Genomic DNA, 109401 nt, shown 5'->3' with positions numbered 1-109401 from the left:
GACGGCGTCGCGCTGGTCGGCGCGCGGGAAATGGAACAGCGACATCGCGGCGGCGGTGTCGATCCGCCCGCCATTCTCGAAACGGTGGCGGGTCAGGAGGTTCTCGACATTGAAGGTGCCGACGCGCAGCTTCATCGCTTCGGCCCGCCGCTCAGAGCGCTTCGGACGTGAAGAGCTGCGACGGCGTCACGAATTCGTCCTGCGCGGCGACCGTCAGGATCTCGCGCGACCCGGCCTCCTTGGTCCGCTTCAGCAGGCCGTAGATCGAGGACGCGGCCTTGGCGAGCGCCGTCGCGGCCGAGCCCTCGCGCAGGAAATGCACGAAGAACAGCGCGGCGATCGCATCGCCCGCTCCGTTGACGCTGATGTCGATCTTCGGCGTGCGCACCCGGAAGGCGCCTTGCGCGTCGGCGGCCATCATGTCGATGGCGGAGTCCGGCGTCTCCTCGGTGACGAGGGAGGTCACCAGCACGACCTTCGGCCCGGCATCGCGCAGGGTCTCGACGGCGCGATGCGCATCGGCCAGCGTCTTCACCTCGATATCGGTCAGGAGTTCGAGCTCGAACTGGTTCGGCGTCACGATATCGGCCGCCGGCACCGCCTGCTCGCGCATGAATTCGGGAATGCCCGGCCGGACGAAGACGCCGCGCCCGACATCGCCGATCACCGGGTCGCAGCAATAGAGCGCCTTGGGATTGGCGGCACGCACGCGCTCGACGGCCGAGAGGATGGCATGGCCGATATCGGCCGAACCCATATAGCCCGACAGGACGCCGTCACAGGACGGCAGCACGCCGCGCTCGGCGATACCCTCCATCACCTCGTCGATCATGCCGCCGTCGAAGACCCGCCCCTTCCAGGCGCCGTAACCGGTGTGATTCGAGAACTGCACCGTATGGATCGGCCAGACATCGACGCCGAGGCGCTGCATCGGGAAGACGGCCGAGGCATTGCCCACATGGCCAAAGGCGACATGGGACTGGATCGAGAGGATGTTCATGGCGGGCAGGCACGGCCTTCAGCGAAACGCAGAGGGCCGAACCTAACCGCTGCCGCGCCGCGCGCAAATCGAAAGCCGTGAAGGGACCGATCATTCCCGTGGCCGTCATTCTCGGGCGAAGCGCAGCGCAGGCCCGAGAATCTCTTGCAAGAGATGGTCGGCTCAAGGCCGACCATGACGCCCTGTACTACGACCCCGCCGCCGCCTTCTTGGCGAAGGTATCGATGAAGGTCTTCGACAGGTCGACATTCGACGTCGCCAGCTCGGGATCGAGCAGCTTCAGCGAATCGTACATGCTCTTCATCGCGTCGGGCGTCGAGATGCCGGTGCGCGAATAGCTTTCCTGCGAATTCTTCACCGCGCGCAGATAGAGTGGCTTGTCGCCGAGGAGGTATTCCGGCGGCACCAGGTCGGCGACATCCTCGGGCTTGGCCGTCTCCAGCCATTTCAGCGACTTCATCAGGGCGTTGACCAGCTTCTGCGTGGTCACCGGGTTCTTCTCGGCGAAGTCGTTCTTGAGATAGAGCACGGCAGCCGGGTTCGCGCCGCCGAACAGCGCCTTGGTGCCGGCTTCGGTGCGCGTGTCGATCAGCGCCACGACATCGCCATCGGCCTCGAGCTTCGAGGTCACCGGGTCGAGATGCGAGATCAGGTCGACCTGCTTCTGCTTGATCGCCGCGACCGCGCTGGCGCCGGCGCCGACGCCGATGATCGGCGCGTCGGTCGCCTTCAGCCCGGCCTTGACCATCGCGTATTGCGCGGTCAGCGCCGTCGAGGAGCCGGGCGCGGTCACGCCGATCTTCAGCCCCTTGAAATCGGCCGCCGTCTTGACCTTGTCGGCAAGGTCCTTCCGCACCGCGATGGTGATCGCCGGGAAGCGGCCGAGCTCGATCACGGCGCGGATGTCCTGGCCCTTGGCCTGCATGCGGATGGTGTGCTCATAGGCGCCGGTGACGACATCGACCGAACCACCGACCAGCGCCTGCAGCGACTTGGCGCCGCCGCCGAAATCGTTGATCTCGACCTCGAGACCCTGGTCCTTGAAGAAGCCCTTCTTCTCGGCGATCGTCAGCGGCAGATAATAGAGCAGCTGCTTGCCGCCGACGCCGAGCGTCAGCTTCGGCTTTTCGGCATTCTGGGCCAGCGCGCCATGGGGCGAAAAGCCGAGCGCGGTCGACAGGGCGAGCGCAGCCAATGCGCCGCGACGGGACAGAAACATGGGGTATAATCCTCCGGTTGAATGATGTCGGCGCTTCTGACGGGCGCGTTCGGGACGACAATAGGCGAGATCGTCGACCCGGAGCAAGAATCCGATCTGCCGGCAAGAATCCGATGCGCCGGACAGAATAAAGCGACCTCTTTGCGCGTCAGCGCATGGCTACCTGCCGAAACAGCCAGACGGGGACGTGCCATGAACGAGGTCCGCATTGCGATTTTCGTGTTTCTTTGCCTGACCGGAGCCTCGTTGGGAGCGCTCTTCTTCTACGAGAGGTTGCCGGCCCGGCAGCGGCAGGACGACACCCACAGCGTGATGCGGCTGATCGCCAACATCTTCGTGGTGATGACGTCTCTGGTGCTGGGCCTGATGATCAGCTCGGCCAAGGGCAAGTTCGACGCGGTCAATCGGGACGTGCACAGCTACGCGACCGGGCTGATCCTGCTCGACAGGATGCTTGTCCTCTACGGGCCGGACGCCGGCCAGGCACGCCAGCGGCTCGTCGCCTATGCCGAGCGCGCCGCGAACGGCCATTGGACGGCGGAGGGCGGCCTGTCCGACAGGACGTCCGAACGGTTGCTTCAGGAGCTCGGGGCCGGCCTGCGAGCCCTCGAACCGCGCGCCGACCCCCAGCTCTCGATCTGGAACGACATCCGAGAACAGTATCGCAAGGTGCTGGAACTGCGCTGGGGGCTGGTGGAGCAGGCCGAGGGCTCGATCCCGAGGCCGCTCGTGCTGATGCTCGTGGCCTGGCTGATGCTGATCTTTGCGACCTTCGGCTTCCGGGCCCCGAGAAACGCCGTGATCGTGACGAGCTTCGTCGCGGCCTCGGCCCTCATCGGCGGAGCGATCTACCTGATCGTGGATATGGACGCCCCGTTCGAGGGGCCGATCCAGGTCTCGCCCGCGCCGCTGCAAAGGGCCCTGACGGAAATGCGCCAGTAAAGGTGGGCGCAGCCGCCTTTCACGTGCCCCGACGAGCCTCACGTCGTGGTCGTCGAGCTCTGCCCCGGCCGCCAGACCAAGAGCCGCTTCTCGACCAGCGTCACCAGCGAGTCGATCGCGATCACGAAGATCGCCAGGATCAGCATGCCGGAGAAGACGCCGGTGACGTCGAAGACGCTCTCGGCCTCGTGGATCTTGTAGCCGAGCCCGGCCGAGGAGCCGAGATATTCGCCCACCACCGCGCCGACCAGCGCGAAGCCGACCGAGGTGTGCAGGGAGGAGAACATCCAGGTCAGGGCCGAGGGCCAGTAGACATGGCGGAAAAGCTGGCGCTCGTTCATGCCGAGCATGCGAGCGTTCGCCAGCACCGTCGGCGAGACCTCGCGCACGCCCTGATAGACGTTGAAGAAGACGATGAAGAAGACGAGCGTGAAGCCGAGCGCCACCTTCGACCAGATGCCGAGCCCGAACCAGAGCGCGAAGATCGGCGCCAGCACGACGCGCGGCAGGGCGTTCGCCGCCTTGATATAGGGGTCGAACACCGCCGCCAGCAATTCGCGCCGGGCGAAGGTGAAGCCGAAGAAGATGCCGGCGGCCGAGCCGATGACGAAGGCGAGCACGGTCTCGGTCAGCGTGATGCCGAGATGGTAGTAGATTTCGCCACCGGTCAGCTGCTTGAACGTGCGCGCCAGCACCTCGCCCGGCGTCGAGAAGAAGAACTGGATCGTCTTGACCTCGCCGAACAGCGGATAGGAGGTCACCACATGCCAGATCAGCAGGAAGACCAGCGCGACGAGGATCTGCAGCGCAAGCAGTACGAACCGGTTCACGCCTGCTCTCCTTCGACCAGTTCCTTGCCCTCGCCCATCGCATAGGCCTTCTGCACCTCGACCCGGAGCGACGACCAGATATCGCGATGGATCTCGTGAAAGGCCTTTTCCAGCCGGATCTCGGCAATGTCGCGCGGCCGCGGCAGGCTGACCTTATAGTCGGCGACGATCCCCGCGGCCGGGCCGGCGGACATCACGACCACGCGGTCGGACAGCGCGATCGCCTCTTCCAGATCGTGGGTGACGAAGATCAGCGCCTTGCGGTCCTTCGACCAGAGATCGAGCAGGAGATTGCCCATGATCTGACGCGTCTGCGCGTCGAGCGGCCCGAAAGGCTCGTCCATCAGCAGGATCTCGGGGTTGCGGATCAGCATCTGCGCCAGGCTGACGCGCTTGCGCTGGCCGCCTGACAGCATGTGCGGATAGCGGTCGACGAAGGCGCGCAGGCCGACGCGGGCGAGCCATTCGCGGGCGCGGCTGTCGGCGTCAGTGGCGGGAACGCCCATCGGCTCCAGCGCCACCTTGACGTTGTCGAGCGCCGTCTTCCACGGCATCAGCGCATCCTGCTGGAACAGGTAGCCGGCGCGCCCGTTCAGCCCCGAAAGCGGCTTTCCGAAGATCTCGACCTTGCCGGCCGACGGGACCAGCAGCCCCGCGGCGGCGTTCAGCAAGGTCGACTTGCCGCAGCCGGTCGGCCCCACCACGGAGACGAATTCGCCCGCCGAGACGGAAAGGTCGATCCCCGTCACCGCCTTGTAGCGCTTGCCGCCGTCGAGCTGGAAAGTGATGTCGAGCCCATGGAGGCCGACAGCCGGCTGTTCTGCTGCCGCGCCCGCATCGCCGGGCGGGCTGACCTTGGACTCCATGGATATCTCATCCCCTGCCGTCGCCGCCGTCCCGGCGCGCGGCTTATTTCCGTTCGCCGCGAACACTAGGCGATCGGATCGCGAAGGCAACCCGCCCTGCGACACCGGGTCCGGCCAACAAGGAGGCAGAGGTAGCAAAAAAGCGACGCTTCTGCTCTATCGCTCCCGATATCGTTCGCCGCTCTCAGGAGAATCGCCGGCCCATGCCCTCGCTTGAGCAATGGATGCACGAGCTCGTCGCGTTCATGCGCGACAACCAGTACTGGGCGGCGCCGATCGTCTTTCTCATCGCCTTCGCCGAATGCGTCGCGATCCTCTCCTGGCTTGTCCCGGCGACCGTCTTCTTCACGGCCTTCGGCGCGATTGCCGGCGCCTCCGGCCTCAATCTCGTGCCGCTCTCGCTCGCAGCTGCGCTCGGCGCAGCGTCCGGGTTCTGGGTTTCCTACTGGGCCGGCCTGATTCTCGGCCCGCGCGTCGGCGACCATTGGCCACTGCGCGACAATCCTGCGCTACTCCAGCGCGGCCATGATTTCTTCGAGAAATGGGGCGTGCTCGGCGTCGCCATCGGCCATTTCTTCGGGCCGATCCGGGCGGTGATCGCGCTCGTCGCCGGCATCGTGAAAATGCCGTTCTGGCCCTTCCAGCTGGCGAACTTCGCCGCCTCCTTCGCCTGGGGCTTCGGCCTGATCTACGGTGCCGGGCGCTTCTCCGAATACATGATGCAGTTCACCGGCAAATAGCGGCAGTACCCCGGCGAAAACAAAACGCCACCTGAACGAGTGCCTCAGATCGCGTTCAGGCGCGCCGGCCGAAAGTCCGGCCATCGCGTCGAGACCGGATCCTCCGGTTCACCACCGGCGCGGCGGCGCGGACGGCCCGGCATCCGCGCTCCAGCTCCACCGGGCAGGACTTACAGGAGTCGAGATCATGACCATGTCTCGTTTCGCCATCGGCCTCGCCGCGCTCGCTCTCGCCGCCGGCCCGGCCTTCGCGCAGACCGCAACCCAGCCTGCGACCCCGGCCAAGCCGGCCGCTCCCGTCACGACGCCCGCCGCACCGGCTGCCCAGCCCGCCAAGCCTGCAGCGCCCGCCACCCAGGCCCAGACCAAGAAGATCAACATCAACACCGCCAGCGCCAGCGAGCTCGAGCAGCTCAAGGGCATCGGCGAGGCGCGCTCCAAGAAGATCGTCGAGGAGCGCGCCAAGGCGAAGTTCAAGAACTTCGACGATCTGGTGAAGCGCAGCGTGCTGCCCTCCAACGTCGAGGCCGACATCAAGGACCACGTCACCTTCTGATCCCGATCAAAATGGACGAGCCGGCCGTCTTGCACGGCCGGCTCTTTTTTGCGGCAGGCTAGCTCCCGCTTCCCTGCGCCTGCGAAGCGTCCGCCTCGCGCAGCGCCTGGGCACAGTCGTCGCAGCAGACCTCGACGGTGTTGCCGCCGACCGTGACCTTGATCGGATTGTCGTCGAGCTCGCAATCGCAGGCGGCGCAGGTTCCGCTCATGGCCTTTTCTCCTTCTCTGGGCCGCTCATTCGGCCGCCCTGAGAAAGACCACCCGACCGCTTCCGGCGCTGTCGGATTCTTTAGCGATCCGCTCCGGCCGAGCCGGCGCTCCCGCGCTCAGACCGCGCAGGACCTCGTCGACGCTTTCCCCACCCGCCAGGCCGCGCCGTTCCTCGGCGCGCAGCGAGATGATCGCGGTCGGATCGCCGAAAAAGGGGGCGGCCGTCGCATCGCGCAGATCGCTGTCGCGCAAACCGAGATCGCGCAGCTCGCGCTCGGTCATGTCGCAGAGGGTGCGATAGTCGCGGCGCGACTGCAGCCAGAGGCTGACCCCGCCAAGAATCCGCCCGAGCACGTCGAGCGCCCCGAGCACGGGTTTGGCCGATCCGATGATGAAGCTGATCATGACCTGTCTCCGTCGTTGTGATGACGGAAGAGGACACCCTCTGACTGTCAGCCGCTGTCAGAATCTTTCGCGATCAGTGACAGCTTCTGTCAGCGGAGATTGAGCGAGCGCTGGAACTCCGCCGGCGTGCGGCCATAAGCCTGCCGGAAGGCCGCACTGAAATGGCTGTGGCTGGAGAAACCGAGCTCGAGCCCGAGCTGGGTCAGGTCGTCATACTCGCCGAGCAGGTCGAGCGCCCGCGCCAGCCGCAGGCGCAGCTGATAGCGATAGAGCGGCACGGCCTCGACCTGGGCGAAGACCTGGGTGAGGTAGACCGGCGAGACCCCGACCTCGCGCGCGATCTCGGCCAGCGTCCAGCGCCGGGCGAGATCGGAAGCCAACACGAGCTTGGCCCTGTCAACCAGCTTGCGCCGCCCGATGGAGGCCCCGGCAGCATGCGAGGTGCGTTCGCCCAGCGCCCGCCGCACCAGGGTCAGCGCCAGCGTCTCCGCTTCGAGCGGCTCGGCGACGCCGCGATGCAGGCTGTGCCGCAGCAGGGCAATAAGGGCCTGCGCGCGCGGATCGATGCGCCGGCGTTGCGTCAGGAACGCCGGCGTGCCCTTGAGCAGCAACTCCACCGGCGCAAGCTCATGCAAGGTGTCTTCGCTGAGGCGCAGGTCGAGACAGGCATCCCCACCCGGAACGGGGTGGCTGACCTGGTAGCCCTCATGAGGATTGAAGAAGAGGACCTGGTTGCTCTCCGCGACGGCGTCGTCGCGTCCGACATGGCGGACGAAGACGCCGCGATACGGGAAGACCAGATGGGTCGCGTGCGCCCATTCCTCGCCGCTCCGATGCCGGCATTCACCAGAGCAGACGACATCGCGCACCAGCACGATCTCGCTGTCGAGGAGCTTGCTCACCGAAAATTGCGACATGCCTGACTTTTCGCGGCGCAGATGGGCGCCGCATGCTTCTACAGCAGGCCCAGGACGGCCATTGTCAGTAGTTGAAAAGCCCAAACACGGCCGCCAGCACAATCGCGAGCGACACGCCAAGCAGGACCCGTGCGCAGGCCGGACTGTCGATCACCCGGGTCAGGTTCATCGTCCTCATAGCCGCCTCCCCTTGCACGCAAGTGTTTCTCAGTAGGCAACCAGCTCCACCACGATCCAGGCGAGCACCGCCAGAGCGAGACCGCCGATCAGCACCATCAGGACCGGTCGATCCAGAAAGCCCTGCCTCGCCTCGACCGGCGTCTCCACCGCCGGATCCTCCGAGCTGTGGTCGTCCGCCCGCATCGGCGGGATCGGGTCGCCACCCTTGAGATCCTCGAGCCGATCGTCCTTCGGGTTCTTCACATCCGTCATGACCGCTCCTTTCGCGATGCCGTCACCGCTCACAGCAACGTCGTGGCGAGCGCACTGACCACGATCGCGATCGTGGCGCTGACGATCAGAATGGCCAGAGCCGTGCTCTCGCCGATGTCACGGTCCGGCATCGGGACGACACGCGCCGCCCTGCCTCTGTCCCGGACCTCGTCGATCAGGCGACTCCGCCGCCATTCGTTCTCGCGCATCGCAAGCTCCCGATTTCGTCGCTGATCATCAACGCGCCGGGAGCGCACGCAGTTCCCTATCGGCAAAGGCGAGCTGGGCCAAACGCAGAAACGGGCGCCTTGCGGCGCCCGTTTCATCAATCATTTCAACGTCTAATCCGGGAAACCTGAATCAGGACCGGATCGACTTGAATCAGGATGGGAAGCTCAGTTCTTGGTCTTGTCGACCAGGGCCTTGGCCTTGATCCAGGGCATCATGTCGCGCAGCTTGGCGCCGACTTCCTCGATCGGATGCGCGGCCATGCGGGCGCGGGTCGCCTTGAACGAGGTCTGGTTGACCTTGTTCTCGAGCATCCAGTCGCGGGTGAACTTGCCCGACTGGATGTCGGTCAGCACGCGCTTCATCTCGGCCTTGGTCTCAGGCGTGATGATGCGCGGGCCGGTGACGTATTCGCCGAACTCGGCCGTGTTCGAGATCGAGTAGTTCATGTTGGCGATGCCACCCTCGTAGATCAGGTCGACGATCAGCTTCACTTCGTGCAGGCACTCGAAATAGGCCATCTCGGGCGCGTAGCCGGCCTCGGTCAGGGTCTCGTAGCCGGCCTTGATCAGCTCGACCAGGCCGCCGCAGAGCACGACCTGCTCGCCGAACAGGTCGGTCTCGCACTCTTCCTTGAAGGTCGTCTCGATGATGCCGGCGCGGCCGCCGCCATTGGCCGAGGCATAGGACAGGCCGAGGTCATGGGCGTTGCCGGTCGCATCCTGATGGATCGCGATCAGGGTCGGCACGCCGCCGCCGCGCTCATATTCGGAACGGACGGTGTGGCCGGGGCCCTTCGGGGCGACCATCAGCACGTCCAGGTCCTTGCGGGCCTCGATCAGGTTGAAATGCACGTTGAGGCCGTGCGCGAAGAGCAGCGCCGCCCCTTCCTTCATGTTGCCGTGCAGCTCGTCGCGATAGATGTCGGCCTGGAGCTCGTCCGGCGTCAGCATCATCATCACGTCGGCCCATTTGGCGGCCTCGCTCGGCGTCATCACCTTGAAGCCGGCGGCCTCGGCCTTCTTGCGGGTGGCCGAGCCGGCCTTGAGCGCGATCGCAACCTCCTTGACGCCGGAATCGCGCAGGTTGAGCGCGTGCGCATGGCCCTGGCTGCCATAGCCGACGATGCAGACCTTCTTGCCCTTGATCAGATTGATGTCCGCGTCGCGGTCGTAATAAACGCGCATTGCAATGTCCTTCCTTGGATGGCTGGTTTCTTCAAGCTTTCGGTGCGGCGGCAAGCCGCCCGTGAAGGGCGAGGAACTGGTCTGTGGCGCGGGCGGCGTCGCGCTCGATCTCGGCCGCGCTGAGCTTGAGCGCGTCGCCGAGCAGCAGGCGGATCTGCACGTCGCGGCCGACGAGCCCGAAGAATGTCCGGAACGCCGTCTCGGTGTCGTCGAAGGCGAGCAGCCCGGCCTCGCGGCCGGCATCGAGCACCGGCTTCAGCCGCTCGCCGATGGCGACGCGCCCATTCGCCAGCACGATGACGCCGAGCGTGCCGTCCTTCGAGCCGGACTGGCTGATCGCGATGCGGTTGAGCGCGATCGAAGTCTCGCTCGATATCACGCTGAGCCAGTTCGCGGCGAAACGGGCGAGGCTTTCGCGCAGGGTCAGGGCGTCGAGCTTCTGGCGGTCGAAATTGCCGGCGCGGACTTTTGAGGCCTGCCATTGCACGGTCGCCGTCAGCAGCCCGTCGCGGTCGCCGAACCACTTGTAGAGCGTCTCCTTCGAGCAGCTCGCGCGCCGGGCGACCGCCGTCATCGTCAGCTGCTCGCCCCTCTCGACCATCAGGCCGAGCACGGCATCGAGCACCGCCTGCTGTCGGGCGGTCGGTCCGTCGCTGATTGGGTCGGAGGTGGCGGCCAAGGGTCAGTACCGTACGTTACGGTTCGGTCTCTACAGCAAGGATTTTCCCGGCGCAAGTAGGTCCATGGCAGTTGCGCCCGCGGCCGCGCCGGGTTCCGTTTCGGCTCGCGATGCGCCAGTCTGCGGGCAACATGGAGAGACAGCATGAGCCTGCCTGACGCCGCCGAGATTCTCGCCTTCTGGCGGGAAGCCGGCCCGGACAAATGGTTCGCCAAGGACGACGCCTTCGATGCCGAGATCCGCAGGCGCTTCCTCGAGGCCCAGCAGGCCGCCGCCGCAGGCAGGCTCGGTGCTTGGGAGGACACGCCGGAGGGCGTCTACGCCCTCCTCATCCTCCTCGATCAGTTCCCGCGAAACCTCTATCGCGGCACGCCCGAGGCCTTCGCCAGCGACGCGCTGGCCGTGGCGGTCGCCCAGCGCGCCCTGGCGCGCGGTTTCGACGAGCAGTTCGACAATCCGGAGCGGCGCTTCTTCTATATGCCCTTCATGCATTCCGAGGAACTGGCCGATCAGGAGCGCTGCATCGAGCTCAGCCGCGCGTCTGGCGACGAGGACAGCACCAGATACGCGATCATCCACCGCGACATCATTCGCGATTTCGGCCGATTCCCGCATCGTAACGAGGTGCTCGGCCGCGACACCACGCAGGAAGAGCGCGCCTTCCTCGACGCCGGCGGCTTCAAGGGCTGAAGCCGCCTGACAACGCGGCGGCGAGGCCTTGCCCGGTCAGCCCCCGACGGCCTCGCGATGCGCCTTGGCCAGCTCGGCCATGCTCTTGAAATGGAAGTCCACCTTCGGCCGGTTCGCGGGCACCTGCGTCGCGCCGCTGCCCGCCATGCCGAAGCGGCGGTCGATCCAGCAGCGCGCCAGCCCTGCCCGCTCCGCCGGCACATGGTCGTGGAAGAGGCTCTGCGCGGTGTGCAGCACCTCGCCCGCCGCGAGGCCGAGATCGGCGTCGAGATGCTCGAGCAGATGGGCGAAATTGCGCGGATCGGGCTTGTAGGACCCGACATCCTCGGCGGTGTAGATGGCGTCGAAGCTGACGCCGAGCTTGCGATTGCTGGCCGCGAAGCTCTGGCGGTCGACATTGGAGAGGATCACCAGCTTGTAGTGCCGCTTGAGATAGGCGAGCGCTTCAGCGGAGTCCGGGAAGGCCGGCCAGTCCGGCACCGAGGCGCCGAAGCGCTCGTTCAGGTCGGCATGGATATCGACGCCGAGATCCTTGGCAAAGCGCGCATGGACGGCGGCGAGCAGCGTGGGATAGCGCAGCGAGGGCGCCGCGTCTTCCAGCTCGCTCTCATAGCCGCTGAAGCGGGCGAGCGCCTCCTCCCGGCCGAGATCGAGCCGGCCGGCGCTGAGGAGCGGCTGCAGCGCGTTCCAGATGCCTGTCTCCCAGTCGATCAGCGTGCCGTAGCAGTCGAATGTCAGAACCTTGAAATCGGTGAGTTTCATCGGAGCAGTCCCTGTGCGGCGGATCGCGAGCATCGAACTTAGCGCATGCCCGCGAGGCCGTGATGAGCCGAAACTCCGAATGATTTGACCGAAGCTGCGCTGTCGCGGCTCAGCCTCGCGCCCGGCTCCGGTTCGCGGCGCGAAACTCGGACGGCGTCAGCCCGAAGCGCCGCTTGAACTGCCGGTTGAAGGACGAGGCATTCTGATAGCCCAGTCCGTAGGCGATCTCGGAGACCGGCAGCGACGTCGAGACCAGTCTCTCGACCGCCTCGTCGAACAGCCGGCCGAGCTGCAGCTGCTTCGGCGACTGGCCGGTGGTCGCCCGGAACAGCGCATAGAACCGGCTCTGGCCGAGACCGGCCATCCTGGCCATCTCCACGACACTGTTCGCCTGCGCATCGCCGGCGACATCGAGGACACGGGAAGCGGACCGCGACCAGGGCTGCGGCGGCGTTGCCGGCTCGACGAGGTCGAGCCCGGTCAGCATCATCCGGGCCGCGTCGCTCGCCCGGCATGCGCCGGCCTCGACCTCGGCGCCGAGCTGGCGGAACATCCGCCACAGCCAGGGCTCGATCCGTGTCAGCGATGGCAGGGGATCGCGCAGCAGCGCTGGAGCCGCCTCGGCGGCGAACGCCGTCGCCTCGACATCGAGGATGAGCATGCTGCAATCGTGGCTCGGCTCGAAATCATGCTCGTGATCGCGCGGGATTATGGCGACGCAATTGCTCGAAACGACGTTGATACGCCCCTCGACGTCGAGCCGCATGGCCCCGTGCATCGGCAGCAGGATCTGGCTGTAGTCGTGGCGGTGGCGATCGCCGCCGCGATAGCTGCGGATTTCGAGATGGATCGACATAACCTGCTCACGCGCCAAGGATCATGCGAACAGCATTTGCCGCCAATGATCGCGGGCGATCAAGGGCCGATCGCCACCAGCTGAAGCGCGGGAGGTTCGCACGTCTCAGCCGCCGCCGGCCTGCTGGCTGGCGATGCGCTGCAGGAAGATCGCTGCGACCGTCAGCACGAATCCTGCCCACCAGAGCGGCGAGCGCAGGCTCTTGCCGCTGCCGAGCGCCTCGGGCGCCGCCTTGCCGCTGAGCCGCTGCATGATCGGCCAGGCGAAGCAGGCAAAGCCCAGGATGCCGAGGCCGAGCGCGATCTGGTTCAAGCCGATCGTCATCCGCGCGTCCCCTCGCCGGCGAAGGCCAGGCGGCCGATTGCAGCATCCATGCAGGGCTCCTTCAGGTCGAGTTTTCGCAGCGGGTCCCCGACCAGCCCCGAGACCAGCGAGGCGAGCAGGTGGCCGCTGCCGGGCAGGCGCGCGAGCGGCGGGACCAGATGATCGCGGATCAGCGGCAGGAGCAAGCTGTCGGACTGATAGAATGGCGTGAACATCCGGCTTGCCGCCTGATAGAGCCGGACATGCCAGCGGCGCAAACCGGCATAGTGGCGCAGCGCCCGGTCGAGATCGGCCTCAGCCACCAGCGCCCGCGTGAGCGCCAGGGCATCCAGCAGCGCCATATTGGCCCCCTGCCCCAGTTGCGGGCTGGTCGAATGGGCCGCGTCACCGATGAAGGCCAGCCGGTCGCCATAGGGAAGCGGCAGGGTCTGGTGGCGATAGCTGGCGAGCGTGAACTGGTCCGGATCGACGATCCTGGCCAGCAGCGGCGCGATCGCCGGCCAGTAGCGCTCGGCCTCCGCTTTCCAGGAGGCCAGGCCAGCGCTGCGCCAGCCCGCATGGGCCTCGGGCTTGAGGCTCCAGAAGACCGAGGCCAGCGGGCCCGGCTCCGCCCCATGGCGGCCGATCGGCAGGACGCCGACCATCATGCTGGCCCGATGATAGCGCTGCTCCAGCGCATGGGGGTCGAAGCCGTCATCGCCGAGCGGGACATTGGCCCAGAGCGCGCCATAGGATAGCGGCCGCCGCACCATCGGGCGGGCGGCGCGGCCGAGCAAGGGCGAGCGCGTTCCGGAGGCGTCGATGGCAAGGTCGAACGGCCCGACCCGGCGCCCGGCGGCCGTGACGAAGGCCGGGCGGCCATCGGCGCCGGCCTCGATATCGGCGATCTCGATCCCGGTCTCGATCGCGATCGGGCGCGCCTTCACTGCCGCGAACAGGACGTCGAACAGGGCAGCGCGATGGATGCCGATGCCGAAGGAGCCGTTGTTCAGCGCGCCGTAGCGCACGTCCAGCACCACCGAGCCGGAGATCGCATTCAATCCGAACAGCCGGTCGATCCGGCTGCCGGCCGCCACCAGCGGCGCGGCGAGCCCGAGCTCGTGCAGCACGGCGAGCCCACTCGGCTGCAGGATCAGCCCCGAGCCGAGCGGCTGCGGATCCTTGAAGCGCTCGATCAGCGTGACCTGGTGGCCGGCGCGCTCCAGCAGCAGCGCCGCGGCGAGCCCGGCGGGCCCGCATCCGGCAACGGCGATCTCACGGCGTCGCGTCATCTCGGGCGATGGGCTACATCGCCTCGGGTCCGCGGCCCATCGCCGCGATGCCGGTGCGCGACACCTCGGTCAGGCCGACCACGGTCATCAGCTTGATGAAGCGCTCGATCTCGTCGGTCGAGCCGGTCAGCTCAAAGACGAAGGAGGTCAGCGAGGCATCGAGCGTGCGCGCGCCGAAGGCCGAGGCCAGCCGCATCGCCTCGACGCGATGGTCGCCCTTGCCCACGACCTTCACCAAGGCGAGCTCGCGTTCGAGCGCCTCGCCCTGCAGCGTCAGGTCGACGACGCGATGCACCGGCACCAGCCGGTCGAGATGCGCCTTGATCTGCTCGATGACATTGGCCGTGCCCGAGGTCACGACCGTGATGCGCGAGATGTGCTTGTCATGCTCCGTCTCGGAGACGGTGAGGCTCTCGATATTGTAGCCACGGCCCGAGAACAGCCCGGCAATGCGGGCGAGAACCCCTGGTTCGTTGTCGACGATCACCGCCAGGGTGTGGCGGGCGGCGGGCTGGGTCTTGGGGGCGTTCGGATAATGCGTGGCAGAGGTCGGCATCGGGAACCTGCGGAAGCTGAAATCGGGGAGGTTGAACTAGACTTGACGGAGATTGGCTACAGCGGGCTCGTCGACCTCGTCCTGGGCGACGATCCAGGGCTCGGCAAGTGCCGCCGCGAGCCATTCGCGATAGGACGGGTGGTCGAGGATCGCGCGCATATAGGCTGCGCTGACCGGGTCGACCGGGATGGCATAGGTGTCGAGCCGCGCGACCACCGGCGCGAACATGGCGTCGGCCGCCGAGAAGGCGCCGTAGAGGAACGGCCCCTCGCCATCCACTGCGAAGCGTGAGCGCGCGTCGCGCCACAGCGCCGTGATCCGCGCCACGTCCTTCGCCACTCCCGCCCCGCGATCCCGTTCGGCGAAACGCTTGCCGAGATTCATCGGGCAGGCATTGCGAAGCGCCTGGAAGCCGGCATGCATCTCGCTCGACGCGGCGCGGGCATGGGCGCGAGCCGCCCGGTCCTTCGGCCAGATGCCGAGCTCCGGATGCCGGTCATGAAGGTATTCCATGATCGCCAGCGTTTCCCAGACCGCGATCTCGCCGTCGACCAGGGTCGGCCCGGTGCCGCCGCTGCCGGGCGCTGCGGCGAAGATCGTCTCCTTGAAGCCCGGCTCGTCGAGCAGGACGAGCTTCTCCTCGAAGGGAATGCCCTTGGCGCGCAGCAGCAGCCAGGCCCGCAGCGACCAGGACGAGTAGCATTTATTGCCGATGAGCAGTTTCATGCCGCCTGGCTCTCCGCTTCGAGGCCGAAATCGAGCGCCGCCTCGACATGGAGCGCGGTGGTGTCGAAAACCGGAACCGCAAAATCCGCCTGCGAGACCAGCAGCGTGATCTCGGTGCAGCCGAGGATGACGCCGTCGGCACCGCGTTTCAGGGCGTCCGCGACGATCTCGAGATAGCGCGCCTTCGACGCAGGCTCGACCCTGCCCTGGCACAGCTCCTCATAGATGATGCGGTGGACGTCGTTGCGCTCGGCGACGTCCGGGACAACGGCCTCGACGCCGAAGGCAGCCAACCGGTCGCGGTAGAAATCCTGCTCCATGGTGAAGCGTGTCGCCAGCAGCAGCGGCCGGCGCGAGGCGCTCTTGCGGATCGCCTTCGCCGTCACATCGGCGAGATGCAGGAACGGCACGTTCGTCGCGGTCGTGATCTTGTCGGCGAGCTTGTGCATCGTATTGGTGCACAGCAGGATGCAGCCGACGCCGGCGCGCTCGAGCCGGCGCGCGCTCTCGGCCATGGCCGCGCCCGCCGACGCCCAGTTGCCGCTCGACTGCATCTCGGCGATCGGCGCGAAATCGAGCGAATGCAGCAAGAGATCGGCGGAATGCAGCCCGCCCTGGCGCTGGCGCACGCCCTCGTTCAGCAGCCGGTAATAGACCGCCGTCGATTCCCAGCTCATGCCGCCGATCAGTCCGATGGTCGTCATGTCATCCCCCAATGTCGCGTTGGCACCGTCATTCTCGGGCGAAGCCCTCTGGTCCGGCCTTTTGGCCGGCCCAGGGACAACTCAGCGCAGACCCGAGAAGCTCGAGCAGGATGAGGCGCCCCATCCGGCCGATCATGCTCGGCGCAAGCCCATGCATGATGATGCTTATCAAACCAGCTGCTTGCCCTTGGCGTCGATGATCTGGCCGGTATCGCCCTCGAAATCGGGCAGGATCATCTCGTTATGGGCTTTGCCCGACGGGATCATCGGGAAGCAGTTCTCCTCCTTCGCGACGAGGCAGTCGAAGATCACCGGCTTCGGCGTGTCGATCATTTCCATGATCGCGTCGTCGAGCTTGGCTGGATCGGAGCAGCGGATGCCGTGGCCGCCATAGGCTTCCGCCAGCTTGACGAAATCGGGCAGCGAGCTGGAGTAGCTCTCCGAATAGCGCCCGCCATGCAGCAATTCCTGCCACTGCCGGACCATGCCCATGTACTCGTTGTTGAGGATGAAGATCTTGACCGGCAGGCGGTGCTGCACCGCCGTCGACATCTCCTGCATGTTCATCAGGATCGAGGCCTCGCCGGCGATGTCGACGACCAGCGCCTTCGGATGCGCCATCTGCACGCCGATCGCCGCCGGCAGGCCGTAGCCCATCGTCCCGAGCCCGCCAGAGGTCATCCAGCGGTTCGGCTCCTCGAAATGGAAATACTGCGCCGCCCACATCTGGTGCTGGCCGACCTCGGTGGTGACGTAGACGTCCCGGCCCTTGGTCAGCTGGTAGAGCCGCTCGATCGCGTATTGCGGCTTGATCACGGAGCCGGACTGCTTGTAGCCGAGGCTGTTGCGCGCGCGCCAGCCGTCGATCTGCTCCCACCAACCCTTCAGCGCCTCCTTGTCGACCTGCGGGCTGGTCTCGCGCCAGATCCGGACCATGTCCTCCAGCACATGGGCGCAATCGCCGATGATGCCGATATCGATCTTGACGTTCTTGTTGATCGAGGACGGATCGATATCGACATGGATCTTCTTCGAGCGCGGCGAGAAGGCGTCGAGCCTGCCGGTGATGCGGTCGTCGAAGCGCGCGCCGATATTGATCATGACGTCGCAGTCATGCATCGCCAGGTTCGCCTCGTAGGTGCCGTGCATGCCCAGCATTCCGAGCCACTGCCTGTCGGCAGCCGGGAAGGCTCCCAAGCCCATCAGGGTCGAGGTCACGGGGTAGCCGGTCAGCCGCGCCAGCTCGCGCAGCAGCGCCGAGGCATGCGGGCCGGAATTGATGACGCCGCCGCCGGTATAGAAGACCGGCCGCTTCGCCCTGGCCATCAGTTCGACGGCGGCCCTGATCTTGTCGAGATCGCCCTTGACCGTCGGACGATAGGTCTTGTGCTGGTTGTCGCGCGGGCGGGTGTAGTCGCCCTTGGCGAACTGGATGTCCTTGGGGATGTCGACGACGACCGGCCCCGGCCGGCCATTGGCCGCGACATAGAAGGCCTCGTGCAGGATGCGCGGCAGGTCCGCGATGCTCTTCACCAGATAATTGTGCTTGGTGCAGGAGCGCGTGATGCCGACCGTGTCGCATTCCTGGAAGGCGTCGGAGCCGATCAGATGCGTCGGGACCTGGCCCGTGATGACGACGACCGGGATCGAGTCCAGCAGGGCGTCGGTCAGGCCGGTGACCGCGTTGGTCGCGCCGGGGCCCGAGGTGACGAGCACGCAGCCGACCTTGCCGGAGGAGCGGGCATAGCCCTCGGCCGAATGCACGGCGCCCTGCTCGTGGCGGACGAGGACATGCTTGACCTTGTCCTGGAGAAAGAGCGCGTCATAGATCGGCAGCACGGCGCCGCCGGGATAGCCGAACAGGTGTTCGACGCCCTGGTCCTGAAGCGCGCGGACGACCATCTCGGCGCCGGTCATCATCTCGCTCATGTCGCTCTCCTCGGAGGTCTTCGGGTCTTTGTCGGTGGAATTCGGGCAATAAAAAAGGCCCTCGATGGGGCCTGGGCGTGCGCTGGCGTCAGGGGACGCGCGGTTTTGAAAAACCGGCCCCTACCAGCGCACCCGTACGATAATAAGCTTGCGCATCGCGCTTCTCGCCCTTCTCGGTAACTGCGGCACGCTAGACGAGCGCCGGAACGTGGTCAAGCCGCAAACCGCACGCATTCCGAAGGGTTGCCGCGGTTGCCGAAAATCGCATGACCCAAGGGAACACTTTCTCAAGATCGGCTCTGCTAGCGTCCGCGCGCTCGAAGCAGGACCATCATGTATCAGGAAGTCCATACCCAAAACATCGCGGAGCGCGCCCATGCTCCCGAGGTCGCCGAACTGTTGCGGCGCTTCGGGCTCTGCGCGCTGGCCGAGGCCGGCGCGCCCTACGAGCCTCTGGTCCAGGACCTCATGGCGGATTTCGGCGAAGACCTGATGGTCCTCGCCCCGGCCGGCGACGGCGACTACGTCTATCGGCATTTCGGCCGCGAGATCATTCGTTACATCGGCGGCTCGCGGCTCGGCGAGCGCCTCTCGCAAATGCCGCCCCAGGTCGCCCGCTTCACGGCCGATTGCTATGACCGGGCGCTCGCCGACGGCAAGCCGGCCTATACCGTGCACCGTGCGCTCACCAGCGTCCGCGTCAGCCTGTGGGAGCGCCTGATCCTGCCGACCACCGCGGCCAATGGCGATCGCTTCGTGATCGTCTTCAGCCGCCCGCTGCAGTTCCGCGAGGAGCTGCTGGCCACGGTCCTCGACACCTCGCCCTGCGGGATCCTGGCGCTGCGCGCCGTGCGCGACGACGAGGGCAATATCGAACGCGCCATCATCATCACCGCGAACCGGCGCGCGGCCGTCATTGCGGGCCACGACGACGAGCGACTGCTCGACACCGATGCCCGCACGAGCCTGCCCTTCCTCGCCGACAACATGGTCTGGCGCCGCTGCCTCTACGCGATCGAGCTGCGCCGCAACGACATGTTCGAATCCTGCTTCACCGTGAACGGGCGGGAGATCTGGCTCCAGCTCGCGCTCGCCCCGCTCGGCGACGGGCTGGTCATCACCCTGACCGACGTCTCCGAGCTGATGATCGCGAACCTGACGCTGCAGAGCCGCGCGGCCACGCTGGCGCTCGAGATCGGCCGGGAGCGCGCGACCCGCCGCGCGCTCTCCGACGAGATCGGCCAGCGTGAGGAACGCGAACAGGAATTGCGGCGCCTGGCCGAGACCGACCCGCTGACGACGCTTCTCAACCGGCGCTCCTTCACCGAGAAGGCAAATGCCGAGATCCAGGCTTGCGAAGAGGACGGCGACGACGCCTCGCTGATCATCGTCGACATCGACCATTTCAAGAAGGTCAACGATAGCCACGGCCATCCGGCCGGCGACGCCGTGATCCGCGCCTTCGCCGATCTCCTGCTTGGCCTGGTCAGGCTGGACCGCGACCTCGTCGGCCGTTTCGGCGGCGAGGAGTTCGCCGTCTTCCTGCCGCGCACCGGCGCGACGGCGGCCATGCGCATCGCCCAGCGCATCAAGGACGCGCTGGCGCTGCGCGAGCTCCCGGCCTCCGAAACCCTGTCGCTGCGCGTCACCGCCAGCCTCGGCGTGGCGACGCGCGAGGGCGACGAAAGCTTCGCGGATTTCTTCGAGCGCGCCGACGGCGCCCTCTATCGCGCCAAGCACGAGGGCCGCGACTGCATCCGCTTCGCCGGCGTCGATATCGCCGTCGCGGCCTGATCAGGCCGCGTCCAGCTCTCGCATCGCAAGATCGAGCGCGTCCTCGGGCGCGGCCGCCTGCCAGCCGGCCATCTGGTGACGGAACCAGGTCACCTGGCGCTTCGCATAAGCGCGGGTATCGGCCTGGCCGCGCGCGATCGCCTCGTCCAGCGCGAGCTTGCCGTCGAGATAATCGATCAGGCCAGGCACGCCATGGGCGCGCATCACCGGCAGCAGCGGGTCGAGCCGGCGCGTCCGCAGCGCCGCGACCTCGTCGAGCGCGCCCTGCCCCATCATCTCCTCGAAGCGCCGGTCGATGCGGGCGCGCACCAGCTCCCGCTCGGGCGCCACGAAGAGCCGGAGCAGGGCTGCGTCCCCGAGCGGCCCGGGCCGCCGTGATCCCTGGAACGCCGCGAGCGAGCGCCCGGTCGCAAGGAAAACCTCGAGCGCCCGCATGACCCGCATGCGGTCGCTCGGCCTGAGCCGCTGCGCCATTGCCGGATCGAGACTCTCCAGCTCGGCATGGAGCTCCGCTGTGGCGACGCCCTCGGCGCGCGCGCGAAAAGCCGCGCGGACCGGTTCCGGAACCGGCGGAATCTCCGAAAAACCCTCGGTCAGGGCCTTGAAATAGAGGCCCGTGCCGCCGACCAGGACGGGCAGCGAGCCGCTCGCGTCGAGCTCGGCCAGCACCGCCTCGACATCGGCGACATAGCGCATCGCGGAATGGTTCACGGCGCCATCGACATGGCCGTAGAGCCGATGCGGAACCGAGGCCTCCTCCGCGGCGCTGGGGCGAGCGGTGATGATCCGCAGGTCGGCATAGACCTGCATCGAATCGGCATTGACGACGGTGCCGCCGCAGCGTCGCGCGATCTCGATCGCGAGCGCGGACTTGCCGCTCGCCGTCGGACCTGCGATGAGCACCGCCCTGCAAGCCAGCTTCACCCGGTTCCCCTCATGCTCGTCGCCACGCTCGTTTCCGCCCATGGTCAAGCCCTGCTGACGGACGGCCTGCTGGCGCAGCTGTCCGCCGCCGTGCCGGGTGCGGCCGACCGCGCCCGCCTCGACGGCGAGATCGCCGCCGACCTCTTCGCGGATGTCACCGACGCGCGCAAGCTCGAAGCCGATATCCGCGACGCGCTCGACGGCGCCGCCATCGATGTCATCGTCCAGCCGGTCGCGGCCCGCCGCAAGGCGCTGTTCCTCGCCGACATGGATTCGACGATGATCGGCCAGGAATGCATCGACGAGCTCGCCGCCTATGTCGGGCTCAAGGACAAGGTCTCCGGCATCACCGAGCGGGCGATGCGCGGCGAGGTCGCTTTCGAGCCTGCCTTGCGCGAGCGCGTCGCGCTGCTGAAGGGGATTTCCACCTCCGTCGTCGACGAGATCATTCGCGAGCGCATCACACTGACGCCGGGTGGAACCGCGCTGGTCCGCACCATGCGGGCGAATGGCGGCTACACCGCGCTGGTCTCCGGCGGCTTCACCGTCTTCACCGGCCCACTCGGCGCCACGATCGGCTTCGACGAGGACCGCTCCAACCGGCTCCTCGCCGCAGGCGGCGTCCTCACCGGCGAGGTCGCCGAGCCGATCCTCGGCAAGCAGGCCAAGCTCGACGCGCTGATCGAACTGCGGGCGCGCCTCGGTCTCGCCCCGGCCGCGACGCTGGCGATCGGGGACGGCGCCAATGATCTCGCCATGCTGGGCGAGGCCGGGCTCGGCGTCGCGTTCCGGGCGAAGCCCGCCGTCGCCGCAGCGGCCGACGCCCGCCTCGACCATGCCGACCTGACCGCCCTCCTCTACGCGCAGGGCTATCGCGGCGACGAGATCATCCGCGCCTAATCCACGATGAACAGCTTCGCGCCCTTGGGCGCCCTGGAGCGATGCGCCTCGGCCTGGTCGGCGACCTGGTAGCTCATCCCTGGCTTCAGCGTGAAGACGCGCCCGTCCTCCAGCGTGGTCTCGAGCTCCCCTTCGAGGCAGAGCAGGATGTGCCCTTTCGAGCACCAGTGATCCGAGACATAGCCCGCCGAATACTCGACCATCCTGACCCGGATGGCATTGTCGGAAGGGCCGACGAGCCGCGTGCGCCAGAGCGCCTCGCCTTCCTCGCCGGCATGGCGGTCAGGCTCCACGGAACCCCAGTCCACGGTCCCGAAGGGAATCTCACTCATCCGCATGGCCGCTCGCCTCCTTGATCGCGCGATCCCTGGCATGCTCCGCCCGGGGCGGCCAATGAAAATCGCTCATCGAAGTGATCAGCGATCCCCAAAGAAAAAGGGCGGCCACAGGAGCCGCCCTCGATCCTGGGAAAGGCCCAGCGGTCAGTTCATCGACACCGCGACGAAGCGCACCTCGCCCTGCGCATTCGAGACCAGAAGCAGGGCGGATTTCTTGCCCTCCTTCTTCAGCGCGTCCAGGCGCTTGGTCACGTCCTCGGGCGAATTCACCGCCTCCTGGCCGACCTCGACGATCAGCTCGCCGATCGAGATGCGCTTGTCGGCGGCGTTGGAATTGGGATCGACCTTGGTGATCACCACGCCCTTGGTGCCGTCCTTGATCGAGTAGCGCTTCTTCAGCTCCTCGGTCTGCGGCGAGAGCTCGAGGCCGAGCGCGGAGGTCACCGCCGGCTTCGCCGGTTCGGCATTCGGACGGGCCGAGGCCGGCTGGACCTTCTCGCCATCCTCGAGCCGGCCGAGCTTGATCGTCTTGGTCTCTTCCTTGCCCTTGCGGATGATGAGGACGGGCACGTCCTTGCCGACGGCGGTGCTGGCGACGATGCGCGGCAGGTCGCGGGAATCCTTGACCTCCTTGCCGTCGAACTTGACGATGACGTCGCCGACATCGAGCCCGCCGGGCTTGGCCGGCCCCTTGTCGTCCACGCCGGCGATCAGCGCGCCGCGCGCCGTGCCCAGCCCGAGCGCCTCGGCCGTGGCGTCATCGACGCTCTGGATGCGGACGCCGAGCCAGCCGCGCCGCGTCTCGCCGAACTCGCGCAGCTGATCGACGATGTTGGTCGCGAGCGAGGACGGCACCGCAAAGCCGATGCCGACCGAGCCGCCGGTCGGCGACAGGATCGCCGTGTTGATGCCGATGACCTCGCCCGCCATGTTGAACAGCGGGCCGCCGGAATTGCCCTTGTTGATGGCCGCGTCGGTCTGGATATAGGTGTCGTAGGGGCCCTGCTGGATGTCGCGGTTACGGGCCGAGACGATGCCGGAGGAGACCGAGCCGCCGAGGCCGAACGGGTTGCCGATCGCCATCACCGGATCGCCGATCCGCATCTTGTCGGAATCGCCGAACTTGACGGATTCGAGCGGCTTGTCGTGCTTCACCCGCAGCACCGCGAGATCGACCTTGGTGTCCTTGCCGATGATCTCGGCCTTCAGGCGCAGGCCGCTGTTGAAGATCACGGTGATCTCGTTGGCGTCGCCGATGACGTGGTTGTTGGTGACGATGATGCCCGACGGATCGATCACGAAACCGGATCCGGCCGATTGCGAGCGCCGCTGCTGCGGCGGCTGGGCCGGCCCCTGGCCCTGCTGGCCCTGGCCGCGACGGTTGAAGAATTCCTCGAACAGATCGCCGAACGGCGTGTCGGGGCCGAGCTGCGGCAATTGCGGCAGCGTGCGGTTGCGGGAATCGCTGGTGGTCACGGCCGAGATATTGACCACGGCCGGCATCACGCGCTCGGCGAGGTCGGCGAGCGAGAGCTGCCCCGTCGCCAGCGGCGACGCGGCGGTCGGCGCCTGGGCGAGGACGGCGACCGGAGCCAGCGGCAGCGCGACCATGCTGGCTGCGAGCGCGACCCGTGCGAGGCGGGAAGCGGAGACGATTTTCAATGCCATCGGTGTCCTCGTGAAGAAACGGGCCGATCTTGCGGCCGAAAACGCTAGGCCAGAGATTGAACCTCAAAATGCGGCGGAAGGGCGACACACGATCATGTCACCTCCCGCCGCCAAGCCTATCCTAGCCGCCGCCGCGCGCCAGCCAGACCAGCAGCACGCCGAGCAGCGCCGAGCCGATGCCGATCAGCCGCATCCGCTCCGGCGGCGTCTCCGCGGCGCTGCGCAGCGCGTCCTTCGCCAGGTTCGGAATCGCTGCGAACAGGATGCCTTCGATGGCGAAGACGAGGCCGAGCGCCGCGATGAAATCCAGCATGCGCGACGCTCGCTATCGATCAGGGTCTAGCCGTCGGAGCCGGCGCTGCCGCCGCTCCATCCGGGCGCCCCGCAGGATTGTTGAAATAGCGGAAGAAAGGCGAATCCGGCGAGAGCAGCATTCGCGTGTCGCCCGCCTTCATGCTGGCCTCATAGGCCTGCATCGAGCGGTAGAACGTGAAGAACTCCGGATCCTTGCCGAACGCCTCGGCGAAGACCTTGTTCCGCTCGCCCTCGCCCTCGCCTCGGACCTCGTCGGAACGACGCTGCGCCTCGGCGACGATGACGGTCGCATCGCGATCGGCCCTGGCGCGGATCTCCTGCGCCTGCTGGCCGCCGAGCGCGCGTGCTTCGGCAGCCTCTCGCTGGCGCTCCGTCTGCATCCGCTGATAGATCGCCTGCGAGTTCGCCTGCGGCAGATCGACCCGGCGCAGGCGCACGTCGACGACGGTCATGCCGAAGCGCGCGGCCTCCCGGTTCACGTCGTCGCGGATCCGGATCATCAGCCGCGAGCGATCCGTGCGCACCATCGCCGTGAAGGTTGCCTCGGCGAGGACCGAACGCACCTGACCGTTGACGATCGAGGCGAGCTGGGAATTTGCCCGCGGGATGTTGTTGACCGCCTGGTAGAAGCGCAGCGGATCGGAGATCCGATAGCGCGTGAAGGCATCGACCACGAGCCGCTTCTGGTCCGAGGCGATGATTTCCTGGGCCGGCAGGTCGAGGTCGAGGATGCGGTTGTCGAGCAAGGTCACCTGTTCGAAGGGCGCGGGCAACTTCAGGTAGAGGCCCGGCTCGGTGACGACGCTGCGCACCGCGCCGAAGCGCAGCACGATGGCGGACTGGGTCTGCTGGACGACGAAGGTCGCCGCGTAGAAGATGATCGCGGCGGCGGCGAGGACGACGAAGGCGCCGATGCGCAGAGCGGAACCGTTCATCGGGTTGCTCCCGTCTGCGGCGCGGGCGGCGCAGGGCGCCGTTGCGGAAGTTCGTTCAGCGGCAGATAGGGCACGACACCCTGTCCGTTGCCGCGCTGGTCGAGGATGATCTTGTCGGTGCCGCCGAGCACGCGCTCCATCGTCTCGAGGAAGAGACGCTCGCGGGTCACCGCCGGCGCGTTCTTGTACTGGTCATAGACCGCGTTGAAGCGGCTGGCCTGACCATAAGCTTCCGCCACGGTCTGCTCCTTGAAGGCCTCGGCAGACTGGATCAGCTGGGCCGCGCGACCACGCGACTCCGGTACGACGCGGTTGGCATAGGTCTGCGCCTCGTTGCGCAGACGCTCCTGGTCGGCGCGCGCCGCCTGGACGTCGCGGAAGGCGTCGATGACCTGCTGCGGTGGGTCGACCTTCTGTAGCTGGACGAGGCGGATCTGCACGCCCGCATTGTAGCCGTTGAGGGTCTCCTGCATGAGCTGGCGCACTTCGGTCTCGATCGCGGCACGGTCCGTCGTCAGGACCGGCTGGATGTTGCGCTGGCCGATGACCTCGCGCATGGCGCTCTCGGCCACCGCCTTCACGGTGCCCGGCGGATCCTGGATGTTGAAGACGTAGTTTTCCGGCGCGGCCGGATCGATCTGCCACTGCACGATCACGTCGATATCGACGATGTTCTCGTCGCCGGTCAGCATCAGGCTCTCTTCGCCGACATCGGTCTGGCGCGAGGTGCGCACGGATTCGACGGTGCGGAAGCCGACCTCGGTGGTGACGACGTTGGTCACCTGCGGCTTGATCACGCTGCCGACCGGATAGGGCCAGTTGTAGTTCAGGCCTTCGCCGGTCTTGCCGACGAACTTGCCGAAGCGGAGATTGAGGCCGACCTCGTTCGGGCGAACGATGTACCAGCCCGTCAGGAGCCAGATCACGATCAGGGCGAGGATGCCGAGCACGAGGCCGCGCCCGCCGAGATTGCCGCCCGGCAGCAAATTCTTCAGCCGGTCCTGGCTGCGCCGCAGGATTTCTTCCAGATCAGGCGGAGAACCGCCGCCACCGCCGCTGCCGCCGGGGCCCTGGCCCCAGGGGCCACCGCCCCCGCCGCCGCCACTTCCTCCACGCTGGCCCCAGGGGCCACCGCCCCCGCCGCTGCTACCGCCGCTCTGGTTGCTCCAAGGCATACTGTCGCCGTTCCTCACATCTGTACCACACGTGCCATAGGCGAACGGCGGCTGTTTGTCAGCGTCCTTACGATACGCGAGCCCGTGACTTGGTCATCGGACACGGATTCGTCAACGACGCAAGCCCTTCAATGTCAATGCAAAGTGCCGTTATGACCGGCGGCGAAACGTCGCGAAGGTGAACGGATGTTCATCTTCGGGGCCTTGAGGATGGGCCTCCTGTGCAATCAGCTCGAACGCCGCCCGGTCCCATTCGGGAAAATGCGCGTCGCCCGGCGGCTCGGCATGGACCAGCGTCAGCTCGAGCCGGTCGGCCCGCGGCAGGGTCTGGGCGTAGATGTCCGTGCCGCCGGCGATGATGACGGAATGCGCGCCCATGGCCTGGCCCAGACGCTGCCCCTGCTCCAGCCCCTCATCCAGCGAATGCGCGACATGGACGCCGTCGGCGCTGAAGCCTGGGTCCCGCGTCAATACGATCGTTTCGCGGCCCGGCAGCTTCTTGCCGATCGAGAGAAAGGTCTTGCGGCCCATCAGCAGCGGGCAGCCATTGGTCAGACCGCGAAAATGCCGCATGTCGGTCTTGAGGCGCCAGATCAGGCGATTGTCGTCGCCGATCACGCCGTTGTCGGCAACCGCCGCGACGAGGACGAGCGGCAGCCCCGCCGACCCGCTCATGCCCCTTGCTCCAGGCGCTCTTGCTCCGGGCGCCCTTGCCCCAGCCGCGCCAGTGCATCGCCTTCCAGCCGCTTCACCGTCCATTCGGCTTGCGCCGTCGCTCCCAGCGAGCGGTAGAACACGCGCGACGGCTCGTTCCAGTTCAGCACCCACCAGGCCAGCCGCGGCAGGCCCTCATCGACGCAGCGCTTCGCCAATCCTGCGATCAGCGCCTTGCCGATGCCGCGGCCGCGATGCTCGGGCCGGACATAGAGGTCCTCCAGCCAGATGCCGTGCCGGCCCGAGAAGGTCGAATAGGTGTAGAACCAGACGGCGAAGCCGGCCGGAGCGCCGTCCCACTCGGCGATGTCGCAGGACACTTTGGGGTCCGGCCCGAACAGGGCCTGCGCCAGATCCTCCTCGCTGGCCGTGACCTCGTGCAGCAGCTTCTCGTATTCGGCGAGCTCCCTGATGAAGCTCAGCACGAGTCCGGCCTCATTGGGCCGGGCGGAACGGATGGAGAGCGTCATACCGCGATCGGAGCCTTGATGCCGGGATGCGGATCGTAGTCTTCGATCACCACATCCTCGAACTGGAAATCCTCGAGCCGCGTCACGGCCGGGTTGAGCCGCAGCACCGGCAGCGACCGCGGCTCGCGGCTGAGCTGGAGCCGGGTCTGGTCGAGATGGTTCACATAGAGATGCGTGTCGCCGAAGGAATGCACGAAATCGCCGACGCCGAGGCCCGTCACCTGCGCCACCATATGCGTCAGCAGCGCATAGCTCGCGATGTTGAAGGGCACGCCGAGGAAGACATCCGCCGAGCGCTGGTAGAGCTGGCAGGACAATTTCCCGTTCAGGACGAAGAACTGGAACAGGCAATGGCAGGGCGCCAGCGCCATTTTCGGGATGTCGGCCGGGTTCCAGGCCGAGACGATCAGGCGCCGCGAATCCGGGTTGCGCTTGATCTCGCTCACCAGCCAGGCGAGCTGGTCGATTGTGCTGCCGTCGGGCGCCGGCCAGGAGCGCCATTGCCGGCCGTAGACGGGGCCGAGATCGCCATTGGCGTCGGCCCATTCGTCCCAGATCGTGACGCCGTTCTCCTGCAGGTAGCGCACATTGGTGTCGCCGCGCAGGAACCAGATCAGCTCATGGATGATCGATTTCAGATGCAGCTTCTTGGTCGTCACCAGCGGAAAGCCCTGCGCCAGGTCGAAGCGCATCTGGTGGCCGAACAGGGCGAGCGTGCCGGTGCCGGTGCGGTCGTCCTTGCGGGTGCCCTCGGTCAGGACGCGTTTCAGGAGGTCGTGATACTGGCGCATGGCCAAGCAATAACCGGATTCGGTGGCTCGCCCCAAGACGCGAGCGTGCATCATCCAAAGCGATCGATGCGCGGGTGGCGCATGACGAGCGGCCAGCCTTATCCAGACCTGCGACGCATGGCGGCCACTACCCTGCCTTGTCCGGCGCGAAATCCCGCATTTGGTCCTGCGCTACCCGGACCTCTCAGTGCTGTGGCGCTCGCTACATCGCGCCGGTCAGTGCCTGCTGGTAACGCGCTTGAAGTGTAAGGCATGCGAAGCGATCAGCGCCCGCGTCCCGGGGGCAGCAAGTCAGGAGCGCGCCCACAGGAGGCTCGCAAAATCAGCCTTGAGGGCACTGTTTGCCGGCTGCAGCCGGCATGGTGTGGATCCCGCAATCTGCGCAGGAGCAAAGCAGCAGCCGCTTCGCCCATCATGCCTATATCGCGATCGATCACCGTCAACGGCGGATCGAAAAGAGCCGATGACGTGTTTTCGTCCGCCCCGACGAATGAAAGCTCGTCGGGAACGCGCAGGCCAAGTTCGCGAATGGCACGAAGAGACCCGAACATATTCTGGTTCGAGCAGACGATCAGCGCCGTGGGCCGTGACGGCAGCGCCATCAATTCCATTGTCGCGCTAAACCCGTCATCGACCGTCGGCGGTGGTTCTCGATTGTACCGCTCCAGCTCTTCCAAACCGAGTTTCAATGCCGTTTCGAAGAATGCATGGGCGCGTCGGCGTGCCGGCCTGATCGTCATTGGGCCGTTGATCAGGCCGATCCGTCGATGACCGAGGCCAGCGAGGTACGTTACGAGTTCCGACATGACCGGCTCGTGCTCGCAGAGCACCGCATCCACAGGCACGGGAAGATCGCGATCAATCACCACGATCGGCACGCGTGATTTTTCGACGGCTCGTGAAATGACTTCAGACGTCTCGTCCGACAGCAGGGCGATGATGCCGTCGACGACATTGGCCTGAAATTGCTCCAGGTAATGCGCTTCCTTGTCGAGGTCGAAGCGCGTGCTCGCCACGAGCATGCGAAGGCCGGCCGCCGCCAGGCTCGCCTCGACCGATTGCGCGATCAGGGCGTTCAACGGGTTGGTCAGGTCCGGCAGCAGGAAACCGATCGTGCGCGTCGTGCTGCTTCGCATCCCCTGCGCGATGGCGTTCGGCCTGTAGTTAAGCTCGGTCATTGCTGCGAGCACTTTGCCGCGTGTCTCTGCCAGGACGCGCGGGCTGCCGTTGACCACCCGGCTTACGGTCATGCTCGACACGCCAGCGAGCCTTGCGACTTCGTCGATCGTAGCTGGACGAGGCACGTCACGATCCCAACAGGCGGCAAGTGCGCCGGAACTGAAGTAACTATCACGCACCGACCAGCGCGCAAGCCGCGTCAAAACCCTGAATTTCTCTCCCAAACAGTTCATGTTGACGTTAACATGGCGCCATGAAATGGTACATAAGTCGCGCAGACGACGCAGAACCGGGCAGCGGTCGTGCGATCCAGGGTGGAGGCCCATGATGAGCAGTTTGTTTGAGACACGTCGGGCAATCCTTGCCGGCAGCGCCGCCTTGGCGACGTCGACGCTTCTGGCGGGCGTGTCCAACGCGCGGGCCCAGACGAAGGCTTTCGACGGCCAGTCGATCGTCCATTGGTCGTTCCTGAGCCCCGAAGGCAAATCGGTCCGGGAGCAGGCCATCAAGCTCAACGAGGAGGCGTTCCGGAAAGAAACCGGCATCAACGTCTCCTTCGAGATCTATCCTTTCGCTGAACTCGCTCGTCGCCTGGTTGCAGCGGTCCAGGCAGGTACGCAGCCCGACATCTCGCGCGTTGGCTGGGAGTCGATTCCGATGGTGTCGCGCGCAGGTGCTCTCGCCCCGCTCGACGCGTATATCGAGAAGGCGTTCGACGCCGAACAACGCAAGGATTTCCTGATCGACTATTCGCCGGCTCTGCTGACGAACGGGCAGAAGACGACGATGCAGCTCGAGACCATTTCGCATGCGCTTTTCGTGCGAAAGGACTGGCTGGAGCGCGCCGGAATGCAGCCGCCGAAGACCTGGAACGACGTGGTCGAGTTCGGCAAGAAGGTCAGCGGCGACGGGCGCTGGGGCTACGGGTTCTTCGGCGGCAAGCAGCAGCTCGTTCACGCGGTCTATCTGCAGCCGCATATTCACGGGCGGGGCGGCCGTATTCTGGACCAGGCGGGCAAGGCGAGCTTCACCGACGATGCGGCGGTACGCGCCTACAAATTCCTGTCCGACTGCGTGCACGTCCACAAGATCTCGCCGCCGGACGTGGTCAATATGAGCTGGGAGGACCAGACCGACGCCTTCCGCACCGGCAAGCTCGCCATGTTCATCGACGGGTCGCATCGCTATCGCGATCACGCGCGCGCCGTCGGCGCGGAGAACATCCTGCTCGTCGAGATCCCCTCCGACGACCCGGCCAAGCCATCGCCGACGCCCATCACAGGCTGGTCGATGGGCATCCCGAAAGGCGCGAAGAAGGCCGACGCAGCCTGGGAATACATCCAGTTCTATCTCAGGCCCGAGGTCCAGGCCGCCAATGCGCGGATTGCCGGGGCGCTGCCCTCCCGCCGCAGCGCCGCCCGCGACCCCTACTTCCAGTCGCCCGAAGCGGCCTATCTGCAGTGGTGGCTCGATTACACCGCAAAGAGCAGCGAGCCGATGATCAATATCCCCACGGCCAACCGGTTGACGGAGGCCATGGTCAACGCGCTGCACGAGGTGATCCTGAAGCCCAACAGCGACATCGCAGCCGTCCTGCGGCGGGCGGCGGCTGGATATGACCGCATCGCGCAGCAGCAGTAAGACCGTGCCGGAGACGAAAAGCCCGCTTGTCGGTGGCCGATGGCTGTCATGACCATGGCTGCAGCAGGATCACGCCGCTCGCCGCGACGCGCGAAGATCGATCTGTTTCCTTACGCGTTGATGGCGCCCGGTCTCATCCTGGTGCTGTTCGCGACACTCTACCCGGTCATCTTCGTCGCGCAGTACAGCCTCTCCGCGACGAAGGTTTACGAGATCGTCCGCTTCGTCGGGACGGCCAACTACACCTTCCTGCTGACCGACGAGAGATTCCTGGAGAACCTCTGGAACACCGCCGTCTTCGTGATCGTCGGCGTCGCCCTTTGCTGGACCTTCGGCCTTGCCCTGGCGCTGGCACTGCGCCGCCAGAGCTGGGGCACGGCAGTGCTTCGGGCCGTCGTCCTGGTGCCGTGGGTCACCAACCAGGTCGTGCTCGCACTGATGTGGAAGCTGCTGCTCGGCGGCGAGTTCAGCCCGCTGAACGACCTGCTGCGCTGGGCGGGATTGCCGCCGATCAACCCCTTCATCAGCCTCGAGCAGGCGCTGCCGACGCTGACGGTCATCAACGCCTGGCGCGCGACCGGCTTCGCCATGCTGATGCTGCTCGCCGGGCTTGCCGCCATTCCCAAGGAGGTCGACGAGGCGGCGGAGGTCGACGGGGCCACGAAGCTGCAGCAGATCCGCTACGTGATCATCCCGATGCTGCGGCCGATCTCGATGGTCTGCATCGTCACGCTGATGATCAGTTTCTTCAATGTCGCCGTCCTGCCGCTCGTCCTGACCGGCGGCGGCCCGCTGAACGCGACGGAGCTCCTCAGCATCCGGCTTTACCGCGAAGGCTTCGAGAATTTCGATATTGCGCTGGCCGCGACGCTCACCGTGTTCCTGATCGTGATCGAGCTGGCGCTGGCAGCGCTGTATTTCCGCCTGGTGAAGGCCGGAGCACAGCCATGACAACACCGTCGGATGCCCTCTCCTCTCCCGGAACGACCGCGCTACGCGGCGTCTTCATGCTCGGCGTCGGCGCCGCCATGCTGCTGCCCTTTGCTCTGGCGCTGGCAACCTCACTGCAGCCCGCCGGCGCTCCAAATGCCGGCACCTTCCTGCCCTGGCCGATCTCGCTCGACAATTATGCAGCCGTGCTGCGGGGCGGCTTCGGCCGCTTCATGCTGAACAGCGCGATCGTCGCCGGATGCAGCATTGCCGTCGTGCTGTTCGTCTCGGTTCACGCCGGCTATGTCGTCGCGCGCTACGAATTCCGCGGCAAGAACGTGCTGCTCTTCGCCATCCTCTGCGGGATGGCGCTGGGCGAGCTGTCCGCGGTCATTCCGCTCTATTTCTTCGGCAGCCAACTCGGGATTCTCGACACCTATGTGATCCTGGTGCTGGCCAACAGCGCCTTTATTGCGCCGCTCGCGATCTGGTTCCTGCAAGGCTATTTTCGCTCGATCCCGGTGCAGCTCGACGAGGCCGCGCTGATCGACGGCACCGGCCGCCTCGGGGCGCTCTATCGTATCGTCTTGCCGGCCGCGAAGCCCGGCCTGGTAACCGTCAGCCTGCTCGCCTTCATCGGCGCCTGGAACGAGGTCCTGCTCGCCCTGGTCCTCACCTCGTCGGAAGGCATGCGAACGGCGCCGGTCGCCCTGCATTTCTTCATGACGGATTACGGCGTCCAGTGGGGCCCGCTCACCGCCGCGGCGGTGCTCACGACGCTGCCCGTCCTGATCCTGTTTCTTTTGCTGCAGCGCCATTTCGTGCGCGGCCTGACGGCCGGCGCAACGACCGGCCTGTGAATCGCGCTAAAATTGGAGAGCACCTCGATGCGGATGCGCAAGGAATTCGACGTCGTTGTCGTTGGCGGCGGAACGGCGGGAGCCATTGCTGCCATTGCTGCGGCGCGTACCGGCGCCCGGACACTGGTGATCGAGCAGTACGGCACGATCGGCGGCGTCCTGACGCTGGGGCAGTCGGTGTTGGGCGCTGCCGACAATGAAGGCTACCTGGCCCTCGGTGGCATTGGCGGGGAGCTTTTCGAGCGCCTGGCTGCCAATGATGGTGGCACGCGCACGAGTATCGACTCGTTGCTGGGCTCGATCACCGGTCAGGACCCCGAGGCGCTCAAACTGACCTTGCTCGACATGGCGGCGGAGTCGGGTGTGAACTTCCTGCTCCATAGCTTTGTCGTCGATGTGCTGAAGGACGGTGAGAGGATTTGCGCCGTCACGGTCGCGAACAAGGCCGGCCTGGAGATCATCCCCGGTCGTACCTTTGTGGACTGTTCGGGCGATGCGGACCTTGTCGCGCGCGCAGGCGGGCAATTCACGAAGGGGCGGCCCCTCGACGCTGCAACGCAGCCGGTCTCGGCGATTTTTCGGCTTGGCAGCGTCGATGTCGGCGCCACGCTCGATTACCTCGAAGCGAACCCGCACGACATCTGCGACGCAGAAGGCTTCTCTGGGAGCAAGCACACGATCGAGCATTTGCGTTCGACCCCGGCAGCGCAGATCGTCGGGTTCAACACCCTGATTTCCCAGGCGCGAGCCGCGGGCGAATGGGACGTGCCCGTCGAATGGCTCACGGTCTACACGCTCCCGGGACGTAGTGAGGTGGGTATAAATGCCACGCGCGTCCATGGCATCGACGGCACCGACCCCGATGACCTGACGCGAGCCGAGATCGAGACGCAGCGCCAGGTCGCACAGGTGACCCGCTTCCTGCGGAAATACGTGCCTGGCTTCGAGCGCGCGCGGCTGCTCGCCAGCTCGTATCAGGTCGGCATTCGCGAGACGCGCCACATCGAGGGCGGCTATACGCTCACCGCTGACGATGTGCTGGCAGGATCGGATTTCGAGGACCAGATCGGGCGCGGCGCCTATCCGCTCGACATTCATGACGTGAAGCCTGGCACGCTGGTGATGAATCGCAGCGTCGAGGGGACCGGCATCACCTACTACTCACTGCCAAGATCCTATGGGATTCCGGCCCGATGCCTGATGCCGGTCGGCTTTGACAACCTGCTTGTCGCCGGGCGGTCGATCTCGGCCACGCACGAAGCAGCCGGTTCTATCCGAGGCCAGGCCGTCTGCATGGTGACAGGCCACGCGGCTGGCACGTTGGCTGCGCTTTCGTCACGCCTCGACAAGGCGCCCACCGACATTGGCACATCCGCGCTCCAGTCCACTCTTCGAGAACAGGGCGCGATCATCGAGCGCGTTTCAGAACATCGCATAGAGGCCCGGACGGCGGTGAGTTCTTCGGGACCGGCGTAAGACGGGTCGAAGGCCGCGGCAGCCTTGGGTAGGATTGAACTGTGGGTCGATCCTGCGCCCTGTCTCATCCCAACAGCCTTGGCGCGACCAGCGATATCCAAGGTACAAAGGCGATGACGAACAGCGCCAGCACCAACAGCAGGAACATCGGAACGAGCGGACCATTGGCCTTGTTCACGTCGACCTTGGCGATCTTGCAGGTGATCAGCACGAGCACGGCGACAGGTGGCGTCAGGGAGCCGAGAAGCACGCCGAAGACCACCACCATCGCGAAGTGATAGGGGTTGAAGCCGTAGCTCTCGGCGATCGGCTGCAGCACCGGGACCAGCATCACCATGGCTGGGATCGGCTCGATGAAGATGCCGACGACGAGCAGCACGGCGAGGATCAGCACCATCACGATCCATGGCTGGCTCGTCATCGCCTGCAGCCAGTCGGCGATCATCACCGGAAGGCCTTCGCGTGCGACGATCCAGCCGAACAGCGCGGCGCCGCCGAGTATGACCATGATGCTCGACGAAACGATCGCGGCCTCGGTCAGGTTGCCCATCAGCTGTCTGAGCGTGCTGCGGCGCGTCAGCAGGGCATAGGCGACGCCATAGGCCACCGCGATGACGCCCGCCTCCGTCGCCGTGAACAAGCCCGACATGATGCCGCCGACAATGATCGCAGGCATCACCAGGGCAGGCACCGCATCCCGGGCCGCGACGGCGACCTGGGCCAGTGTCGCACGCCTGTAGGTCTTCAGGACGTTCCGCCCCGCCATCACATAGACCGCCGCCATCATGATCAATGCGATCAGGATACCTGGGCCGATGCCGGCCAGCAGCAGCGTGCCGATCGAGAGCCCTGTCATTGCGCCGTAGATCACCATGACGACGCTGGGCGGGATGACGGGCCCCAGGATCGCGCCGGCGGCGTTGATCACGGCAGCGTCCTCCGGCCGATAGCCGTCCTTCTTCATCTCCGGGATCAGCATGGACCCGACCGCGGCGGCGGATGCCGCGGCCGAGCCGGAGATGGTCGAGAACAGGACGTTCGTGACGATGGTGACATGGCCAAGGCCGCCGCGCAGATGACCGACCAGCGCCCGGGCCAGCCCGATCAGGCTGCCGGTGATGCCACCGACATTCATGACCGACCCGGCGAGGATGAAGAGCGGGATCGCCAGCAGCGGAAACGAGTCGAGCGAGGAATACATCTTCTGCGGCAGCACGATCAGCGGCACGGAGCCGTCGATCAAAAGCGCGGTGACGGCCGCCAACCCCATCGAAAATGCAATCGGCATCCCGATCGCGATGAACAGCATGAGGGATAGGACGAGGGCCCAGAGCATCAGTCGAAGCCTCCGACGCTCTGGCCTTTGGGCCGGGCGAGCAGCACGAGAACGGAGAGGGCCGCAGAGAACGGAATCGGCAGGAAGAACCACAGCCGCGACAGACCGAGCGCCGGCGAGGTCACGTTCACGCCCCGCAGCATGAAGGCGTAGCCGGCCCAGGCCAGGACCGCGCAGAACGCGACGGAACAGACGAGATTCGCGCCGTCCTTGAGCTGCTGGGCCCGGGGATCCGGCGTCGGCAGGACGTCGACGACGATCTCCTCATGCTGCCAGAGCTGCACCGGCAGGCCGAGCAACATCGACCAGACGAGGAGGAGCACGATCAACTCCTCCGTCCAGAACATCGGCAGGCCCAACGCGTAGCGGTTGATCACCTGGACCAGCGTGAGCAGGATCATCGCGGCGAAGCACCCCGCCGCGACGATCTTGATGACGGCAACGAGCCCGCCGGTCAGCCTGCGGATCATGGCCGCGCCGTCACAGCTTGCGGATACGCTCGAGCACGTCCGCGCCTTTCGAGGCGGCGGCGAACTCGTTCTGGAGATTGGCCAGCACGTCCGCGAACGGCTTCAGATCCGGCTCGTTGAGCTGCATCTTCCCCTCGCCCGTCAGCTTGACGAGCGAGGCCTTCTCCCGCTCGAAATGCTGGGCGCGCTGCTCGAGCGCCGCGTCCTGTGCCGCCTTCAGGATCAGGTCCTGATCGGCCTTCGGCATCTTGGCGAACAGCGAGTTGCTGATGGCGAAAGAACCGTCGAGCAGGATGTGACGGGTCATCGAGAGGTATTTCGTCACGTCGTAAATCTTGAAGGTATAGGCGACCTCGGCCGTCCCTTCCATCGCGTCGACGACGCCGGTCTGCAGCGCGGCATACATCTCGGGCGCCGGGATTGGAGTCGGGATCGCGCCCATCGTCGCAAAGGTCTTCACGAAGACCGGCGCCTCGGGCAGGCGAACCTTGACGCCCTTGAAGTCGGACGGCTGCGTGATCGGCTTGCTCCGCAGATAGGTGTAGCGGTAGCCCGTCACCATCCAGTTGAGGATCTTGATGTTGGCCTTCTTCTCCAGAGACGCCGCGAGCGAAGCCCCGACATCGCCATCGACCGCCTTCTTCCAGTGCTCGAAATCGCGATAGAGATAGGGCAAGGCCACGACACCGAATTCCGGCACGTAATTGGCGTAGAGGCCGGATTCACCGAAGCCCATATCGAGCGTGCCGATCGAGACCGACTCGATGATCTCGCGCTGGCCGCCCATCTGGGCAGCGGGCAGAACCTGTATGGTGATCGCGCCTTTCGAGGCCTCCGCGACCTTGCGGGCGAAGATCTCGGCGGCCGCGTGCTGCTCGGACTGGATCGGCAGGTGATGGGCGAGCCGGATCGTTCGCTTGCTCTGCGCGCGAACGAGGCTCGGGGCCGCAAGCGTTGCCAAGGCGGCGGCGCCGGCGGCAGACATCAGGCTGCGGCGGTCGATGGTGGTCTTGCTCGTCATGATGATGGCCCTCCCCGGCCTTGGGTTTTTTTGTCGTTCGTCGCCGCAGGCTACGGCATCACGCTACCGCCATTCACTTCGATGACCTGCCCGGTGACGTAGCTTGCGAGGTATTCGCTCGCGAGGAACAGCACTGCGCCGGCGCACTCATCGGCCCGGCCGAGCCGTCCCATCGGGATCGTCGCCTCCAGCTGCTTGAGCAGTTCGGGCGAGGTGTGGGCATCGTGGATCGGCGTCGCGATGACGCCGGGCGCCACCGCATTGACCCTGACGCCGTCGCGGCTGAGTTCCTTGGCCAGCGCGCGCGTGAAGGTCGAAACATAAGCCTTCGTGGCGGCGTAGAGGCCGGCGCCCGGACTTGCCCCGGTGCGCGCCGCCTGCGAGGTCATGTTGACCACGGAGGTGCCCGTCCGCGCGCGCAGAGTTGGCAGCAAGGCCCGCGTCAGCACCAGCATCGAGCGGGCGTTGAGATGGAAGACCTCGTCGATCAGCGCGTCGTCGGCCTCGGCGAGCTTTGACCGCCGGACGAAGCCGCCGGCATTGTTGACGAGGATATCGATATGGCCAAAGCGCGCCAGAACCTCGGCTGCGAGCCTGTCCGTTTCGGCCGTGTTCGAGACGTCAGCCTGAAAGGTCTCGGCCTGGCAGCCCTGCGACCTGACATAGGCAGCCACGGCTTCGGCCTCGTTTGGTTGCGAGCGGTAATGCACGGCGACGTGGCTGCCCTGCTCGGCAAAGGCGCGTGCCACCGCGGCACCGATGCCCGAGGAGGCGCCGGTGATGAGAACGACCTTGCCCTTCAGGTCCTGCATGGCGCTGTCCTCGTCATCACCGCGGATAAGGCCGGTGGAGCTGGCAATCGGGATTGAGCCTGACGCCGAAGCCCGGCTTGTCGAGCGCGGAGGTCTTGATGCGGCCGTTCTCCGGCAGCGGCTCGTCGAGCAGCAGAGGATGGAACATCGGCACGACGCGATCGGCCTCGGGCGCCATCATCAGGAACTCGGCGAAGGGGCTGTTATGGCGCGTCGCGACGAAGTGGTAGCTGTAGACGCTGGAGCCATGAGGGATCGTCATCACGCCATGGGCATCGGCCAGCGCGTTGATCTTCAGAAGCTCGGTCAAGCCGCCACACCAGCCGACATCGGGCTGGATGATGTCGCAGCAACCCATCTCCAGCAGCATGCGGAAGCCCCAGCGCGTCGCCTCGTGCTCGCCGGTCGTCACCAGCATGCCTGGCGGCACCGCTTTCTTGAGCGCCGCATAGCCCCAGTAATCATCGGGCGAGAGCGCCTCCTCGATCCATTTCAGGCCATGGGCCGCACCCGCATGGCCAAGCCTCGTCGCATAGTCGAGATCCAGCGCCATCCAGCAGTCGAGCATCAGCCAGAAATCGGGGCCGACCTTGTCGCGCATCGCGGAAAAGGCCTCGATATTGGCCTTCATGCCTTCGTCGCGCTCGGCCGGCCCGTGCTTCAGTGGCATCTTCCCGCCGATGAAGCCGAGCCCCTTGGCGAGATCGGGGCGTGGGCCGGTCGCGTAAAAGATCAGCTCGTCGCGCACCGGGCCGCCGATCAGCGCGCAGACGGGTTCGTCGCGGACCTTGGCAAGCAGGTCCCAGAGCGCGAGATCGACGCCGGAAATGGTGTTCACCACCACGCCCTTGCGGCCGTAATACTGGGTGGCGAAATACATCTGGTCCCAGATCGCCTCGATCTCGGTGACCTTTCGGCCCTCGATGAAGCGGGCGAGATGCTTCTCGACGATGAAGGCGCCGATCTCGCCGGCCGTTGTCACGGCAAAGCCGATGGTGCCGTCGCTGGCCTCGATCTCAATGATCAATGTCCCGAGCACGTTGAGGCCGAAAGAAGAACGCGTCCGGCGATACTCCGGATAGCGCGACATCGGCGTCGCGATCTGCCCGTCGATCCAGTGACCGCCCTTCTGGTCGTGATAGTCGGCCCCACCGCCCCGGACGGTGAAGGCGCGCACATGCTTGATCGTCGGCATTGCCATCGCCTTATCCCTCAATAGACCGCGCGACCGCCGGAAATGTCGAAGACGGCGCCTGTCGAAAAAGCGCAGTCCTCCGAGGCCAGCCAGCCGATCATCGCCGCCGCCTCCTCCACCGCCAGGAAGCGGCTCATCGGGATTTTCGAGAGCATGAAGTCGATATGCCCCTGGCTCATCTGGTCGAAGATCTCGGTTTTCGCCGCGGCGGGGGTGATGCAATTCACCAGGATGCCGGCCTGGGCGAGTTCCTTCGCCAGCGATTTCGTCATGCCGATCAGGCCGGCCTTGGAGGCCGAATAATGCGAGGCGTTCGGATTGCCCTCCTTGCCGGCGATCGAGGCGATGTTGACGATGCGGCCATAGCCGAGCTCGATCATCTGCGGGACAAGCGCGCGGCAGGTCAGGTAGGGACCGACCAGATTGACGTCGACGACGCGGCGCCAGGTTGCCGGGTCGAGCTCCCAGAGCTTGCCGTTGCCCCCGGTGATGCCGGCATTGTTGACGAGGATGTCGACCTTGCCATGGATCGCGATCGCATCGGCCGCGGCCTTGGTGACGGAGGCCTCGTCGGTCAGTTCGACCACCGCGGTCGAGACGGCGCCCAGCGGCCGGAGCCTGGCCGCCGCCTCGGCGAGGCGCTCGGCATCGATGTCCCAGAGAGCGACGCCGGCTCCCGACTGGAGCATGCGCTGTGCGGCGGCAAAGCCGATTCCGCGGGCGCCGCCGGTGATCACGGCAATTCTGTCCTGAAGGTCGAGGCGGTTCACGCGAATGCAATCCCTCATCTGCGACCCGCAGAAGTCGGGCAGCATCGTTTCAACGATCGAGACGTGGGATTCGCTTGCGCGGCCTCCGGCGTCCTCCTGACAGCTGCGTGCCGGAACTCGATCATCGAGGATCGCCTGACCGCAGCTTTTGTCGTGACGACGACGCTAGCGGGAACTGCCATAATCAAATAATGAAAATTTCGACATGATCAGTTCCAGAAAGTTATCGCAATGAGCTTCATTGCTTCGCTGCCACGGCACATGCTTTCGCGCCTGCGCATTCGACACATGCTCCTGGTTTCGACCGTTGCGCGCGTCGGGACATTGCACCGGGCAGCGGAGGAAATGGCCGTCACCCAGCCGGCGGTGAGCAAGATGATGCAGGATATCGAGGACATGCTCGGCGTTCGCATCTTCGACCGCCAGCCGCGCGGGCTGGTTCCGACCGAGATCGGCTATTTCGTCGTGAATTATGCCGACCAGGTGCTGGCCGATCAGGAACGCTTCCTGCGCGGCCTGGGTAACCTCAAGCGCGGTGGCTATGGCGCCCTCTCGATCGGAGCGATCATGGCGACGGCTCCCGATATCCTGCCGGCAGCCATGGCCGAGCTGAAACGCCGACGGCCGCTGATGACGATCAGGCTCTCGACAACCACCAGCGACGAATTGCTGCGGGGGCTCGAGAAGAACGAGATCGACCTCGTGATCGGGCGCCTGACCGAAGCGCGCCATCACGCGATCTTCGACGTCGAGCCGCTCTCTATCGAAAACCTCTGGGTCTTTGCCTCGTCAGATCATCCCCTTGCCGGCCGGACCGAGGTCTCGCTGGCCGAGATGGAGGCCTACCCTTGGGTCCTGCAGCAGCAGACGAGCCCGATGCGGCAGGTCATCGACCGCTCCTTCGCGGAAGCCGGGCTGCCCTCGCTGGACAACCTCGTCGAGACAACCTCGATCTTCGCGACGCTGCAGCTCGTGCGCCGGGCCGGCATGATCTCGGTGCTGCCGCATACCATCATCGCCGAGGCGATCGACCGGGGCGAACTGGTGCAATTGCCCTTCCGGCTCGACAATCCGCTGGAGCCGTATGGCATCATCCGGCGTCGCGGCGAGCCGCTCTCGGCCAATGCCGAGGATTTCGCCCAGATCGTGCGCGACTTCGTCAAGGCCGAGCCCGCCCAGCTATCCGGAAATGCTCCCAGCTTTGACCAACGCCATCAGCTCCCTATGCGAATTGAGCAAATGGACTGAGCTGAACTTGAATGCATCCTCGCCATCGTTGCGCCGGAAGGCATCGATCAAGTGCTGATGCTCCTGTATAGCCTGGCCGGGTCTCGCCGCCGAGAAGCCATAGCGGTGGCGCAGCGCCTTCAGCAGGCCGTGGTGCCTCGCCAGAATCTGGACCGCCTCCTGATTGGGGCGAATGGCGAGCATGGCGCGGTGAAGCTCGATATTTCGGGCGACCGTCTCGGATATGTCGCCGCGGTTCGCCGCGGCTTCGTATTGCTCTTCGATCGCCAGCAGATGCTGGACCGAGGCAGGTGTCGCGATCCTGGCGCGCTGACCGTCCAGATAGGGAATCAGGCCGAGCCGGATCTCGTAGATCTCGGCCAGGAAATCGACGGAGACCGAGCGAACGATCGCGCCGCGCTTCGGATGGAGCACCACGATGCCTTCGGCGGACAGATGGTTCAGAGCCTCCCTGATCGGCGCCAGGCTCAGGCCATAGATCTTGGCGAGCTCCAACGTGGTCAGGCGTTGCCCGTCCTCGAACCGCCCGTCGATGACCGCATGCCGGATCGCCTCGGCGACCCGCATGTAGTTCGGCACGCCGAGCTGCAGCGCGTGGTCATGGCTCGGCGAGACGGGCGCCGCCGCGGCAGTGCCCGCATTCTTCGTCGTATCTCGTCTGGTTTCTGATTCAGTCACGGGTTTCCGGATCCAGGGCGTCGCGAATCGCGTCGCCGACCATGTTGAATGCCAACACGCATATCGTGATCGCGAGGCCGGCCGCGAGCACCGGCCAGGGCGAGACCAGCATCTCGGTCAGTCCGTCCCGAATGATGTTGCCCCAGCTCGGAGCAGGCGGCTGCGTGCCGAGCCCCAGGAAGCTCAGGCTCGCTTCGATGCGGATTGCGGTGGCGACCCAGAGCGTCGCGACGACGACGAGCGGACCCGAAATATTGGGCAGCACATGGCGCAGCAGGATGCGGACCGGGCCCTGCCCCGAAGCGATGGCAGCGTCGATATAGGGTTCGGCCCGGATGGCCATGGTCGAGGCGCGGGCCACGCGAATGAAGCGCGGCAGGAAGGCGAAGGCGATCGCCACGACGAGATTGGTGAAGCCCGGCCCGAGCGCGGCGGCAATCATGATGCCGATCAAGAGCGACGGGAACGCCATCAGGACATCGCTGAGCCGCCCGATCACACGGTCGATCCAGCCGCCGAAATAGCCGGCGAGCATGCCGATCATCGTGCCGAGCACACCGGCCAGCAGAGGCGCGGTGATGCCCAATGCCAGCGACGGGCGCGCGCCGTGGATGACACGCGAGAGAATGTCCCGGCCGAAACGGTCGGTGCCCAGCCAGTTGGTGCTCGAGGGACCCCGGCTCATCGCCATCATGTTCTGCTTGAGCGGATCGAACGGCGCCAGAAGGTCGGCGAAAATCGCCAGCAGGCAGAACAGCACGATCAGGACGATGCCCGTCGCGGTCACCGGGTCGGCGAGCAGGGAGCGCAGCGGGCTTTTTCGCGTGGCGTGCCCGGCAATCGCGGAGACAGGGGTTTCGATGCGAGCGGACGTCATCAACCCTATCTCCTCAACCGGGGGTCGATCAGAACATAGAGCATGTCCATGGCGAAATTGACCAGGACGACGAACAGCGCAAAGACCAGCAGCCCCGCCTGCACCATTGGATAATCCCTGCTGGCGATGCCGTTGACGAGCACGCTGCCCACGCCTGGGCGCGCGAAGATCAACTCGATGGCGATGGAACCGGACAGCATCGTCAGAATATAGATGCCGAAGCCTGTCACGACCGGGATCAGCGCATTGCGCAGGGCGTGGCGATAGATCACCCAGCGCTCCTCGACCCCCTTGGCGCGGGCGGTCCGGATATAGTCCCGTCTCAGAACCTCGAGCAGGGCCGAGCGCGTCAGCCGGCTGGTGAACGCGGCCATGATCAGGCCGAGCGTCAAAGCGGGAAGCACGATATGGCTCATCCGCTCGAAAAAGCCGCTTCCGCCGCCCATGACCGGGAAGAGGTCGAGCTTCAGACCGAACACGATGAGGATCAGCGCCCCGAGGAAGAAGTCCGGGATGCAGAAGCCGGCGAGGGCAACGACGCGGGCGACATAATCCGCCGGAGATCCTCTGCGCGTGGCCGACAGCACGCCGATCGGCACCCCGAGCAGCATGCCGACGATCATCGCGACGACCGACAGCTCGAGCGTATAGGGCAGGTTGACCAGGAGTATCTCGGAAATCGGCTGGCCCGAGATCAGCGATGTCCCCAGATCGAGGGTGGCGAGGCTGACGAAGAAATTGATGAACTGCTGCCAGAGCGGGACATCAAGGCCGAACCGCTGGCGAAACTGCGCGAGCTGCTCGGGCGTCGCATATTCGCCGAGCGCAGAGACGGCAGGGTCTCCCGGAAGCACGCGCATGGCGACGAACACCAGGCACAGCACCAGGAACACCGTCAGGATCGCATCGAGAATGCGGCTCACAATCATGGCTGGAGACCTTTGGGCCGGCCGAGGGTGCCGAACGCACCCGCGACTACCTGGACGGTGACGCTCACGCCGTGAACTGCGCCTGCGACAGGCGGTAGCGCGCATAGCCCGCCTTGACGTCGAACCCGAGCGAGAGACGCGGATTGCGTGCGAACACGAAGGACAGCGTGCAGATCGTGAAGGCGGGCATGTCGGCGAGGATCTTCAACTCGGCCTGACGGATGATCTCCTGTCGCCGCTGCAAATCGGCTTCGGCCTGCGCCTTGTCGAGCAGGTCATCGACGCCGCCCCCGCCGAGCACGCCGTAATGGCTGAAGTTGTTGAGCCCCTTCCCGTCCGATTTGACGACTGCCGAGCTGTGGAAATAGGCGAGCGGGATCTGCGTCTCGACCGGCGCGAATGTCGAAGACTGCAGCACGACTGCATTGACGTTCTTGTTCTTCTCGGCGTGATAGGTGGTATGGTCGATGGTGCGGATCGCCATATCGACGCCGATCGACCGCCACATGTCCTGGACCATCAGCATGATCGAGGCATAGTCCTCGCGCTGCGTCATCAGGATCTCGAATTTCAAGCCGCGCCCGAGGCCGGCCTCGGCCAGCAGAGCGCGGGCCTTCTTCGGATCGTAGTGGTAGCGCAGCTCCTCAGGCAGTTCCTGCTCCGTGAAGCCGCCGGGAAACTCCGGCGGGTTGATGCCCCAGCTCGGTCCGGCAATGCCGCCGAAGGCCTTGATCAGCACCTCCCGGTCGATGCCGTAACGAAGCGCCCGCCGCACGCGAACGTCGTCGAACGGCTTGCGGCTCATGTTGAAATAGAGCGTCTTGATGCTTCCCGGGCGGGTCTGGTCGAAGATCGTATCGGGCTTCTGCTGCCGCAGCTGATCGACCCATCCGGGCAGGCGCGCGCCCTCGATGATGTCGAGATCGCCCTTCAGGAAGGCGAGCGTGCGCGCCGTCGGGTCCGCCATGTAGCGGAATTCGATCGTATCGATCTTCGGCTTGGCGCCATGATAGCCGTCGAAGGCCTTGAGCACGACGCCGCGATTGGGATCCATCGCAACGAATTCATAGGGTCCGCTGCCGACCGGCGATCGCGAAAAGGTCTCGAACGGCACGTTCTCGGCCGCCTTGCGCGGGATGATCGAACCGATGATCGAGATCAGCCCGGAGGCATGGAAGGTCGGGTTGGGCTGATTGAGTAGGAACTCGACGGTATAGTCGTCCACGACACGGACAGACTCCAGATCGGAGAGATAGACGCGCTGCGTCGACGCGCTCTTCGGATCGATCATGCTGTCATAGGTGAACTTGACGTCGGCGGCGGTCAGTTCGCCGATATTCCGATGAAACTTGATGCCCCGACGCAGCTTGACCGTCCAGGTCTTGGCGTCGGGCGAAACCGTCCAGCTTTCCGCGACCTCGTTGAGGACCTTGTCATATGCGAGGTCGAACGTGCCGTAAGGCGGATCCATCAGCGAGTCGTAGATCTGCCGCGAGATGAACTGGTCGGCATTCTGCACGCTGCGGCGCGGATCGAGCGAGAACATGTTGGTTGCCGAGACCGCGACGCGCAGCGGCCTCGCATTCTGCGCCGAGACCGGACCCGGAAGCGCCGAGGCGGCTGCACCCGCGCCCGCTCCGACAAGCAACTGGCGGCGATCGATTTTCCTCATGCTGACCTCCCTGGATGTTTTTTGCGACCGCAAGGTCTTTGCCTTGCCGAGAAAAGAAGCGGTGCCGCTAGAGCGTGTGTTCGTAGTGCTCCAGGGTCTGCTTCTCGATGTAGTTCCAGTCGTAATCGACCCCGAGGCCAGGGCGGTCGGGAACGGGGAAGCACCCATCCTTCCCGACCGAATCGAGCGCATCGCTATAGCCGCAGGTGTAGAAATCGCCGGTGAAGCAGCCTCGGCTCGGGCCGACCATGGAGAGCTCGTAGAAGTTGCTGTTGCGGATCGCCGACATGCAGGCGCGCTGTGCCGGCCCGGGGGCGTGCAGTTCGACATCGAGGCCGAGCGCCTCGGCCAGATGCGCGATCTTCATGGTCCCGGTGATGCCCATGTCGAAATCCGGGTCCGCGCGGACGAAGTCGGTGCCGTCGGCGATGAGCAGGTTGGCCACCGCCTCCAGGCCGCGCACATGCTCGCCGATCAGCAGGGGTGTCTTGATCAGTTCGCGAAGCCGGCGATGGGCGTGGCTCGACAGGCCGCCATCGCTGAAGGGATCCTCGTACCAGAAGAACCCCGCTTCGTCGCAGGCCCGCCCGACCAGCAGCGCATCTGCGAAGGTGCGCAGATGGCAGCCGGGATCGATCATCAGGGCCATGCGCCCGGCGAGCGCCTTGCCGAGGAGCCGGACGTTGCGCGCTTCGCGCTCGGGATCGTCATCCTTCCAGCCATGCACCTTGAAGCCGCGATAGCCCAGTTCGAGGCATTCCTCCGCGAAGGCCACATAATCCTCCGCCCGGTCGAGACCACCGCCCTCGCCGCCATGCCAGGTGCTGGCATAGGCGGGCAGCCTGCCGCGACTGCCGCCGAGCAATTGGCTGACCGAGGCGCCGAAGCGCTTGCCGGCGAGATCCCAGAGCGCGTTGTCGAAGACCCCGACGCCCATCCGGTCCGTCTTGCGCAGGTCTCGCTTCATGTCTTCGTAGAAATGCTCGCGCTCCAGCGCCCCGAAGCCGACGAGCGCCCTGGCGGCGAGCCGAGCCTGCCCGAACATCGTGTCATTGCCGCCGACATATTCGCCGCGCGTGCCATCCCTGGTCTCGATGCGGACAGCGAGGCGGGTGCGCTGCGACTTCGCCCCGGGCAGATCGACGCCGCGCGCGACGTTTTCCATCGGAAACGAGAAAATCCGCAGTTCGACGCGCGTGATCACGGTTCCCGGTTCGGGGGCTTCGCGCCTTGCGCTCATCAGACTCGGCTCCAAAATCCAATCACCGTCGTCGGTATTATCGATAATCGTTTTTGTCAATGAGAGGCTGAGTGAATTCCGGCACGGAGGCGGATTTCGAACAGGCTCAATCCGACGCATTCCGACCCGTTGCGGACATTTGTCGTAGCTGCGCTGATCTGCGCTTTGCGCTTGAAGTGACCGCGAGGCCGGGCTGCGGCCGCTTCGCCCAACGGTCTGCGGAAGCGGCTGCCTGGGCGATCGCGATGAGGCGGCGAAGCACCGGTGCCTCGCGCTCGGCGGGCCGAGCTGCGACGAGTTCGGTGCAGGGGGCTCCTCCTCACCCTGCAGCGGGAGGTAGACCACACCATTCTATGGATCAGCTAGCCCTGTTCCGGGCTGGATAACCCCGTCTTCGAGAACGACATTAGCTTACCCTGCATTTCGCAGCGTGGGCTCAGCCGGCGTGAGACCGAGAAGTTCGGCGCACAGGTTGCGCGTCATCGGCGACGAATTGAGCGGCGATGACGGCAGCACCGTCTTCGATCGCCTTGCGGATCAGCCGGACTGCGCTCGCGGCATCGCGTCGTCCCAGGGCGTCCAAGAGGAGATCGTGATTATGCGGCTCTTCCTGCCGTGAGGAATCGATCGGGAAAAGATAGTTCAGACTCGGGCCGATCTTGAGCCAGAGCGACTCGATGACGGCATAGAGCGCCGGCATCGCCGCGCGCTCATAGAGCATCAGCCGGAACTCCTTGTTCTCGTGGAGTGCCTCTCGCGCAGCATTGCGGCGCCTGGCATCCTTGAAGCGCTCGTTGATCGCGCGCAGGACGATCAGATCCTGCTCGGTCAACAACGGCGTCGCGCGCTCGACGGCAAGGCTCTCGACGACCATGCGGATGTCGATGATCTCGCGATACCCCTCGGACGAAAGTGCCGGCACGGTGAAGGACTGCGCCGGCGCCATCTCAAGCGCACCGCTGGCGACGAGCTTCAGCAGCGCCTCGCGGACCGGGGTGGGACTGGTGCCGAGCCTCGCGGCAAGATCGCGCGCGACCAGCCTTTCGCCTGGCTTCAGGCTCCCCTCCATCAGCGCCTGCTTGAGCGTTCTTTCGACATGCCCGGTCAGGCCGCCCTTGGGCGCGATCGGCAACTGGTCAAGGCTCACGAAGCGGCTCCGTCGGCGGGAGCGCGGAAGATGTCGCGGCGCTTCGCGATTGGCAATGGCTGGCCGCAACGCCCGGCAGCGCAGCACGGAGCCTTCGTCACAGCCTTCCAAACCATGGCTGACCTGCCCATCAAACGTTCTCCCGCCTGCCACAAATTCAGACGCAATATCTCTTGCGGACGATGTTACAGAATATATTCTGCAGCGCGACGAAATTCTGGCGCAGCCGACAAAAAGGGGATTGCCATGCGACGGATCCTATCTGGAGCGCTGGGCTTGGGCCTGCTGGCGGCAACCGCCGCGTCGCCCGGCCTCGCCGCCCCCAACGAGCTCGTGATCGGGCGCGCAACCTCTGCCGCGACGCTGGATCCCGGCTTTCTGCGCGAGCCGGGGACGCTGGTCGACAACGTCTTCGACACGCTGATCCTGCGCGACAAGGAGATGAAGCTGATCCCGGGCCTTGCCCTGTCCTGGGCCGCGATCGACGACACGACCTGGGAGTTCAAGCTCCGGCCGGGCGTGAAATTCCACAATGGCGAGGCCTTCGACGCGGCCGCCGTCAAATTCACCTTCGATCGCGTGATCGACCCCGATGCCAAGTCGCCGACGATCTCCTATGTCCGCTCGGTGGTCGGCGTCGATATCGTCGATCCCCTGACCGTGCGCGTACGCACCAACGGGCCCGACCCGCTGCTGCCGACGCGGATGAGCCGCTACCCCGCCTATATCGTGCCGCCGAAATATATCGCCGAGGTCGGCAAGGACGTCTTCGCCCGCAAGCCGGTCGGCACCGGCCCTTACAAGGTCGCCGAATTCGTCCAGGACGACCGCGTCGTCATGGTCGCCAATCCCGACTACTGGCGCGGCAAGCCGACGATCGGGCGCGTCGTCTGGAAGCCGATTCCCGAGGCGACGGCCCGCATCGCGGCGCTGGTCTCCGGCGAGGTGCAGTTGATCGAGGGCGTGCCGGCCGAGCTCGTCGGCCTCGTCAAGGCGAGCCCCGAGCTCAATCTCGAACAGGTCCGCAATGGCGGGCTGACAATCTATCTCGGGCTCAAATCCAGCGAGAAGCCGCTCTCCGACGTCAAGGTCCGGCGCGCGCTCTCGATGGCGATCGACCGCAAGACCATCGTCGCGGAAATCCTCAAGGGTCTCGGCACCGCGACCGGCAGCCAGACCAGCCCGGCCGATTTCGGCTACAAGGCGATCGAGCCGCCGGCCTATGATCCGGCCAGGGCCAAGGCGCTGCTGGCGGAGGCCGGCTATCCCGACGGCTTCGCGATCAAGATGCAGGTGCCGCGCCGCTACATCTCCTCCGCCGAGGTCGGCCAGGCGATCGCGCAGCAATTTGCCGCCATCGGCGTCAAGGCTGAGCTCGAAGTGCCGGAATGGTCGGTCTATGCGCAGCAGGTCCCGGCCGGCAAACAGGCGCCGATCTACATGCTGGCCTGGGGTTCGACCCAGACGCTCGACGCCGACGCCGCGCTCTTCGCCATCCTGCGCTCGGGCGAGCCTTATTCGACCGTCTCGATGCCGGCGCTCGACGCGCTGCTCGACCAGAGCCGCAAGATCGTCGACGCCGACAAGCGCAAGGCCGTGCTGCTGGAGATCCAGGACAAGATGGTCGAGGATGTGCCGCTGCTGACGCTCTACCAGGAAGACTCGCTTTATGCGGCGCGCAAGGACCTCGTCTTCAAGGGGCGCCCGGACGCCCGCCTGCCCTTGTTCGACCTGAAGTTCGGTCCGTGACACCGGAGTTGAGACGCTCCTTTGCCGGCGCCGATGGCTGGGTCGGCGCGGCACTCCTGTTCGCCGTGCTGCTGCTGGCCGTGCTCGGCCCGCAGCTCTGGACGCTCGATCCGATCAAGGGCGTCCTGACCGCAACCTTCAAGCCGCCCGGAACCATCGTCTCCGGGCAATGGCACCCGCTCGGCACCGACCAGCTCGGCCGCGACCTGCTGGTGCGGATCATGGCCGGAACGCAGCTGTCCCTTGGCATCGTCGTGATCGCGGGGCTGATCTCGGCGCTGATCGGCACCGGCCTCGGGCTGCTGGCGGGCTATGCCGGCGGCTGGACCGACATCGTCATCATGCGGCTCGTCGACATCCAGCTCTCGATCCCCTTCATCCTGCTGGTGCTGCTGGTGATCGCGGTGCTGGGCCCCAGCATCGCCAATGTCGTGGTCGTTCTCGGCGTCACCGGCTGGGCGATCTTCGCCCGTGTGGCGCGCGCCCGCACGCTGGAGGTGCGCGAGCTCGACTATGTCGAGGCGGCGCGCGCGCTCGGCGCCTCGCGCCCGCGCATCGTGCTGCGCCACATCCTGCCCAACATCGTCACGCCGCAGATCGTGCTGCTGACGCTCGACCTGCCCCGCCTGATCGTGCTGGAGGCCTCGATCGGCTTTCTGGGCTTGGGCGTACAGCCGCCGGTGCCGACGCTCGGCAACCTGATCGGCGAAGGACGCTCCTATCTACTCGTCTCCGATTGGCTGGTGATCTATCCCGGCCTGGTCATCGCCGCGCTGGTCGTCGGCTTCAACTTCCTGGGCGACGGGCTGATCCGCCTGACGCAAGTCCGGGTCGACTGAGCCATGCTGCGCTTCCTCGGCAACCGCCTGCTGCAATCGATCGTCGTCCTGCTCGGCGTCTCGGCGATCGTGTTCTTCTGCCTGTTCCTGGCGGGCGATCCAGCGGCGCTGATGATGTCGCCCGATGCCAGCCGCGCCGAGATCGACGCCTTCCGCAAGGCGATGGGCTTCGACGATCCCGTCCTGGTCCAATATCTGCGCTATCTCGGCAAGGCGCTGACCGGCGATTTCGGGATGTCGCTGCGCTTCCAGCGGCCGGTGCTGGAGCTGGTGCTCGAGCGTTTGCCGGCGACCGCCTTGCTCGCGGTCGCGGCGCTGGCCTGGAGCACGACGCTGGGCTTCGTCTTCGGCGTGCTGGCCGCGATCAGGCCCGGCGGCTTCGTCGACTTCCTGGTGCGAACCGTGGCACTGGCGGGCCAGGCCGTGCCGGTGTTCTGGCTCGGCCTCGTGCTGATCCTGTTCTTCGCGATGAAATGGCGCCTGCTGCCGACCGGCGGCTATGGCGAGGTGCGCCATCTCGTCCTGCCGGCGCTGACGCTGGGCGCCTACTACACCAGCGCGGTGACGCGCCTCGTGCGCGCGAGCCTGATCGACGTGATGGGCGAGGACTATATCCGCACCGCCCGCGCCAAGGGGCTTTCGCCGGGCCGCGTCATCATCGGCCATGCGCTGCGTAATGCGCTGATCCCGGTCCTGACGGTGCAGGCGATGTATTTCGCCGCCCTGCTCGGCGGCGCGCTCGTCACCGAGATCATCTTCGCCTGGCCCGGCATCGGCCGGCTCGCGGTCCAGGCGATCCAGAACCGCGACTTCCCGCTGGTGCAGGCAGTGGTGCTACTGGCCTCGACCGTGTTCGTGCTGGCGAACCTGCTGGTCGACCTCGCCTATGTGCTGCTGAACCCGAGGATCAGGCTGTGACCGGGTCTGAGACGATCGCGCGCCTTCGCGGCCGCACCCTCGACCTGCTGGCGGAATGGACGCCGATCCGCTCCGTCGCCGGCAATGAAGCGGGATTGAAGGCGATGGCGGACGTGCTCGTCGCCCATCTGCGTGACGATCTCGGTATGACCATTATCGCGGAGGGGCTCGCCCTCGATCCGCCGGTCGTCCATGCCCGGATCGAGCGCGGGGCGCCCGTCACGATCCTGCTCTACAACATGTATGACGTGATGCCGGCCACGCCCGAGGGCTGGAGCGTCGATCCCTTCCTTGGCGGCGTGATCGAAAGCCCCGAAGGCCCGCGTTATGTCGCGCGCGGAGCGGAGAACAACAAGGGCCCGATGGCGGCGATGCTGGTCGCGCTCGCCCATCTCATCGCGACCTCCGGCCTCGACGCCGATATCGAGATCCTGCTCGAAGGCCAGGAGGAGACCGGCAGCGGCGCCTTGCGGCGTTACCTGACCGCTGACGACACGCCGGTGCGCCGTGCCTCGACGGCGCTGTTCCCGTCCTTCTGCGAATATGGCGGCGGGCCGCCGCGGATCTATTTCGGCTTCAAGGGTCTGGCTCAGGGCAGGATCTCCATCGAGAGCGGCGACTGGGGCGGGCCGATGAAACCCTGCCACGCCTCGAATTCGCCCTGGATCGCCAATCCGATATGGGAGCTCGCCAAGGCGCTCGCCGGCCTCGATGGCGGCTTGCGTGGAGCGGTGGCCCTCCCCGCCCTACTCACACCCGTGCTCGACGAGTTGGTCGCCGCCTTCGACCCGCAGGCTGAACTCGCCTTCCGCGCAACCAGCCGCTTCTCCCGTGATGGGACGCCGCGCGCGTTGCTGGAGCATGTGCTGACAGCGGCACATCTCAATCTGGCGGACATCGCCTCGTCGCCCCCTGGCGGGCGCAGCGTCATCCCGACAGGCGCAAGCGCTCGCTTCGACATGCGCCTACCTGCCGGGTTCGATGCCGAGGAGGAGATCGCCCGCCTCGCTCGGGATTGTGCTCCGGCGATGCTGACACGCGACGATGCCTATCCCGGCTGCTGGTTCGATCCCGCCGCGCTCGGCTTCTCCGAACTCGCGGAGAGCTACCGGGCGCTCAGAGCCAAGCCGCAATCCTGGCCCTGGGCCATCGGCGCCGCGCCGGCCTATGCCTTCGCAGGGGTCAGCGACGCCTTCATCATCGGCGGGCTCGGCCATGGCGGCAACGCCCATGGCCCCGACGAGTTCGTCGAGCTTGCCGGCATCGACCGCTTCATCCAGTCGCTGCTGCTCTGGCTGCCGGCGATTGCGGCCAAGGGCCGGCCATGAACCACATCACCACCATCCGGAGTATCTCGCGATGACACCCGACGATTTCCCGCGCGTCGAACTCGGCTTCTTCCCGACGCCGATCGACGATTTGCCGAACCTCTCGACTGAAACCGGCATCACGCTCAGGATGAAGCGCGACGATTATTGCGGCTTCGGCGGCGGCGGCAACAAGGTGCGCAAGCTCGAATTCCTGCTCGCCGACGCGCTCGCCAAGAAGGCCGGCGTACTGATCACCACCGGTGGCCACCAGTCCAACCATGCCCGCATGGTCGCGGCCGCGGCGCGGCGCTTCGGCATGGAAGCCGTGCTGGTGCTGCGCGGCAACCCGCCGACCGAATATCAGGGCAATCTTCTGCTCGACCGCCTCTTGGGCGCGACGCTCGAATTCCTTGAACCGACCGAGTATTTCACGCTGGTCGACCCCCGCATGGCAGCCCATGCGAAAGCCGCGGAAGCCGCAGGCAAGGTCGGCTATGTCATCCCGCTCGGCGGGGCCAATCCGCTCGGCGCGCTCGGCTATGTCCGCGCCGTCGAGGAGATGTCGCGTCAGCTCGACGCAGCCGGGCGCCAACCGCCCGACATCGTCGCGGCGCCCGCCGGCTCCGGCGGCACGCTGGCCGGCCTGCATGTCGGCATCCGCAAATACTGGCCGAAGACGAAGATCGTCGGCATCAGCGTCAGCCGCGACGCCGCCTGGTTCCAGGAGCGCATCGCCGGCATGGCCAATGACTGCGCCGCGCTGCTCGGTTGGCCGCAGGATTTCAAGCCGGCCGATATCTGGATCGAGGATAGCTTCGTCGGCGGGGCCTATGGCGTGCCAAGCCCGGGCGGTATCGCCACGATCAACCGCGTCGCCCAGAGCGACGGCGTGCTGCTCGACCCGGTCTATACCGGCAAGGCGATGGACGGCGTGCTCGCGCTCGCCGCCAGCGGCAAGATCCCGGCCGGCAGCGACGTGCTCTTCGTGCATTGCGGCGGCAGCCCGGCGCTCTACCCCTTCGCCAAGGTGTTGACCGAGGCGCCGGACGCCGTGCCGGCATGAGCCTGCCCGTGCTCGATCGTGCGGCGGTGATCGCAGCCGGCGGCGCGGATTTCTTGCTCGCGCTGGCCGATATGCGCGACGCCTTCGCGCTGCTGCGCGCGGGCGAGGCCGAGATGCCGGCCGAGACCTCGGTCGCGCTCGGCGCTCCGGAGGTTCCCGGCCGGGCTTACGCCCTGCCGGCCTCGCTCGGCGGGCGCTTCCAGGCCGCAGGCGTGAAATGGACGGCGCATCGCCCCGCGCTTGACGACGGGCTGCCGATGATCGCCTCCTCCACCATCGTCAATGATCGCCGGACCGGCCTGCCGCTCGGCATCGCCGAGAGCGCACTGCTGACCGCGATACGCACCGCCGCCGTCTCGGCGCTGGCGCTGGAGGTTTTGATGCCCGTGCCGCTGCGCAGCGCCGCGGTGCTCGGCGCCGGCTTCCATGCCCGCACGCATCTGGAGATGCTGGCAGCGCTGCATCCGGGGCTGGAGCGGGTGGTGATCTGGAACCGGACGCGCGCCAAGGCGGACGCACTGGCGGCACGGAATTGGCCCTTCCCTGTCGCGGTGGCAGCGAGCCCGGAGGAGGCGGCGCTCTGCGACGCCGTCCTGACCTGCACCGACGCCAGGGAGCCGATCCTCGACGCCGCTGCATTGACGCCCGGTCGATTGCTCGTCCAGGTCGGCTATCACGAGGTTACCTTCGATGCGATCGACAAGGCGGACCATGTCGTGGTCGATCTCTGGGGCGAATTCCGGCTGAAGAGCGCCAAGAGCCTGTTCCAGATGCACCGCGCCGGGCGCTTCCCCCAGGAGCGCGTCGCGGCCGATCTCGGGACGGCGCTCGCCGGCGGCTTTGCGCCTAGGCCCGGCAGCCTCGTCTATCTGTCGAGCTTCGGGCTCAACATCTTCGACATAGCGCTCGCCGCCCGCGTCATCGCCAGCGCGGGCGTCGCGCATTCAGCGCCAAAAACGCATCAGGACAGGAGCGACTGGCCATGGCTGTGACGATCGATGCAAGGGCGCTGCAGGCGCGGCTCGGCGAACCCGGTCTCGTCCTCGTCGATGTGCGCGGCATCGATGCCTGGCGCGAGGCGAGCCTGCCCGGCGCGATCCATCTCAACGTCTACGACTACTTCATCCCACAAAGCGACGAAGCAGGCATCACCTCGCTCGCAGCGGCAACCGAGGCGGCGTTCGAGGGCTTGAACCTGTTCGAGGCGAAGACCGTCGTCTTCTTCGAGGAGGACACCGGCATGATCTCGCCGCGCGGCCTCTGGTTCCACGAGTTCCTCGGACTTGAAGGCGGCTTGATCCTCGATGGCGGCATCAAGGCCTGGCGCGCCGCCGACCTCCCGGTCGAACCCGGTAACGGACCCTCGGCGATCATAGCGCCAGCTGAGGCCGGCTTGCAGCCGCGCCGCCCGTTCCGGCGCGAGTTGATCGCCTCGATCGACGAGACGGCCGAGGCAGCGACAGTGCTCGATGTGCGCCGGCGCAGCGAGTTCACGGGCGATTTCGTCCATCCCTGCTGCGCGCGGGCCGGCCGCATTCCTGGCTGCCGTCACATCTTCTGGGAAGATCTGATCGAGGGTGGCGCTTATCGTTCGCCGGCCGAAGTCGCGGTGCTCGCTGAGAAAGCCGGCCTGCGAAGGAACCAGACGATCATAACCTATTGCCATCGCGGCGCACGGGCGGCGACCGTGCTCTACGCGCTGCGTCAGTCCGGCTACGAGGATGTCCGTATCTTCGTCGGATCCTGGCACGAATGGGCTGGGCGCGAAGAGCTGCCGGCCGCGACGGGAAAATAGCGGAGCAGACGGGTTGAGGGATGAAGTCTAGAGGCGGGAAAGGTGACGGATACGAAGGTTACCCTGACCGCTCGATGCGGCCGGCAGCATGGCCGCAGCCGAACGCCCTCGGTCAGGACGCGTTGGAGGTCGTGATACTGGGGCATGGCCAAGCAATAGCCGGATTCGGTGGCTCGCCCCAAGAACGCAGCCGCGCATCATCCAAAGCGATCGATGCGCGGGTGACGCATGACGAGGAGCCGGCCTTCGGCTCGCATGCGCTTTTGCGGCCGACGCCCTCACGCAAATGCGATCAGCATTGATCGCCGCGGCATTGGCAGCGCCGGATGCCGGCCTCAATTCGGTCGTGTAGTCGCAAGCACACGACAATTCGCATACCGATGAGATCCCCACCATGAGCAAAGCCGCGTGCCTTGTCTCCTTCCTGCTCGCCTCGACCTGGCCTGCGCCCACGCCCGTCGCGATTCGCGCCGAGCCCCCGGCGGCAGCGACGAGCCATGCCCGGATCGACGAGAACGATGCCCGCCGAATCGCCTGGCGCAACGGCATCGTCCATATCGAGGAGATCGCGTTTCACGGCGACCGCTGGGAGATCGCCGGGCGCGACCGGGAGAATCTCGAGCTCGCCATCGATGTCGACGCGAAAAAAGGCGCCGTGCTGCGCTGAATGGACCTCGCCCTGGCCCCTTCCCGGGCATGCGGCCGTCGATTCACGTCTATCGAAGGGGGAAGCGAGAATGCTCTCTTTCCCCGCGCGCGCTCAGTGCCTATATTCGCCTTGCCGTTCGCAAGGACGGCTATGGCGATAAACGGACGTCGGAATAAGCTTTTCGGACCCGGGGGCGGTACCCGGCGCCTCCACCACAGCCCTGCAGCTCCGGCTGCAGGTCAGCCTCGCGGCGCAAGCGGCAGGGTTTTGGCGGGGGCGAAATAGGATCGACGAGGGTGTAAAGGTCGTTCTTTTGCTCGGCATGGTTCCGCCGTTATCGGGCCAAAAGCATAGTTGCCAACGACAACAATGCTCGGGTTGCTGTCGCCGCGTAAGCGGTGCTGGTTCCCAAACCAAAGTCCTTGCGTTTAGCCGCGTAAGGCGGGGCTCGGAGGCGCCTGGCAACAGAAGCCTCCACTTTTTTATGGCAGGGACCTCCCGGCTCTCCGCCCTGCCCGGATGCGCACACGGATAATCGACACGATGGTACAGGATATTCTTCGCTACGATCTCATGGTGCAGGACGCGCTGAAGGGAGTCGTACGCAAGATCCTGACCGAGGCGAGCCGGGACGGCCTGCCGGGCGACCATCATTTCTACGTCACCTTCCGCACCACCGCGCCGGGCGTGCGCCTCTCTCAGCGGCTGCGCGACAAGCATCCCGACGAGATGACGATCGTCCTCCAGCATCAGTTCTGGGACCTGAATGTCGGCGAGCACGCCTTCGAGGTCGGCCTGTCCTTCTCGGGCGTGCCCGAAAGGCTCCTCGTCCCGTTCGATGCGATCACCACCTTCTTCGACCCGTCCGTCCAGTTCGGGCTGAAATTCGAGACCCAGGACGCGCCCGAAGAGGCCTCCAACAGCGATCAGGCGCCGGGCGCGACCAAGACCCCGCGCGGAGCGGGATCGGAGCCGAGCGTGGCGCCCCCGGCGCCGCTCGCGCTGCCGGTCAAGCCGGCGCCGGCCAGCCTCCCGGCCGCGAAGGGCAAGGCCGCTGGCCGCGACGACGGATCGGCCGCGAAATCGACCGACAAGAAGGCGGACGCCGAAGTCGAGGCCGCGGACGATGACGATGCCGGTGGCGCGCAGGTCGTCAGCCTCGATTCCTTCCGCAAGAAGACCTGATAGCCGCCAATGGCCGACACCCGCACCGAAACCGATTCCTTCGGCCCGATCGCCGTTCCTTCGGATCGGTACTGGGGCGCCCAGACGCAGCGTTCGCTCGAGAATTTCCGCATCGGCGGCCCGCGCGAGCGCATGCCGCTGCCGCTGATCCACGCGCTCGTCCTGGTCAAGAAGGCCGCAGCCCATGTCAATGCGCGGCTCGGCCTGATCGACCAGCGCGCCGCCGGCGCCATCGGCCAGGCGAGCGACGAGGCGCTGGCCGGGCGTTTCGACGACCACTTCCCGCTCGTCGTCTGGCAGACCGGGTCCGGCACCCAGACCAACATGAACGTCAACGAGGTGCTGGCCAACCGCGCCAACGAGATCCTCGGAGCCGGGCTGGGCGCCAAGAGCCCGGTGCATCCCAATGATCAGGTCAACCGTGGCCAGTCCTCGAACGACTGCTTTCCGACCGCGATGCACATTGCCGCCGCGCTCGAGGTCTCGCGCCTCCTGCTGCCGGCGCTGCGCAAGCTCGAGCAGGCGCTGCAGGCCAAGGCTGAGAGCTTTTCCGACCTGATCAAGATCGGCCGCACCCATCTCCAGGATGCGACACCGGTCACGCTCGGCCAGGAATTCTCCGGCTATGCCATGCAGTTGCATCTCGGCATCGGCCGGATCGAGGCTTCGCTCGGCGGACTGCACGCGCTGGCGCAGGGCGGCACGGCGGTCGGCACCGGCCTCAACACCCATCGCGACTTCGCCGCCTTCTTCGCCAAGGAGGTCGCCTCGCTCACCGGCCTGCCCTTCCGTCCGGCCGCGAACGCTTTCGAGGCGCTGGCGAGCCACGGCGCGCTGCTGGCGGCCCATGGCGCGCTCGACGCGCTGGCGATGGATCTGTTCAAGATCGCCAACGACATCCGGCTGATGGGCTCCGGTCCGCGCTCGGGCCTCGGCGAGATCAGCCTGCCCGAGAACGAGCCCGGCTCCTCGATCATGCCCGGCAAGGTCAACCCGACCCAGGCCGAGGCGCTGACCATGGTTGCGACGCAGGTCCACGGCAACCAGGCCACGATCGGCTTCGCCGCGAGCCAGGGCCATTTCGAGCTCAACGTCTTCAAGCCGGTGATCGCCGCCGCCTTCCTGCAATCGGTCAGGCTTCTCGCCGATGCCGCCGAGAGCTTCCGCGTCCATTGCGTCGAAGGCATCGTCGCCAACGAGGACCGGCTCGCCGAGCTGCTCTCGCGCTCGCTGATGCTCGTCACCGCGCTGGCCCCGGCCATCGGCTACGACAAGGCCGCCAACATCGCCAAGGCCGCCCATCACAACGGCACGACCTTGCGCGACGAGGCCCTGAAGGCCGGCGTCGAGGCGGAGCTCTTCGACAGCACCGTGCGGCCCGAGCGCATGCTCGGCCCGGCCTGAACGCGCCCGCATGGCCGAGATCGTCAATCTTCGGCGGGCCCGCAAGCAGCGCGAGCGCGTGGCGGCCGAAAAGCAGGCCGACCAGAACCGCATCACCTTCGGGCGCAGCAAGGCCGAGCGCAACCTTGCCGACGCCCGGCAGGAAAAAGCCGCCCGCGAGCTCGACGGCCACCGCCTGCCGGCTCCGGGAGGCGGCAAGGACGAGCCATCACCGTGACCGGCGAGCGCAAGCATTCGCTGGCGATCGCCGGTCACCGCACCAGCGTCTCGCTCGAGGAACCGTTCTGGGCCGCCCTGAAGGAGATCGCCGCGCGCGAGAAACTGACTTTGGCCGCGCTGGTGTCCGACGTGGATTCGCGCCGCGGCGAGACCAATCTGTCTTCGGCCCTGCGCCTGCATGTCCTGGCGCATTATCAGGCCCTGGCGGGAGAGCGCTGAAACCGCGCCGCCACCGAAAACGATTTTGCGCCAGTGACTTGCCGCCGCGCCCTGAATCAGGATCGGAACGACTTGAATCAATCTGCGAGGCATCGGCCTCAGTTCGGCTGAATGCCGCCCCGCGACAGCGGCCGCGGCACGGGGTCGATCTGGATCGGCGGGCCGAGCGCCGGCACGCCGGGGGCGGTCGGGAAATTCTCGCGCGGAGCGCCAGGCAGGATCAGCGGGCCCGTCGGCGCCGGGGGCGGCACGGCCCGCGCCGCGGCCTCTGCCCGCCGCCGCGCGTCCTCAGCCTTCCGGGTCTCCTCCAGCCGCCGAGCCTCGTCGAGCCGGAGGACCTCCTGCCCCCGCCTGGTGTCCTCCAGAATCCGCGCCTCCACCGCCCGCCGCTCGTCCTCGGCGCGCTTCTCCTCGGCGAGGCGGCGCTCCTCTTCTATCCGGAGGAAATCGGCCAGCTTGCGCTCGTTCTCGCGCGTCTCGCGCTCGGCCCTCAGGCGGCGCGCATGCATCGCCCGTTCGCGCGCATCGGCCTCGAAAGCCTCGACGCGTTCGATCTCGCGCGCCAGGGCCCTGGCCGCGACGGCGTTGGACAGCGCCCCGACATCGGTCTCGCGGTTCAGCGCCGAGAGCGGGCCCCGCCAGGCCACGCCGAGCACGGGCGCCGCCTGGCTCCAGCCCTTTGGCATCGGGCCGAGCGGGCGCAGCCCCAGCCGCAGGTCGGCCGTGAGCGCCCTGAGATCGACGACGCCGCTCGTTTCGGCGCGCAGGTCGGCGCGCTCGATCACCTGCGGCGCGAGCCGCGCGATGCCGCCGGCCAATGTGAAGGGCAGCGTGATGTCGCCCAGCCTCCAGGCGCCGCGGCCGAGCGCATCGGCAAGCCGTGCCTGAAGGCGCCCGCTTTCGCTCTCAGAGGCATCCTCCCCCGTCGCGGCGATGACCCGGGCATAGCCACCCGGATCGAAGCGGGCGAGGCTCGCGCCTGCGAGCGAAAGCGTGCCGGAGCCCCCCAGGCTCGCCACCAGCCGCGCCGGGCTCTCGCCCGAACCACCGCCCTCGAACTGACCGGTCAGCCTGCCCGCGAGCGCGTTTCCGGTCAGCGCGGCGAGATCGATCCCCGCCACGGCAACCCGCCCGGAAACCTGCGCGAGCCCGCCCTCGCGATGCGCCGAGAACTGGCCCGAGACCTTGCCGCCGCCATAAGCCCCGGCGAGGCTTCCGATCCGGATCCCGGCAGCGTCGGCATCGAGCACGAAGCTCGCATTGCCCAGCTCGAGATCGTCGTTCAGGCGCAGTGCGGCCGCCTCGACGGCCAGGCTGAGATCACCGAGGCCGGGCATAGTGCCGAAGCGCGCGGTCGACCAGACCGCATTGGCGGGCGCCGTACCGGCGCCGAGCGAGGCGCTGAGCAGATTGCGCAGATCGACCCGCTGCAGCGCGAGCTTGCCGGAGACGGGCCCCTCGCGCGCCAGCGACAGCGTGCCCCGGGCGCTGCTGCCGCCAAGATTGGCGACCAGCTCGTCGAACCGTGTCTGTTCCGCGGCAAAGCTCACGCGGCCATGCGCATCGAGCACCGCATCGGGCAGGAGGCGCGCCGTTCCTTCCGGCAGGACCTGGCCCGGCCCATCGGCCTGCAGCGTCAGGCGCGGCGCCTCGGAGCCCCCCTCCCCGTCGAGCACGATCGAGAGCCCCCTCCCGGCCAGCGACCCCTTCAACTGGCCCGGCCTCGTCTCGATGATCAGGCGGCCAAGCCCGCCTTGCTGCGGCAGCGGCAAGCCAAGCGCCGCGAAGGCCTGGCGCCGATCGCCGAGATCGAAGCGCAGGTCGGCGGCCGACCAGGCACCGGCGCGGTCAAGGCGCGCATTCAGCGCCAGCGTGCCGGCCTGTGCCGTGCCCTCCACCGCAAGCGCCGTGTCGCCTTCCGTCACCCGCGTCAGGCGATAGCTCGCGTCGAGGCGCGACAGCCCGTCGCCGACGCGCGTCAGCGACTGGCGGACCGCATCGGGCAGGAGCGGCCCGACGAGCGCGGCCAGCGTCTCGAAGCGCGGCGCGCGAATACGGCCGGAGATCTCGCCGCCCTCGGGCAGAAGCGCACCCGCCCCGCTGACCGAAACGCCGCCGAAGCCGTCGATCGCGAGTCGGCTCAGGCGCCAGGTGGCGTCCTCACGGCTGAGAGTGAGCTTCGCCGAACCGGGCGGCGCACTGCGGAAACGTGCCCCGTTCAGCGAGAGATCGAGGGCGAGATTGCGATTGCCGATCAGTCCGGCGAAACTCTCGCCCGGCGGCAGGCTGTTGAGGTCCAGCCCCTGCACCGTCAGCGTCGCGCCGAGCCGGTCCGCCGTGACCTCGGCGGCCCCGTCGAACGTGACGCCAGACGCGCCGGCGACCGTGAAGCGCTCCAGATGCAGCCGCTCGGGCGCCCAGTCGCCGACCACCTCGGCCTCGACCCGCCCCAGATTCGCGATCGCGTCGGCCAGCGCCGGATCGAGGCCGGCCCGGGCCAGGACGAGCGCGACGCGGCGCGCATCCTCAGCCTTGAGATTGACCTTGCCGCGCAGGCCCGACGCATCCGCGGCACCGCTGGCGCCGATCAGCGCTCCGGCGACCCGGACCGAGGCCGACGCGTTCTCCAGCCCCTCCGCATTCAGTTTCCCGCGCAGCGCGACGGCGGAGAAATCCTCGCCGCGCCAGACCAGTTGGTCGAGGTCGAGGCCGAGATCGAGCGTCCCGGGAAGCGCGCGCAGCGCCCGCGCGAAACCGGGGCGCTCACCGAGGGCCGCGATCAGCGCATCGGCATCGACGCGTCGCGCCCGCAATCCGAGCGAGCCCGACCCCGTCGCCGGAAGGTACTGGCCCTCGCCTTCGAGCTTCGCCGCGCCGCCGGCGATGTCGACCGCGAGCCCGGCGATCTCGAGCTTGCGGCCATCGCCCTTCACCTGCCCGGCAAGGCTGAGCGCGCCGCCCGGCGCGATCGTGAAAGCGCCGTCCAGGCCTGGCCTGATGCCGTCAGCGCCTCCCGGCAGCAGGAAGGCACCGTCGAAGCCGAGTTGCGCCTCCTCGCCGATGATCGAGGCCTTGGCGCGCATGCGGCCGTCCGGCTCGATCACGCCGGTCGCAAGGCGCAGCGAGGCGCCCGCCGCCTCGCCTTCGATCCGCCAGGGCCCGGCGAGGCTCACCGCCGTGAGCTCGGCCGAGATGGGCGACACCGTCACCGGCTCCCTGCCAGCCTCGCGCCAGACCATGGCCGAGCGGCGAATGCTGAAGCGGTCCAGGCTGGTCTGGGCGGGCAGGCCGGCGCCGGACCGGATCGGCAGCCGGACAGCGCCGGTCTCGTCGGCGACGAGGGACAGCGTCGCGCCCTCGACCTCGGCGTCGGAGAACCGGAATTCGCCGCGCGCAAGCGCGGTCAAGGCGAGCTCGACGGTGACCTGCTCGGCCGTCGCCGCGCTCGTCGCGCCGCTCTGGTCGCCGATGCGGACGTCACCCAGATTCAACCGCGGCGACGGCAGGAGCCTCAGCCCGATGCCGCCCGCCACGCGCGTCTCGACGCCGAACGCCGTGCTCAGCCGAGCTTCGATCTGGGGCCGGTACAGGCGCCAGTCGACGAAGCGCGGCCCGATCAGGGCAGCGAGCAGCGCCAACACAAGCAGACCGGCCAGGACGGTCAGGCTTTCACGCACCTTGCAGGATCATCCCTCTTGCGAACGGTTTCGTAATCTCGCCGCCAAGATAGTGCCGCCAAGACGCGGCGAGATCACGACATTCCTGCTCCGCTTACGGCAACGCAACCTGCGCGATGTCACAACACGAGGATTTTTCCCGGGTTGAGGATGTTCTGCGGGTCGAGCGAGCGCTTGATCACGCGCATCATCTCGAGCGCCGGCGCGCCATGCTCGGCCTCGAGATATTTCATCTTCTTCTGCCCCACGCCATGTTCGCCGGTGCAGGTGCCGTCCATCGCGAGCGCGCGCTTGACGAGCCGGTCGATGAAGCCGCGGCAGCGTTCCATCTCATCCTCGTCGGCGAGATCGACCAAGGGCTGGGTGTGGAAATTGCCGTCGCCGACATGGCCCGCGATCGGCGCGATCAGGCCGCTCGCCTCGATATCGCGCTTGGTCTCCTCGACGCATTCGGCCAGCCGCGAGATCGGCACGCAGACATCGGTCGCGAGCGTGTCCGCACCCGGCCTGAGCGCGCGCCCGGCCCAGTAGCCGTCATGGCGCGCCTGCCAGAGCCGCGTGCGGTCCTCGGCCTTGGTCGCCCAGTCGAACGGGCCGCCGCCATGCTCGGCCGCGATCTCGCCGAAGCGCTCGGCCTGCTCCTTCACCCAGGCCTCGGTGCCGTGGAACTCGACGAAGAGCATCGTCGTCTCGGGCAGGCCGAGCTTGGAATGCAGGTTCACGCCCCGGATCATGATGTCGTCGAGCAGCTCGATCCGCGCCACCGGCAAGCCGGTCTGGATCGTCATGATCGCGGTGTCGCAGGCCGCCTTGATCGACGGGAATGGGCAGACGCCGGCCGAGACCGCCTCGGGAATGCCGTGCAGCTTGAGCGTGACCTCGGTGATGATGCCGAGCGTGCCCTCCGAGCCGACCAGAAGCCGCGTCAGGTCGTAGCCCGCCGAAGTCTTTCGCGCCCTGCTCGAGGTCTTCACGATCGAGCCGTCGGCCAGCACCGCCGTCAGCGCAAGCACATTGTCCTTCATGGTGCCATAACGCACCGCGTTGGTGCCCGAGGCGCGCGTCGCCGCCATGCCGCCGATCGAGGCGTCGGCGCCCGGGTCGATCGGAAAGAACAGGCCCTGGTCGCGCAGGTGCTCGTTCAGCTCCTTGCGGGTCACGCCGGCCTCGACGACGCAATCCAGGTCCTCGCCATGAACCGCGATGATGCGCTTCATCTGGCTGAGATCGACCGAGACCCCGCCATAGGGCGCATTGACATGGCCTTCCAGCGAGGTGCCCGTGCCGAAGGCGATGACCGGCACGCCATGGCTCGCGCACAGCTTGACGATCTCGGCGACCTCTTCGGTGCTTTGCGGAAAGACCACCGCATCCGGCGGCTGGTTCGTGATCCAGGTCAGCGTATGGCCGTGCTGCTGGCGCACTGCCAGGCTCGTCACCAGCCGGTTCCCGAAGCTGGCGGCGAGCGCCCGCGTCACGGCCGCGATGGCCTCCGGCGACGGCGGCAGGGTTGCGACAGGCGAGGAGGTGGCATGAAGGGCGGGCGCGGGCAGGCTCATTGTGTTTTTCCGGTCTTGGCGCTTAACTTGGAACTGGTCGGCTTCTCAGGCAGTTGGATTCGATGAAGCGGGCCGGTGGTGGCTGCAGACGTCTTTATCTGACCTGTCGCAATCGGCGGCAAGATGGATTGGCGCATGGGAGGCGCAGCACGAGTCGAAGCGCCGCCTGCAGGCGATGCTTCGGAAGAGCAACAGAGTGCGAGTGGGAAGTCCGTTCCGCCGCGCGTAACCCGAGCGGGAGGCGGCCATGAAAGACGAGATCCGCGCTCCGGCGCTGTTCTTCGCACCTTTCGTTTCGTCCGCGATGCGGGTCGAGCCGCAATGGATCGACTATAACGGCCATCTCAACATGGCTTATTATCATGTGCTGTTCGACCGTGCGGTCGACGAGGTCTTCTCGCTCGTCGGCTTGACGCAGGACTATGTCGATTCGCGCCATGCCTCCTATTTCGCTGCGGAATGCCACATCCTCTACAAGCGCGAACTGACCGAGAGCGATCTCGTCCGCGTCACGGCGCAGCTCATCGCCTTCGACGAGAAGCGCCTGCATTACTATCTCGAGATGCGCCATGCGAGCGAAGGCTGGCTCGCTGCCACCAGCGAGAACCTGTCGCTTCATGTCGACATGGCGAGCCGCAAGGTCACGCCCTTCCCGGCCGACATCCTCGCCAATCTCGCGCTGATGAAGGCCGCCCATAGCCGGATGCCGCTGCCCGCCACGATCGGCCGCATGATCGGCATGCCGAAGAAGACGGCGATCACGGTCGAAAGCCTGAACGCCGAGCGAGAGGTCGAGACCCGGCACTGAGCCTGTTTGCGCTCGCCGCCCTGTCGAACCGGCTTGCGACACCCCAGATTCGGCCGGTCGACCCACGTTCGAAAGGCAATCGCGATGGTGAAGGCAACCTGGAACGGCGCCGTCCTGGCCGAGTCCGACGACACCGTGGTCATCGAAGGCAACCATTATTTCCCGCGCGAGACGATCCGGAGCGAGTTCTTCAGGCCGAGCGACACGACCTCGGTCTGCCCCTGGAAAGGCACGGCGAATTACCGCTCGCTCGTCGTCGACGGCGCGCAGAACAAGGATGCGGCCTGGTACTATGCCGACCCGCAACCGGCCGCCGCCGAGATCAAGGGCCGCATCGCCTTCTGGAAGGGCGTCGAGGTCGCCTGATCAATCCGCGTGATCGGGTATCTTCAGCACATGCCCGCAGGCCTTGCAGTGCACGGCGTCGGGCTCATGCCGCTGCAGGGCGCATTTCGGGCAGGGAAACGTGACCTTGTTCGGCCGGAACACCATCTGGGCCAGGCGCACGAACAGCGAGATGCCGACGATCATCACCGCGATCGAAGTGAGCTTGCCCGCGGTCCCGGGCAGGGTGATGTCACCGAAGCCGGTCGTCGTCACCGTCGTGACCGTGAAATAGAAGGCATCGACATAGCCCTCGAAGCCCGACGTGCCCTGGAAGAAGAAAGTGTAGATGAAGCCCGTGACCACGAAGAGGAAGGTCACGATGTTGATCAGCGCCCGCGAGACATCCTCCCATTCGCGATAGCGCGTGGCGCGCAGCTGCTCCCAGATCAGCCCGCGCTGCGAGAGCGACCACAGGCGCAGGATTCGCAGGAAGCCGAAATTCTCCAGCCATTGCGGGGCGAGAAGCGTCGCAAGGATAAAGAGATCGAGCAGCATGCTCGGCTGACGCATCAACCGCGGCACGTTGGTCGAGGCCAGCATCCGGGCGGCGATCTCGGCGAACAGGATCACCGCGACCGAATAGTCGATCCAGAGGAAGGCCGGCCGGTCGCGGATCAGCGGCGTCGCCACGAAGAAGGCGATGATCAGCAGGTCGACGATCGTGGTCGCGAGCTGGAACCGAACGGCGGCGGGCGAACGCCCGTGATAGAGCTGCCGCAGACGGTTGCGCAGCTGCTCGATGCGACCTTCGGGTTCGGAGGCTGTCTCTTCGGCCATCCAGCCGCGCTTACAGGGCCACGGGGAAGGCGTCCAGCGCCGGGCGCTCAGTCCGCCGGCCGTGTCGCCACCGCATGGACGGCATACCCGCGATAGAGCCGGGTCGTGCGGCCCTGGGCACCTTCGGCTCGCGCAAGCCCATCCAGCACCGCCTCGAGCTCCCCTCGCGGCGTGACATGGAACAGGGCGAGCCAGCGGTTGAGCACCGCCCTGAAGGGAGCCGGCAATCCGGCCTGGTCGCCGAAATCGACGATATGCAGCGAGCCGCCCGGCGCCAGCGTCCGCAGCGCCTGCGCCACGACGCCTTGCCAGGGCGGGATCATCGACAGCGCGTAGGAGATCACGATCCGCTCGAACCCCGCGCGGCCGAACAGCGTCCCGGCGTCGAAATCGGTCGCATCGGCCTGCTCGAGCCGAATCCGGCCGGAAAGCCCGGCGCGCGCCGCGTTCCGCCTTGCGGTCGCCAGCATCTCCTCCGATACGTCGAGGCCGTAGCAGGCGGCGCCGGGATAGGCCCGGGCGAGCTTGATCAGGTTGCGCCCGGTGCCGCAGCCGATCTCCAGGACGGCGCCGCCACGAGGCGGGTCGAGCCCGGCGATGAGTTCGTCCCGGCCGAGCAGATAGAACTTGCGGCTGGCGTCGTAGACATGGCGCTGGTGCCGGTACATCCGGTCCATCAGGCCGGCGGCCTCGCCCCCGGGCGCCATCGCGCTCACGCGGGCGCTCCGGGCAGGACGTAGAGGTGGAAGGCTCCGTAGATCGAGGAGCGATCCTGATCGCCGAGCATGCGGCTGCGCGCCGCCTCAAAGCGCCACCGATCGAGGATCGTCGCCGGCACGCGGCCCGGCAGCAGGCGCTCGTCGGCGGCGGTGCGGAAGATCACGCGCGCGCCCGGCCGGGCCGTGCGGGTGATCTGCGTCCATAAAGCCGTGAGGTCGGCGTCGTTCATCCAGTCCTGCGCGTCGAGCAGCACATAGGCGTCGCAGCTCTCGGCCGGCAGGCTGGCGAGATAGGCCGTGATCGCGCTCTGATGGTAGCTGACGCGCCCGGCCCGCTCGCGCACGGTCTCGAAATGGCCTCGCTCCAGATAGGGCGGCACGGAGGCGTCCGGCCCGGCCGCGTAGCCGCGCCCGAAAGCCTGGCGCGCGAAATAGTTCTGTTTCAGGTCGAAGCCGCAGGCCAGCCGCTCCAGCCGGTGATGCAGCACGGCCTTGATGCCGTCGTCGCTGTCGGCAGCGAGCGCCTTGTACTGGGCCGGAGGAATGCCGAGCCCGTAGAGCGAGGCCGGCTGGCGGATCAGCCAGCGCACCAGCCTCTTCTCGAAGACGGGCGCCAGATGCCGCTCGAACAGCGCGCGCTGCTCCGCCATGTCGCGCGCCTTCAGCATCACGCGCGGGTCGCAGCCGAGCACCCGCCCGAGCAGATGACCCGCGCCGATGAAGCGGCCGAGCAGCCCATAACGGTAAAAGTTCCGGGCGAAGAGCTCGATGCGCCGCCGACCGCTCAGGTTGCGCCCCTCCCAATAGCTGCGCGAGGTCGGGTCGAGCCGCGGCGCGATCAGGCGATCGTAAAGCTCGACATTGTCGCGCGACTGCGCCTGGCCGAAGAAGCGCAGGAAATCCTCATGCCGCGTCAGGGTGGCCAGCGCCGCGAGCTTGAGCTTGCCCAGCGCGATATGCGCGCCGTTGAGATCGACCGCGCTGACCCGCGCGGGGGCCGCGGTGAGATAGGACAGGATATTGCAGGAGCCCGACGCGATCGCCACGACATGATCGTCGGGGCGTAAGTCCAGCGCCGCCATGTCGACGACCGGGTCCTCCCAGATCTGCGGATAGACCAGCCCCGAAAAGGCCAGGGTGAACATCCGCTCGAGCAGGCCGGCCTTTGAGAGCGCCTTGCTGCGATGGACCGCGGAGGTCAGCCCCAGGGTGGTTTCCCGCCGGACCGTGCGCGCCGTCTGCATCTGTTGCTCCCCGCGCGGCCAGTTGCGATGGCGAGCCGACTAGAGGAGTCGCGTGACGGTTGGGTGACGCGCCGCCGGCCCGCCGCGCGATGCGCCACGGGCTCGTGATTATCCGTGCACGGATACCGGGCTGACGCGGGGCGCGATCATCCCCATATTGGGGCGAGCGAAACGAAGGGAGAGCCGAAATGGGCCTCAGCGAATTGTTCGGCCGCGCGACCAGCAACCAGAGTGACTTCCCGTTCAAGCTCTCCGACGCGCAGTGGCGCGAGCGCCTGACGCCGGAGCAGTACCAGGTCCTGCGTGGCCATGGCACAGAGCGGGCCGGCTCCTGCGCGCTGAACTACGAGAAGCGCGCCGGCACCTTCTCCTGCGCCGGCTGCGGCCAGAAACTGTTCAAGTCGGGCAAGAAATTCGAGAGCGGCACCGGCTGGCCGAGCTTCGACCAGCCGCTCGAAGGCGCGGTCGAGACGAGCGAGGACCACAGCTTCGGCATGCGCCGGGTCGAGGCCCACTGCGCCAATTGCGGCGGCCATCTCGGCCATGTCTTCCCCGACGGCCCCCCGCCCACCGGCCTGCGCTATTGCATCAACGGCGTGGCGATGGATTTCGAGCCCGCCGGCGAGGCGGAGACCCGGTCGTGACCCGGCGCGGCTTTCTCGCCGGGCTCGGGCTGGCGGCAACGCTGGCGCTGACGGGCGCGAGCCTGGCGCAGCAGCCCGCCCAGCCCGGCGGCGCAAAGACGGCTGTCGCGATCTTCGCCGGCGGCTGCTTCTGGTGCATGGAGCCCCCTTTCGACGCCCTGCCCGGCGTGATCTCGACCACCTCGGGCTATACCTCAGGCCAGACGCCCGACCCGACCTATCAGCAGGTCTCGGCCGGCAAGACCGGCCATACCGAGGCGATGAGGATCGTCTACGACCCGGCCAAGGTCAGCTACGAGAAGCTGCTCCATGTCTTCTGGCGCAATCACGACCCGGTGACCGCGAACGGCCAGTTCTGCGACCATGGCAGCCAGTACCGCGCCGGCATCTATTACGGGTCGGAGAAGGAACGCGAACTCGCGGAGGCGTCGAAGACCGAGGTCGCCAAGCGCTTCAAGCAGCCGATCACGACCGAGATCGTCGCCCAGACGACCTTCTATCCGGCTGAGGACTACCACCAGGATTATTACAAGAAGAACCCGATCCGGTACAAAATCTACCGGACCGGCTGCGGCCGCGACCGGCGGCTGAACGAACTCTGGGGCAATGAGGCCGGCGGCGCTCATTCGTGAGGCGCAGGCGCTTTTTGCACGTGCCGCAATCTGACCGAATAGCGCTCCGTCATTGCGAGCGCAGCGAAGCAATCCAGGAGGGCTCGCTCTGCCGCCCCTGGATTGCGTCGTCGCTACGCTCCTCGCAATGACGGCGCACTAGCTCGGCAACGGCACGGCCCGTCGCGCCAGCGCAGCCGCGTCGGCCGAGGCCGGCAAGGCGCCGAAATGGCCCGACCAGCCGCCCTCCAGCCGGCTCGCGATGAAGGCGTCGGCGACATTAGCCGGCGCATGGCGCAGCAGCAGCGAGGCCTGGAGCATCAGCGCGAGTTGCTCGACCAGCCGGCGCGCCTGCCCCTCGTTGCGGCTGAGATCGCCGAGCTCGGCGTCGAGCGCCGCAAGCCGGGCATCGTAACGTCGATCCGCCCCGCTCGCGGCGCGCAGCTCGTCGCGCAGCGCGTCGAGTGAATCGGGCTCCCGCGCCAGCGAGCGCAGCAGGTCGAGGCAAATGACGTTGCCCGAGCCCTCCCAGATGCTGTTGAGCGGCGCCTCCCGGTAGAGCCGCGCCATCGGGTGCTCCTCGATGAAGCCGTTGCCGCCGATGCATTCCAGCGCCTCGACCACCACGGCCGGCGCCCGCTTCGCCACCCAATATTTCGCGATCGGCGCGCCGATCCGGGCGAGCAGCCTTTCGCTCTCGCTCTCTCCCTGGCGATCGAGCGCGGCGAACAGCCGGAGCGCCAGCCATGTCGCGGCCTCGGCCTCGATCGTAAGATCGGCGAGCACGTTCTGCATGATCGGCTGGTCGATCAGCGCCTTCTGGAAGGCGCGCCGATGCTGCGCGTGATGCGCCGCCTGCGCCACCGCCTGCCGCATCAGCCCGGCCGAGGCGGCGGCGATGTCGAGCCGCGACCCCTGGTTCATCGCAAGTCCGGTGCGCAGGCCGCGGCCGGGCTCGCCGATCATATGGCCGATCGCTCCACGAAACTCGACCTCGGAGGAAGCATTGGAGCGGTTGCCGCATTTGTCCTTGAGGCGCTGGATCGCGACGCCGTTGCGCGAGCCGTCGGGCAGCCAGCCCGGCACGACGAAGCAGGATATGCCCTCGGCCGTGCGCGCCAGGGTCAGGAACACGTCGGAATGCGGCACGGAGAAGAACCATTTATGCCCGGTCAGGGACCAGGTGCCGTCGCCATTGGCATGCGCGACCGTTTGGGTCTGGCGCAGGTCCGAGCCGCCCTGCTTCTCGGTCATCGCCGTGCCGACGGTCGCGCCGGTCTTGGCCCCGGCCGCGATCTGGCGCGGATCGTAGCGGTTCGAGCTGATCAGGCCGCCCCAGTCGGCCCAGCGCGCCGGGTCGCTCTTCAGGATCGGGATCGCCGCATAGGTCATGCTGATCGGGCAGCAGATGCCGCTCTCAGTCCCGTACCAGAGATATTGCAGGGCGGCCCGCGCCACCTGCGCGCCGGGACCGGGCCGGTTCCAGGCGAGCGCATGCGTCTCCTGGCCGATCGCGAGCCCCATCAGCTCGTGCCAGGCCGGGTGGAAGGCGATCTCGTCGATGCGATTGCCGAAGCGGTCATGCGTCCTGAGTTCCGGCGTGAACCGGTTGGCGAGCCGCGCCAGCTCCTGCACATGCGTCGAAGCCACCACCCGCCCCGCCTCGTGCAGCCGCTCGCTCGCCCAGCCGGCCCCGAAGGCCGCCACGGCTGCTGGCAGGACCGGATCGCAGGCGAAGGCGTCGTAATCGGCCAGAGGCGGGACCTGGTTGAGGACCTCGTCCGTGGCGGCGGCAGGATCTGCGGCTGTCATGCTGGCGTCTCCGCTTCGGCCCCGGATCGATCTTCGAGACGAAAGATAGGCGCCCAGTGGCGATCGAACTAGGCCGGGATGCAACCGCTCCCAACCGGGAAGCCGAACGCCTCGCGCCAGGCGATCACCGCCGGCTGCTCGTCGAACAGCCGGGCGATCTCCTCGTCGAAGGCCTCGGCGGGTTGGCGGCGCCGCTCCGGCGGCCAGGGATCGACCCGGGCACCGGCCGCGATCTCCGCCTGACGGCCGGTCGGCGCGATGCCGAGGAAATCCGCCAGCATCGCCAGTTCGCCGGGGCGCGAGCTCTCCTGCCAAAGCCGGTCGCTGCGCAGGACATGCGCCGGAATGCCAGCGGCAACGATCGCGCGATATCCCGCGAGTGAGGCGCCGAGCATGTTCGCGAACCCGGCGACCCATGTCCGGAGCGGCATCTCCGGCACCCAGGGCATGTCCCAGTTCGAGCGCGCGCAGGCGAGCGGCTCCCGCACGCAATGGACATAGCGCAGCGGCAGCCCGCCGCCGGGCGAGCGCGCCAGCGCATCGGCCAGCACCGTCAGCGGCACCTCGCAGCTCGGCGTCTTGCAGAACAGCACACGGACCTGGCTCGGCGATTTGGCGGCGATGCGCTCATGGCGAGTGGTCGCCGCGAAGCTGGTGATCAGGAACCGCAGGAAGCGGCTGCGCTCCTCGTCCGCGGAATAGCCGCGCCAGTTATTGCCGCCGGCATCGACCCAGACCCTGCGTTCCGCCGCGGTCAGATCGGCGAAGAAGCGCAGGAAATGCGCGAATTCCGACGATTTCAGCGGCATGTACTCGTCGAAGCTCAGCACCTCGGGATGCGCGTCGACCACCGCCTCGGCGAAGGTCGTGCCGCTGCGCGGCAGGCCGCCGGCCAGGACGAGATGATCGATCCTGCCGGGATCGAGCCGGCCGGCAAGGTTGAAGACGTCGACGGACATGAAAATGCCTGCTCCCCCCGGCAGAACGATCGCGGATCGCCATCATGCAATGACCTCAAGGCGGCTCGCGCATCAAGCTCCTTTGGCCGGGCGGGGCCGGGATCGCCATCTCCGGCCTGCCTGTGCCGTCCCCAGCGCAATCGCCGGCCGGCACGACAGGGCGAGCAATGCCCGGGACGACGCCCTATATTGACGCCAGAACGAATCACGACCGAGCGCATCTTGTCCGACCCCTATTCCACCTCCGCTCCCCTGCCCCGCCCCGGCGGCCTCGCCTCGCGCGCCGCCGCGCAGCCGGCGGCCGGCTATCTCGCCGGGCTGAACCCGGAACAGCGGAAGGCCGTCGAGGCCACGGACGGCCCGGTCTTGGTGCTGGCCGGCGCCGGCACCGGCAAGACCCGGGTGCTGACCACCCGGATCGCCCATCTGATCGCGACCAACCGCGCCTATCCCTCGCAGATCCTGTCGGTGACCTTCACCAACAAGGCGGCGCGCGAGATGAAGGAACGCGTCGCAAACCTCGTCGGCCCTGTCGCCGAGGGCATGCCCTGGCTCGGGACCTTCCACTCGATCTCGGCAAAAATCCTGCGCCGCCATGCCGAGCTGCTCGACCTGCGCTCGGATTTCACCATCCTCGACACCGACGACCAGATCCGCCTGATGAAGCAGGTGATCACCGCCGCCGATATCGACGAGAAGCGCTGGCCCGGCCGGATGCTCGCCGGCTTCATCGACTCGTGGAAGAATCGCGGCCTGGCGCCCAAGGACGTACCGCCGGGCGAGGCCGCCGTCTTCGCCAACGGCAAGGGCGGCGCGCTCTATGCCGCCTATCAGGACCGCCTGAAGACGCTGAACGCCGTCGATTTCGGCGATCTCCTGCTGCACTGCCTGACGCTGTTTCGCGAGCACGCCGATGTGCTGGCGAGCTATCACGAGCGCTTCCGCTACATCCTGGTCGACGAGTATCAGGACACCAACACCGCCCAGTATCTTTGGCTGCGGCTTCTCGCCCAGGGGCGCCGCAACATCGCCTGCGTCGGCGACGATGACCAGTCGATCTATGGCTGGCGCGGCGCCGAGGTCGACAACATCCTGCGCTTCGAGCACGATTTTCCGGGCGCGACCGTGATCCGGCTCGAGCGCAACTACCGCTCGACCGGCCATATCCTCGCCACCGCCTCGAAGCTGATCGCCCGCAACGAGGGAAGGCTCGGCAAGACGCTGCGCACCGAGGACGAGCCCGGCGAGAAGGTCAGCATCACCGGTTCCTGGGACAGCCAGGAGGAGGCGAGGCTGATCAGCGACGAAGTCGAGTCCATGCAGAGCAAGGGCGAAAACCTCGCCGAGATCGCCATTCTCGTGCGCATCTCGGCGCAGATGCGCGAGATCGAGGAGCGCTTCGTTCATGTCGGCGTGCCCTATCGCGTCATCGGCGGCCCGCGCTTCTACGAGCGCGCCGAGATCCGCGACGCCATGGCCTATTTGCGCTGCGTCGTCAGCCAGACCGACGACCTCGCCTTCGAGCGCATCGTCAACGTGCCCAAGCGCGGCCTCGGCGACGCCACGGTCCAGCTCCTGCACAACCATGCCCGCCTGACCGGCCTCTCGCTGCTGCAATCGGCCCGCGCCGTTGTCGAGACCGAGGAGCTCAAGCCCAAGGCCCGTACGACCTTGCGCGAGCTGGTCGAGGCCTTCGCACGCTGGACGGGACGCGCCGAGCACATGAAACAGGGCGAGCTCGCCGAGCTCGTGCTGGAGGAGAGCGGCTATACCGAGATGTGGCAGAAGGACCGCTCGGCCGATGCCGCCGGCCGGCTCGAGAACCTCAAGGAGCTGGTCCGCTCACTCGACGAGTTCCCGGACCTGCCCGCCTTCCTGGAGCACGTCTCCCTGGTGATGGATGCCGATTCCGGCGAGAGCGCGGAGCGTGTCTCGATCATGACGCTGCACGCCGCCAAGGGGCTGGAATTCGACACCGTCTTCCTGCCCGGCTGGGAGGAAGGCCTGTTCCCCAACCAGCGCGCCCTCGACGAGAACGGCCGCGCCGGGCTGGAGGAGGAGCGCCGCCTCGCCCATGTCGGCCTGACCCGCGCGCGCAAGCGCCTGAAGCTCTATTTCGCCTCGAACCGGCGCATCCACGGCCTCTGGCAATCGAGCCTGCCAAGCCGCTTCATCGACGAGTTGCCGGAGGAGCATGTCGAGGTCGTCCAGGCGCCCTCGACCTATAGCCAGGGCGGCTACGGCGCCTCGCGCTTCGACCGCATGGAAAGTTTTGGCTCGAGCTACAACACGCCGGGCTGGCAGCGCGCCCAGGAGAACCGGGCCAAGTCGGGCGGCGGCTCCGGCTTTTCAGAGAGCGGCCGCGGCTTCGGCCAATCCGGCTTCGGGTCAGGCCGCCAGCGCGGCCCGCTGCTGATCGAGGGCGAGCTCACCGCGAAATCGACTGGCGCCTCGGCCTTCGACACCGGGGCCCGCGTCTTCCATATCAAGTTCGGCCCCGGCTCGGTCGCCAGCGTCGACGGCAACAAGCTGACCGTCGATTTCGACAAGGCCGGGCGGAAGATGGTGTTGGACTCGTTCGTTCAGAAGGCGGGGTGAAAGCTCCGCCGTCGTTGCCACGCCTTGACGGCCTACCTACTAGTAGATAGAAAGGAGCATGGCCGGCCCCGCAACGACATATGATGAAATCCTGGATTGCGCTCGCTCGCTGTTGATCGAGGGGGGCTATAACGGGTTCAGCTATGCCGACATCGCCAAGGTGGTCGGCATTCGGAACGCGAGCATTCACCATCACTTTCCGAGCAAGTCCGGGCTCGTTCGCACGCTCGTTGCGCGATATCGCGAAGAGGCCCAAGCAGGAATTGCAGATCTGGAGCGCCAGCTCGCTGATCCTACCGAGCAATTGCGCGCCTATTTGGGCTATTGGGAAGCCTGCATCGCCGACGCCAGCGCCCCGTTCTGCGTCTGCGCGCTCCTGGCGAGCCAGATCCCGGTGCTTCCCGAGGAGGTCATCCTGGAGGTACGCGCTCATTTCAGGACGCTCTCCGCCTGGCTGACCTCTGTTCTCGAACGCGGGGCACGGCAGGGCGGCCTGCATTTCACCGGCACGGCCAAGGCCGAAGCGGAAGCTTTCATGGCCAGCGTCCACGGCGCGATGCTCTCGGCTCGCGCCTATGGCGATCCCAAGATTTTTGGCGTCATCACCCAGCCGCTCCTGGAACGCCTCGCGGTCCGGCACTAGAGCGCTGCTCACTCCGAAGGGTAAAAGCATCGCATAGGCACCTACCAACTAGTAGATAGATTTAAACCGACCCGATGATCCGGTGCTGCTCCGTTGCAGCGCCCTCAACCGCTCGATGAAAGGGCATTCCTGATGTTTGGCATTTCTCCGCTTGGCTGGGTGCATACGCTGGGCAGCCTCCCCGCCATTCCGGCAGCGGCATATATGTTCGCGGTCCATGGCCGGATCCTGCCGCGCTCGCATGTCGGCACCATCTATCTGGTCTCTATGGTGATCGGCGCTGCCACGGTTTTTCTCGTCGGGCATCAGCCCGTGAGCCACGGCATCGGCGCGCTGACGCTCCTGCTTCTCGCCGTGGGCTATTCCGTCGGCCGCTTGCCCGTCTCCCGGACGGCGGCGACTTATGTCGAGACGATGGCCCTCAGCGTGACGGCATTCCTGCTCATGCTGCCGACCGCGACGGAGATCCTGCGCCGTGTTCCGGACGGCCATCCGCTTGTGACCGACTTGGGATCCCCACTCCTTCTCGCTGTCCAGGGTGGCATTCTCGCCGCGCTCGTGATCGGATTGATCGTGCAGATCATCTACCTGCGCAAAAAGGCGAGGACAGCCGCCGCATGAGCCGAAGCGTTCGGGAGAGCGGCCGGCGCCGCTACCCCTCCTCCCGTTCCCTGAATGCCCGCCGCGCCGCCGAGACCTCGGCATAGTAGGTCTCGGCCCAGGTCCAGACGCCGCAGAAGGCGGCGCTCAGCTCGCGCCCGAGCTCGGTGAGCGTGTAGTCGACATGTGGCGGAATGACCGGGTGAACCGTGCGGACCACCAGCCCGTCGCGCTCCATCTCGCGCAGCGTCTTGGTCAGCATCTTCTGGCTGATGCCGCCGACGACGCGTCCGACCTCCGTGAAGCGCAGGGTGCCGCGCTCCTCCAGCGCCTCCAGCACCAGCATCGTCCATTTATCGGCCACCTGCGCGATGACCTGGCGCACCAGCGACTCGACCGCGGGCGAGACCGGCGGGATCTCCTCGCTGCGCTTGTGCATCACCGCCATGGCCTCGCGGATCGCATGCATCTGACACTCTCCTTTTGGTGCGTATCGAACTTTCAAGCGCCTTCTTTCCGATGAAGAGTATCGATGCCAGCTGATGGATCGCAACCAGGAAAGGGACTTGCGATGAACATCACCGGCAACACCATCCTCATCACCGGCGGCGGCTCCGGCATCGGCCGGGCGCTGGCCGAGGCCTTCCACAACGCCGGCAACCAGGTCGTCATCGCCGGCCGGCGCGAGACGCTGCTCGACGAGGTGACGAGCGCCAATCCGGGCATGGAAGCGCTCCTGCTCGACATCCAGGACAAGGACGATGTCACCGCCTTCGCGCGGCACGCCGTCGAGGCCTTCCCGGCGCTCAACGTCGTCATCCACAATGCCGGCATCATGCGCAGCGAGACGATCGCGGCCGGCGACTTCCTCACGACCGCCGAGGAGACCGTCGCGACCAACCTGCTCGGACCGATCCGGCTCACCGCCGCCCTGCTGCCGCATCTGCTGGCGCAGCCGCGCTCGGCGATCCTGACCGTCTCCTCCGGCCTCGCCTTCGTGCCGCTGGCGACGACGCCGACCTACAGCGCCAGCAAGGCGGCGATCCATTCCTGGTCGATGGGGCTGCGCGAACAGCTCAAGAAGACCTCGGTCGAGGTCATCGAGATCGCGCCTCCTTACGTCCAGACCGAACTGCTCGGCCCGCAGCAGGCGGTCGATCCGCTCGCCATGCCGCTGGCTGAGTTCACCGCCGAGGTGATGTCGCTGCTCGAAAGCCAGCCGGAATCGGGCGAGATCATCGTCGAGCGCTGCAAGCCGCTGCGCTTCGCCGCCGAGAACGGCCAGATCGCCGCGGTCTTCGCCCAGCTGAACGCGCAGCACGGCTGAACCTTATCGTCATTGCGAGCGCAGTGAAGCAATCCAGGAAGGTTCGCTCGACGTCCCCTGGATTGCTTCGTCGCTACGCTCCTCGCAATGACGGGTTAGTTGCGGCGCCTATTCCGCCCCGTGGCAGCAGATGCAGAGCTTGTTGCCCTCCGGGTCGCGGAAATAGGCGCCGTAATAGTTGGGATGGTAATGCGGCCTCAGGCCCGGCGGCCCTTCGCAGTTCCCGCCATTTGCCAGCGCTGCGGCATGGGCGCGGTCGACCGTCGCCCGGTCGTCGGCGAGGAGCGCGATCATCTGGCCGTTGCCCACGCTCGCCGGCTGACCGTCGAACGGCGTGGTCAGGAAGAGGAACGGCCTCCCGCCGTCCTGATGCTGCCATCCGGCCAGTTTTCCTGGGTCGAGGAAGCGCTGGCGGTGGCCGAGCGCCTCGAACAGGGTGGAGTAGAAGCGGAAGGAGCGCTCGAAATCATTCGCGCCGATCGTGACATGCGAGAGCATTGGGGCGTCTCCAACCCAGGTTGCGCGACAGCTTAGGCCGCGCCGCCGGCTTGCCAAGCCCGTCTGGCCAAGCCCCCTGACAATGAATGACATCCGCCCCTGCCCCTGCTAAGCCCCCGCCATGCGCGAAGGCCTCCTCCCCGCGACGGTCGCGACCGTCCTCGAACTCTCGACCAGCGGCGACAAGGCGCGCGCGCTGACCGAACTCCTGGGCGAGGTCTTCGACCCGACCGAGACGGCCATTTCCGCCTTCGAGATCGAGGACGGCGTCACCACGCTCTCGCTGAACGCGCCCTGGAAGGTCGAGATCTATTTCGCCACCCATCCGGACGAGGCGGCGGTGCGCGACATGCTGCGCCCGATCGTCGGTGCGGTGGTGGATTCGACGCCCTTCACCTCGGTCAACCAGAAGGACTGGGTCGCGGCCAGCCTCGAGGGGCTGCAGCCGGTGCGGGCGGGGCGCGTCCTCGTCCATGGCGCTCATGACCGCGAGACCGTGCGCGTCAACGACGTCGCCATCGAGATCGAGGCGGCGCTCGCATTCGGCACCGGCCATCACGGCACCACGGCCGGCTGCCTGCTCGCGCTCGACGCCGAACTGAAGCAGCGCCGGCCGCAATTCGCGCTCGATGTCGGCACCGGCACCGGCATTCTGGCACTGGCCTTGGCCAAGCAGACCCGGCAGCGGGTCGTCGCCGGCGACATCGACCTGACGGCGGTCGAGGTTGCAGCGCATAATGCGCGGGTCAATCACGCGCCGCGCGCGCTCGATCTCTATGTCGCGCCCGGCCTGCGCCATGCCAAGGCGGACCGCCCGGGCCATTTCGACCTCGTCTTCGCCAATATCCTGGCCGGGCCGCTCCGGCGCCTTGCGCCCGCCATCGCCCGCGTGCTCGCGCCGGACGGCACGGTGATCCTGTCGGGCCTGCTGGCGATGGATGTCGCCGGCATCGTCTCGACCTACCGGCATCAGGGTCTTTATCTGGCCCGCCGGACGCTGCGCGAGGGCTGGGCCACCCTGGTCATGAAAAAGGGCGGCGCGGCCCCAAGACCGCGCCGCCCCTACTAGGCCAGCAGCGCGCCCGAAGGCGCGTGTCTCGCTTCGAGCCTTCGCTCAGAAGTCGATATGGCCGTACTTCTGCTGGGCTTCGGCCTGCATGGCGCGGGCGTCGTGCCAGACGGCGGAGGTGAAGCGGGCCGCATCGACGACCCATTCGATGGCATGCTTGATGATGGCGATCATGGTCTTGTCCTTTGGGTGACGCGGCGCGGCCCAAGCGGGCGCGGCGTTGAAATCAGCGGTTGAAGGGAAGCGCCGCATCCTGGCTTTGCGCCGTCTGCGGGAAGCCGCCGAGCACGATCTCCGCCTCGTTGACGAGGTAGGAGCGGGCCCGAAGCTCGCGGATCGCGGAGCGGCGGCGGCTCTCGATCATCGCGACATAGAGGCGCTGCCAGAAGGTCAGGCCGGCGGTGTTCATCGACTTGGAGGTGTTGATCGACTTGGCGGGCGCCACGCTCGCGGTCGAATTCAGTACATAGGTCACAGGTCCATCTCCTCAGATAAACGAAGGACAGTCCCGGTCGCTTCCTCGTTCTCTTATGCTCCCAAAGTGGTACGTCTTCGCACTTGCGAGAAGATGATTTCGCAGATGCGAGATATGCGCCATTTGCATGGGTTCGCCCGGATTTCGTTAAGAATTGCGCTGTTCGCATAGCAAAAAGGCAGAACGCCCAAATCCGCAGCCCCCGCCGCCTACAGCAAAAGCAGGGCCAAATGCTGCTTTTGCGCTGGTCTTCCGTCCGCCCAGGCGCGACGATGCCTGAAATCGCCAATCCGGACCCGCCATGACCGAATCGCCTGTGCCCGCCCTGCCGACCTGCCGCTTCCAGTCCTTCTCCGAACCGAGCGATCCCGCCCAGGTCGCGCCCCGCGTCGCAGCCTTGCGCAAGGCCCTTGCAGCGCAGGGACTCGACGGCTTCATCGTGCCGCGCGCCGACGAGCACCAGGGCGAATATGTGCCGGCCCATATGGCGCGTCTCGCCTGGCTCACCGGCTTCACCGGCTCGGCCGGCAACGCGGTGATCCTCCCCGACAAGGCCGTGCTCATCGTCGATGGCCGCTACACCATCCAGTCGGCCGAGCAGACCGACACCGCCGTCGTCACGCCGGTGAAGATGGAGGAGTCGCCGCTCGACAAATGGATCGAGGCCAACCTGCCCGAAGGCGCGCGGCTCGGCTACGATCCCTGGCTGCACACGGTCGACGGCGTCGCCAGGCTCGAGAAGGCGGTCGCGAGCGCCGGTGGCACGCTGGTCACCGTCGCGCCAAATCCGATCGACGCGCTCTGGAGCGATCGCCCTGCCCCGCCCACCGCCGCCGTGAAGGCGCATCGCGCCGACCATGCCGGCGAGGACACCGCCAGCAAGCTCGCCCGCATCCAGGAGGCGCTGGTCAAGGCCAAGGTCGATGCGCTGGTGATCTCCGATCCGCATGCGCTGGCCTGGACCTTCAATATCCGCGGCGGCGACGTCGAGCACACGCCGCTGCCGCTCGGCTACGGCATCGTGCCGCGTGAAGGTCGCCCGACGGTGTTCCTCGCGCCCGAGAAGGTCACCAACGAGGCGGGCGACGCCATCGGTGCGGTCGGCGAGATCGCGCCGCCCGCCGCTCTCGAGAAGCAGCTCGCCGCGCTCGGCGCCGCCAAGGCCAGGGTCCGGCTCGATGCGAGCACCGCTGCTTCCGCACTGGCGACACTCATCCGCGATGCCGGCGGCACGCCCGATGCCGGCGCCGATCCAATCGCGCTGATGAAGGCGCGCAAGAACGAGACCGAGCTCAAGGGCGCGCGCGACGCCCATATCCGCGACGGCGCCGCGGTCGCGCGCTATCTGTCATGGCTGGCGCGCGAGGCGCCGAAGGGCAAGCTGACCGAGATCGACGCGGTCGCGGCGCTGGAGAACGAGCGGCTGAAGACCGGCCTGCTCAAGGACGTCTCCTTCACCACCATCGCCGGCGCCGGCCCCAATGCCGCCCTGCCGCATTACCGCGTCAGCGAGGCCAGCAACCGCCGGCTGGAGCCCGGCATCTTCCTGGTCGATTCAGGCGCGCAATACGAGGACGGCACCACCGACATCACCCGCACGATCGCGATCGGCGAGCCGACGCCGGAAATGCGCGACCGCTATACCCGCGTCCTCAAGGGCCATCTCGCGATCTCGCGCGTCGTCTTCGTCAAGGGCACCTCGGGCGCGCAGCTCGATGCGCTGGCGCGCCTGCCGCTCTGGCAGGCCGGGCTCGATTTCGACCACGGCACCGGCCATGGCGTCGGCAGCTATCTCTCGGTGCATGAGGGGCCGCAGCGGCTCTCCAAGCTCGGCACCACGCCGCTCGAGCCCGGCATGATCCTCTCCAACGAGCCCGGCTACTACAAGGAGGGCGAATACGGCATCCGCATCGAGAACCTGATCGTGGTCGAGAAGCGGGTCATCCCCGGCGGCGACCGCACGATCTACGGCTTCGAGACCATCACCTGGGCGCCCTATGAGCGCGCGCTGATCGACCTGTCCCTGCTCGACGACGGCGAGATCGCCTGGATCAACGCCTATCACGCCCAGGTCTGGAGCAATCTCGCCCCGCTCGTCGAGGGTGAGGTGAAGACATGGCTGGAGCGGGCCTGTTTGCCGTTGTGAAAGCCGTGCGCCTCCCTTCTCCCCTCGGGGGAGAAGGTGCCGAGCGCAGCGAGGCGGATGAGGGAAGGATAGCGCCAGACTTCCCTCATCCGACCCGGCTTCGCCGGGCCACCTTCTCCCCCGAGGGGAGAAGGGTTCACAGCACCGCCCGCAGCGCCACCACCGCGACGACCCCGACCGCCACCACCGCCAGCAGCGGCAGCCGCGTCGCCGCCAGCGCCGCGATCGCCGCCGCGCCCGTCTCGGCCCAGCCGGTCGCCAGCGCGCTCGGCGCGATCACCGCGATCAGCACGGCAGGCGGGATCGCGTCGAAGGCGGCCTGCGCCCGCGGCGAGAGATCGAGCCGCCCCGCGAGCGCGAGGCCCGCGATGCGGGTGAAATAGGTCACGATCGCCATGCCCAGGATGGCGACGAGATTGGTCGGGTCGAGCGTCATGGCTGCGCGCCCTCGGTCGCCGGCTGCTGTTCGTCCCCGGCCGCGAGCCAGGCTGCAAGGAGCCCGCAGATCGCGCCGGCCGCGACATGCCAGGGCGGGCCGGCAATCTTATAGGTCAAGGCCGAGGCGATGCCGGCGGCGGCGACCGTCCAGGCGGTGACGCGTCCTTTCCAGAAGGCCGCGACCAGCGCGATGAACAGGGCGGTGAAGGCGAAATCGGCCCCGAGCCGGCGCGGGTCGCCAAGCGCGGCGCCGACCGTGACGCCGATCGTCGAGGAAGTCAGCCAGCCGAGCACGAAGGGCACCGTCATGCCGAGCCAATAGGCGAGCGAAAGGCGCCGCGTGCGCGCCCGCTTCTCGGCGAGCGCCCAGTTCTCATCGGCCATGTAGTAGAGCGCCGCCAGCTTCTGCCCGGGACCGAAGCCGGTGAGCTTCGGCGCCAGCGAGGCGCTCATCAGGATATGGCGGGCATTGATCAGCAAGGTCGAGAACACGATCGTCCAGACCGGCGCCGGCTGCGCCCAGAGCTCGATCGCGGCGAACTGTGCGCCGCCGGCGAAGACGAGGACGCTCATCAGGAAGGTCTCGAGCGGCGAGAGCCCCTTGCCGGCGGCGAGCGCGCCGAAGAGCATGCCGATCGGTATGGCCGCCAGCAGCGCCGGCCAAATGTCGCTGAACCCGAGACGGGCATCCTCGATCGCGCGCATGGACGCTCCGTTCAGCCGCGATGGGCGGCGCGGAAGGCGCCGGGCGTGACGCCGAGCCGCGCCTTGAAGGCCCGGGTCAGATGCGCCTGGTCGCAGAAGCCAGTCGCCGCCGCGACCTCCCCCGGTGTCTCGCCGTTCCGCAGCCGGTCGCGCGCCCGGCGGACGCGGATATCGACGAGATAGGCATGCGGCGTCAGCCCGGTCTCGCGACGGAAGGCGCGGATCAGGTGATGGCGCGGCAGACCGGAACGACGCGCCATCTCCGCCAGCGACAGATCCTCGTCATAGCGCTCTTCGAGCAATTCGCGGGTCTCGGCGATCGGTCCGCGCTCGCGCCCGACCGGACGGACCGAGAGGTCGGCATGGCGTCCGAGACAATAGGCATAGGCGCGCAGCAGACCTTCCTCGCCGGCGAGCGCATCGCCACCCTCCTCCAGCGCCCGATGCGCGGCGCTGAACAGCGCCGAGCCCTCCGGATCCTGCACCGTCGGCTCGCGGAAGAACGGCGTGCCGACATCGTCGCGGCCGGTGAGCGAGGCCGCGACCTCGCGCATCAGCTCGATCGTCGGATAGGTCATCCGGTAGCGATAGCCGCCCTCGCTCGGCGCGCCGTCATGGACATCGAGCGGATGGTTGAAGACGAGATCGCCGGTGCGGGCGAAAAGCTTGCGGCCGCGCGCATGCCAGACCTCGCAGCCCGACAGGATCGTGCCGATCGCATAGGTCTCGTGGGCGTGCGGCGAATAGGTGTGGGTCGAGAACCTCGCCGCGAGGCATTCGAGCCCGGCGAAGCGCGCAGCCGTGAACAGGCGGGCATGCTCGCCCGCCTGGAGCGGCATCTCCAGCAACGCGTCGCCCTGGCTGATCAAATCCATGGCGGAAGCATATCGCGAAAGCGCTCGGGCCTGTCTTGAAGAAAAGTGATGGCGACGATCACGCGACCGTCGCCATCGATCATGCAGACCGCAGGTCAGGGACGCGGCGGCTCCTTGCCTGCGACGAACACCAGCGCAGCGCCCGCGAACGTAGCCGCCGCCATGTAGCCGATCGGCGCCCAACCTCCGACATGATCGACCAGCAGGCCGCCGAGGACCGCACCGCTGGCGATCGCGACCAGGAACGCGGCGGTCACGAGCCCGCTCGCCGCTTCGGCGTGATCGGCCGCCGTCCGCACCATCCAGCTCTGGAAACCGACCGGCGCGAAGCCGAATGCGAAACCCCAGAGCGCCACGGCAACCCCCGATACGATCGGCGACGCTCCGAACAGGATCATGCCCAGCGCCAGGGCAGCGATCGCCAGCGCGAATGAGACGATGGCGAGCTTGACGCCCCGCGCCGCGACCGCGCCGCCCGCGAAGTTGCCGATGACGTTGCCGACGCCGTAGCCGAGCAGAACGGAGGTGATCGCCGTGACACCCAGCTGCGGAACCTGTTCGAGAAACGGCCGGATATAGGTGAAGCCCGTGAACTGCCCCGAAATGATGACGAGGATGGAGATCAGCATCAGGCGCACACTCGGCCGCGAGAGGAGCACCGCCAGCGTGCCCAGCTTCGGCGCCGTCTGCGACGGCAAGGGCGGCATCGTCGTCATGAGCGCCAGCAGGGCGACGCCGGCGAGCCCGGCCGAAAGCGCAAACACCATCCGCCAGCCGATCAGGGCGTCGAGATAGGCCCCGAGCGGTCCTCCGCCGATGAAGGCAGCCGAGACGCCGGCCGAGATGATCGCCAGCGCCCGCGGCACGGCCTGCACCGGCACGAGTCGCAGTGACAGCGCCGGCGCCATCGACCAGAAGCCGCCGAGGCTGAGGCCCAGCAGGAAGCGCGCCGCCAGCAGCATCGCGAAACCATTGGCCAGGGCCGTGATGATGCTCGACAGCGCCAGAAGCGATATCAACGCCCACAGCACCAGGCGCCGATCGAAACGGCTGGTGACGATCGGCGTGAAAATGGCGGCGATGACGCCGACGAGCGACGTCATCGTAACGGTTTGCCCCGCGGCCCCGACGCTGATCGAGAGGTCGGCGGCGATCGAGGTCAGGACGCTGGCGGGCAGGAATTCCGCGCTGACCAGAGCGAACACGCCCATGGCGAGCGAGAAGACGGCGGGCCAGGCCGCATCGCTACGGGTCTCGACATCGGCGACGAGGTCGGGATCCGCCGTGGCGGTAAGGGAATCGGACATGGGCAGCTCCAAGGGATGAGGCCGGAGAATTGGCGATGGCCCTCTGGACATTCCATGCTAGAAAACCCGCAATGCTTGACCGTTCGTCCAGAAATCAGCCGCCCTCCGCTGATCCCTTGACCGCGATGCTTCGTGGCTTGCGGCTGGATGGCGTCGACTACGCCCGCTACCGCATGACCGAACCCTGGGGGCTGCTGTTCCCGGCCCAGGTCGCGGCGCGCTTCCATTTCGTGGCGGAACGCGGCTGCTGGCTGCGCACGCCGGACGACGACTGGGTCCGGCTCGAGCCCGGCGACGCCGTGCTGCTGCCGCGCGGCGCCGAACATGCGCTCGCGAGCGAGCCCGGCGCCTGCGCCACCCAGCTTGGAAACTGCCAGTTCCAAAGCTGCTGCGGCGAGATTGCCGAGGCCCGCGGCGGCGGCGAAGGCGAGGCGACCGTATTCTTCAGCGCCAGCCTCGACTTCAATGTCGATGCCCGGCATCCGGTGCTCTGCATGATGCCGGAGCTGATGTGGGTCCATGAGATGGCCGTGCACGAACCCGGCATCCCGCCCCTGCTGAGCACCATGTCCTGCGAACTGGCGCTCGACCGCGTCGGCGCCGGCGGCATCCTCACCCGGCTGGCCGACGTGGTCGCGGCCGCGCTGATCCGCTCCTGGGTCGAACGCGGCTGCGGCGACGCCAAGGGCTGGATCGCGGCGGCCCGCGACCCCGATATCGGCCGCGTGCTGGCCGCGGTCCATCTCGACCCGGCGAAGGACTGGACGGTGGCGGCGCTGGCGCAGGTCATGCACGCCTCGCGCTCCGCCTTCGCCGAGCGCTTCGCGGCCGTGGTCGGCGAGACGCCGGCGCGCTATGTCGCGCAGGTGCGCATGCAGCAGGCCCGGCAATGGCTCGAACGCGACAGGCTCAGGATCGGCATCGTCGCCCGCCGCCTCGGCTATGATTCGGAAGCCTCCTTCAGCCGCGCCTTCAAGCGTGTGGTCGGCAGGCCGCCGAGCCAGTTTCGGGCGGCAGCGCTCGCGAGCACCCCCGCTGATGAAACCGCGACGAGGACGGTCGCCCCACCGCAGCAGTTCATCGGGACCTGAAAGCGGCCGGGCCGGAACAAAACGCGAGTGCCGGCCGTTCGCTTTTCGAGCCTCGGGCAGAATCTGGCCCGCTGGTCGATCCCAGACGGAAAGCTGTTCACATGAAAATTCGGATTCTTGCCTGCGCCGCCGCGCTCGCTCTGTTCGCCGTTCCGATGGCCGCGGATGCCCAGGGCATTCCGCGTGGCGCCGCCAAGGGCGCGCGCGTCGGCAACCAGGCTGCGGGCCCCGTGGGTGGCGCGGCCGGTGCAGTCGTCGGCGGCGTCGCCGGCGGTGTCGTCGGTGGCGTCAAGGGCGTCGTCGGCATCCCGCAGAAGGTCGGCGTGCCGCGCTACAGCCGCAACCGGCACTCTGGCCGTCGTCACCGTCGCTGAACACCGGCACCGGCGGCCCGCCAGCGCGAACCGGCGTTCACCGACCCTCGGTGCGGGTCAGATGGGCTCTCTGCCTCGGAACCAGCGCCGAACCGAGCCTCGCCAGAACTTCGCCGCATGCCCGGACGGCAGCGGCGATCGCAGCCCGCCGCATCCCCAGCGCATCGGCAGCGTAGGCCTCGATATCGATCGACCCGTCCGGTCGGCGAATGACCTCGTCGTCGCGGTTGCACGTCATGATCCGTCCTCCCTGCCCTGCACTGTGCCGGGCCGGGCGACGGCGCGCTTGGCGGAAGCCTTGCCCTTTCCATGTCTTTTCCCTGTGTTTTCCTCACCTTTGCCCTTAGCCGATGCGCTTTTTCTGCCGCATGGTAAGCTGCTTCATGCGTTATCGCTTCGGGTCCTTCGAGCTGGTTCCGGATACGCGGGAGCTCCTCGCCGCCGGCAGCCCGCGCGCGATCGAGCCGCAGGTCTTCGACCTGCTCCTTCTGCTGATCGCGGCGCGCGAGCGCGTCGTCTCGCAGGACGAGCTGATCGGATCGGTCTGGAACAGCCGGATCGTGTCCGATTCCGCGATCAGCGCCCGTGTCAGCGCCGCGCGCGCCGCCATCGGCGACGACGGCAAGCGCCAGCAATGGATCAGGACCGTCGCCCGGCACGGCTTCCGCTTCGTCGGCCCTGTCGAGGAGGCCGCGAGGCCGGCGCCGGAGCAAACCCCGACCGCTCCACCCGCTCCGCCGCGCCAGCGGGTCGCCTTCTGCCATTCGCGCGACGGCACGCGGATTGCCTATGCGACCAGCGGCTCGGGCTGTCCGCTGGTCAAGGCCGGGCACTGGCTCACCCATCTCGAACATGACTGGCGCAGCCCGATCTGGCGCCCTTTCCTGAGCGGCCTCGGTGAGCGCTTCGCCCTGCTCCGCTACGATCAGCGCGGCAACGGCCTGTCGGACTGGCAGGTCACCGACTTCTCACTGGAACGCTTCGTCGACGATCTCGAGGCGGTCGTCGACGCGGCCGGGCTCGAACGCTTCGCCGTCTACGGCACGTCGCAGGGCGTTCCGATCGCGATCGCCTACGCGGTGCGCCGTCCCGAGCGGGTCAGCCGCCTCGTCCTGCAAGGCGGCTTCGCCAGGGGGCGCCTGCTGCGCGCGCAGGCCGACCGGGAACAGGCGCAGGCGATCCTGACCTTGATCCGGCATGGCTGGGGCAAGCCCGACAGCCCTTTCCTGGAAGCCTTCGCGACCATGTTCATACCCGGCGGCAATCATGAACAGGTCGCCTCGCTGGCCGATCTCCAGCGCCTCACCACCTCCCCCGGCAATGCGGCGGCGCTGCGCGAGGCGATCGACAGCTTCGACGTCTCGGGCATGCTGGCGCGGATCGCCGTACCGACCCTGGTCATCCACGCCAGCCAGGACGGCGTGCAGCCCCTGGCGGAAGGGCTTCATCTGGCCTCGGCGATCCCCGGCGCGGAATTCCTCCTGCTCGAGAGCCGCAATCACGTGATGCTTCCCGAAGAGCCCGCCTGGCCCCTGCTGTTCGAGGCCCTCGAAGGCTTCGTGGCCGACCGCGCCGGGTCGGGCCGCTCCTAGAGCCAGCTTCGATCAGGCTGAATCAATCTGATCAAATCCATCCCTAAACTCTTGATAGGAAAGACGTACCCCATCCGACAACCTGGCAGTCCGGTCGGTGTGCTCTATCCGCCGACCAGCGTGAACCAGCCGGCCTCGTCGATCACCTGCACGCCATGCTTGGCGGCGTCCTTGAGCTTCGAGCCGGCCCCCGGCCCCGCGACCAGGATGTCGGTTTTCGAGGAGACAGAGCCCGCGACCTTGGCGCCGAGCCGCTCGGCCATCGCCTTGGCCTCGTCGCGCGTCATTTGCTCGAGCGCGCCGGTAAAGACGACGATCTTGCCAGCGACGGGGCTGGTCGAGGCGACGGCCTCGAGCGGCTGCGGTGTCACTTGCGCCAGCAATCGGTCGAGCGTCTCCTGATTGTGTTCCTCGGCGAAGAACTGCACCAGCGCCTCGACCACGGTCGGGCCGATGCCGTCGATGGCGTCGAGCTCCTGCCGTTCGGGCGAGAGCGGGTCTGCCGCCGTTGCCGCCGCCCGTAGCGCCTCGAACGAGCCGTAATGCCGCGCCAGCAGCCGCGCCGTGGTCTCCCCGACATGGCGGATGCCGAGCCCGAAGATGAAGCGGTTCAGCGGCGGGCTGCGCCGGTCCTCGATCGCGGCGAAGAGCTTGGCGACGCTTTGCGCGCCAAAACCTTCCTTGTCCTTGAGCTTCTTGAGATTGGCCGTGTCGCGTGCTGCCAGCGTGTAGATCTCGGCCGGCTCGCGCACCGGCAGGTCGGGATCGGCATGGAAGAACTCGATCTGCTTGTCGCCGAGCCCGTCGATGTCGAGCGCGTCGCGCGAGACGAAATGCTTCAGCCGCTCGACCGCCTGGGCCTGGCAGATCAGCCCGCCGGTGCAGCGGCGCACCGCGTCTTCCTTGCCGCTGCGCGGATTGATCTCGCGGGTCGCATGGCTGCCGCAGACCGGGCAGAGCGTCGGGAAGACATAGGGCTGCGAATCGGACGGTCGCTTGGAGAGATCGACCGACTCGACGCGCGGGATCACGTCGCCGGCGCGCTTCACCGTCACGGTGTCGCCGATGCGGATATCGGCGCCGTCGCGGATCGGCAGCCCCTTGGAATCGAAGCCGCGGATATAGTCCTCGTTGTGCAGCGTCGCGTTGGTGACGACGACGCCGCCAACCGTGACCGGCTTCAGCCGCGCCACCGGTGAGAGTGCGCCCGTCCTTCCGACCTGGATGTCGATCGCCTCGAGCACCGTCGTGGCGAGCTCGGCCGGGAATTTATGCGCGATCGCCCAGCGCGGGGCGCGGGCGACGAAGCCGAGCCGGGTCTGCAGCGCGAGCTCGTCGACCTTGTAGACGACGCCATCGATATCGTAGCCGAGCGTGGCGCGCTGCGCCTCGATGGCGCGGTAATGCGCCAGCAGCTCGGAGACACGCTCGCAGCGGCGCATCAGCGGGTTGGTCTTGAAGCCCCAGCGCCGAAAGGCCTCGACCACGCCGAACTGGGTCGTCGCCGGCAGCGCCGACATCTCGCCCCAGGCATAGGCGAAGAAGCGCAGCGGGCGGTCCGCCGTGATCGAGACGTCGAGCTGGCGCAGCGAGCCGGCGGCCGCATTGCGCGGATTGGCGAATTCGCGCTCGCCCTTCTCGCGCTGGCGCTCGTTGATCCCCGCGAAATCGGCATGGCCGAGATAGACCTCGCCGCGGATCTCGGCGATCTCGGGCACGTCCTTGCCGGCGAGTTCATGCGGGATCTCGGAGATGGTGCGGGCGTTCAGCGTGACGTCCTCACCCTCCTCGCCGTCGCCCCGCGTCGCGGCATGGACGAGCGCGCCTTTCTCGTAGCGCAGCGACAGCGACAGCCCGTCGATCTTGGGCTCGGCGGTGAAGGCGATCTCGTTCTCGTCCTTGCGGCCGAGGAAGCTGCGTACGCGCGCGACGAAATCGGCGATGTCCTCGTCGGAGAACGCGTTGCCGAGCGACAGCATCGGCACGCGGTGCCGGATCTTGGCGAATTTCGAGGACGGCCTGGCGCCGACCTTGTCGCTCAGGGCCTCGCCGCCCTTCAGGTCGGGAAAGCCCTCCTCGAGCGCGACCAGCCGGCGGCGCTTCGCGTCATAGGTGGCGTCGTCGACGATCGGCGCATCGTCCTGGAAATAGGCACGGTCGGCCTGCGCGATCTCGGCCGCCAGCGCCTTGTGCTCGGCGCGCGCCTGGCGCGCGGTGAGGTCTTCGACGGGAACGGGATCAGCTTCGCTCATGACCGTTTTCTTAGAGCAGGATGCGAAAAAGTGGGAACCGGTTTTTCGCGTCGATCCTGCTCTGACTTTTGACGGAGCCGGGCGAGATACCGGGGCGGCGGAGATGTCTCGTCTTCTTGTTCTCACCGGGAAGCGACAATATCCGTCATCAGGCGTATAGTGATCAGGCTGAAAATTGGATGCTCGACGCCTTTGGCGGCTTGACCCAAGGATCGCGTCAAGACCGTGAGGCGCACCGGGCAAGAACCGGGAGGATCGCCATGGCCAATCTCGACGGCGTCATCACCAAGTCTGAACGCGACGCGATCTCGGGGCCGCTATCGGCTCTGCGCGTGCGCACCATCACGACGGCAGACCTGCGCGACGCGCTCTGGCGCGGCTATGAGGATTTCAAGGCGCAGCCGAGCCATCTCGCCTTCATCGCGCTGATCTACCCGATCGCGGGCGTCCTGCTCGCCCAGCTCACCGTGAGCTACAACATCTTCCCCCTGCTCTTTCCGCTGCTCGGCGGCTTCGCGCTGCTCGGGCCCTTCGCCGCGATCGGCCTCTACGAGATCAGCCGGCGGCGCGAGCTCGGCATGAACTCGTCCTGGGCCCATGCCTTCGCGGTGCTGAGGTCGCGCTCGATCGGCACGATCGCCGCGCTCGGCGCGATGCTGACCGGGCTCTTCCTCGCCTGGCTGCTCGTCGCCTGGCTGCTCTATCGCTGGCTGCTGGGCGGCGCGCCCGTGACCTCGATCAGCGGCTTCCTCACGGAGGTTCTGACCACCGCCAATGGCTGGACCCTGATCATCATCGGCAACGCCGCCGGCGCCCTGTTCGCCATCACGGCCTTCACCCTGACGGTGATCTCCTTCCCGCTGGTGCTCGACAGGCATGTCGATGTCGCGACCGCCATCCGCACCTCCGTCGCGGCGGTCGAGGCCAATCCGCGCGTCATGATGATCTGGGGCCTCATCGTCACCGGCCTGCTGGTGCTCGGCTGCCTGCCCGTGCTGGTCGGGCTCGTCCTGGTCATGCCGATCCTCGGCCACGCCACCTGGCATCTCTATCGCAAGCTCGTGGAAAAATAGGCTGTCCTGACCCGCGGCCGGGTACCCGGCTCGGCCGCGGCGACCCTCCCAAAAAAATCTTCCGACGCTTTGAACCTGCATCGCGCTGCCCGCGACCAAGGATCATGGGGCCGCGTGGTGCGGCCTCGCCAAAGCCAAGGGAGATTTTCATGTCCGCTCGCATCACCTTCGCCGGCCTCGCCACCGCCTTCGTCCTCGGCGCCGGTGCGCTCATCGGCGGCTCGCTCGCCACCTCGACCTCCGCGCAAGCTCTGCCCCTCAGCGGCAAGGGCTTTCACGGCAAGCATCACCACGGCCATTTCGGCCACGGCTTCGGTCATCGTCGTCACTGGGGCCATCGCGGCTGGGGCTACGGCCCGGTCTATGCCGGCGCCTATTACGGCGGCTGCTACAAGGTGCTGCGCCGCGGCTTCGTTCCCGGCATCGGGCCGGTGGTTCGCCCGATCACCGTCTGCCGCTGAACGCAGATGCCTTTCATGCGGGGAGCCGGAGCGATCCGGCTCCCTCAATGCTGGTCCGTGGCGATGTCGCGCAATAGCCCCTTGCGCACCAGCCCGACCGAGGCCAGCACCGGCAGCGACGCCAGCAGCCCGATCGCCGCGAGCCGGCCCCACAATGTCTCATCCTCGTTGATCAGCGTCGCGATATAGGCCGGCAGGGTGAAGTTCGACGGCGTCTGGACGAAGAGCAGCGCGAACAGGAATTCGTTCCAGCTCATGATCGCGACGAAGACGCCGGTCGCGATCAGGCCCGGCATCAGCAGCGGCATGACGATATCGCGCATCCGGCGCAGGAAGCCCGCCCCGTCCATCATCGCAGCCTCCTCGAAGGCGACGGGAACGTCGCGCACGAAGCCGAGCAGCATCCAGATCGCGAAGGGCAGCGCATAGATCTGGTTGACGATGATCAGCCCAGCGAGGCTGTCGATCAGGCCGATGGCCCGCAGCAGCTGATAGAGCGGGATCGCCAGCGCGATCGGCGGCGCGAGCTTGATCACCAGCACGAAGCCGAGGAACAGGAGATCGAGCCGCTTCGGCAGCTGCAGGCGCACCAGGCCATAGGCCGCCGGCAGCGCAGTCAGCAGCGCCAGCGCCACCGTGCCGATAGCGACGACCGTGCTGTTCAGCCCCTGCCGCCATAGCCCGGCCGCGGCCAGCGCGCGGTAATGCGCCAGCGTCGGCTCCTGCGGCAGGAGCGAGATCGAGGTCGAGACATATTCGAGCGGCGGCTTGAACGAGGTCGCGACCATCCAGATCAGCGGAAGAAGCGACAGGAGCGCGACGGCGAAGGCGGCGACAGCGCGGATCATCGGCCCGCTCCGCGCATCAGCGACAGCGCGTAGAGGGCGGCGAGCACGCCCGCGACCGCGATCATCACCACGGCCGCGGCCGAGGCCATGCCGATATCGAAGAAGCGGAAACCCTGCCGGAAAACATAGAGCGAGATCGTCTCGGTGGCGTTGCCCGGTCCGCCGCCGGTCATCGCATAGACCTTGTCGAAGAGCTTGAAGCTGTCGACGCTGCGCAGCAGCGCGACGATGACGAGATAGGGCGCGAGCAGCGGCAAGGTCATGTCGACGAAGCGCCGCCAGGGCCCGGCCCCGTCGATCCGCGCCGCCTCGTAGACGTCGCGCGGGATCAGCCGCAGCCCGGCCAGCAGGATCAGGAAGGCGAAGGGCGTGCTCTGCCAGACATCGACCAGCACGATCGACCACAGCGCCAGCGACGGATCGAAGAGCCAGGAGACCGCCGGCAGCCCGACGGCCCGCAGCAGGTTATTGAGATAACCGAGATCATAGTGAAACCAGGCCCGCCAGATCGCGGTCACCACCATCGTCGAGAGCACGAAGGGCGCCAACAGCAGCGTCATCACCAGGCTGCGCCCCGCGAACGCCTTGTCTAGCAGCAGCGCGAGACCAAGCCCGAGCGCCAGCTCGATCACTGTGGCGGCCAGCGTGAAGACGACGGTATTGAGCACGGCCTGCCGGAAGAAGCGGTCTCCCAGCAGGTCGCGATAATTCTCGAGCCCGACGAAGGTCGCGCCGGCAAAGCCGTAATCCGTTGCGAAGGCCGAGAGCGCCAGTGTCCGGCCGAGCGGATAGAGCGTCAGCCCTCCCAGCAGCAGGATGGCGGGGGCGAGCAGCAGCCAGGGCAGCAGGCGGTGATGCGCGATCATGGCGGGCGGCGCGCGCCGGAGGCCGGCGCGCCCTCCGGATCAGCGTGTCAGCGCCCGCGCGATCTGCGCATTGGCCTCGGTCAGCGCTTGCTGCGGCTGCATCTGGCCGATCAGGGCGAGCTGCAGATAATCACCGAGAATGGTCTCGACGCGGGCCCATTGCGCGATGCGCGGCCGCGCCTGCGCGACGTTGAGCGCCTCGAGCTGTGCCGGATACCAGCGGTATTTCGCAACGAGGTCCTTGTCGGTGAAGAGGCTGGCGCGGGTCGGCGGATTGCCGGTCTCGAGCGCGATCAGCTTCTGGTTCTCGGCCGAGGTGACGAAGCGGATGAAATCCGCGGCGCGCTGCTTGTTGGGCGAATCGGCGGGAATGCCGAGGAGCCAGGCGCCAAGCATCGGCGCCGGCCCCTTGACCTCGCCGGGCGAAGCCACGACCTCGACCTGGCCGACGACCTTCGAGACCTTGGCGTCGTCGAGCGAGCCGGCCCAGGACGACCACATCTCGACGGCGATCGCCGCGCGGCCCTGATGGATCGCGTCGCGCAGTTCGGTCGCGTTGTAGGTCTCGACGCCCTTCGGCGCGAGCGCCTTGAAGGAGAGGAACTGGGTCAGCGCCTTCAGGGCCTCGGGCGTATCGAGCACGGCCTTGCCGTTGTCATCGACGACCTGGCCGCCATGGGCCCAGAGCACCGGCAGGAACGAGGTGACGATCGGGTTGCCCTTGATGCCGCGGAAGACGAGGCCGGAAACACCCTCCTCCTTCGACTGGATCACCTGCGCCGCCTTGACGACATCGCTCCAGGTCTTCGGGCGCTCGAAGCCGTGCTTGGCGAGCAGGTCCTTGCGATAGGCGAACATCGCGATATTGCCGACGAAGGGCGCGGCATAGAGCTTGCCGTCGCGCCGCGAGACATCCATCGCCGATTTGACGAAATCGCCCGGCAATCCGCCGAGCCCGTCGAGATCGGCGAGCCAGCCGCGCGCCATGAATTCCGGCGCCCAGATGTCGTCCAGCATCGCGACATCGGTCGCGCCCGTCTTCTCGCGGGCGCCGATCGCGAGGCGCTCATAGAGCGGGCCGCCCGGCAATTCGAGGCGCTCGATCTTCACGCCCGGATTCTTCGCCTGGTAGAGCTCGACCATCTTGGCGAGCGCCGGCGCAAAGCCGGCATCGCGGCCGGCAATGACGAGGCGGTCCTGTGCGGCGGCCGGCGCGATGAGGCCGGTCAGTAAGGCTATGGCGCAAAGCGCCCTGCGCGTGATGGACATGGATATTCCCCCTGCTGGCGTTCGGATGACGGCCTTGGGGGGAGTGTAGCGCGATTGCTACGGCAATACGACAAAACGGGAACCTTTGCCGCCGGCAGCGGTTCATTTCGGCGTCACGGCCATTTCGTGACGGATTGGATCATGCGGGCCGGCCGGCCCGCGCCCAAAGCCGGGGGCTTTTCATGAACAACATCATTTATATCGTCGGGCTGATTGTCGTCGTTCTCGCCATCCTGTCCTTCCTCGGGCTGCGCTGACCGCGCGCCTATCCCTTCGGCGCATCTCAGGCATTGTCGAGCGAAGCGTCTACCGCTTTGCCGGAAGCCATGCGTCAAACCAAAGAGGTCGGGCAGGTTGCGTTCAAGCTGAACCGTCATTGCGAGCGGAGCGAAGCAATCCAGGGGTCTCGTATAAGCCCCCTGGATTGCTTCGTCGCTGACGCTTCTCGCAATGACGGGTCGGGATTGCTCTCAGGGCGCTAGCCTGCTGGAGAGCATCAGCCTCGATCGTCCCGCCGTGGCTTCTTGCGGTTGAACGGCTTGCCCGGAGGCTTGCCGCCCGGCCCCGCCGAAAATCCGGTTTCCGACCTGCCCGGACCAGGGCCCTTGCCCTGGCCGAAGCTCTTGCCTTGACCGAAACTCTTGCCGCCGCCCGGTTTCCCGGCGAACGGCTTGGCGCCTGCGTAAGGCTTGCCCTTGCCGAAGGGCTTGTCGGCAGGGCCAGTCTTGCGCTCAAAAACTCGCTCGCTTGGCCGCAGCACGGCGGTTTCGTCGAAGGCAGGCTCACGGTCGCGCCGCGTCGGGTCATAGGGCTTCTTGGCGAAGGGCTTGCCCTTGCCTTCATACGGCTTCCGCTTTCCGGCGAACGGGCCCTCGCCCCTCTCGCCTTCGGCCTGGTGCCGCTGGCCATGGCTCGCCTTCTCGGCGAAGGGTTTTGCCGGACGGCGCTCCGCCTCTCCGGTCATCAGCTCGATGACGATCTTGTCGCGATCGGTCGCGCTCGCCAGCGCCGCGAAGCGCTCGGCCACATCGGCGTCGATCTCGACCTTGGTTTCCTTGTCGAAGATCCGGATCGCGCCGACCTCGTCGCGGGTGATCTTGCCGCGCCGGCACAGCATCGGCAGCAGCTGGCGCGGGTCCGCTCCATCCTTGCGGCCGATATTCAGCCTGAACCAGACCGTCTCGCCGCGTGGCCCGGCCTTGCGCGGGCCCTCGGTCCGCGGGCTGTCGGAGCGGTCGCGCTCGAAGCGGCCAGCGGGACGGCCCTCGGCATAAGCCTCCGCACTGCGCACCGGCCGGCGCTCGTCGCGGCCGAAATTGGGGTCGCCGACCTCCTCGGCCGCCGGCAAGCGCGAACGGTAAACCCGGACCAGTGCCGCAGCGATCTCCTGCGCCGAGCGCCCGGCGAGCAGCGCCTCGACCATGCCGGCATCGTCCTCGCTGGCCTCGCCGCTGAGCAGCGGGTCCTGGAGCAGGCGCTCCTGGTCGAGCGCACGGATCTCGTCCTGCGTCGGAGCGCCGGCCCAGACGGCCTCGACCTTGGCCTCGGACAGCAGCATCTCGGCCTTGCGCCGGCGCGAGGCCGGCACCAGCAACACGCTCGTGCCCTTCTTGCCGGCGCGCCCGGTGCGGCCGCTGCGATGCTGCATCACCTCGGGATCGTTCGGCAGCTCGGCATGGATCACCAGGGTCAGCCCCGGCAGGTCGATGCCGCGCGCCGCGACATCGGTTGCGACGCAGACCCGGGCCCGCCCGTCGCGCAGCGCCTGCAGCGCCGAATTGCGCTCGCTCTGGCTGAGCTCGCCCGAGAGCGCCACCGCCGAGAAGCCGCGCTCGAGCAGGATCGCCTCGAGATGGCGCACCGCGTTGCGCGTGTTGCAGAACACCAGCGCGCAGGGCGAATCGTGGAAGCGCAGCAGGTTGACGACGGCGAGCTCTGCCTCCTTCGGCCAGACCCGGATGGCGCGGTATTCGATATCGGCGTGGCCCCCTGCCCCACCCGTGACCTCGATGCGCAGGGCATCGCGCTGGTAGCTGCGGGCAAGCGCGATGATCGCCTTCGGCAAGGTCGCCGAGAACAGCAGGCTGCGGCGCTCGGCCGGCGCGGTCTTCAGGATGAATTCGAGATCGTCGCGGAAGCCGAGATCGAGCATCTCGTCGGCCTCGTCGAGCACGACCGCCTTCAGCGCCGAGACGTCGAGCCGATGCCGTTCGATATGGTCGCGCAGCCGCCCCGGCGTGCCGACGACGATATGGGCGCCCTCGTCCAACAGCGCCGCCTCGCGCCGCGGGTCCATGCCGCCGACGCAGGAGATCACGCGGGCATTGACGTGCTTGTAGAGCCAGGCGAGTTCGCGCTGGACCTGCAGCGCCAGCTCGCGCGTCGGCGCGATGATCAGCGCCAGCGGCTGGCCGGCGCGGCCGAGCGTCTCCGCCCCGCCCAGCAGCGTCTCGCCGATGGCGAGCCCATAGGCGACGGTCTTGCCGGAGCCGGTCTGCGACGAGACCAGGAGGTCGCGGCCGGCGGCCGCCTCCTCCAGCACCGCGTTCTGCACGGGGGTGGGATCATTGTAGTTGCGTTCGGCGAGCGCACGCGCGAGCGGCGGGCTCGTGGGAAGGAAGGACATCGGTGTCGGGCCTTAGGTTGCAGCTGGCGGGTCGGCAGCACGCAGATCGAGGGGCGGCGCCGGACACGGCACCGCGATATTGCGCTGCACATAGAGGAAATCGGGGGAAAAGGGAATGGCGTGGCCAGCGTTCTGAGATACCAAGCCACCCACAACCTCATCCTGAGAACGAGGTTCCGAGCGCTGGCGACAAGGATAGCGGGCATGAACGAGACTTGGCGAGGTTTTGGCTCCTACCAGGTGCGCACGCTTCACGATGGGATATTCGAGGCACCGCTCGACGTCCTGATCCATGCCGAAGGCCAGGCCGCCCGCGACGAGGCCGTGGCGCGCTGGGGCAAGCCGAAGGTCAGCATCGCGGTCAACTGCTTCGTCCTGAAGGGTGCCGACGGGATCACCCTCGTCGATGCCGGAACCGGCCCCTCCTGGGGCGAAGCGATGGGGCATGCGCCCGCCGCCATGGCGAGCGCGGGCATTGCTCCCGAGCAGGTCGAGCATGTCTTGATCACGCATCTGCACGGCGACCATGCCCTCGGCCTCTTCGACGGCGATCGCGCCCGCTTCCCCAATGCCGGGATCATCGTGCCAGAGGCCGATCTCGGCTTCTTCGGAGACGAGGCCAACCGCGCGCGGACGCCGCAGAACAAGCAGGGCGGTTTTGCCATCGCGGCGACCTTGAGGAAGCATTATGCCGGCCGCATCAGCCCCGTTCCGGCCGGCGCCGTGCGCCCCGGTATCGCGTTGATCCCGCTCCCCGGCCATACCTTCGGCCATAGCGGCTATCTGATCGAAGGCGAGGAGAGCCTCATGCTCTGGGGCGATGCGCTGCATCTGTCCGACCTGCAGGCCTCGGATCCGGAGATCGGCTTCGTCTATGATTTCGACGCCGCCACCGCCCTCGCCTCGCGCCGCTCCGTCCTCGCGCGCTCCGCGCGCGAAGGCTGGCTCGTGTCGGGCGGTCATATCGAAGGCTTCAGGCGCGTCGTCGGGAATGGCCCGGGCTACGAACTGATCCCGGCCTGATCGGCCTCAGACCCGCACTCCGGCGGCGCCCAAAAGCCGCCCGGCCGCCGCCCGCGCCTCTTCCGTGATGCTCGCCCCCGCCAGCATCCTGGCGATCTCCTCGCGCCGCGTCTGATCCTCCAGCGGCAGGACGCGGGTCACCGTCCGCGCCGCCGCATCGTCCTGCAGGGCCGATTTCGAGATCAGGAAATGCCGGCCGGCCTTGGCCGCGACCTGCGGCGCATGCGTCACGGAAATCACCTGGACCTGCCGCGCCAGCCGCGCCAGCCGCTCGCCGATCGCATCGGCGACCGCGCCGCCGACGCCGGTGTCGATCTCGTCGAAGACCAGCGTCGGAGCCGAGCCGCGCTCGGCCAGCACGACCTTGAGCGCCAGCATGAAACGCGAGAGCTCGCCGCCGGAGGCCACCTTCATCATCGGGCCCGGGCGCGTGCCGGGATTGGTCTCGACCCAGAACTCGACCCGGTCGAAGCCTTCCGGGCCGCGCGCCGTCTCGTCGCTGTCGATCTGGGTGATGAAACGGGCGCGTTCGAGCTTCAGCGGCGGCAGCTCGGCCTTGACCGCCTTGTCGAGCCTGGAAGCCGCCTCGTGGCGGGCCGCGGACAGGGCCCGCGCCTGCGACAGGTAGCTGGCCTCCGCCTCGGCCAGCTCGGCCTCGAGCCGGGCGAGCGAGCCTTCGCTCTCGTCGAGCTCGGCCAGGTCGGCGCTCATCCGCGCCGCGAGATCGGCCAGGGCATCGACCGGCACGTCGAACTTGCGCCCCGCCGCCCGTAGCGCGAACAGGCGTTCCTCGACGCGTTCCTGCTCCTGGGGATCGTATTCGGCGGCACGCACCGCCGCCGCGAGCGCCTCGCCCGCCTCTTCGAGCGCAACGATCGCCGTGTTCAGCGCAGCCGAGGACGGGTCGACGAGTTCGGGAGCCTGCGCGCCGCGCCGCTCCAGCCGCCGCAGCACCGCCGCCAGGGCTGGAACCGGCGACCCATCACCGCCGACGGCCTCATAGGCGTCGGCAAGGTCCCGCGTCACCTTCTCCGCCTGCATCATGCCCTGGCGCCGGGTGGCGAGCGCCTCTTCCTCGCCTTGCTCGGGCGCGAGCTTTCCGAGTTCGGCCACGGCATGGCGCAGGAAATCGGCCTCCTTGCGCGCGGCCTCGACGCGGATGCGCTGGGTCTGGAGCGCCTGCCGCGCCCGCTTCAGGATGTCGCTCGCCGCCGCTGTCGCGCCCGCCTGTTTGTCGAGACCGCCGAACCCGTCGAGGATCGTGCGGTGCTGGGCGGCGTCGGTCAGCGCCCGGTCATCGTGCTGGCCATGGATCTCGACGATCGCCGCGCCGATCATCCGCAGGATCTGGACGCTCACCGGCTGGTCGTTGACGAAGGCGCGGGTCCTGCCATCGGCATATTGCACGCGGCGCAGGATCAGGTCGCCGTCGGTGTCGATTTCCTGCGCCTGCGCCAGCTTGCGGGCGGGATGGTCGAGCGGCAGGTCGAAGACCGCGCTGACCTGGCCCTGAGCCTCGCCATGGCGCACCAGGCCACCATCGCCGCGGCCGCCGAGCGCGAGCGCGAAGCCATCGAGCAGGATCGACTTGCCGGCGCCGGTCTCGCCGGTCAGCACGCTCAGTCCCACGCCGAAAGCCAGATCGAGCCGATCGATCAGGACGATGTCACGGATCGAGAGCTGCGCCAGCATGGCGCTCAGCGGGCGATCGAGGGAAGGGTCATGCGGTCCATCAGCCCGCCCATCGCCTGTTCGGTCAGCGTACGAGGCCGATGACCGACCGGGTGAAGCCGTTGAACAGCCGGCTGATATAGGAGCCGCGATCCTCGCGGGGCTCGAGGCCGCCGCTCTGCAGCAGCGTGTAGGAGTCCTTGTACCACGGGCTGTCGGGGAAGTTGTGCCCGAGCACGGCCGCCGCCGTCTGCGCCTCGTTGGTGATGCCCAGCGCCATATAGGCCTCGGTCAGGCGCATCAGCGCCTCCTCGACATGGCGGGTGGTCTGATACTTGGTGATCACGTCGCGGAAGCGGTTCACCGCGCCGGTATAGTTGCGCTTCTCGAGATAGTAGCGCCCGACATTCATCTCCTTGCCGGCGAGCTGGTCGCGCGCCACCAGCATCTTTTCCTTCACGTCGAGCACATATTCCGACTTCGGGTAGCGGTCGAGCAGCTGCTGCATCGCCGCGAGCGCGAGATTGGTGCGCTCCTGGTCGCGCGTCGCGTCGGGGATCTGGTTGTAATACGACATCGCCAGGATGTACTGCGCATAGGCCGCATCCGGGCTGGCCGGGTTCTGCGCCAGGAAGCGCTTGGAGGCAGTGATCGCCTCCTCCCATTTCGACGCATTATAATTGGTATAGGCGGTCATGATCAGGCCCCGCTTCGCATAGGGCGAGAACGGCGCGTTCTTGTCGATTTCCTCGAATTTCTTGACGGCGCCTTCGCTGTCGCCGTTCTGGGCGCGGGCGAGACCCTCGTTGTAGAGCTTGTCGGCCGGCACGTCCGCCACGATCTCGGGCTTATAGACCTCGGGCCGATCGAACGGGTTCAGCGAGGACAGCGTGTCGCAGCCGCCGAGCAGCAAGGCGACGCCGAGCGTGAGGGCAAAACCCTTCCGCATCGGTCGGGCGCTTTGGGAAATCGGGGTGTTCAGCCGCATGACGCTCACGTCGCTCGTCCTCTTTCGATCGTCACCGCAAGATGGCGAAGGATGCCTTTACCTCAGACGCAGCGCACACGCTACCGTCGAAAGGCAGGTTACGAACATGCGAAGCTTCCGCTGCATTCGACATAAACCGGGCGAATGCAAGGCGCGGGCGGTCTGCCTGTGAAGTTCAGTTCAGATCCGGCGCGAAGGCCGCGGGCGCAGCCGCCGCCATCTGCGTGGCGCGATGGGCATAGACCGGCTCGGCCTCGATCACCGCGTAATTCGCACGATCCGCGAACAGCGCTTCCAGGATGCGCACGTTCAGGCGATGCCCGCCGCAATAGGAGCGGAACTCGCCGAGAATCGGGTAGCCGGCCAGCGCGAGATCGCCGACCGCGTCGAGCACCTTGTGGCGCACGAACTCGTCCGCGTAGCGCAGGCCCTCGGGATTGACCACCTTGTCGTCGCCGATCGCGACGGTGTTATCGAGCGAGGCGCCGAGCGCGAAGCCGGCCTTCCAGAGCTGCTCGACCTCGCGCATGAAACCGAAGGTCCGCGCACGCGAAATCTCGCCGGCATAGGCCACCGGCTCGAGGTCGAAGACCTTGCGCTGACGGCCGATCACCGGCGTGTCGAAATCGATCTCGACATCGAGGCGGAAGCCGTCGTCGAAGGGGACGAGCTCGGCGAAGGCGCGCCCGTTCTCGACGCGCACCGGCTGCAGGATCTTAAGATAGCGGCGGGTGGCGCCGAGCGCGACGATGCCGGTCGCCTCGATCGCGGCGACGAACTCGGCCGCGCTGCCGTCCATGATCGGCATTTCCGGCCCGTCGATCTCGATCAGCACATTGTCGAGCCCAAGGCCGGTGCAAGCCGACATCAGATGCTCGATCGTGGAGACCGACGCGCCCGAGCGATCGCCGATCACCGTGCACAGCTCAGTGGCGCTGACCTTGGTGTGGCGGGCGTGGATGAGATGGGAGGGGCCGCCCTCGGCCTCCTTGCGGAGGAAGACGATGCCGGAGTTCGCGCTGGAAGGCTTGAGGCAGATTCCGGCGGGAGCTCCGGAATGAACGCCGATACCTTGCAGGGACACGGGCGCGCGGAGGGTGGTCTGCCGATCAAAGTTCATTCCGGTATCCAATCTCGAACGCGAACGACACGGCGGCGCAAGAAGGCGGGCTGCCTGAAATCGTCTGCGATCCTTTCTCTGGGTCGGCGCCGGGCGGTTGCCTGTGCCGTCATGCCCCTTTTGAGCGAGTGCAACATACCCCTTAGGGAGAGGTCGACAAAATCACGCTTTCTTTCGCTCTGTAACAACGGCACTCAAGCAGTAATCCCTAATCATCCCATTGAGATATATAGTTTTTCAAACGTAAACAGAGCCCGGGGCGGGCGGCCGCCCCGGGCTCTGTTACAACGTCTTCGCAATCGGTGCGGCGGTCAGTTCGCCTGCCGGCGGAGGAAGGCCGGAATCTCGAGCTGATCCTCCTCGCTGGCGCGATTCGGTGCAGTGCGGCCAAGCTGGTCGAGCTGCCCCTGGGCCGGACGCGAGGCGGGCTGGGCCGGCCGGCGCATATATTCGGCATGGGCCGGGCTCGGAGCCGGCGCGGCGGCCTGGACCGGCGGCGGCGCCTGACGCACCGGCGCCGGCTGCGGCTCGGCCGCCTCCTCGTCCTTGCGGCCGAAGCCGACCGAGGCGAGCCGCTGCATCAGCGACATGCGCTTCTGGTCCGCCGAGGCTGGCGGCTGCGGCACGGGTTGCACGCCACGGCTGGCTGCGATCTGGTTCTGCGCCGGCATCGGCAGGTCCTCGATCCGCGGCATCCGCGTCGGCCGGACCAGGGCCCGCTCGGGGGCCGGGGCGATGAAGCTGTCGTCGGGGCGCAGCACCGGCTCCTCGAGCATGACCGGCTCGACGATCGGCGTGGCCGCGATCACCGGGCGCGGCTGCGCCGGCTCGATGCGGACATCCTCGGGCAGGCTCGGCTGCGCGATGGCGGCCGGGCGCATGGTGTCGACATTCACCGGCGCGCGATGGTCCATCACCGGGTCGGCATGGGCCGGCACGGTGGCGGGACGGGGCGCGGCGCTGGTGTTGCGCAGGCGCGCCTCGGCCTTGAGCCGCTCGGCGACCTGGGCGATGCGGGCCTCGGTGTCGTCCATCTCTGCCTGGGTCGAGATCGGCTTGTCGATGCCGGTCGCGACGACCGAGACGCGCACGACGCCTTCGAGCGATTCGTCGAAGGTGGCGCCGACGATGATGTTGGCCTCGGAATCGACCTCCTCGCGGATGCGGGTGGCGGCCTCGTCGACCTCGTAGAGCTTCATGTCGCGCCCGCCGGTGATCGAGATCAGCAGGCCGCGCGCGCCCTTCATCGAGACGTCGTCGAGCAGCGGGTTGTTGATCGCGGCCTGGGCCGCGGTCAGCGCGCGCTTCTCGCCCTGCGCCTCGCCGGTGCCCATCATCGCCTTGCCCATGCCGCGCATCACGGCGCGCACGTCGGCGAAGTCGAGATTGATCAGGCCGGGCCGCACCATCAGGTCGGTGATGCAGGCGACGCCCGAGTAAAGAACCTGGTCGGCCATGCCGAAGGCGTCGGCGAAGCCGGTGGTCTCGTTGGCGACGCGGAAGAGGTTCTGGTTCGGGATCACGATCAGCGTGTCGACGGCCTCGTTCAGCTCGCCGATGCCGGCCTCCGCCATGCGCATGCGGCGATGGCCCTCGAACTGGAACGGCTTGGTGACGACGCCGACGGTCAGGATGCCCATGTCGCGGGCGACGCGGGCGATCGCGGGCGCAGCGCCGGTACCGGTGCCGCCGCCCATGCCGGCGGTGATGAAGACCATGTGCGCGCCGGCGAGATGATCGCGGATCTCGTCGATCACCTCCTCGGCGGCGGCGCGCCCGACCTCGGGCTGGGAGCCTGCCCCGAGACCCTCGGTGACCTGCAGGCCCATCTGCACGATGCGGGAGGCTCGGGAGAGCGCCAGCGCCTGCGCGTCGGTGTTGGCGACGACGAAATCGACGCCGTCGAGACCGGCCTCGATCATGTTGTTGACGGCGTTGCCGCCGGCACCGCCGACGCCGAACACGGTGATTCGGGGCTTGAGTTCCCGGATGTCTGGGGCTTGCAGATTCATCGCCATGGTTGCCTCTTCTTGATCCTTGTCCGGCGCCTGGCGGGTGCCGTCCCGATTGCTACGTTGTTACTCTTGGTCCGGAGCGACGCCGCGCCGCCCGGGCCGATACCCTCAGAAACTCTCTTTCAGCCAACGCCCGACACGCGAGAAATACCCGTCCGTACCCGTTGCGAAGTAAGCGCCGCTCGCACGCGGCTCGAAATGTTCGACATGCGCCACCTGCGGATAGACCAGCAGGCCGACCGCCGCGGCGAAGGCCGGGCCCTTGCCCGCCTCCGGCAATCCCTTGATGCCGAGCGGGCGCCCGGTGCGGACCTGCCCGCCGAGGACGCGGCGCGCCACTTCCGCCAATCCGGTGAGCTGGCAGGCCCCGCCGGTGAGCACCACCCGCCGTCCGGCCTGGGCCGAGAAGCCCGCGGCGTTCAGCCGGTCGCGCACCAGCTCGACGATCTCCTCGACGCGCGGCTTGATGATCCGCACGAGATGCGACTTGGCGAGATGGTTCGGCGTGTCACGCTCGTCGTCGTCGACCTGCGGCACCGAGATCATGTCGCGCTCGTCGGAGGCGCTGGCGATGGCCGAGCCATGCAGGGTCTTCAGGCGCTCGGCCGCCGACACCCGGGTCGAGAGGCCGCGCGCCACGTCCATGGTGATGTGATTGCCGCCGACGGCGATGGCGTCGGCATGCATCAGGTGGCCGCCGGCGAAGACGCCGATGCTGGTGGTGCCGCCGCCCATGTCGACGGTGACGACGCCCATCTCGGCCTCGTCGTCGACCAGCACGGACAAGCCCGACGCATAGGGTGTCGCTACGACCGCCTCGATTTCGAGGTGGCAGCGCTCGACTGCGAGCATGACGTTGCGGGCCGCGGCCGCCTCGGCGGCGACGACATGCATGTCGACCGAGAGCTTGCCGCCGACCAGGCCGCGCGGATCGAGCACGCCGGGCAGCCCGTCGAGCGCATAGCCGGTCGGGAGCGCATGCAGCACCGCCCTGCCGGGCCGGATCGCGTGCGTCGCCGCGACCGCCAGCACCCGTTTCACATCCGAATCGCTGACGGAGCCGCCGCGCAGGTCGACGCTCGCCGCATAATGCTGCGAGCCGATGCGGCCGCCGGTCAGGTTGACGATGACCGACTGCACCTCGACCTTGGCCATGCGCTCGGCCGCGTCGACGGCGGCGCGGATGGCGCGTTCGGCATTCTCGAGATCGATGATCGCGCCGCCCTTCACCCCGAGCGAGCGCTGGTGGCCGATGCCGATGATGCGGGCGACATGGGTGCGCCCGCGCAGCCGCTCGTTCGCCTCGGCCGGGTTGAGCTCGGCGATGAGGCAGACGACCTTGCTGGTGCCGATGTCCAGAATCGACAAGGTCGCGCTCTTGCGCGACGAGAGCGGCCGCATCCGCGGCGTCAGGCCCTGGGAGGTGAAGTTCACGCCTCGCCTCCCTTCTTCTTGGTCTTTGTCTTGAGCTGTTCGGCGCGGGCGGCGGCGCCCTCTTCCGTCAGGCGCATCACGACCCGGTCCGGCTGGCGCAGGTCGATGGCCAGCAGATCCTTGTCGAGCAGATGGAAATCGCTCTCGAGGCCGGCGAGCCGCTTCAGCGCGTCGGCAGGCGCGGTCTCCGGCAGGCGGATATCCATGCCGTTGTCGAGCTTCAGGTTCCAGCGCCGGCCGGCGACGAGGCTGCCGGCGCGGATGCGCGGCGCCAGCGACCCGGCATCCGCGAGCAGCTTGAGATATTCGCTGGCGCGGTTGTTCGCGTCGGCGCCGACGACCAGCGGCAGGTTGACGAAGCGGCCATCGTCCATCTTGTCGATCACGGTGCCGTCGGCGGCGATCAGGAAGAGCTCGCCCTTCACCTGCCAGAGCGCATAGGGCTCGCGCTCGGTCAGGGTGATCGCGATCTCGCCGGGATAGAGCTTGCGCACGGTCGCCTGGCGAATCAGCGGCGTCGCCTCCAGCCGGCGGCGCGCCTCGTCGGCGTCGAAGAAGGCGAGCGAGGTCTTGGTGTCGATTCCCGCGGCGACCAGGACCTCGATCTCCGACAGTTCCGTCAGGCCCGAGATCGTCACCCGGTCGACGCCGAGACCGACCACCCGCGCCAGCATGTCCCGCGGCGCGCCATAGGTCTCCTGCAGCCTGTCGATATGTCCACCCAGCACGCAGCCCGTTCCAATGCTCAATCCGAGGAAACCCAGCGCCAGCCAGGTGCCGATCCGTTGCGGCATGCGCTGCGCCAGCGGCACGGCACTGCGCCGCGACGACCGGAACCAGCGGCGCGAACGCTCACCGACCAGCAGTTGCGGCACGACGGCCGGCATCGACGAGCGCTTGGCCACCGCCACCGCTTTCATCGATCGAGGGAGGCGTCCTCCACCATCCATTTGACGAGCTCACCGAAGTTCAGGCCCGCGTGGGCAGCCAATTCGGGCACCAGGCTGGTTTCGGTCATGCCGGGCTGCGTGTTGACCTCCAACCAGACGAGCGTGTCAGTCTCGTCGTCGTAGCGGAAGTCAGAACGGCTGACGCCCCGGCACCCGATTGCTTGATGCGCCGTTAACGCACACTCTTCGATCTGCTGGTAAATTTTCGGTAAAATTTGAGCCGGGCAGATGTGGATCGATCCACCTTTCGCGTACTTCGCGTCATAGTCGTAGAACTCGCCCGTAGCGGCTTGTATTTCCGTCACACCCAGCGATTTGCCGCCCATCACGGCGCAGGTCAGCTCCCGGCCGGAAATGAAGGTTTCGGCCAGCAGCATCTCCCCGCAGGGCCAATCCTCGCGCGCGATCTCCTGCGGCGGGTGCTCGCGCCCCTTCTTGACGATGACGACGCCGACGGAGGAGCCCTCGTCGATCGGCTTCAGCACATAGGGCGGCGGCAGGACATGCTTCTTGGCGGCCTCGAAGCGCGAGACGTTGAGCCCGTGCGCGACCGGCACGCCGGCGGCAGCCGCGACCATCTTGGCCTTGTCCTTGCGGATGGCGAGCGCCGAGGCGAGCACGCCGGAATGGGTATAGGGAATGCGCAGGATCTCGAGCATGCCCTGGATCGTGCCGTCCTCGCCGTAGCGGCCATGCAACGCGTTGAAGGCGACGTCGGGCCGGAGCGTGTCGAGGACCGTGGCGATGTCGCGCTGCGCTTCGATGCGGGTGACGCGGTAGCCGACGCTCTCCAGCGCCCTGGCGCAGGCCGCGCCGCTATTGAGGCTGACCTCGCGCTCGACCGACCATCCGCCCATCAGAACTGCGACGTGTGTGGTCATGCTGGTCCCTGCTCCGCGTGATGCGCCGAACCTCGACCAGTGATGGTTAATGGAAGGTTAAGATCCTCGGTTCAGGCCGCGACGCCGAGCCGCTTGATCTCCCAGTGCAGCTCGTAGCCGGAGCTCTCCTTGACCCGCCGGCGGACCTCCTCGCCCAGCCCCTCGATATCGGCCGCGGTCGCCCCACCGGTATTGATCAGGAAGTTGCAATGCATCTCGGAAACCTGCGCGCCGCCGACCCGCAGGCCCCGGCAGCCGGCAGCGTCGATCAGCTGCCAGGCCTTGCCGCCTTGCGGATTCTTGAAGGTCGAGCCGCCGGTGCGCTCCTTGATCGGCTGCGCCGCCTCGCGCGCCGCCGTCACCCGGTCCATCTCGGCCTGGATCGCGGCCTGATCGCCCGGCCGCCCCTGGAACAGCGCCGAGGTGAAGATGATCTCGGCCGTCGCGGCCGCGCTGTTGCGATAGGTGAAGCCCATCTGCGCATGCGAGAGCGTGACGATCTCGCCCTTGCGGGTGACGCCGCGCGCCTCGACGAGGACATCGGTCGTCTCGCCGCCATGGGCGCCGGCATTCATGCGCAGCGCCCCGCCGATGCAGCCGGGGATGCCGCGATAGAAGGCGAGTCCGTCGAGCGAGGCGTCGGCCGCCGCGCGCGCCACCTTCACGTCGGGAACCGCCGTGCCGCTGCGCAGCCGGTCGCCCTCCTCCAGCGCGATCTCGCCAAAACCCTTGCCGCCGAGGCGAATGACGACGCCGGGAATGCCGCCGTCGCGCACGATCAGGTTCGAGCCGAGCCCGACCACGGTGACCGGCGTCTCGGCGGGCAGCGTCGACAGCAGATAGGCCAGATCAGCCTCGTCGGCCGGGGTGAACAGCGCCTGCGCCGGCCCGCCGACGCGGAACCAGGTCAGCCCCGCCATCTCCTGGTTGGCGAGGAGCCGGCCGCGCAGCTCGGGCGCGGCGGCGCGAAGATCGGGGGTGATGTCGGGAAACGGCATGGCGAGGCTCGCGCTACTCCTTCTCCCCTCGGGGGAGAAGGTGGCCCGGCGAAGCCGGGTCGGATGAGGGAAGTCTGGCGAGGCCGATGGTTTCCATGATCTCACGCAGCACGAATTCGAGGTTTCCTAGAACGCGCTCGTTGGGAAAGCGCAAGACCAGATAGCCCTCATGCCGCAGGAAGGCGTCGCGCCGCGCGTCTCGGATGCGCGCATCATCCGTAGCATGGGGTTCACCGTCGAGCTCGACGATCAACCGATATTCGAAGCAGCAGAAATCGGCGATGAACGGCCCGATCGACATTTGGCGCTTGAACTTCAGGCCATTGAAGCGGCGGCCACGGACCGCTTGCCAGAATGCGGCTTCGGCCCGCGTGGGCTCGCGACGGTGATCGCGGGCGAAGTCGAGCGTCTCCGTCGAATTATTGCGCTCCAGCACGCCCTTCCCTCATCCGTCTGCTTCGCAGACACCTTCTCCCCCGAGGGGAGAAGGATTCAAGAGAGCGCCGCCAGCTCCCCCGGCAGCGCATAGGCCCATTGCGTGATGTTGCCCGCGCCGAGCAGCACGACATAGTCGCCCGGCCCGGCCAGCTCCGCGACCATGCCGGCGAGGTTCTCGGGCGCCTCCAGCGCCAGCGCATGGCGATGGCCGCGGGCCTTGATGCCGGAGACCAGGCTGTCGCGATCGGCGCCCGGAATCGGCGCCTCGCCGGCGGCGTAGGTGTCGGCCACGATCACCGTGTCGGCATCGTTGAAACAGGCGGCGAAATCGTCGAACAGGCTGGAGAGCCGGGTATAGCGATGCGGCTGGACAATGGCGATGACCTTGCTCTTGGTCGAGGCGCGCGCCGCCTTGAGCACGGCCGCGATCTCGACCGGGTGATGGCCGTAATCGTCGAAGATCAGCGCGCCGTTCCATTCACCGGTCTTGGTGAAGCGGCGCTTGACCCCGCCGAAACCGGCAAGCCCCTCGCGGATCGTCTCGACCGGGATGCCGAGATCATAGGCGACCGCGATCGCGGCGGTGGCGTTGAGCGCGTTGTGGTGGCCGGGCATCGGCATCAGAAGGTCGCGCACCACCTCGTCGCGGCCGCGCTTGCGGTCGCGG

General features: G+C 67.2%; 112 protein-coding genes and 1 other RNA gene (2 of these 113 only partly in view). 40 read left to right on the top strand and 73 right to left on the bottom strand.

The features are described from left to right. The 3 genes from ACTIF2_RS08715 to ACTIF2_RS08705 form a co-directional block, all read right to left on the bottom strand. Positions 1-135: the 5' portion of an endonuclease/exonuclease/phosphatase family protein gene (locus ACTIF2_RS08715; protein WP_439496662.1), read on the bottom strand. 1011 nt of this gene lie to the left of the window's left edge; 135 of the gene's 1146 nt are visible here — the first part of the coding sequence; it begins with the start codon at positions 133-135; the stop codon falls past the left edge of the window. A gap of 16 nt (positions 136-151) precedes the next feature. Continuing rightward, the gene (gene pdxY, locus ACTIF2_RS08710) at positions 152-1000 is read right to left on the bottom strand and encodes a pyridoxal kinase PdxY (RefSeq protein ID WP_439496661.1); all 849 of its coding nucleotides are present in this window, start codon (positions 998-1000) and stop codon (positions 152-154) included. Between the two features lie 187 nt (positions 1001-1187). Continuing rightward, positions 1188-2213 carry an ABC transporter substrate-binding protein gene (locus ACTIF2_RS08705; protein ID WP_439496920.1) on the bottom strand — a complete coding sequence of 342 codons (1026 nt, stop codon included), beginning with the start codon at positions 2211-2213 and terminating at the stop codon, positions 1188-1190. A 30-nt stretch (positions 2214-2243) separates the two neighbouring features. On the opposite strand from ACTIF2_RS08705, the gene ACTIF2_RS08700 reads away from it, so the two are divergent. Continuing rightward, complete coding sequence (locus ACTIF2_RS08700) at positions 2244-3161, top strand: bestrophin-like domain (protein ID WP_439496660.1); 918 nt, start codon at positions 2244-2246, stop codon at positions 3159-3161. A gap of 38 nt (positions 3162-3199) precedes the next feature. Here ACTIF2_RS08700 and ACTIF2_RS08695 read toward each other — a convergent pair whose 3' ends face one another. After that, positions 3200-3991, bottom strand: coding sequence for an ABC transporter permease (locus ACTIF2_RS08695; RefSeq protein WP_439496659.1), 792 nt, complete (start codon positions 3989-3991; stop codon positions 3200-3202). Next, positions 3988-4857, bottom strand: coding sequence for an ABC transporter ATP-binding protein (locus tag ACTIF2_RS08690; protein ID WP_439496658.1), 870 nt, complete (start codon positions 4855-4857; stop codon positions 3988-3990). Before ACTIF2_RS08690 ends, ACTIF2_RS08695 begins: the two co-directional genes overlap by 4 nt. A gap of 203 nt (positions 4858-5060) precedes the next feature. Between ACTIF2_RS08690 and ACTIF2_RS08685 the strand changes: the two genes are divergently transcribed. Together ACTIF2_RS08685 and ACTIF2_RS08680 are read left to right on the top strand one after the other, a co-directional pair. Next, positions 5061-5597, top strand: a complete 537-nt coding sequence (locus tag ACTIF2_RS08685; protein ID WP_439496657.1) for a DedA family protein — start codon at positions 5061-5063, stop codon at positions 5595-5597. A 187-nt stretch (positions 5598-5784) separates the two neighbouring features. After that, complete coding sequence (locus ACTIF2_RS08680; protein ID WP_439496656.1) at positions 5785-6153, top strand: ComEA family DNA-binding protein; 369 nt, start codon at positions 5785-5787, stop codon at positions 6151-6153. A 58-nt stretch (positions 6154-6211) separates the two neighbouring features. On the opposite strand, the gene ACTIF2_RS08675 is transcribed toward ACTIF2_RS08680, so the two are convergent. From ACTIF2_RS08675 to ACTIF2_RS08645, 7 genes are all read right to left on the bottom strand, one after another. Beyond that, positions 6212-6364 (bottom strand): hypothetical protein, encoded by a 153-nt coding sequence (locus tag ACTIF2_RS08675; RefSeq protein ID WP_439496655.1) that lies wholly within the window; start codon positions 6362-6364, stop codon positions 6212-6214. A gap of 25 nt (positions 6365-6389) precedes the next feature. After that, complete coding sequence (locus ACTIF2_RS08670; RefSeq protein WP_439496654.1) at positions 6390-6770, bottom strand: DUF1127 domain-containing protein; 381 nt, start codon at positions 6768-6770, stop codon at positions 6390-6392. Between the two features lie 89 nt (positions 6771-6859). Next, on the bottom strand, positions 6860-7687 hold the full coding sequence (locus ACTIF2_RS08665) for a helix-turn-helix transcriptional regulator (protein ID WP_439496653.1): 828 nt from the start codon (positions 7685-7687) through the stop codon (positions 6860-6862). Positions 7688-7894: 207 nt separating this feature from the next. Next, positions 7895-8119 (bottom strand): hypothetical protein, encoded by a 225-nt coding sequence (locus tag ACTIF2_RS08660; protein WP_439496652.1) that lies wholly within the window; start codon positions 8117-8119, stop codon positions 7895-7897. A gap of 29 nt (positions 8120-8148) precedes the next feature. Continuing rightward, positions 8149-8328: a hypothetical protein gene (locus ACTIF2_RS08655; RefSeq protein ID WP_439496651.1), complete on the bottom strand. Its 180-nt coding sequence runs from the start codon at positions 8326-8328 to the stop codon at positions 8149-8151. A gap of 186 nt (positions 8329-8514) precedes the next feature. Next, complete coding sequence (gene ilvC / locus ACTIF2_RS08650; protein WP_439496650.1) at positions 8515-9534, bottom strand: ketol-acid reductoisomerase; 1020 nt, start codon at positions 9532-9534, stop codon at positions 8515-8517. Between the two features lie 31 nt (positions 9535-9565). Next, positions 9566-10213 (bottom strand): TetR/AcrR family transcriptional regulator C-terminal domain-containing protein, encoded by a 648-nt coding sequence (locus ACTIF2_RS08645; RefSeq protein ID WP_439496649.1) that lies wholly within the window; start codon positions 10211-10213, stop codon positions 9566-9568. 144 nt (positions 10214-10357) lie between these two features. Between ACTIF2_RS08645 and ACTIF2_RS08640 the strand changes: the two genes are divergently transcribed. Further along, positions 10358-10903 (top strand): DUF924 family protein, encoded by a 546-nt coding sequence (locus tag ACTIF2_RS08640; protein WP_439496648.1) that lies wholly within the window; start codon positions 10358-10360, stop codon positions 10901-10903. 36 nt (positions 10904-10939) lie between these two features. On the opposite strand, the gene ACTIF2_RS08635 is transcribed toward ACTIF2_RS08640, so the two are convergent. From ACTIF2_RS08635 to ACTIF2_RS08600, 8 genes are all read right to left on the bottom strand, one after another. Next, a complete protein-coding gene (locus ACTIF2_RS08635; RefSeq protein WP_439496647.1) occupies positions 10940-11665 on the bottom strand; it encodes a haloacid dehalogenase type II in 726 nt (241 codons plus the stop codon). A 109-nt stretch (positions 11666-11774) separates the two neighbouring features. Continuing rightward, positions 11775-12521, bottom strand: coding sequence for a helix-turn-helix domain-containing protein (locus ACTIF2_RS08630; RefSeq protein ID WP_439496646.1), 747 nt, complete (start codon positions 12519-12521; stop codon positions 11775-11777). Positions 12522-12626: 105 nt separating this feature from the next. Then, a complete protein-coding gene (locus ACTIF2_RS08625; RefSeq protein ID WP_439496645.1) occupies positions 12627-12845 on the bottom strand; it encodes a hypothetical protein in 219 nt (72 codons plus the stop codon). After that, on the bottom strand, positions 12842-14116 hold the full coding sequence (locus tag ACTIF2_RS08620; protein ID WP_439496644.1) for an FAD-dependent oxidoreductase: 1275 nt from the start codon (positions 14114-14116) through the stop codon (positions 12842-12844). The genes ACTIF2_RS08625 and ACTIF2_RS08620 overlap by 4 nt, the downstream gene beginning before the upstream one ends. Before the next feature lie 13 nt (positions 14117-14129). Further along, complete coding sequence (gene ilvN, locus ACTIF2_RS08615) at positions 14130-14672, bottom strand: acetolactate synthase small subunit (RefSeq protein ID WP_439496643.1); 543 nt, start codon at positions 14670-14672, stop codon at positions 14130-14132. A gap of 36 nt (positions 14673-14708) precedes the next feature. After that, positions 14709-15398 (bottom strand): glutathione S-transferase family protein, encoded by a 690-nt coding sequence (locus ACTIF2_RS08610; RefSeq protein ID WP_439496642.1) that lies wholly within the window; start codon positions 15396-15398, stop codon positions 14709-14711. Further along, positions 15395-16102, bottom strand: a complete 708-nt coding sequence (locus ACTIF2_RS08605) for an aspartate/glutamate racemase family protein (protein WP_439496641.1) — start codon at positions 16100-16102, stop codon at positions 15395-15397. Before ACTIF2_RS08605 ends, ACTIF2_RS08610 begins: the two co-directional genes overlap by 4 nt. 168 nt (positions 16103-16270) lie before the next feature. After that, positions 16271-18031, bottom strand: coding sequence for an acetolactate synthase 3 large subunit (locus ACTIF2_RS08600; protein WP_439496640.1), 1761 nt, complete (start codon positions 18029-18031; stop codon positions 16271-16273). Positions 18032-18364: 333 nt separating this feature from the next. Here ACTIF2_RS08600 and ACTIF2_RS08595 point away from each other — a divergent pair, with 333 nt between their 5' ends. Further along, on the top strand, positions 18365-19825 hold the full coding sequence (locus ACTIF2_RS08595; RefSeq protein WP_439496639.1) for a GGDEF domain-containing protein: 1461 nt from the start codon (positions 18365-18367) through the stop codon (positions 19823-19825). Here the strand turns inward: ACTIF2_RS08595 and miaA are convergent, their stop codons facing one another. After that, positions 19826-20791 carry a tRNA (adenosine(37)-N6)-dimethylallyltransferase MiaA gene (miaA, locus tag ACTIF2_RS08590; RefSeq protein ID WP_439496638.1) on the bottom strand — a complete coding sequence of 322 codons (966 nt, stop codon included), beginning with the start codon at positions 20789-20791 and terminating at the stop codon, positions 19826-19828. It lies immediately after the preceding gene. On the opposite strand from miaA, the gene serB reads away from it, so the two are divergent. Further along, on the top strand, positions 20762-21649 hold the full coding sequence (gene serB / locus ACTIF2_RS08585) for a phosphoserine phosphatase SerB (RefSeq protein WP_439496637.1): 888 nt from the start codon (positions 20762-20764) through the stop codon (positions 21647-21649). The two genes, miaA and serB, sit on opposite strands and share 30 nt — an antisense overlap. On the opposite strand, the gene ACTIF2_RS08580 is transcribed toward serB, so the two are convergent. The 9 genes from ACTIF2_RS08580 to ACTIF2_RS08540 all read right to left on the bottom strand — a co-directional run bounded on the left by ACTIF2_RS08580 (position 21646) and on the right by ACTIF2_RS08540 (position 29467). After that, positions 21646-21987 carry a DHCW motif cupin fold protein gene (locus ACTIF2_RS08580; protein ID WP_439496636.1) on the bottom strand — a complete coding sequence of 114 codons (342 nt, stop codon included), beginning with the start codon at positions 21985-21987 and terminating at the stop codon, positions 21646-21648. The two genes, serB and ACTIF2_RS08580, sit on opposite strands and share 4 nt — an antisense overlap. Positions 21988-22131: 144 nt before the next feature. Then, positions 22132-23655: a Do family serine endopeptidase gene (locus tag ACTIF2_RS08575; RefSeq protein WP_439496635.1), complete on the bottom strand. Its 1524-nt coding sequence runs from the start codon at positions 23653-23655 to the stop codon at positions 22132-22134. Between the two features lie 121 nt (positions 23656-23776). Beyond that, entirely contained in the window at positions 23777-23968 is a 192-nt protein-coding gene (locus tag ACTIF2_RS08570; protein ID WP_439496634.1) for a DUF2065 domain-containing protein, read from the bottom strand. 19 nt (positions 23969-23987) lie between these two features. Next, on the bottom strand, positions 23988-24905 hold the full coding sequence (gene hflC, locus ACTIF2_RS08565; RefSeq protein WP_439496633.1) for a protease modulator HflC: 918 nt from the start codon (positions 24903-24905) through the stop codon (positions 23988-23990). After that, on the bottom strand, positions 24902-26080 hold the full coding sequence (gene hflK / locus ACTIF2_RS08560; RefSeq protein ID WP_439496632.1) for an FtsH protease activity modulator HflK: 1179 nt from the start codon (positions 26078-26080) through the stop codon (positions 24902-24904). The genes hflC and hflK overlap by 4 nt, the downstream gene beginning before the upstream one ends. 150 nt (positions 26081-26230) lie before the next feature. Beyond that, positions 26231-26755, bottom strand: coding sequence for a dihydrofolate reductase (locus ACTIF2_RS08555; RefSeq protein ID WP_439496631.1), 525 nt, complete (start codon positions 26753-26755; stop codon positions 26231-26233). Beyond that, on the bottom strand, positions 26752-27264 hold the full coding sequence (locus ACTIF2_RS08550) for a GNAT family N-acetyltransferase (protein WP_439496630.1): 513 nt from the start codon (positions 27262-27264) through the stop codon (positions 26752-26754). The genes ACTIF2_RS08555 and ACTIF2_RS08550 overlap by 4 nt, the downstream gene beginning before the upstream one ends. Then, positions 27261-28055 (bottom strand): thymidylate synthase, encoded by a 795-nt coding sequence (locus ACTIF2_RS08545; RefSeq protein WP_439496629.1) that lies wholly within the window; start codon positions 28053-28055, stop codon positions 27261-27263. The genes ACTIF2_RS08550 and ACTIF2_RS08545 overlap by 4 nt, the downstream gene beginning before the upstream one ends. 263 nt (positions 28056-28318) lie before the next feature. Continuing rightward, entirely contained in the window at positions 28319-29467 is a 1149-nt protein-coding gene (locus ACTIF2_RS08540; RefSeq protein WP_439496628.1) for a LacI family DNA-binding transcriptional regulator, read from the bottom strand. A gap of 25 nt (positions 29468-29492) precedes the next feature. On the opposite strand from ACTIF2_RS08540, the gene ACTIF2_RS08535 reads away from it, so the two are divergent. Genes ACTIF2_RS08535 through ACTIF2_RS08520 form a run of 4 tightly spaced genes read left to right on the top strand, consistent with a single transcriptional unit; the run spans position 29493 to position 34141 of the window. Next, the gene (locus ACTIF2_RS08535) at positions 29493-30875 is read left to right on the top strand and encodes an ABC transporter substrate-binding protein (protein WP_439496627.1); all 1383 of its coding nucleotides are present in this window, start codon (positions 29493-29495) and stop codon (positions 30873-30875) included. Positions 30876-30923: 48 nt separating this feature from the next. Beyond that, positions 30924-31826, top strand: coding sequence for a carbohydrate ABC transporter permease (locus tag ACTIF2_RS08530; protein ID WP_439496626.1), 903 nt, complete (start codon positions 30924-30926; stop codon positions 31824-31826). After that, positions 31823-32665, top strand: coding sequence for a carbohydrate ABC transporter permease (locus ACTIF2_RS08525; RefSeq protein WP_439496625.1), 843 nt, complete (start codon positions 31823-31825; stop codon positions 32663-32665). Before ACTIF2_RS08530 ends, ACTIF2_RS08525 begins: the two co-directional genes overlap by 4 nt. A gap of 27 nt (positions 32666-32692) precedes the next feature. Then, positions 32693-34141 carry an FAD-dependent oxidoreductase gene (locus ACTIF2_RS08520; protein WP_439496624.1) on the top strand — a complete coding sequence of 483 codons (1449 nt, stop codon included), beginning with the start codon at positions 32693-32695 and terminating at the stop codon, positions 34139-34141. A 64-nt stretch (positions 34142-34205) separates the two neighbouring features. On the opposite strand, the gene ACTIF2_RS08515 is transcribed toward ACTIF2_RS08520, so the two are convergent. The 6 genes from ACTIF2_RS08515 to ACTIF2_RS08490 are packed head-to-tail and all read right to left on the bottom strand — an operon-like array spanning position 34206 to position 39745. Beyond that, entirely contained in the window at positions 34206-35477 is a 1272-nt protein-coding gene (locus ACTIF2_RS08515; protein WP_439496623.1) for a TRAP transporter large permease, read from the bottom strand. Beyond that, positions 35477-35947, bottom strand: coding sequence for a TRAP transporter small permease (locus ACTIF2_RS08510; protein WP_439496622.1), 471 nt, complete (start codon positions 35945-35947; stop codon positions 35477-35479). The genes ACTIF2_RS08515 and ACTIF2_RS08510 overlap by 1 nt, the downstream gene beginning before the upstream one ends. Before the next feature lie 10 nt (positions 35948-35957). Next, positions 35958-36968, bottom strand: coding sequence for a TRAP transporter substrate-binding protein (locus ACTIF2_RS08505; RefSeq protein ID WP_439496621.1), 1011 nt, complete (start codon positions 36966-36968; stop codon positions 35958-35960). A gap of 50 nt (positions 36969-37018) precedes the next feature. After that, positions 37019-37780 carry an SDR family NAD(P)-dependent oxidoreductase gene (locus ACTIF2_RS08500; RefSeq protein WP_439496620.1) on the bottom strand — a complete coding sequence of 254 codons (762 nt, stop codon included), beginning with the start codon at positions 37778-37780 and terminating at the stop codon, positions 37019-37021. Positions 37781-37796: 16 nt separating this feature from the next. After that, a complete protein-coding gene (gene rhmD / locus ACTIF2_RS08495) occupies positions 37797-38975 on the bottom strand; it encodes an L-rhamnonate dehydratase (RefSeq protein WP_439496619.1) in 1179 nt (392 codons plus the stop codon). A 17-nt stretch (positions 38976-38992) separates the two neighbouring features. Beyond that, positions 38993-39745 (bottom strand): SDR family oxidoreductase, encoded by a 753-nt coding sequence (locus tag ACTIF2_RS08490; RefSeq protein WP_439496618.1) that lies wholly within the window; start codon positions 39743-39745, stop codon positions 38993-38995. Positions 39746-40033: 288 nt separating this feature from the next. Here ACTIF2_RS08490 and ACTIF2_RS08485 point away from each other — a divergent pair, with 288 nt between their 5' ends. Beyond that, positions 40034-40993 (top strand): LysR family transcriptional regulator, encoded by a 960-nt coding sequence (locus ACTIF2_RS08485; RefSeq protein WP_439496617.1) that lies wholly within the window; start codon positions 40034-40036, stop codon positions 40991-40993. Here ACTIF2_RS08485 and ACTIF2_RS08480 read toward each other — a convergent pair. The 6 genes from ACTIF2_RS08480 to ACTIF2_RS08455 form a co-directional block, all read right to left on the bottom strand. After that, the gene (locus ACTIF2_RS08480; RefSeq protein WP_439496616.1) at positions 40925-41671 is read right to left on the bottom strand and encodes a GntR family transcriptional regulator; all 747 of its coding nucleotides are present in this window, start codon (positions 41669-41671) and stop codon (positions 40925-40927) included. The genes ACTIF2_RS08485 and ACTIF2_RS08480 overlap by 69 nt on opposite strands. Continuing rightward, positions 41664-42548 carry an ABC transporter permease gene (locus tag ACTIF2_RS08475; protein ID WP_439496615.1) on the bottom strand — a complete coding sequence of 295 codons (885 nt, stop codon included), beginning with the start codon at positions 42546-42548 and terminating at the stop codon, positions 41664-41666. Before ACTIF2_RS08475 ends, ACTIF2_RS08480 begins: the two co-directional genes overlap by 8 nt. Before the next feature lie 5 nt (positions 42549-42553). Next, positions 42554-43477, bottom strand: coding sequence for an ABC transporter permease (locus ACTIF2_RS08470; RefSeq protein WP_439496614.1), 924 nt, complete (start codon positions 43475-43477; stop codon positions 42554-42556). A 64-nt stretch (positions 43478-43541) separates the two neighbouring features. Next, positions 43542-45149, bottom strand: coding sequence for an ABC transporter substrate-binding protein (locus tag ACTIF2_RS08465; RefSeq protein ID WP_439496613.1), 1608 nt, complete (start codon positions 45147-45149; stop codon positions 43542-43544). Between the two features lie 67 nt (positions 45150-45216). Continuing rightward, complete coding sequence (locus tag ACTIF2_RS08460; RefSeq protein ID WP_439496612.1) at positions 45217-46389, bottom strand: enolase C-terminal domain-like protein; 1173 nt, start codon at positions 46387-46389, stop codon at positions 45217-45219. Positions 46390-46825: 436 nt separating this feature from the next. After that, positions 46826-47536 carry an FCD domain-containing protein gene (locus ACTIF2_RS08455; protein WP_439496611.1) on the bottom strand — a complete coding sequence of 237 codons (711 nt, stop codon included), beginning with the start codon at positions 47534-47536 and terminating at the stop codon, positions 46826-46828. A gap of 246 nt (positions 47537-47782) precedes the next feature. Here ACTIF2_RS08455 and ACTIF2_RS08450 point away from each other — a divergent pair, with 246 nt between their 5' ends. From ACTIF2_RS08450 to ACTIF2_RS08390, 13 genes are all read left to right on the top strand, one after another. After that, complete coding sequence (locus ACTIF2_RS08450; RefSeq protein WP_439496610.1) at positions 47783-49285, top strand: ABC transporter substrate-binding protein; 1503 nt, start codon at positions 47783-47785, stop codon at positions 49283-49285. 8 nt (positions 49286-49293) lie between these two features. Further along, a complete protein-coding gene (locus ACTIF2_RS08445) occupies positions 49294-50124 on the top strand; it encodes an ABC transporter permease (protein WP_439496609.1) in 831 nt (276 codons plus the stop codon). 3 nt (positions 50125-50127) lie between these two features. After that, entirely contained in the window at positions 50128-51042 is a 915-nt protein-coding gene (locus ACTIF2_RS08440; RefSeq protein WP_439496608.1) for an ABC transporter permease, read from the top strand. Beyond that, positions 51039-52370 (top strand): M20 family metallopeptidase, encoded by a 1332-nt coding sequence (locus ACTIF2_RS08435; protein WP_439496607.1) that lies wholly within the window; start codon positions 51039-51041, stop codon positions 52368-52370. Before ACTIF2_RS08440 ends, ACTIF2_RS08435 begins: the two co-directional genes overlap by 4 nt. 31 nt (positions 52371-52401) lie before the next feature. Further along, entirely contained in the window at positions 52402-53415 is a 1014-nt protein-coding gene (locus ACTIF2_RS08430; protein WP_439496606.1) for a 1-aminocyclopropane-1-carboxylate deaminase/D-cysteine desulfhydrase, read from the top strand. Further along, the gene (locus ACTIF2_RS08425) at positions 53412-54407 is read left to right on the top strand and encodes a hypothetical protein (protein ID WP_439496605.1); all 996 of its coding nucleotides are present in this window, start codon (positions 53412-53414) and stop codon (positions 54405-54407) included. Before ACTIF2_RS08430 ends, ACTIF2_RS08425 begins: the two co-directional genes overlap by 4 nt. Next, complete coding sequence (locus ACTIF2_RS08420; RefSeq protein ID WP_439496604.1) at positions 54398-55210, top strand: sulfurtransferase; 813 nt, start codon at positions 54398-54400, stop codon at positions 55208-55210. Before ACTIF2_RS08425 ends, ACTIF2_RS08420 begins: the two co-directional genes overlap by 10 nt. A 394-nt stretch (positions 55211-55604) precedes the next feature. Continuing rightward, positions 55605-55877, top strand: a complete 273-nt coding sequence (locus ACTIF2_RS08415; RefSeq protein WP_439496603.1) for a PepSY domain-containing protein — start codon at positions 55605-55607, stop codon at positions 55875-55877. 74 nt (positions 55878-55951) lie between these two features. Beyond that, positions 55952-56338: a transfer-messenger RNA gene (gene ssrA / locus ACTIF2_RS08410) on the top strand. A 64-nt stretch (positions 56339-56402) separates the two neighbouring features. After that, on the top strand, positions 56403-57044 hold the full coding sequence (locus ACTIF2_RS08405) for an SspB family protein (RefSeq protein WP_439496602.1): 642 nt from the start codon (positions 56403-56405) through the stop codon (positions 57042-57044). A gap of 9 nt (positions 57045-57053) precedes the next feature. Continuing rightward, on the top strand, positions 57054-58448 hold the full coding sequence (fumC, locus tag ACTIF2_RS08400) for a class II fumarate hydratase (RefSeq protein ID WP_439496601.1): 1395 nt from the start codon (positions 57054-57056) through the stop codon (positions 58446-58448). Between the two features lie 10 nt (positions 58449-58458). Beyond that, a complete protein-coding gene (locus tag ACTIF2_RS08395) occupies positions 58459-58665 on the top strand; it encodes a DUF4169 family protein (protein ID WP_439496600.1) in 207 nt (68 codons plus the stop codon). After that, a complete protein-coding gene (locus ACTIF2_RS08390; RefSeq protein ID WP_439496599.1) occupies positions 58662-58886 on the top strand; it encodes a ribbon-helix-helix domain-containing protein in 225 nt (74 codons plus the stop codon). The genes ACTIF2_RS08395 and ACTIF2_RS08390 overlap by 4 nt, the downstream gene beginning before the upstream one ends. A 98-nt stretch (positions 58887-58984) precedes the next feature. On the opposite strand, the gene ACTIF2_RS08385 is transcribed toward ACTIF2_RS08390, so the two are convergent. Both ACTIF2_RS08385 and ACTIF2_RS08380 read right to left on the bottom strand, forming a co-directional pair. Further along, a complete protein-coding gene (locus ACTIF2_RS08385; protein ID WP_439496598.1) occupies positions 58985-62563 on the bottom strand; it encodes an AsmA family protein in 3579 nt (1192 codons plus the stop codon). 119 nt (positions 62564-62682) lie between these two features. After that, positions 62683-64122: an FAD-binding oxidoreductase gene (locus ACTIF2_RS08380; protein ID WP_439496597.1), complete on the bottom strand. Its 1440-nt coding sequence runs from the start codon at positions 64120-64122 to the stop codon at positions 62683-62685. 247 nt (positions 64123-64369) lie between these two features. On the opposite strand from ACTIF2_RS08380, the gene ACTIF2_RS08375 reads away from it, so the two are divergent. Both ACTIF2_RS08375 and ACTIF2_RS08370 read left to right on the top strand, forming a co-directional pair. After that, entirely contained in the window at positions 64370-64930 is a 561-nt protein-coding gene (locus ACTIF2_RS08375; RefSeq protein WP_439496596.1) for a thioesterase family protein, read from the top strand. 84 nt (positions 64931-65014) lie between these two features. After that, on the top strand, positions 65015-65296 hold the full coding sequence (locus ACTIF2_RS08370; protein WP_439496595.1) for a DUF427 domain-containing protein: 282 nt from the start codon (positions 65015-65017) through the stop codon (positions 65294-65296). On the opposite strand, the gene ACTIF2_RS08365 is transcribed toward ACTIF2_RS08370, so the two are convergent. Genes ACTIF2_RS08365 through ACTIF2_RS08355 form a run of 3 tightly spaced genes read right to left on the bottom strand, consistent with a single transcriptional unit; the run spans position 65297 to position 68057 of the window. Further along, a complete protein-coding gene (locus tag ACTIF2_RS08365) occupies positions 65297-66094 on the bottom strand; it encodes an ion channel (protein WP_439496594.1) in 798 nt (265 codons plus the stop codon). Between the two features lie 47 nt (positions 66095-66141). Next, a complete protein-coding gene (locus ACTIF2_RS08360; protein WP_439496919.1) occupies positions 66142-66801 on the bottom strand; it encodes a class I SAM-dependent methyltransferase in 660 nt (219 codons plus the stop codon). A 5-nt stretch (positions 66802-66806) separates the two neighbouring features. After that, positions 66807-68057 (bottom strand): BtaA family protein, encoded by a 1251-nt coding sequence (locus ACTIF2_RS08355; RefSeq protein WP_439496593.1) that lies wholly within the window; start codon positions 68055-68057, stop codon positions 66807-66809. Between the two features lie 188 nt (positions 68058-68245). Between ACTIF2_RS08355 and msrB the strand changes: the two genes are divergently transcribed. After that, the gene (msrB, locus tag ACTIF2_RS08350) at positions 68246-68701 is read left to right on the top strand and encodes a peptide-methionine (R)-S-oxide reductase MsrB (RefSeq protein WP_439496592.1); all 456 of its coding nucleotides are present in this window, start codon (positions 68246-68248) and stop codon (positions 68699-68701) included. After that, positions 68698-69333 carry a peptide-methionine (S)-S-oxide reductase MsrA gene (gene msrA / locus ACTIF2_RS08345; RefSeq protein ID WP_439496591.1) on the top strand — a complete coding sequence of 212 codons (636 nt, stop codon included), beginning with the start codon at positions 68698-68700 and terminating at the stop codon, positions 69331-69333. The genes msrB and msrA overlap by 4 nt, the downstream gene beginning before the upstream one ends. A 138-nt stretch (positions 69334-69471) precedes the next feature. On the opposite strand, the gene ACTIF2_RS08340 is transcribed toward msrA, so the two are convergent. Both ACTIF2_RS08340 and ACTIF2_RS08335 read right to left on the bottom strand, forming a co-directional pair. Further along, complete coding sequence (locus ACTIF2_RS08340; protein ID WP_439496590.1) at positions 69472-71124, bottom strand: acyl-CoA dehydrogenase family protein; 1653 nt, start codon at positions 71122-71124, stop codon at positions 69472-69474. Positions 71125-71192: 68 nt separating this feature from the next. Next, a complete protein-coding gene (locus tag ACTIF2_RS08335; protein ID WP_439496589.1) occupies positions 71193-72083 on the bottom strand; it encodes a sulfotransferase in 891 nt (296 codons plus the stop codon). Between the two features lie 219 nt (positions 72084-72302). On the opposite strand from ACTIF2_RS08335, the gene ACTIF2_RS08330 reads away from it, so the two are divergent. The 3 genes from ACTIF2_RS08330 (at position 72303) to ACTIF2_RS08320 (ending at position 75945) form a co-directional block, all read left to right on the top strand. Continuing rightward, entirely contained in the window at positions 72303-74681 is a 2379-nt protein-coding gene (locus ACTIF2_RS08330) for an ATP-dependent helicase (RefSeq protein WP_439496918.1), read from the top strand. Positions 74682-74739: 58 nt separating this feature from the next. After that, entirely contained in the window at positions 74740-75324 is a 585-nt protein-coding gene (locus ACTIF2_RS08325; RefSeq protein ID WP_439496588.1) for a TetR/AcrR family transcriptional regulator, read from the top strand. A gap of 132 nt (positions 75325-75456) precedes the next feature. Beyond that, positions 75457-75945, top strand: coding sequence for a hypothetical protein (locus tag ACTIF2_RS08320; RefSeq protein WP_439496587.1), 489 nt, complete (start codon positions 75457-75459; stop codon positions 75943-75945). Between the two features lie 31 nt (positions 75946-75976). Here the strand turns inward: ACTIF2_RS08320 and ACTIF2_RS08315 are convergent, their stop codons facing one another. Then, entirely contained in the window at positions 75977-76372 is a 396-nt protein-coding gene (locus ACTIF2_RS08315) for a winged helix-turn-helix transcriptional regulator (protein WP_439496917.1), read from the bottom strand. 123 nt (positions 76373-76495) lie between these two features. Between ACTIF2_RS08315 and ACTIF2_RS08310 the strand changes: the two genes are divergently transcribed. Continuing rightward, a complete protein-coding gene (locus ACTIF2_RS08310; protein ID WP_439496586.1) occupies positions 76496-77251 on the top strand; it encodes an SDR family oxidoreductase in 756 nt (251 codons plus the stop codon). Between the two features lie 108 nt (positions 77252-77359). Here ACTIF2_RS08310 and ACTIF2_RS08305 read toward each other — a convergent pair whose 3' ends face one another. Continuing rightward, entirely contained in the window at positions 77360-77749 is a 390-nt protein-coding gene (locus ACTIF2_RS08305) for a VOC family protein (protein WP_439496585.1), read from the bottom strand. Positions 77750-77870: 121 nt separating this feature from the next. On the opposite strand from ACTIF2_RS08305, the gene ACTIF2_RS08300 reads away from it, so the two are divergent. Further along, a complete protein-coding gene (locus ACTIF2_RS08300; RefSeq protein ID WP_439496584.1) occupies positions 77871-78818 on the top strand; it encodes a 50S ribosomal protein L11 methyltransferase in 948 nt (315 codons plus the stop codon). A 45-nt stretch (positions 78819-78863) separates the two neighbouring features. On the opposite strand, the gene ACTIF2_RS08295 is transcribed toward ACTIF2_RS08300, so the two are convergent. Continuing rightward, positions 78864-78992 (bottom strand): hypothetical protein, encoded by a 129-nt coding sequence (locus ACTIF2_RS08295; RefSeq protein ID WP_439496583.1) that lies wholly within the window; start codon positions 78990-78992, stop codon positions 78864-78866. A gap of 52 nt (positions 78993-79044) precedes the next feature. Continuing rightward, positions 79045-79293: a hypothetical protein gene (locus ACTIF2_RS08290; RefSeq protein WP_439496582.1), complete on the bottom strand. Its 249-nt coding sequence runs from the start codon at positions 79291-79293 to the stop codon at positions 79045-79047. A 301-nt stretch (positions 79294-79594) separates the two neighbouring features. Between ACTIF2_RS08290 and ACTIF2_RS08285 the strand changes: the two genes are divergently transcribed. After that, positions 79595-81439: an aminopeptidase P family protein gene (locus ACTIF2_RS08285; RefSeq protein ID WP_439496581.1), complete on the top strand. Its 1845-nt coding sequence runs from the start codon at positions 79595-79597 to the stop codon at positions 81437-81439. A gap of 136 nt (positions 81440-81575) precedes the next feature. On the opposite strand, the gene ACTIF2_RS08280 is transcribed toward ACTIF2_RS08285, so the two are convergent. The 4 genes from ACTIF2_RS08280 to ACTIF2_RS08265 form a co-directional block, all read right to left on the bottom strand. Beyond that, entirely contained in the window at positions 81576-81875 is a 300-nt protein-coding gene (locus ACTIF2_RS08280; protein WP_439496580.1) for an AzlD family protein, read from the bottom strand. Beyond that, complete coding sequence (locus ACTIF2_RS08275) at positions 81872-82582, bottom strand: AzlC family ABC transporter permease (RefSeq protein ID WP_439496579.1); 711 nt, start codon at positions 82580-82582, stop codon at positions 81872-81874. The genes ACTIF2_RS08280 and ACTIF2_RS08275 overlap by 4 nt, the downstream gene beginning before the upstream one ends. Before the next feature lie 11 nt (positions 82583-82593). Further along, positions 82594-83457, bottom strand: coding sequence for an AraC family ligand binding domain-containing protein (locus tag ACTIF2_RS08270; protein WP_439496578.1), 864 nt, complete (start codon positions 83455-83457; stop codon positions 82594-82596). Between the two features lie 95 nt (positions 83458-83552). Continuing rightward, a complete protein-coding gene (locus ACTIF2_RS08265) occupies positions 83553-84764 on the bottom strand; it encodes an MFS transporter (RefSeq protein ID WP_439496577.1) in 1212 nt (403 codons plus the stop codon). 71 nt (positions 84765-84835) lie between these two features. On the opposite strand from ACTIF2_RS08265, the gene ACTIF2_RS08260 reads away from it, so the two are divergent. Both ACTIF2_RS08260 and ACTIF2_RS08255 read left to right on the top strand, forming a co-directional pair. Next, on the top strand, positions 84836-85855 hold the full coding sequence (locus tag ACTIF2_RS08260; protein WP_439496576.1) for an AraC family transcriptional regulator: 1020 nt from the start codon (positions 84836-84838) through the stop codon (positions 85853-85855). A 101-nt stretch (positions 85856-85956) separates the two neighbouring features. Beyond that, positions 85957-86229 carry a hypothetical protein gene (locus tag ACTIF2_RS08255; RefSeq protein ID WP_439496575.1) on the top strand — a complete coding sequence of 91 codons (273 nt, stop codon included), beginning with the start codon at positions 85957-85959 and terminating at the stop codon, positions 86227-86229. 37 nt (positions 86230-86266) lie between these two features. Here the strand turns inward: ACTIF2_RS08255 and ACTIF2_RS08250 are convergent, their stop codons facing one another. After that, positions 86267-86467: a hypothetical protein gene (locus tag ACTIF2_RS08250; protein WP_439496574.1), complete on the bottom strand. Its 201-nt coding sequence runs from the start codon at positions 86465-86467 to the stop codon at positions 86267-86269. A 145-nt stretch (positions 86468-86612) separates the two neighbouring features. Here ACTIF2_RS08250 and ACTIF2_RS08245 point away from each other — a divergent pair, with 145 nt between their 5' ends. Next, positions 86613-87821, top strand: a complete 1209-nt coding sequence (locus ACTIF2_RS08245; RefSeq protein WP_439496573.1) for an alpha/beta hydrolase — start codon at positions 86613-86615, stop codon at positions 87819-87821. Positions 87822-87925: 104 nt separating this feature from the next. On the opposite strand, the gene ligA is transcribed toward ACTIF2_RS08245, so the two are convergent. After that, a complete protein-coding gene (ligA, locus tag ACTIF2_RS08240; protein ID WP_439496572.1) occupies positions 87926-90073 on the bottom strand; it encodes an NAD-dependent DNA ligase LigA in 2148 nt (715 codons plus the stop codon). 260 nt (positions 90074-90333) lie between these two features. On the opposite strand from ligA, the gene ACTIF2_RS08235 reads away from it, so the two are divergent. Further along, entirely contained in the window at positions 90334-91146 is an 813-nt protein-coding gene (locus ACTIF2_RS08235; protein ID WP_439496571.1) for a DUF2189 domain-containing protein, read from the top strand. Positions 91147-91295: 149 nt separating this feature from the next. Continuing rightward, the gene (locus ACTIF2_RS08230) at positions 91296-91607 is read left to right on the top strand and encodes a hypothetical protein (protein ID WP_439496570.1); all 312 of its coding nucleotides are present in this window, start codon (positions 91296-91298) and stop codon (positions 91605-91607) included. 44 nt (positions 91608-91651) lie between these two features. On the opposite strand, the gene ACTIF2_RS08225 is transcribed toward ACTIF2_RS08230, so the two are convergent. From ACTIF2_RS08225 to ACTIF2_RS08210, 4 genes are all read right to left on the bottom strand, one after another. Further along, a complete protein-coding gene (locus tag ACTIF2_RS08225; protein WP_439496569.1) occupies positions 91652-92455 on the bottom strand; it encodes a carbohydrate ABC transporter permease in 804 nt (267 codons plus the stop codon). Next, complete coding sequence (locus ACTIF2_RS08220) at positions 92452-93321, bottom strand: carbohydrate ABC transporter permease (RefSeq protein WP_439496568.1); 870 nt, start codon at positions 93319-93321, stop codon at positions 92452-92454. Before ACTIF2_RS08220 ends, ACTIF2_RS08225 begins: the two co-directional genes overlap by 4 nt. A gap of 39 nt (positions 93322-93360) precedes the next feature. Then, entirely contained in the window at positions 93361-94590 is a 1230-nt protein-coding gene (locus ACTIF2_RS08215) for an ABC transporter substrate-binding protein (protein ID WP_439496567.1), read from the bottom strand. Between the two features lie 496 nt (positions 94591-95086). Next, on the bottom strand, positions 95087-97216 hold the full coding sequence (locus tag ACTIF2_RS08210) for a DEAD/DEAH box helicase (protein ID WP_439496566.1): 2130 nt from the start codon (positions 97214-97216) through the stop codon (positions 95087-95089). Between the two features lie 204 nt (positions 97217-97420). Here ACTIF2_RS08210 and aidB point away from each other — a divergent pair, with 204 nt between their 5' ends. Then, positions 97421-98239, top strand: a complete 819-nt coding sequence (aidB, locus tag ACTIF2_RS08205) for an AidB family quorum-quenching N-acyl homoserine lactonase (protein WP_439496565.1) — start codon at positions 97421-97423, stop codon at positions 98237-98239. Positions 98240-98245: 6 nt separating this feature from the next. Here the strand turns inward: aidB and recN are convergent, their stop codons facing one another. The 10 genes from recN to murC form a co-directional block, all read right to left on the bottom strand. After that, the gene (gene recN, locus ACTIF2_RS08200) at positions 98246-99931 is read right to left on the bottom strand and encodes a DNA repair protein RecN (RefSeq protein WP_439496564.1); all 1686 of its coding nucleotides are present in this window, start codon (positions 99929-99931) and stop codon (positions 98246-98248) included. A 64-nt stretch (positions 99932-99995) separates the two neighbouring features. Then, complete coding sequence (locus tag ACTIF2_RS08195) at positions 99996-100859, bottom strand: outer membrane protein assembly factor BamD (protein WP_439496563.1); 864 nt, start codon at positions 100857-100859, stop codon at positions 99996-99998. Positions 100860-101073: 214 nt separating this feature from the next. Beyond that, entirely contained in the window at positions 101074-102018 is a 945-nt protein-coding gene (lpxC, locus tag ACTIF2_RS08190; protein WP_439496562.1) for a UDP-3-O-acyl-N-acetylglucosamine deacetylase, read from the bottom strand. Positions 102019-102329: 311 nt separating this feature from the next. Beyond that, the gene (gene ftsZ / locus ACTIF2_RS08185; RefSeq protein ID WP_439496561.1) at positions 102330-104036 is read right to left on the bottom strand and encodes a cell division protein FtsZ; all 1707 of its coding nucleotides are present in this window, start codon (positions 104034-104036) and stop codon (positions 102330-102332) included. Positions 104037-104141: 105 nt separating this feature from the next. Continuing rightward, positions 104142-105434, bottom strand: a complete 1293-nt coding sequence (gene ftsA, locus ACTIF2_RS08180) for a cell division protein FtsA (protein WP_439496916.1) — start codon at positions 105432-105434, stop codon at positions 104142-104144. 29 nt (positions 105435-105463) lie between these two features. Then, entirely contained in the window at positions 105464-106417 is a 954-nt protein-coding gene (locus tag ACTIF2_RS08175) for a cell division protein FtsQ/DivIB (RefSeq protein ID WP_439496560.1), read from the bottom strand. Beyond that, the gene (locus ACTIF2_RS08170) at positions 106384-107298 is read right to left on the bottom strand and encodes a D-alanine--D-alanine ligase (protein ID WP_439496559.1); all 915 of its coding nucleotides are present in this window, start codon (positions 107296-107298) and stop codon (positions 106384-106386) included. Before ACTIF2_RS08170 ends, ACTIF2_RS08175 begins: the two co-directional genes overlap by 34 nt. A gap of 71 nt (positions 107299-107369) precedes the next feature. Continuing rightward, the gene (murB, locus tag ACTIF2_RS08165) at positions 107370-108296 is read right to left on the bottom strand and encodes a UDP-N-acetylmuramate dehydrogenase (RefSeq protein ID WP_439496558.1); all 927 of its coding nucleotides are present in this window, start codon (positions 108294-108296) and stop codon (positions 107370-107372) included. Positions 108297-108309: 13 nt separating this feature from the next. Continuing rightward, entirely contained in the window at positions 108310-108732 is a 423-nt protein-coding gene (locus tag ACTIF2_RS08160) for an endonuclease domain-containing protein (RefSeq protein ID WP_439496557.1), read from the bottom strand. A gap of 56 nt (positions 108733-108788) precedes the next feature. Beyond that, on the bottom strand, positions 108789-109401 hold the final stretch of the coding sequence (murC, locus tag ACTIF2_RS08155; RefSeq protein WP_439496556.1) for a UDP-N-acetylmuramate--L-alanine ligase. 791 nt of this gene lie beyond the right edge of the window; 613 of the gene's 1404 nt are visible here — the last part of the coding sequence; the start codon falls outside the window, past its right edge — the gene reads right to left on this strand; it ends in the stop codon at positions 108789-108791.

This window comes from Allobosea sp. (assembly GCF_051860145.1).
Lineage (GTDB): Bacteria > Pseudomonadota > Alphaproteobacteria > Rhizobiales > Beijerinckiaceae > Allobosea.
Note: the sequence above shows the minus strand (reverse complement) of the source record. Positions and strands in the feature narration are given on the sequence as shown.

Excerpts from the sequence above, each read along its gene's own strand:
- pdxY (WP_439496661.1), bottom strand. The coding sequence starts at position 1,000 with ATGAACATCCTCTCGATCCAGTCCCATGTCGCCTTTGGCCATGTGGGC.
- ACTIF2_RS08700 (WP_439496660.1), top strand. The coding sequence starts at position 2,244 with ATGTCGGCGCTTCTGACGGGCGCGTTCGGGACGACAATAGGCGAGATC.
- ACTIF2_RS08690 (WP_439496658.1), bottom strand. The coding sequence starts at position 4,857 with ATGGAGTCCAAGGTCAGCCCGCCCGGCGATGCGGGCGCGGCAGCAGAA.
- ACTIF2_RS08685 (WP_439496657.1), top strand. The coding sequence starts at position 5,061 with ATGCCCTCGCTTGAGCAATGGATGCACGAGCTCGTCGCGTTCATGCGC.
- ACTIF2_RS08680 (WP_439496656.1), top strand. The coding sequence starts at position 5,785 with ATGACCATGTCTCGTTTCGCCATCGGCCTCGCCGCGCTCGCTCTCGCC.
- ACTIF2_RS08675 (WP_439496655.1), bottom strand. The coding sequence starts at position 6,364 with ATGAGCGGAACCTGCGCCGCCTGCGATTGCGAGCTCGACGACAATCCG.
- ACTIF2_RS08670 (WP_439496654.1), bottom strand. The coding sequence starts at position 6,770 with ATGATCAGCTTCATCATCGGATCGGCCAAACCCGTGCTCGGGGCGCTC.
- ACTIF2_RS08665 (WP_439496653.1), bottom strand. The coding sequence starts at position 7,687 with ATGTCGCAATTTTCGGTGAGCAAGCTCCTCGACAGCGAGATCGTGCTG.
- ACTIF2_RS08660 (WP_439496652.1), bottom strand. The coding sequence starts at position 8,119 with ATGACGGATGTGAAGAACCCGAAGGACGATCGGCTCGAGGATCTCAAG.
- ACTIF2_RS08655 (WP_439496651.1), bottom strand. The coding sequence starts at position 8,328 with ATGCGCGAGAACGAATGGCGGCGGAGTCGCCTGATCGACGAGGTCCGG.
- ilvC (WP_439496650.1), bottom strand. The coding sequence starts at position 9,534 with ATGCGCGTTTATTACGACCGCGACGCGGACATCAATCTGATCAAGGGC.
- ACTIF2_RS08640 (WP_439496648.1), top strand. The coding sequence starts at position 10,358 with ATGAGCCTGCCTGACGCCGCCGAGATTCTCGCCTTCTGGCGGGAAGCC.
- ACTIF2_RS08635 (WP_439496647.1), bottom strand. The coding sequence starts at position 11,665 with ATGAAACTCACCGATTTCAAGGTTCTGACATTCGACTGCTACGGCACG.
- ACTIF2_RS08630 (WP_439496646.1), bottom strand. The coding sequence starts at position 12,521 with ATGTCGATCCATCTCGAAATCCGCAGCTATCGCGGCGGCGATCGCCAC.
- ACTIF2_RS08625 (WP_439496645.1), bottom strand. The coding sequence starts at position 12,845 with ATGACGATCGGCTTGAACCAGATCGCGCTCGGCCTCGGCATCCTGGGC.
- ACTIF2_RS08620 (WP_439496644.1), bottom strand. The coding sequence starts at position 14,116 with ATGACGCGACGCCGTGAGATCGCCGTTGCCGGATGCGGGCCCGCCGGG.
- ilvN (WP_439496643.1), bottom strand. The coding sequence starts at position 14,672 with ATGCCGACCTCTGCCACGCATTATCCGAACGCCCCCAAGACCCAGCCC.
- ACTIF2_RS08610 (WP_439496642.1), bottom strand. The coding sequence starts at position 15,398 with ATGAAACTGCTCATCGGCAATAAATGCTACTCGTCCTGGTCGCTGCGG.
- ACTIF2_RS08605 (WP_439496641.1), bottom strand. The coding sequence starts at position 16,102 with ATGACGACCATCGGACTGATCGGCGGCATGAGCTGGGAATCGACGGCG.
- ACTIF2_RS08600 (WP_439496640.1), bottom strand. The coding sequence starts at position 18,031 with ATGAGCGAGATGATGACCGGCGCCGAGATGGTCGTCCGCGCGCTTCAG.
- ACTIF2_RS08595 (WP_439496639.1), top strand. The coding sequence starts at position 18,365 with ATGTATCAGGAAGTCCATACCCAAAACATCGCGGAGCGCGCCCATGCT.
- serB (WP_439496637.1), top strand. The coding sequence starts at position 20,762 with ATGCTCGTCGCCACGCTCGTTTCCGCCCATGGTCAAGCCCTGCTGACG.
- miaA (WP_439496638.1), bottom strand. The coding sequence starts at position 20,791 with ATGGGCGGAAACGAGCGTGGCGACGAGCATGAGGGGAACCGGGTGAAG.
- ACTIF2_RS08580 (WP_439496636.1), bottom strand. The coding sequence starts at position 21,987 with ATGCGGATGAGTGAGATTCCCTTCGGGACCGTGGACTGGGGTTCCGTG.
- ACTIF2_RS08575 (WP_439496635.1), bottom strand. The coding sequence starts at position 23,655 with ATGGCATTGAAAATCGTCTCCGCTTCCCGCCTCGCACGGGTCGCGCTC.
- ACTIF2_RS08570 (WP_439496634.1), bottom strand. The coding sequence starts at position 23,968 with ATGCTGGATTTCATCGCGGCGCTCGGCCTCGTCTTCGCCATCGAAGGC.
- hflC (WP_439496633.1), bottom strand. The coding sequence starts at position 24,905 with ATGAACGGTTCCGCTCTGCGCATCGGCGCCTTCGTCGTCCTCGCCGCC.
- hflK (WP_439496632.1), bottom strand. The coding sequence starts at position 26,080 with ATGCCTTGGAGCAACCAGAGCGGCGGTAGCAGCGGCGGGGGCGGTGGC.
- ACTIF2_RS08555 (WP_439496631.1), bottom strand. The coding sequence starts at position 26,755 with ATGAGCGGGTCGGCGGGGCTGCCGCTCGTCCTCGTCGCGGCGGTTGCC.
- ACTIF2_RS08550 (WP_439496630.1), bottom strand. The coding sequence starts at position 27,264 with ATGACGCTCTCCATCCGTTCCGCCCGGCCCAATGAGGCCGGACTCGTG.
- ACTIF2_RS08545 (WP_439496629.1), bottom strand. The coding sequence starts at position 28,055 with ATGCGCCAGTATCACGACCTCCTGAAACGCGTCCTGACCGAGGGCACC.
- ACTIF2_RS08540 (WP_439496628.1), bottom strand. The coding sequence starts at position 29,467 with ATGAACTGTTTGGGAGAGAAATTCAGGGTTTTGACGCGGCTTGCGCGC.
- ACTIF2_RS08535 (WP_439496627.1), top strand. The coding sequence starts at position 29,493 with ATGGTACATAAGTCGCGCAGACGACGCAGAACCGGGCAGCGGTCGTGC.
- ACTIF2_RS08530 (WP_439496626.1), top strand. The coding sequence starts at position 30,924 with ATGACCATGGCTGCAGCAGGATCACGCCGCTCGCCGCGACGCGCGAAG.
- ACTIF2_RS08525 (WP_439496625.1), top strand. The coding sequence starts at position 31,823 with ATGACAACACCGTCGGATGCCCTCTCCTCTCCCGGAACGACCGCGCTA.
- ACTIF2_RS08520 (WP_439496624.1), top strand. The coding sequence starts at position 32,693 with ATGCGGATGCGCAAGGAATTCGACGTCGTTGTCGTTGGCGGCGGAACG.
- ACTIF2_RS08515 (WP_439496623.1), bottom strand. The coding sequence starts at position 35,477 with ATGCTCTGGGCCCTCGTCCTATCCCTCATGCTGTTCATCGCGATCGGG.
- ACTIF2_RS08510 (WP_439496622.1), bottom strand. The coding sequence starts at position 35,947 with ATGATCCGCAGGCTGACCGGCGGGCTCGTTGCCGTCATCAAGATCGTC.
- ACTIF2_RS08505 (WP_439496621.1), bottom strand. The coding sequence starts at position 36,968 with ATGACGAGCAAGACCACCATCGACCGCCGCAGCCTGATGTCTGCCGCC.
- ACTIF2_RS08500 (WP_439496620.1), bottom strand. The coding sequence starts at position 37,780 with ATGCAGGACCTGAAGGGCAAGGTCGTTCTCATCACCGGCGCCTCCTCG.
- rhmD (WP_439496619.1), bottom strand. The coding sequence starts at position 38,975 with ATGCCGACGATCAAGCATGTGCGCGCCTTCACCGTCCGGGGCGGTGGG.
- ACTIF2_RS08485 (WP_439496617.1), top strand. The coding sequence starts at position 40,034 with ATGCTCCTGGTTTCGACCGTTGCGCGCGTCGGGACATTGCACCGGGCA.
- ACTIF2_RS08475 (WP_439496615.1), bottom strand. The coding sequence starts at position 42,548 with ATGACGTCCGCTCGCATCGAAACCCCTGTCTCCGCGATTGCCGGGCAC.
- ACTIF2_RS08470 (WP_439496614.1), bottom strand. The coding sequence starts at position 43,477 with ATGATTGTGAGCCGCATTCTCGATGCGATCCTGACGGTGTTCCTGGTG.
- ACTIF2_RS08465 (WP_439496613.1), bottom strand. The coding sequence starts at position 45,149 with ATGAGGAAAATCGATCGCCGCCAGTTGCTTGTCGGAGCGGGCGCGGGT.
- ACTIF2_RS08460 (WP_439496612.1), bottom strand. The coding sequence starts at position 46,389 with ATGAGCGCAAGGCGCGAAGCCCCCGAACCGGGAACCGTGATCACGCGC.
- ACTIF2_RS08450 (WP_439496610.1), top strand. The coding sequence starts at position 47,783 with ATGCGACGGATCCTATCTGGAGCGCTGGGCTTGGGCCTGCTGGCGGCA.
- ACTIF2_RS08440 (WP_439496608.1), top strand. The coding sequence starts at position 50,128 with ATGCTGCGCTTCCTCGGCAACCGCCTGCTGCAATCGATCGTCGTCCTG.
- ACTIF2_RS08430 (WP_439496606.1), top strand. The coding sequence starts at position 52,402 with ATGACACCCGACGATTTCCCGCGCGTCGAACTCGGCTTCTTCCCGACG.
- ACTIF2_RS08425 (WP_439496605.1), top strand. The coding sequence starts at position 53,412 with ATGAGCCTGCCCGTGCTCGATCGTGCGGCGGTGATCGCAGCCGGCGGC.
- ACTIF2_RS08420 (WP_439496604.1), top strand. The coding sequence starts at position 54,398 with ATGGCTGTGACGATCGATGCAAGGGCGCTGCAGGCGCGGCTCGGCGAA.
- ACTIF2_RS08415 (WP_439496603.1), top strand. The coding sequence starts at position 55,605 with ATGAGCAAAGCCGCGTGCCTTGTCTCCTTCCTGCTCGCCTCGACCTGG.
- ACTIF2_RS08405 (WP_439496602.1), top strand. The coding sequence starts at position 56,403 with ATGGTACAGGATATTCTTCGCTACGATCTCATGGTGCAGGACGCGCTG.
- fumC (WP_439496601.1), top strand. The coding sequence starts at position 57,054 with ATGGCCGACACCCGCACCGAAACCGATTCCTTCGGCCCGATCGCCGTT.
- ACTIF2_RS08395 (WP_439496600.1), top strand. The coding sequence starts at position 58,459 with ATGGCCGAGATCGTCAATCTTCGGCGGGCCCGCAAGCAGCGCGAGCGC.
- ACTIF2_RS08380 (WP_439496597.1), bottom strand. The coding sequence starts at position 64,122 with ATGAGCCTGCCCGCGCCCGCCCTTCATGCCACCTCCTCGCCTGTCGCA.
- ACTIF2_RS08375 (WP_439496596.1), top strand. The coding sequence starts at position 64,370 with ATGAAAGACGAGATCCGCGCTCCGGCGCTGTTCTTCGCACCTTTCGTT.
- ACTIF2_RS08370 (WP_439496595.1), top strand. The coding sequence starts at position 65,015 with ATGGTGAAGGCAACCTGGAACGGCGCCGTCCTGGCCGAGTCCGACGAC.
- ACTIF2_RS08365 (WP_439496594.1), bottom strand. The coding sequence starts at position 66,094 with ATGGCCGAAGAGACAGCCTCCGAACCCGAAGGTCGCATCGAGCAGCTG.
- ACTIF2_RS08360 (WP_439496919.1), bottom strand. The coding sequence starts at position 66,801 with ATGGCGCCCGGGGGCGAGGCCGCCGGCCTGATGGACCGGATGTACCGG.
- ACTIF2_RS08355 (WP_439496593.1), bottom strand. The coding sequence starts at position 68,057 with ATGCAGACGGCGCGCACGGTCCGGCGGGAAACCACCCTGGGGCTGACC.
- msrB (WP_439496592.1), top strand. The coding sequence starts at position 68,246 with ATGGGCCTCAGCGAATTGTTCGGCCGCGCGACCAGCAACCAGAGTGAC.
- ACTIF2_RS08340 (WP_439496590.1), bottom strand. The coding sequence starts at position 71,124 with ATGACAGCCGCAGATCCTGCCGCCGCCACGGACGAGGTCCTCAACCAG.
- ACTIF2_RS08335 (WP_439496589.1), bottom strand. The coding sequence starts at position 72,083 with ATGTCCGTCGACGTCTTCAACCTTGCCGGCCGGCTCGATCCCGGCAGG.
- ACTIF2_RS08325 (WP_439496588.1), top strand. The coding sequence starts at position 74,740 with ATGGCCGGCCCCGCAACGACATATGATGAAATCCTGGATTGCGCTCGC.
- ACTIF2_RS08320 (WP_439496587.1), top strand. The coding sequence starts at position 75,457 with ATGTTTGGCATTTCTCCGCTTGGCTGGGTGCATACGCTGGGCAGCCTC.
- ACTIF2_RS08315 (WP_439496917.1), bottom strand. The coding sequence starts at position 76,372 with ATGGCGGTGATGCACAAGCGCAGCGAGGAGATCCCGCCGGTCTCGCCC.
- ACTIF2_RS08310 (WP_439496586.1), top strand. The coding sequence starts at position 76,496 with ATGAACATCACCGGCAACACCATCCTCATCACCGGCGGCGGCTCCGGC.
- ACTIF2_RS08305 (WP_439496585.1), bottom strand. The coding sequence starts at position 77,749 with ATGCTCTCGCATGTCACGATCGGCGCGAATGATTTCGAGCGCTCCTTC.
- ACTIF2_RS08300 (WP_439496584.1), top strand. The coding sequence starts at position 77,871 with ATGCGCGAAGGCCTCCTCCCCGCGACGGTCGCGACCGTCCTCGAACTC.
- ACTIF2_RS08295 (WP_439496583.1), bottom strand. The coding sequence starts at position 78,992 with ATGATCGCCATCATCAAGCATGCCATCGAATGGGTCGTCGATGCGGCC.
- ACTIF2_RS08285 (WP_439496581.1), top strand. The coding sequence starts at position 79,595 with ATGACCGAATCGCCTGTGCCCGCCCTGCCGACCTGCCGCTTCCAGTCC.
- ACTIF2_RS08280 (WP_439496580.1), bottom strand. The coding sequence starts at position 81,875 with ATGACGCTCGACCCGACCAATCTCGTCGCCATCCTGGGCATGGCGATC.
- ACTIF2_RS08275 (WP_439496579.1), bottom strand. The coding sequence starts at position 82,582 with ATGCGCGCGATCGAGGATGCCCGTCTCGGGTTCAGCGACATTTGGCCG.
- ACTIF2_RS08270 (WP_439496578.1), bottom strand. The coding sequence starts at position 83,457 with ATGGATTTGATCAGCCAGGGCGACGCGTTGCTGGAGATGCCGCTCCAG.
- ACTIF2_RS08265 (WP_439496577.1), bottom strand. The coding sequence starts at position 84,764 with ATGTCCGATTCCCTTACCGCCACGGCGGATCCCGACCTCGTCGCCGAT.
- ACTIF2_RS08260 (WP_439496576.1), top strand. The coding sequence starts at position 84,836 with ATGCTTGACCGTTCGTCCAGAAATCAGCCGCCCTCCGCTGATCCCTTG.
- ACTIF2_RS08255 (WP_439496575.1), top strand. The coding sequence starts at position 85,957 with ATGAAAATTCGGATTCTTGCCTGCGCCGCCGCGCTCGCTCTGTTCGCC.
- ACTIF2_RS08250 (WP_439496574.1), bottom strand. The coding sequence starts at position 86,467 with ATGACGTGCAACCGCGACGACGAGGTCATTCGCCGACCGGACGGGTCG.
- ACTIF2_RS08245 (WP_439496573.1), top strand. The coding sequence starts at position 86,613 with ATGCGTTATCGCTTCGGGTCCTTCGAGCTGGTTCCGGATACGCGGGAG.
- ligA (WP_439496572.1), bottom strand. The coding sequence starts at position 90,073 with ATGAGCGAAGCTGATCCCGTTCCCGTCGAAGACCTCACCGCGCGCCAG.
- ACTIF2_RS08235 (WP_439496571.1), top strand. The coding sequence starts at position 90,334 with ATGGCCAATCTCGACGGCGTCATCACCAAGTCTGAACGCGACGCGATC.
- ACTIF2_RS08230 (WP_439496570.1), top strand. The coding sequence starts at position 91,296 with ATGTCCGCTCGCATCACCTTCGCCGGCCTCGCCACCGCCTTCGTCCTC.
- ACTIF2_RS08225 (WP_439496569.1), bottom strand. The coding sequence starts at position 92,455 with ATGATCCGCGCTGTCGCCGCCTTCGCCGTCGCGCTCCTGTCGCTTCTT.
- ACTIF2_RS08220 (WP_439496568.1), bottom strand. The coding sequence starts at position 93,321 with ATGATCGCGCATCACCGCCTGCTGCCCTGGCTGCTGCTCGCCCCCGCC.
- ACTIF2_RS08215 (WP_439496567.1), bottom strand. The coding sequence starts at position 94,590 with ATGTCCATCACGCGCAGGGCGCTTTGCGCCATAGCCTTACTGACCGGC.
- ACTIF2_RS08210 (WP_439496566.1), bottom strand. The coding sequence starts at position 97,216 with ATGTCCTTCCTTCCCACGAGCCCGCCGCTCGCGCGTGCGCTCGCCGAA.
- aidB (WP_439496565.1), top strand. The coding sequence starts at position 97,421 with ATGAACGAGACTTGGCGAGGTTTTGGCTCCTACCAGGTGCGCACGCTT.
- recN (WP_439496564.1), bottom strand. The coding sequence starts at position 99,931 with ATGCTGGCGCAGCTCTCGATCCGTGACATCGTCCTGATCGATCGGCTC.
- ACTIF2_RS08195 (WP_439496563.1), bottom strand. The coding sequence starts at position 100,859 with ATGCGGAAGGGTTTTGCCCTCACGCTCGGCGTCGCCTTGCTGCTCGGC.
- lpxC (WP_439496562.1), bottom strand. The coding sequence starts at position 102,018 with ATGAACTTTGATCGGCAGACCACCCTCCGCGCGCCCGTGTCCCTGCAA.
- ftsZ (WP_439496561.1), bottom strand. The coding sequence starts at position 104,036 with ATGGCGATGAATCTGCAAGCCCCAGACATCCGGGAACTCAAGCCCCGA.
- ftsA (WP_439496916.1), bottom strand. The coding sequence starts at position 105,434 with ATGCGGCCGCTCTCGTCGCGCAAGAGCGCGACCTTGTCGATTCTGGAC.
- ACTIF2_RS08175 (WP_439496560.1), bottom strand. The coding sequence starts at position 106,417 with ATGGATGGTGGAGGACGCCTCCCTCGATCGATGAAAGCGGTGGCGGTG.
- ACTIF2_RS08170 (WP_439496559.1), bottom strand. The coding sequence starts at position 107,298 with ATGACCACACACGTCGCAGTTCTGATGGGCGGATGGTCGGTCGAGCGC.
- murB (WP_439496558.1), bottom strand. The coding sequence starts at position 108,296 with ATGCCGTTTCCCGACATCACCCCCGATCTTCGCGCCGCCGCGCCCGAG.